This window comes from Polaribacter sp. M10 (genome assembly GCF_054968445.1).
The window spans coordinates 1-115,343 of the sequence record NZ_JBSSBG010000010.1 but is presented as its reverse complement, the minus strand read 5'-3'; the positions used below and the strand labels follow the sequence as shown (position 1 = coordinate 115,343).

The window sequence follows — 115,343 nt, the reverse complement described above, 5'->3', positions numbered from 1 at the left end:
TTATTTTTCAGACCCTCCAGGTTTTCAAAACCTGAAGGGTCTTTTCACATAATTAAAACACCGATTTATAATCTTTTATGTGTTTAAAGATAATTTTTACACAGGTATATAGAAAGACATTGTCACTTCGAGTAAAATTTCTTTTCCAAAAATTTTATATCGAGAAGTTTCTTAAAACTTACATTTAGAATAATTTTCAGGCTCTTCAGGTTCCCAAAACCTGAATGATCTTTTTTTAAGAAATAGACAACACATTCTAAAACAAAATTACTTCCGATTTCTTAGGAATTCTTCTAAAATTAATTTTAATTCTGCATCTTTGTATTAATGACAGGAATCGTATACAAATCCACAGGAAGTTGGTATCAAGTAAAATCTGAAGAAGGAGTTTTTTATCAATGTAGAATAAAAGGGAAATTCAGAATAAAAGGGATTAAAAGTACCAATCCTATTGCTGTTGGCGACAAAGTAGTTTTTGATCTCGAACAAAAAGGAGACGAAAAAACGGGTGTCATCAAAAAAATCTTAGACAGAGATAATTTTATTGTACGTAAATCTGTAAATCTTTCTAAGCAAACACACATTATAGCTGCAAATTTAGATTTGGTTTTTTTAATGATTACCATTAATAATCCACCAACATTAACAGCGTTTATAGATCGTTTTTTAGTAACAACTAGAGCTTACAGAATACATACTATTTTAATTTTTAACAAGATAGATGCTTACGAAATAGAAGAAAGAGCAGAAATTTTATACCTAAAAGATATTTATGAAGCAATTGGCTATACATGTATAGAAGTTTCAGCTACACAAAATAAAAATGTAGATAAGGTTAAAGAATTAATGACTGGTAAAACCTCTATGTTTGTTGGTCATTCAGGTGTAGGTAAAACAACTTTAGTTAATGCAATTGAGCCAAATTTAAATTTAAAAACACAAGAAATTTCTTATCAACATCAACAAGGACAACACACTACAACTTTTGCAGAAATGTTCGATTTAAGTTTTAATGCCAGAATTATAGACACACCAGGTATTAAAGGTTTTGGAGTTGTTGATATGGATAAATACGAATTAGGTGATTATTTTCCAGAATTTTTTGAATTAAAACAATACTGTAAATTCAATGATTGTTTGCATTTAAAAGAACCACAATGTGCTGTAAAAGCAGCTTTAGAAGACGAAGAAATTTCGTGGTCTAGATATAGAAGCTATCTTCAAATTTTAGAAGGCGAAGAAGAAACAGAACATTATAGAACCGATATTTGGAACGAAGAAGAGGATTAGTCCATTTGTTTTTTATATATCTATCCAATTTGAAATAAGACTTGTAAATAGTTTTCTTTAAAAAAACATTTGTAAGTTTATAAAATAAAGTCTTAAAGAATCTAAAAGTAAAAGTCCCCTTTGGGGATTTAGTGGAATGAAAGTAGTTTTACAAAGAGTATCAAAAGCAAGTGTTACTATTTCTGATAAAAAAGTAGCCAACATCAAAAAGGGATTGTTGGTTCTTGTAGGAATTGTAAATGAGGATACCCAAGAAGATATTAATTGGTTGATTCGTAAAATCACAAACCTTCGTATTTTTAATGATGACAAGCACGTGATGAATTTATCTTTAAAAGACATCTCTGGAGAAATTATTGTGGTAAGTCAGTTTACCTTGCAAGCATCAACAAAAAAAGGAAACAGACCTAGTTATATAAAAGCTGCAAAACCAGAGGTTGCTATACCTTTGTATAAAGATTTTGTAACATCACTACAAAAAGAAATTACCACAAAAGTACAAACAGGCGAGTTTGGTGCAGACATGAAAGTTGAGTTGTTAAACGACGGCCCTGTAACTATCATCATCGATTCTAAAAATAAAGAATAATCTTTACATTGTTAATTTTGTATTAAAAAACAATTAAAATATTTTCCACGGAAAATAAATTACATATATTTGCCATGGAAAATAAACAACCAATCCTAAAATTTAAAAAAAATGAAAAAAATCGTTTTATCATTATTAGTAGTAGCATCAGTTTTAACGTCTTGTAAAGGCGAAAAAAAAGAAAAAGTAGCTACTAACGAAGCTGCAAAAGTAGAAGTAAATGTTTCTGAATTAAATAATGTAGATACTTCTGCATCTTTATTAACTTGGAAAGGAACAAAACCAGGTGGAGCTCATAATGGAACTGTAGCTTTAAAAAGCGGAGGTTTATTATTAGAAGAAGGTACTTTAAAAGGTGGTGAGTTTGTTGTAGATTTATCTACAATTACAAACTTAGACATGAAAGGTAGTGGAGGAGCTGCTAAATTAGAAGGTCACTTAAAAAACGCAGACTTTTTTGACGTAGAAACTTACCCAACATCAACATTTGTAATAACTAATGTAGAGCCTAAAGACGGTAAATTACATGTAACTGGTAATTTACAAATTAAAGATGTTACTAAAAGTATTACAATACCTGCAACTGTTTCTACAGAAGATGGTGTTACTACTTTTAAAAGCGAAACATTTAATATAAACAGAGCAGATTTTAATGTAAAATATGGTTCTAAATCTTTCTTCGATAATTTAAAAGATAAGTTTATAGATGATATGATGGAATTGTCTTTTGAAGTAAAAACAAAAGCATAAATTTTCTTTATCATTAAAAATATTTAAACCCAGAACTTTTAGTTTTGGGTTTTTTTTTTAAATTGCATTGCTATTTAAAAAATCTATGATAAAAGAAAAATACCCCAACCCACTACTACTAGCATTATTATTTTTATTTACTTTAAATACGTTCTCACAGATTAGTGAGTTAACTGCATTTACAATTCCACCAGAATTAAAAGAAGATGCAAATGCTGTTGTTAGAAACAACATTACAGAAATTACCATCGAAGATGTTAATAGAATGGTTGTTACCAAAAAAATGGTAGTAACTGTACTAAATAAACTTGGTAATTCAGACGCAGGTATTTACGAAAGTTATGATAATGATACCAAAATAACCAACCTCTCAGCAATTATTTACGACGCTTTTGGCAACGAAATTAAAAAGTTTAAAGAAAGAGACTTTACAGATGTTAGTGCTGTAGATGGAGGAACTTTATATTCTGATTCACGAGTAAAATACATAGATTATACACCTATTTCTTATCCTTATACATTAGTTTTTGAATCAGAATATAGAACATCTACAACTGGTTTTATTCCTTGGTGGATTCCCGTAAATGGTTACTATGTATCAGTAGAAAAAAGTAGTTATACTTTAAAAAATCCAAAAGCTATTCCTTGGCGAATTAAAGAAACCAATTTTGCCGATTATGATATTGAAAAAAAAGAATCTGATACTGAATTAAATTATTTTTTAGTTAAGAAAACTGCATTAGAATACGAAAATCAAAGTCCTGCTTACAGAGATATTTTACCAATAGTTAAAATTGCATTAAACAAATTTAGTTTAAAAGGTGTTTATGGTGAAGCCACTAATTGGGAAGAATTTGGGAAATGGATGCACGAATCACTTTTAGTAGGTAGAGATGTTATTGATGATGCCACTAAAAATAAATTATTAGAGTTAGTAAAAGATGCAAAAACGGATGTAGAAAAAACAAAAATTGTTTATGAATTTATGCAAAATAAAACCAGATATATCAGTGTACAAGTTGGTATTGGTGGTTGGGAACCTATAGCTGCAAATAAAGTAGATGAAGTTGGTTATGGAGATTGTAAAGGTTTAACAAATTACACAAAAGCTTTGCTAGATGTTGTTGGTGTTACTTCTTATTATACTGTAGTTTATGCAAAAGAAAGAAGAAATTTAGACAAAGATTTTTCATCCATTCAAGGAAATCATGTTATTTTAAATGTGCCTAATAATGGCAAAGATATTTGGTTAGAATGTACAAGTCAGACCATGCCTTTTGGCTTTTTAGGAGATTTTACAGATGATAGAGATGTATTAGTGGTAACTCCAGAAGGCGGAATTATCAAAAGAACGGCTTCTTATACAGACGAAGTAAACCTACAAACAATAAAAGGAGAAATAGAATTAACAGCTCAAGGAGATGTAAAAGCTACTTTAAAAAGAACATCAAAAGGGATTCAGTATGATGATAAATTTTACTTCGAAAACTATACTGATGAAGAATTGATTAAAAACTATAAATCAAATGTTTGGAGTTATAATAACAATTTAGAGGTAGATGCTTATCAATTAAATAACGACAAAGAAAATGTGGTTTTTACAGAAGATTTGGAACTTTCTATAAAAAACTTTGCTTCTGTAAACGAAACCGAATATTTATTTCGAGTAAATATATTTAACAAAGAAAGTTACATACCTAAAAGGTATAGAAAAAGAAATTTACCTTTAAAAATTAGCAGAGGTTATAAAGATGTAGATGAATATACCATTAAAATTCCTGCTTCTTATAAATTAGAATATGTACCAGAAAACAAAGAAATATCAACTAAGTTTGGTAGCTATAAAATCAGTTTTAATGTTATAGACGAATCTACTTTTTCTTACAAAAAAGAGATTTTAATGAAAGAAGGAGTGCATCCAAAAGAAGATTATAAAGCATATCGAAGTTTTAGAAGAAGTATCGCAAAATCAGAAAATTTAAGAATAGCCCTAATTAAAAAGTAACAATGAAAAAGAGCATTTTAGTAGTTTTAGCAGTTTTTGTACAATTTACAATTGTAGCCCAAGATTATAAGTTTGGTAAAGTATCAAAAGAAGAATTAGAAGAGGAATTCTATCCTTTAGATTCTACTGTAGATGCTGCGTATTTGTACAGACGTCAATATACACATTACGAATATGATGAATCGAATGATAGATTTAATGTAGTAAAAGAAGTACATAATAGAATTAAAATTTATTCTGAAGAAGGTTTTGAAAAAGCGACAGAAATGTTTTATTACTATACTCCTGAAAGTGGAGAAAATGAAAAGTTCTCTTATTTAAAAGCTTATACTTTTAATTTGGAAGAAGGTAAAGTAACCAAAGACAAATTGTCTAAAAAGAACATTTTTAATGAACGTAAAAATGAAAGTTGGACAGTAAGAAAAATTACTTTACCCAATATAAAAGTTGGTTCTGTTTTAGATATAGAATATAGAATATCATCACCATATTACAGTAAATTAGATGATTTAGAGTTTCAATTCAATATTCCTGTTAAAAAATTAGATTATAATATAGTAATACCTGAGTTTTATAAATTTAAGACTTTGTCTAAAGGATATTTAAGTATTGTACCTAAAACATCTCAGAAAAGTAGTTCATTTAGTTATACAACAAAATATAGAGCTATTGGAGTTAGTGGTGCTGGAGGTACTACTTTTGACAATACCAAAGTAAATTTTTTAAGTAATATACTCGATTTTACAGCAACAGATATTCCTGCTTTAAAAGATGATGAACCTTTTGTTTCTTATATCGATAATTATAGAGGAGGTTTAAAGTTCGAGTTAAAAGAAATAGATTTCTTTAAATTAGGTGGTAGCAGTAAATCTTATTCTATTGATTGGACAGATGTAAGTAAAGCTATTTTTAAATCAGAAGCTTTTGGTGGCGAATTAGAAAAAACGAGTTATTACAAAAACGATTTAAATAAAATTTTAGCCAATTCAGCTACAGATTTCGATAAGATTGCTTCTATATTTCAATTTGTAAAAACTAAAATAAAATGGAATGGAAGATATGGTAAATACACCCAAAAAGGGGTAAAAAAAGCATATAAAGAAAATACAGGTAATGTGGCAGATATCAATTTAATGTTAACTTCTATGTTACGTTCTGCAGGTTTAAATGCAAACCCTGTGTTAGTAAGTTCTAGAGATAATGGTATTCCACTTTTCCCTACTCTAGATGGTTTTAATTATGTAGTTTCTGCAGTAACTTTTACAGATGGTACATACTTGTTATTAGATGCTACAGAACTTTACAGTTTACCAAATATATTACCAGTAAGAGCTTTAAACTGGAATGGTAGAATGGTTAAAAGTGATGGTTCTTCTAATTGGTTAAAACTTAGCTCATCTAAACCAGCAAATACAGAAAATATTGTAATTTTATCTATTACAGACGATTTAATGGTAGAAGGTATGATAAGAACTAAGTTCGAAAATATTAGTGCGTTAAACTTTAGATCTAGCTATAATCATATTAAAGAAGAAAATTTAAGAACCAAATACGAAGAAAACAATAATTTAGAAGTAGACGATTTTAAATTAGATAACAAACTAGATTTAAGCAAACCTGTTTTAAGAACAGTTAAGTTTGTTAGCGAAGATTTAATAGAAGAAATTGGTAATAAAATCTACATAGAACCGTCTGTATTTTTAACAAAACGTATAAATCCTTTTAAATTAGAAGAACGCAAATTTCCAATAGATTTTTATACAGCTTGGAAAGAGTTAAATAGAGTGTCTATTAAGATTCCTGAAGGTTATACTGTAGAAAAAATTCCAGAACCAATTGCTATGGTTTTACCAAATAATTTAGGCGTATTTAAATACAAAATATCTAAAGTGGGTAATAGCTTAAAAACATATTCTGTTATAGAATTTAATAAATCGATAATTCCCGCTCAATACTATGTATCTTTAAAAGATTTCTATGGTAAAATGGTACAAAAACTGACAGAAAAAGTAGTATTAGTAAAAATATAACATAAATTAAGAAACTTATTTTTACTTAATAAGCACTTAAAACAAGAAATTTTATAATCTTTGTAGTATCATCCATTTGATTTTATTTCTAATCATCAAGATTTTATTACATTATGAAAATACTAGTTCAATTAGCAAGAATCATAGTAGGTGCCTTATTTATTTTTTCAGGTGCTGTAAAATTGGTAGATCCAATTGGTTCTCAATATAAATTCGAAGAATATTTTTCTGAAGGCGTTTTAAATTTAGAATTTTTAATTCCTTATGCTTTAACATTTTCTATTATTCTAATTATAGCAGAAATTGTTTTAGGAGTTGCTTTGTTAGTGGGCTGGAAACCGAAATTTACAGTAATAAGTTTAAAAATAATTATACTAATATTTCTGTTTTTAACTTGGTATTCTGCTTATTATGATAAAGTTACAGACTGTGGTTGTTTTGGTGATGCTATTAAACTAAAACCTTGGGAAACATTTTATAAAGACGTTGCTTTAACAATTTTAATTTTCTTTATTGGCTTTAAGATTAAGTACATAAAACCGATTGCAAAAAGGTATATTCCTTTTCAAATTGTTTTTGTTTCGCTAATTATTTCATCATTTATAACTTATTACGTTTTAGCACATTTACCAATTATCGACTTTAGAGCGTATGCAATTGGTAAAAACTTACCAGAAGGAATGGAGTATAAAGACGATGGAGAAATACCTCCTGTGCACGATTTTATGTTAGAAAATGCACAAAACGATTTAGCACCTCAAATTCTAAAAATGGACAAGGTAATGCTAATTATTATGTCTAGTTTCGAAAAATCGGATTATGATGCTTTTCCAGAAATAAAAAAGATTTCTGAAGAAGCCATGCAAAAAGGCTACAAAGTTTATGGTGCTTCTGCTTCTTTTTCTGATATTATTGAGTTAACTGTTAAGAAATACAATTTATCTTTCGAGGTTTTATTCTGTGATGAAACCACTCTAAAAACAATGATAAGAGCAAATCCTGGTATAATGATTTTGAAAAATGGAACAGTTACCGAAAAGAAAAACTGGACAGATATTGACGATATAGAACTATAATGAAAAGTTTACTATTTGTTTTTATTGGTGGTGGTTTTGGTAGTGTTTTACGCTTTTTAATTGGTAAATGGCTCAATAATTCAGAAAACGGAATTCCATATGGCACATTTGCAGCCAATATTTTAGGAAGTTTTTTAATTGGGTTTATTTTAGGTTATGCTGCAAAAAGTGATGTGCTTAACCAAAATCATACATTATTATTGGCTACTGGTTTTTGTGGTGGTTTTACCACTTTTTCTACTTTTGCGTATGAAAACCATATCTTTCTAAAATCAGGAGATTTTACTTCTTTTGCCTTCTATACAATTGCAAGTTTTGTGGTTGGCTTTTTGGCTGTTTTTGCAGGAATGTATTTGGTGAAATTTATATAAATGTCAGTCGTGTGAATTTATCAAGAATAAATAAATTTGTATCGAGAACAATTAAAATCCTAATAAATGAACGAATTCGTATCTTATCAACCAAAAGAAAATTACGCAATAATTACCATTAATAATGGAAAAGCAAATGCCATTTCTCACGAAGTTATTGAAGGTTTAAATACAAGTTTAGATAAAGCAGAACAAGAAGATAAAATTGTAATTCTTACAGGTTCACAAGGAATTTTTTCTGGAGGATTCGATTTAAAAGTGATGACCAAATCACCTGAATCTGCTTTGGAATTGGTTACAAAAGGTTCGCAATTATCATTAAAAATGTTGTCTTTTCCAAAACCAATTATTGTAGCTTGTAATGGGCATGCAATTGCTAAAGGTGCTTTTTTATTATTATCTGCAGATTATAGAATTGGGGTTGAAGGCGATTTTAAAATCGGTTTAAACGAAGTTATGATTGGTATGACAATGCACAATGCTGGTATTGCTATTGCAAAATCACGTTTGTCAGAAGTATATTTAAACAGAGCTGTAAATAATTCAGAAATATTTAATTCAAAGGATGCTGTAAAAGCAGGGTTTTTAGATGTAATTGTTCCAGAAGAAGCATTGTTGCTAACTGCAACTAAGGTAGCAAATATGTTTTCTAAATTAAACAGAAAAGCACACGCAGCTACAAAATTAAAAGTTAGAAAATCGCATTTAGAAGCGTTAACAAATGCAATCGAGTTAGACGCAAAAGGAAGTATTTCTATAGATGCCTAATCTAATTTATAAATTGATTATTTTCGCAGGCGATTACACAGTTAAAAAATTAAACAAAAAATAAATGAAAGCATATATTTTTCCAGGTCAAGGAGCTCAATTCACAGGAATGGGATTAGATTTATACGAAAAATCACCTTTAGCACAAGAATATTTTGAAAAAGCAAACGATATTTTAGGGTTTTCTATTACTGATATTATGTTCGAAGGTACAGCTGAACAGTTAAAAGAAACCAAAGTTACACAACCTGCAATATTTTTACATTCTGTAATTTTAGCAAAAGTTTTGGGTGATTCTTTTCAACCAGAAATGGTTGCAGGTCATTCTTTAGGAGAATTATCAGCTTTAGTTGCAAACGGAGTTTTGTCTTTCGAAGACGGATTAAAATTAGTTTCTAAACGTGCTTTGGCAATGCAAAAAGCATGTGAAATTGCACCAAGTACAATGGCAGCAGTTTTAGGTTTGGCAGATGAGGTTGTAGAAGAAACTTGTGCAGAAATTGATGGAGTAGTGGTAGCAGCAAATTACAATTGCCCAGGACAATTAGTAATTTCTGGAGAAATTGAAGCTGTAGAAAAAGCCTGTGAAGTGTTAACAGAAAAAGGAGCAAGAAGAGCGTTGTTGTTGCCTGTTGGAGGTGCATTTCACTCACCAATGATGGAGCCAGCAAGAGAAGAATTAGCGGCAGCAATAGAAGCAACCCAATTTAGCGAACCAACTTGTGCAGTGTATCAAAATGTGGTTGCAAAAGCGGTTACAAATCCTACAGAAATTAAAGAAAATTTGATAGCACAATTAACAGCTCCTGTAAAATGGACACAATGTGTGCAAGCAATGATTGCTGATGGTGGTACAGAATTTATTGAAGTTGGGCCTGGTAAAGTTTTACAGGGTTTAATGCGTAAAATTGATAGATCTGTGGCTGCATCTGGCGCAAGTTTAGCAGAATAAATTGTAATAATAGATATAAAAAAACGAACTTAAAAAAGTTCGTTTTTTTTGCTTTATATATTTTAGAATGCCTTTAAAATACAGTTAAAAATGGAGTTTCATGCCTTCGTGCGTAGCTTTAAAACCTAAATTTTCATAAAATTTTATAGCTCTTGGTCTTTCTTTGTTAGAAGTTAATTGAACCATATGAGCTTTTTTTTCTTTAGCTCTGTTTATAGCCCATTCAAACATTTTTTTTCCAATACCAAGTCCTCTTTGATCTGCTCTAATAAATACATTTTCTATTTGGGCTCTTATACCACCACAATAAGAAATGTATTGTAGGTAAGATATCTGCAACGTACCAATAATTTCTAATTTTTCATTTTCTAAAACAATCAATTTTTGGTTTTTATCTGCTTCTATATTTTTAAATGCGTTCATATATGAGTTGGGTAAAGGAGTATTAAAATTTTCTCTTTCTCTACCTAACACATCATCAGCCATCATTTTTACAATGGCAGTAAGGTCTTTTTCTGTAGCTTTTCTATAGTTCATTCTTAGGTTCTTTGTTAAAAGTAAAAGTCCTAATTTTTTACTTAAAATTAGGACTTTTTAAAATCGGTATTGTTAAAGTTTTAGTTCTTTATTTTTTGTTGCCTTTTGTTTAATAAAACAGGTTCTCCATAACCCAATTCTTTCATTCTTTCTAATTGAGTTTCTGCATCACCAACAACTAACCAAATCATTTTATTAGGATTTACATATTTATTTGCCAAAGTTTTAATTTGCTCTTTGGTCATATTATTAACAGTGTTTTCTCTGTCTTTTACATAATCTGCACTCCAACCATAATCACTAATATTAGATAGCATATTTAATTTTGCTCTAGAAGTTTCAAAAGCTCTTGCGTTACTTTTTATAAGAAAACTTTTTGTGGTTTCTAAATCTTTATCAGAAAAAGTGGTCGGATATTCTTCTAAAATTTTCTTAACCAATTGTGCAGATTCTAAAGTTACATTACTTCTTACGCCACTAGAAATCGTAAAAGCACCTTTAGCTTTTGTACCAGAAAAACCTGATCGAATTCCGTAAGTATAGCCTTTGCCTTCTCTTAACTCTTGCGTTAAACGAGAAGCAAAACCACCACCACCAAGAATATAATTCATAACAGAAGCTGCATAAAAATCTTTATCTGTTGCAGCTAATGCTGGAGCTCCAAACTGTAAAACAGATTGTTTTGCATTTGGGATATCGTAAAAATAAACTGTTGGTTTGGTTGGTGCTTCTGGTGTTTTGTATTCAGGTATTACAACTTCTTTGGCTTTCCAATTGGTGTTTAATGTTGTTAAAGAAGCTACTACTTTTTCTTTGGTGATGTCGCCTACAACCAACATTTTTGCTACTGATGGAGAAATATAATTGTTGTAATAAGCCTTTAAATCTTCTATTGTAATTTGTTCTACGGATGCCAAACTGCCTAAAATATTTTTAGAACGGATGTTGTTTTTTCCGTAAATCAACTCATTATAAGCGTTTCTTGCCACAGAATTTGGGCTCGCTTCTTGCTGACGTAATCTTGCTATGGTAGCTTTCTTTAATAAATCGAATTCTTTTTCATCAAACCTTGGTTCTAATAAAATTTCTTCTGCCAAAGCTAAGGTTTTATCATAGTTTTTAGCTAAAGTTGTTCCGCTTAATGTAATGTTTTCAACATCAGAATACACGTAAATTGATGCTCCTAATTCTTGAATTGCTTCTTCTAATTCTTTTACAGTTTTTTGCTTTGTACCTTTGTTTAATATATCAGCAGTTAAATTAGCAACTCCTAATTTATCCATAGATTCTAATAATTGGCCACCATCAATAGTAATATTAAAACGAACCAAAGGCACTTCGTCATTTTCAATTCCAAATACTTTTAAACCATTGTCTAAACTGCTTTCATAAACTTTTGGTACAGCCAAAGACGGAGTTTCTCCATAAGGAGGCTCAATGCTTCTATCAAAAGTAGAAGGTGTTTTCTCATACCTTGCAGCAATTTTTGGGTCGAATTTTTCTTCTGCACCAATTACAATTTGCTCTTCAACAACATCAGCCAAAACCGCTCCTTCTAAAGCAAGTTTAGCTGAGTTTTTGGGCACAAAACTTGTAGCTACATAATTTTTGTTTTTAATATATTGGTTGTAAACTCGCATTACATCTTCTGTGGTAACTGCCAATGTGTTTTTAATATCTTCGGTTACAAATCCCGGATTTCCTGTATAAGTGTTGTAAGATGCTAAACGAGTTCCTTTACCTAAAACACTAGATAAACTTGAGTAAAAACGAGTTTCTTGTCCTGCTTTTATTCTGTTTAAATCCTTTTCAGAAATTCCTTCTGCCTCAAATTTTGCAAAGGCTTTTTCAATTCCTGCTTTTACATCATCTAGTTTTACATTGTTAAAAGCTCTAATTATCAAATGAGTTTCTCCTGCCAATTCAGAAGCATAATTATACATTGTGGTATTTGATGTTAGTTTTAAATCATCAACCAAAACCTGATTTAATGGTGCAGATTTTCCATCAGATAAATACTGAGTTAAAACTTCTAAAGCATAAGAATCTGCATGAAACTGTTCTACACTTGGCCAAGCCATGGTTAATTGCGGTACTCTTGCAAAATTATCTTCGTAATACAAAGACTTTATTTTTGCTACTTTTCCTGGTCTTTTTTCAATTGTAGGAATTTCTTCTGTTCCTCTCGGAATTTCATCAAAATATTTATGCACCCATTTTGTAGCTTGCTCAATATCTATATCGCCAGATAACACTAAAGTTGCATTGTTTGGTACGTACCATTTTTTAAAAAATGTTTTTACATCGTCTAAAGTTGCATTTTGTAAATCTTCTAAAGAGCCTATAACTTGCCAGTTGTAAGGATGATCTTTTGGATATAAATTTTTACCAATTACATATCTATTATGCCCATAAGGTCTATTATCTACACCCTGTCTTTTTTCATTTTTTACTACTTGTTTTTCTTTGGCTAAAACAGGTTCTGTAACTGTGTTTATAAACCAACCTAATTTATCGGCTTCTGCCCAAATCATTTTTTCTAAACCATCTTTTGGTACCGTTTGTAGGTAATTGGTTCTGTCTCTAGAAGTAGAACCATTTGCACCAGAACCTCCAATTCTTGCACTCATTTTGTCCAATCCTCCTTTGCCTAAATTTTCGGATTCTAAGAATAATAAATGCTCAAATAAGTGAGCAAAGCCAGTTCTGCCTTCAATTTCTCTGGCAGAACCCACATGTACCATTAATTCTACTGCAACAACAGGATCAGATTTATCCACATGAAAAACCACTTCTAAACCATTATCGAGCTCAATTTTTTTGTAGTTGATACTCAGTTCTGGAGTTTTTTCTTCGGATGATTTTTTGCAACTATAAAAAAGAGTTGCCACTAAAAGTGTAAGTACTATTTTTTTCATTTGATTTGAATTTACGGGTTTAAAAGTAATCAAATAATAGATTGAAAATGGATTCTCTTTTGTTAAATAAAATTTTTATAAAATAGTTTTCTTGGTAAATATTAGTTTATCAACTTATTACGAGTTGAATGGAATTCTTTAACACTCAGTAATTAGAATTGGCACAACAATTGGTTTAGAGCAGTAAATAAAAATTAATAAATTATGATTAAAAAACTATGTATTGCTTTAGTATCGTTTGCTTTTTTAGGTACAATAAAAGCGCAAGAAGTAAAGTTTGGTGTTAAAACAGGAATGAATATTTCTTCGATTAATGGAAACAATGTTAATAATTTAGATTCTAGAACAGGTTTTGTTATTGGGGCAACTGCAGAAATTCCGTTAACAGAAAAATTTTCTTTGCAGCCAGAATTGTTATACTCAGCACAAGGAGCGCAATTAAGAGACAGTTTTAAATACGATTTAAATTATATGGCATTGCCAGTTATGGCAAAATATTATATTGCAGAAGGTTTTTCTGTAGAAGCAGGTCCACAATTTTCTTTTTTAATAAAAGATCAAATTGTACCTGTAAATCAATATGGTGCTGAAACTCAAAATACAGATGCAGCTAATTTTGATTTGGCAGCCAACTTAGGTTTTGGCTATCAGTTTAAAAATGGAATCTTTTTTCAAACAAGATATAATCTTGGATTGGTAGCTATTAGCGAAAATCCGGATATTAAAAACGGAGCTTTTCAAATGGCTTTAGGGTTTCAGTTTTAAATAAATTGGTACTAAAAAGAAAGCCTCTTTGTTATAAATAAAGAGGCTTTCTTTTTTAGGTTTTACTCATTTTTTGGATTTTTATAAAATCAATAGAAGCAAGTTGTATTTTACTTTAAACTTCTTAAGAATAAACGTAAATTTGCAGCCATTAAATTGAAAGATGATGCAATACAATCACCAAGAAATAGAAAAGAATTGGCAAAAATATTGGGCAGAAAACCAAACGTTTAAAGCCAGTAATGAAAGTGAAAAACCTAAATATTATGTGTTAGATATGTTTCCTTATCCTTCAGGCGCAGGTTTACATGTTGGGCATCCTTTAGGGTATATTGCAAGTGATATTTATGCACGTTACAAACGTCATAAAGGGTTTAATGTGTTGCATCCACAAGGGTATGATTCTTTTGGTTTGCCTGCAGAACAATATGCCATTCAAACTGGTCAGCATCCTGCAAAAACCACAGAAGAGAACATAAAAACGTATAGAAGACAATTAGATCAAATTGGTTTTTCTTTTGATTGGAGCAGAGAAGTACGTACTTCAAATCCTGAATATTATAAATGGACACAATGGATTTTTATTCAATTATTCAATTCTTGGTACAATAAAGATTCAGACAAAGCAGAAGACATTTCAACCTTAATTTCAATTTTTGAAAAAGAAGGAAATGCCACAGTAAATGCAGTTTGCGATGAAGATATCATTTCTTTTTCAGCAGAAGATTGGAGCGCTTTTTCATCAACCAAAAAAGAAGAAATTTTATTACAATATCGTTTAACTTTTTTGTCGGATACAGAAGTAAATTGGTGTCCTGCTCTAGGAACTGTTTTAGCCAATGACGAAATTGTAAACGGAGTTTCAGAACGTGGAGGACATCCTGTAGTCAGAAAAAAAATGACACAATGGTCTATGCGAATTTCTGCATACGCACAACGTTTGTTAGATGGTTTAAACACCATTGATTGGCCACAACCTTTAAAAGATTCGCAAACCAATTGGATTGGTAGAAGCCAAGGAGCCATGGTTTCTTTCCAAGTAGATGAACCAACAACCAACAACGAACAACCAAAAACTATAGAAGTTTTTACAACACGTCCTGACACCATTTTCGGAGTTTCATTTATGACACTTGCTCCAGAACATGAGCTTGTTTCAAAAATTACAACTGATGCTCAAAAAGCAGAAGTAGAAGCATATATAGAAGCTACTGCAAAACGTTCTGAAAGAGATAGAATGGCTGATGTAAAAACCATTTCTGGTGCCTTTACAGGTGCGTATGCAATTCATCCTTTTTCGGGTGAAAAGGTTCAAATTTGGATAGGAGATTACGTCTTAGCTTCTTATGGAACAGGAGCTGTAATGGCTGTGCCTTGTGGAGATCAACGTGATTATGATTTTGCAAAACATTTTAATATTCCTATTCCTAATATTTTTGAAAATGTAGATATTTCTGAGGCTGCACATGCAGATAAAGAAGGAACTGTAATTGCAAATTCAGACTTTTTATCAGGATTAAAATATAAGAAAGCTTTAAAGCTAGCCATTTACGAAATGGAAAAACGTGGCTTTGGTTATGGGAAAATAAATTACAGATTAAGAGATGCTGTGTTTAGCAGACAACGTTATTGGGGTGAGCCATTTCCTGTGTATTACAAAGACGGAATGCCGCAAATGATTGATGCAAAACATTTGCCAATTGTATTGCCAGAAGTGGAAAAATATTTACCTACTGAAGATGGAAAACCACCTTTAGGAAATGCAGAAGTTTGGGCTTGGGATGCAGAAACAAATGAAGTTGTTGCTAATGATTTGATTGATAATAAAACTGTTTTTCCTCTTGAGCTAAACACAATGCCTGGTTGGGCTGGTTCTTCTTGGTATTTTAACAGATATATGGATGCTACAAATTCAGAGGAATTTGCTAGCAAAGAAGCATTAGACTATTGGAAAGAAGTAGATTTATATATAGGTGGTTCAGAGCACGCAACAGGACATTTATTATACGCACGTTTTTGGCAAAAGTTTTTGTTCGATAAAGGAATTGTGCCTGTAGATGAGTTTGCTAAAAAACTAATTAACCAAGGTATGATTTTGGGGACGAGTGCTTTTGTGAAAAGAATCGCTTGGTCAATTGCAGGTGAGGAAGACTTCGATCAAAAGAAATTACCCAATGTATTTGTGTCAGAAGATATTTGTAATAAAATTTCAAATAAAGATGAAACAACTGTTAATAATGTAAAAAATAAATTACAATTTTTAATAGACAGTTTAGAATTAGGGAATCTAAAAGTTAAAAATTTTGATGATATAACAAATCAAAATTTCACATCTATTCATTCTGATGTATCATTCGTAAATTCATCAGACGAATTAGATATTGAAGCTTTCAAAAATTGGAGAGCAGAATTTAAAGATGCAGAATTTATAACAGAAGAAGATGGCACTTTTAAAGTTTCTAGAGAAGTAGAAAAAATGTCAAAATCCAAATACAATGTTGTAAATCCTGATGATATTGTTGCAGAATATGGAGCAGATGCTTTGCGTTTATTCGAAATGTTTTTAGGGCCTTTAGAACAAACCAAACCTTGGAAAACGTCCGGAATTTCGGGTGTTTCATCATTCTTAAAAAAACTTTGGAAATTGTATTTTAATGGAGATCAATTTGAGGTTTCAGAAGAAAATGCAACCAAAGATGAGCTAAAAACCTTACATAAAACCATCAAAAAAGTAGAAGAAGATATCGAAAATTTCTCTTTCAACACATCTGTTTCTACATTTATGATTGCTGTAAATGAGTTAACAGCTCAAAAATGCAATAAGCGCGAAATTTTAGAACCATTGTTGGTTTTATTATCACCTTATGCACCACATATTACAGAAGAATTATGGAGGTTATTAGGGCATACAGAAAGTATATCAACTGTGCCTTTTCCAGTTTTTGAACCAAAACATTTGGTAGAAAGTGCAAAAAACTACCCAATTTCTTTTAATGGTAAAATGCGTTTTACTTTAGAACTTCCTTTAGATTTATCTAAAGAAGAAATAGAAAAAACGGTAATGGATCACGAGAAAACACAAGCACAATTACAAGGTAGAACACCTAAAAAAATAATTGTTGTACCTGGTAAAATTGTAAATATTGTAGGTTAGTTGTAAGGGCTTACAGTTGTGAAAAATGATTTAGTTTAGCATTTAAATAACAAAAAGTGATAGATATTTTTGAGATTATTGGTTTAATAGCGGCATTTATTACAACGGCTTCCTTTTTACCTCAAGTTTATAAAACATATAAAACAAAGGATACTTCTGGGCTTTCTTTAACGATGTATATTACTTTTTTTGTAGGAGTTGTTTTGTGGCTAATTTATGGAATTCATATAAAAAGTTTACCAATGATTTTAGCAAATGCCATCACATCTTTATCAACACTTTATTTGGTGATTTTAATTTTAAAACACAAGAAATAAAATTTTTTAAAAAGTCATTATATTCGTTTATAATGGCTTTTTTATTTTAATATGAAAAGAAGAGTTCATAGGTTTACAAGAAAAACACATCGTTATTTAGGACTGTTTATTGGCATACAATTTCTTTTTTGGACAATTGGAGGTTTGTATTTCAGTTGGAATGATATGGATGATGTGCATGGAGAAACGTTATTAGATAAAACCGAGCATACTTTTAGTTTTACTTACAACGAACCTGTTAGAAAACTTTTGCAGTTTTTAGAAGAAACAGATGCTAAGCCCATTAAAAATATTGAGCCCATTATTGTAAATAAAGACAGTTTATTACGTGTAACAAGAAGTAATGATGTTGTCTTTTTAAATGTAAATAAGGACAAATACAAAGTTAGAAGTGCATTAACTAAAGAAGAAAGTATTGCCTTTGTAAAGAGCAGATTGTACAATTCTTTGTCTGTAAAAGAGACAAAATTTTTAACAGAAAAAGAGATTACAAAAACGCATGAATATAGAGGGAATCCTTTGCCTGTATTTGCAATTACCATAGAACACCAAACAAATACAACAGTTTATGTGCATCCAAAAACAGCAAGAATTACCAAAGTAAGAAATGATAATTGGCGTAAATTCGATTTTTTATGGATGCTCCATGTTATGGATTTCGAAACCAGAGATCATATAACCAATTGGGTGTTAAGAGCTTTTTCAGTTTTAGGTTTGTTAACCATTTTATCTGGTTTTTATTTATTTTTTATAAGCTCGCCAACACTTAAACAATGGCGAAAAAAAATTAAAAGTTAACTTTTATTACAAAGATTGATTTTTAATCTATAAAAAGTTACTTTTGGTAAAACTTATTTAAATTCTATGATTACTACTAGGCAAAATGGAAGTTTATATACCAATATTCAAAATAAAATTGCTACCATAGAATTTGGTCATCCTGCAAGTAATTCTTTTCCAAGTGAATTGTTAGAGAGGTTAACCAAAGAATTAAAAAAACTTGCTATAAATAATGATGTTGCTGTCATTATTTTAAAATCTGAAGGTGAAAAAGCCTTTTGTGCAGGAGCTTCATTTACAGAATTAGTTAACATTTCTAATCTTGAAGATGGTAAAAAGTTTTTTGCAGGTTTTGCCAATGTAATTAATGCCATGCGAACTTGTGGTAAGTTAACCATTGGTCGTATTCAAGGTAAAGTTGTAGGTGGTGGAGTAGGTTTAGCATCCGCTTGCGATTACGTTTTAGCAACAGAAGCAGCGTCAATAAAATTATCAGAATTAACCATTGGTATTGGCCCTTTTGTAATAGAGCCTGCTGTAACTAGAAAAATAGGGTTAGCAGCCACATCAGAATTAACTTTAGATGCCACAAGTTGGAAAAACGCTTATTGGGCAAAAGAGAAAGGTTTATATGCAAAGGTGTTCGAAAATATAAAAGAGTTAGATGATGAGGTTGATTTTCTGGCACAAAAATTAGCAAGTTATAACCCATCAGCTTTAGCTGAAATGAAAAAAGTATTGTGGCAAAATACCAATCACTGGGATGAGCTTTTATTAGAAAGAGCAAAAATTTCTGGAGAATTAGTTTTATCGGAATTCACAAAAAATGCATTGGCTAAATTTTCAAAAAAATAGCAAATGAAAATTGTATCTACAAACATAGCTGAGCGCAAAGAAATTACGTACAAAAACAAAAAAGTAATTACAGGTATTTATAAATTTCCTGTAGATGTTCCTATTTTTTTAGGTACTGAAGAGGTTAAGGGCGATGAAATTTCTGATAGAAAACATCATGGAGGTTTACAACAAGCAGTGTATGCATACTCTTTAAAACACTATGACTTTTGGAAACCTAAATATGCAGATTTACAATGGAATCTTGGTATGTTTGGCGAAAACTTAACCCTAGATGATTTAGATGAAACTAAAATTAAAACTGGCGATACTTTTAACGTAGGTGAAACAATTTTAGAGGCTACTGTAGAAAGAAACCCGTGTTATAAATTAGGTGTGCGTTTTAATGATATGAAAATTGTAAAACAATTTTGGAATACAACTTTTTGTGGTGTATATTTCAAAGTTGTAAAAACAGGGTTTGTAAAAGTTGGAGATACTTTTCAATTGATTAAAAGCAGTCCAGAAAACCCAACCATTGCAGATTTATTTATGAAAAAGAAAAAAGAAAAAGGTATTAAATGAAAATTAGAAAACGATATATTTTACTCATTTTACTGGCTTTCTTACCTTTTTATACATTATTTCATCCAGATGATTATTGTTTTGGAGATGTAGATTTGGTAATTATAGGTGGGTTTACCATTATTTTTATCATTACTTTTTTAGCAATATTTTTTTATAACCTATACAAAATAACAATAAAGAAAGAGTTATTTAATTTTAGGCCACTAATTATCGCAGCCGTTTTTGCAGTATTCTTAAATAGAGCTTTAGAATATCATGACAAAGCCATTTTTAAAGACAAGTTTCAAGTTTTTAATAGTATATCTAAAGAAAAAGCTTCATTAGAAATTGTTTTATATAATGATGAAACTTTCGAGTTAAAAACAATATACCCAACCTCATTTTGTATAGAAAAAGGAACTTATGAATACAAACAGGATTCACTATTTCTAAACAAGTTTAATCAAATTGATGGTAACATTATTTTTGGTGATGTTTACGTTTTTGATACTATTAAACAGAGATTAAATCCTATTTACACAGGTTTACCCAACTTTACTTTAAAGAGGTAATTTTAAGCTTTAGATTTTACTTATAAAAAAAATAAAAAAAAATATTATTTTTTAAAAAAGAATATAAATTAATTTTTATATTTGCGCGTGGTTTTTTAAAACCACACTTTTTCTTTTTCATAGCAATTTTCCCACTCAATCTTGAGTGGGTTTTTTTATGTCTTTGATTTACAAAAGCTTTTAAAAAATCATTGTAAATTCATAATTATCAAATATCTTTGCAAACGATTATTTGTAATATGAACTCAACAGCAATTTCAGAGACAACAACATCAATGCATGCACTTTTAACCGATTTAAAGCAGCTTATAAAAGTTGGTCTGTCTTTTAGTGTGGTTTTTTCATCTGTTGCAGGATATTTGTTAGCTGTAGATGTTATTAACTATACAACCTTAATTTTACTAGCAATTGGTGGTTTCTTTATGGTAGGTGCATCCAATACATTCAACCAAATTATCGAAAAAGACACAGATGCAATTATGCAACGTACCAAAAACAGACCTTTACCAACAGGTAGAATGTCTGTAAATTTTGCGTTAAGCATTGCCATTTTACTTACAATTTTAGGTTTGTCTATATTATATAGCATCAATCCAAAAACAGCGTTGTTTGGTGCAATTTCTATATTTATTTATACATCTGTGTATACACCATTAAAATCTGTAACTCCGTTAACGGTTTTTGTAGGCGCAATTCCTGGAGCCATTCCGTTTATGTTAGGTTGGGTTGCAGCTACAAATGAATTTGGTATAGAAGCAGGTTTTTTATTTATGATTCAATTTTTTTGGCAATTTCCTCACTTTTGGTCTATTGGATGGTTACAATTCGAAGAGTACAAAAAGGCAGGTTTTAATATGTTGCCAATGAATACAAAAGATAAAGGTGCTGTAAAGCAAATTATCTTTTATACAGCAATAATGATTTTAGTATCTATAGCACCAGTTTTAAAAGTATCTGGTAGTTTTTATATTTATCCAGCATCTGCAATTATAGTAGCTTTATTAGGTTGCTTAATGCTCTATTATGGAATAAAGCTGCACAAATCAGAACAAAATACAGATGCTAGAAAATTAATGCTTGCCAGTGTTTTATACATTACATTGGTACAAGTTGTTTATGTAGTTGATAAATTTTTACATTAAGAATGATAGGAGAACAAGCTTTAAAGCAAGAATACGTAGTAGCAAAAAAGAAATCAGCTAAACCTATGTTATGGGTTTCTATGATTAGTATGGTGATGTTTTTTGCAGGATTAACAAGTGCATATGTAATTAGTATGAAACGTGATGATTGGGTTTCTTTCGATTTGCCACAGGCGTTTTATGTAAGTACATTTTTAATTGTGGCAAGTAGTATTACCTTGTTTTTATCGCAAAGATTTTTAAAACAAAGCAAAAGACAATTGTCTTTAATAATGGTTGTTGCAACCTTAATTTTAGGTCTTGGTTTTATTTGGCAACAATATGTTGGCTTTAATCAACTAAAAAGTATTGGATTATTTTTTACAGGACCAGAAAGTACTGTATCAACATCATTTATAATTGGTATCACATTTATGCACGTTTTACACTTGATTGCAGGGGTAATTGTGCTTTTTGTTGTTATTTATAATCATTTTAAATACAAATACAAAACAGACGATATGCTTGGTTTTGAACTAGGTGCAATTTTCTGGCATTTTGTAGATATACTATGGATTTATCTATTTTTCTTTTTCTCTTTTATTAAGTGATGAAAAATAGCTATTTTTGGCAAAACGTTTAAGATTTTAATTAAATACTATTTATGGAAGCAAATATTGCTATACCTTCAGACGGAAAAAACACTTGGAGTGGTGGTGGAGTAAGACCATTTGGTGCAAGTTATGGTAAAATGATGATGTGGTTTTTTATCGTTTCTGATGCATTAACCTTTTCAGGATTTTTAGCGGCTTATGGTTTAACTCGTTTTAAATTTATTGACTCTTGGCCAATTGCGGATGAAGTTTTTACACACATCCCATTTATTCACGGAGAATTCCCAATGTATTATGTCGCTTTTATGACATTTGTACTAATTTTCTCTTCAGTAACTATGGTTTTGGCAGTAGATGCTGGTCATAAAATGCAAAAAAATAAAGTAGCTTGGTATATGTTTGCTACCATTATTGGAGGTTTAATATTTGTAGGTTCTCAAGCTTGGGAATGGAATACCTTTATTAAAGGTTCTTATGGAGCTGTAAAAACTACAGATGGTAAAGTTTTACAATTTGTAAAAGACGGCCATCAAATAGCATTATCAGACTTTGTAGTTGGTGATAGAATGGATCATAGAGAATCTAACACTAAAAAGAACGGATTATGGTTTCAGAGTGGAGAGCAAGTTTCTGAATATTCTGTTGCGCAAATTTTAGCTTCTTATAAAGCAGATCCTTCTGTACAAATTAGAAGCGAAAGAATTGATTTTGATAAAAAACAAAAGATAATTCTATCTAGAGAAAAAGGTTTGGCAGAATTATCTAAAGGTAAAATGGTATTAGAAGGAGCTAACTTAAAAGCCAATGAATATGGAAATACAATCTTTGCAGATTTCTTTTTCTTTATTACAGGTTTCCACGGTTTTCACGTATTTTCTGGTATTGTTTTAAATATCATAATTTTCTTTAATGTTATTCTTGGTACTTATGAAAAAAGAGGACATTACGAAATGGTAGAAAAAGTAGGTTTATATTGGCACTTTGTAGATTTAGTTTGGGTATTTGTATTCACATTCTTCTACTTAGTTTAATAAAAAAATAGCATTAAAATGGCACACGCACACGACGAATCTAATGTAAAAAGAATATGGATGGTATTTGGTTTACTATCTGTAGTTACTATTGTAGAGGTAGGTTTAGGTATTGTAAAACCAGATTTTTTACACTTAACTAGCTTTTTAGGTACAAGCCCTTTAAACTGGATATTTATTATTTTAACTTTGTTTAAAGCTTACTATATTACCTGGACTTTTATGCACATGGAAGGTGAAAAAAAATGGTTTAGACGTTCTGTAGTTTGGACGGCAGTTTTCTTAATCTGTTACTTAGTAACATTACTCTTAATAGAAGGAGATTACTTATACGAAACATTAGGGCCACTTGTAAAATGGTAATTAAAATATAAAGGTGGTTTTAACCACCTTTTTTTATGCTTACAAAAGTTGTTCATTTTTACCATAATTTCTGATATATGAAGTTTTTTACAAAAAAAAGAGTTGTATTATTTTTATTATTTATTTTTCCTCTAATTTGTTTTTTAATACTATCTACAGGAGAAAATAATTTTAAAAAATTACCTGTACTTACAGAAAATATAATTGATGTTTCTGAAATAGATGCTTCAAAATCAGTACAATTAAAAGATAACGTTACTATTATTTGTTTTTTGGGTGATGATCTTAATACGATAAAATCTGGCCTTTTTAATTTAAACGAAAAAGTTTACAAAAAGTTTACAGATTATAAAAAATTTCAGATTATTGGTATTTATCCTAAAGGAAAAGAAGAAGAAGTACAAAAGTTAAAAAAGGATATTGGCGCTTTTACAGATATGCAAAAATGGAGGTTTATTGCAAGTACTAAAGCAGAAATAGAAGCGTTTTATTCTAGTTTTGAATACAATGAACCTTTGGTAAATTTATCTTCTAGTAAGGCATTTTTAATAGATAAAGATGTAAATTTAAGAGGAAGATTAAATGATGAAGATGAAGTAGGAGGTAAGCTTTATGGATATAATATGAATTCTGTGGCTGTATTAAATGGTAAGTTAAAAGACGATGTTAATGTTTTGTATTACGAATATTATGCAGCCTTTAAAGAAAAAAATAAGAATAAAGCAGATAGAAAAGAAGTAGGGTTATGAAAAAAAAATATTCTTATGTAGGTGTCGCATTTATTGTATTATTATTTGGTATTTATACAGTACCAAAAGTTGTAGATCGTTTTAAAGATGCTGATTTAGTTAAGTTTGAAAAAGTACCTGAATTTGAATTTACAAACCAAGAAGGTAATACAATTACTAATGAAACTTATAAAGGTAAAGTGTATGTGGTAGAATTTTTCTTTTCTACTTGTCCTACAATATGTCCTTTAATGAATCAAAAAATGTTAACCTTACAAGATGCATTTTTTGGAAATCCAGAATTTGGAATTGCTTCAATTTCTATTACACCAGAAATAGATTCACCAGAAATATTAAAAGCTTATGCAAAAAACAATGGTATTACCCATAAAAATTGGCATTTGTTAACAGGTAAATCAGAAGATGTGGTTTATGCGTTATCTAACAAAGGTTTTAAATTGTATGCAGGTAAAGGAGATGCTGCACATGCAGGTTTTGAGCATTCTGGATTATTTGCTTTGGTAGATAAAGATGGATATATACGTTCTAGAAAAGACGAATTTGGAAATCCTATTATGTATTATAGAGCTTTAGAAGAACAAACTTTTCCAGATCAGATTAAAGAATTAAAAGAAGACATTAAACTATTATTAAATGAGTAACCTAGCGCAAGAAAAAAAATATAAAAAGATTATTACTGCTTTATCTATTATAATTCCTCTTGCAGTTGCTGCTTTATTTGGAGTTAATTTAAGGCAATTAGGTTTCGATGTAGAACCATTAACTTTTTTGCCGCCAATTTATGCAGCTATTAACGGTTTAACAGCTGTGCTTTTGGTAGCTGCAGTTATTGCTATTAAAAAAGGAAATAAAAAGTTACATGAGCAATTAAACTCAGTTGCAATTGCATGTTCTTTAGCTTTTTTATTGATGTATATTGCTTATCATATGACCTCAGATTCAACAACATTTGGTGGTGAAGGCATAATTAAATATGTCTATTATTTTATTTTAATCAGTCATATTGTTTTATCTGTAATTGTAATTCCTTTTGTATTAATCACTTATATGAAAGCAAAATTGGGGAAATTTACAGATCATAAAAAAATTGCGAAAAAAACTTTTCCAATTTGGTTATATGTTGCAGTAACTGGTGTAATAGTTTATCTAATGATTTCTCCATATTATGGTATGTAAAAAAGTGGTAGTTTTATTTTTGTTGTTGGTTTTGGTTACCAAAACTTCTTTTTCGCAATGTGCTATGTGTAAGGCTGTTGTAGAGAATGGAGATGTTTCTATAGCAGAAGGAGTAAATAATGGAATTTCATATTTAATGGTATTTCCATACATACTAATTGCGGCTTTATTTTACACTTTGTATAGATATAGAAAGCAAACTAAAAATTAACATTTCAATAAGAGTAAAATCTTGTAACATATTATACTTTTAATCGTCTTATAAGCATTAACAAAAGAAACAGTTCTTCTTTTGTGGTTAATAACACAATTAAATCAACCAAAAACAAACTCGTTTTGAAAACTAAACTTATTCTATTCGTAGCTTTTTTAACTTCTATAGCTACTTTTTCTCAAAAAAAATGGACTCTAAAAGAATGTGTTGATCAAGCACTAGAAAAAAACATTTCGATTCAGCAAAATAAACTAAGTTTAGAGTTAGCTAAAAAAGATGTAGAAATTGCCAAAGGAAATTTCTTGCCAAATTTAAGTGGTAGTTCTTCTGGTAGATTTGGTTTTGGTTCTATTATCGATAACATTAGTAATGCCAGAATATCTACAGATAACTTTAATGCTTCTTTCGATTTAAGTTCTAATGTTACAATTTTTAATGGTTTTAGAAATACAAATACCTTTAAACAAGCACAATTAGGAGTAGAATCTAGTATTTTAGATTTAAAGAAAATAGAAAATGATATTTCTCTATTTGTAGTTAATGGTTATTTAAATGTTTTATTTGCTAAAGAAAACTTAGCTGCTGCAAAAGTACAGTACGAAATAAGTAAAAAGCAAATTGAAGCTGCAGAAGCACGTTTTAAATCGGGTGTAATACCAAAAGGAGATTTATTAACAACACAATCTACAGCAGCTACAAATTTGCAAACTGTAATTGCTCAAGAAAACGCTTTAGATTTGGCTTTATTAAATTTAGCACAACTTTTACAAGAACCATCAGAAGGTTTTGATGTAATGCCAATTGATGTTGGTAGGCCTTCTGCTAATTTATTTTATAAAAACTCTTCTGTTATTTACGACAAATCTTTAGATCGTATGCCAGAAATTGAAAGAGCTAAATTAGCTATAGAAAATGCAGATCTTAACATAGAATTGGCTAAAGGTGCTTTTTTACCTTCTGCGGCTTTATTTGGAGGTATGGGTACAGGGTATAGTCATAGATTTAATGAGATTTTTACCAATGATTATTTCTTTAAACAATTGAATGATAATTTAGGTTACAATTTAGGAGTGTCTTTAAATGTGCCAATTTTTAATCGTTTTCAAACAAAAAATAGAGTAGCACAATCAGTAATATCAAAACAAATTTCTGAAACACAATTAGAGAGCGAAAAATTAAATTTAAAGCAAACCATAGAACAATCTTTTTTAGATGTTAAAACCGCTTTAAAAAGTTACGAAGCAGCTAAAATATCTCTAGAAGCGCAAGAAGAAGCTTTTAAAAATGCCCAAGAACGTTATAATTTTGGAGCAATGACACAATTCGATTTTGATCAAGTAAGAACGCGTTTGGTAAATGCACAAGCCACGTTAATAAGCTCTAAATACGATTATGTTTTTAAAACAAAAGTATTGCAATTTTATGCTGGTGATTTAGTTCTAGAATAACAATTTTAAAAATATAAAAGACAAACCTCACTAAATTTAGTGAGGTTTTCTTTTTGAACTATATTTGCATAAAAAATACATTTTGAGCATCATCCTTAACATAGAAACTGCCACAAAAAACTGTTCTGTAAGTATTGCTAAAAACGGAGAAATTTTAGCAATTAAAGAATTAAATAATGGCAATTATTCACATGCAGAAGTTTTACACCCATTTATTGTTGATGTATTAAAAGAAGCTAATATAAAAAGTGAAGCTATAGATGCAGTAGCTGTAAGTAAAGGGCCAGGTTCTTATACAGGATTAAGAATAGGTGTTTCTGCAGCTAAGGGTTTGTGTTTTGCTTTTGATAAACCTTTAATTGCTATAGATACGTTAACAGCATTATCTCATGCAATTACTATAGATAAAGGAACTATCATTCCTATGATTGACGCCAGAAGAATGGAAGTTTATGCAGCTGTTTTCAATCAAAATCATCAACAAGTTAGAGAAATTAAAGCAGAAATTATCGATGAAAATTCTTTTGCTGATTATTTAGAAAAGGATAAAGTTTATTTTTTAGGTGATGGTGCTAAGAAGTGTAAAACAATTATAAATCATAAAAATGCTGTTTTTGTTGATGATAAATTTCCATCAGCAAAACAAATGGCAACATTATCTTTTGATAAATACAAAAAAAGCGACATCGAAAATGTCGCTTATTTTGAGCCCTTTTATTTAAAAGATTTTGTAGTGATTCCCGAAAAGAAAAAGAAACCTACTTTTTAATTATTAATCTTCTGCTTTATTAATGTTTACTCTATGTGGATAAGGAATTTCTATTCCTGCGTTGTCTAATGCTATTTTTGCATTTTCTGTAATATCAAAATAAACATCCCAATAATCATCAGAAGTAGACCAAGGTCTTACAGCAAAGTTTACAGAACTATCAGCTAATTCAGAAACATTTACTGTAGGGGCTGGTTCTTTTAATACTTTTGGATGTGCTGTTAAAACATTCATTAAAACTTCTTTGGTTTTTTTAATATCAGCATCATAAGAAACGCCGATAACTAAGTCTACACGTCTTGTACCTTCTGTAGTATAGTTTACAATATTACCATTAGATAAGGCTCCATTTGGTATAATAATTTCTTTATTAGAAAGACCTTTTAACTTTGTTGTAAAGATTTCGATTTCTTTAACTACACCAATTTCTCCTTGAGTTTCTACTAAATCTCCAATTTTAAAAGGTTTAAAAATCATAATTAATACTCCACCAGCAAAATTAGCTAAAGAACCTTGCAAGGCTAAACCAACAGCTAAACCAGCAGCTGCAATTATAGCTGCAAATGAAGTAGTTTCTACTCCTAATTTAGAGATAACAACAATAAAAAGTAAAATCTTTAACGCCCAACCTGCTAAATTTCCTAAGAATTTTTGAAGTGTAACATCTACACCACCTTTACCCATTAATTTTCTTGCAGAACTAACAACAATCTTAATCGCAAATAAACCTACTATTAATATTACTAACGCTGTAAGTACTTTTGGTGCATATTCAACGAATATGTCTTGAAACTTTTCAATGTATTCTTCCATTTTTTTGTTTTTATATAGTTTTTGAATGGCTAAAATAAAGGTATTTTAGTAAATGTGGATGGTAATTTAAGACAACAGTAAAGATATAATCGTTGAAATGGCAGGAATAGACTGTATATAAAAAATTCGAATTTTCTTAGTTGAATAAGCTCCATAAATACCTGCAATAAAAACACAGTAAGAAAAGAATAAGGCAATATCAATTTTAGCTGCAATAACAGACCAAATTAAGCCTGCCGCTAAAAAACCATTATACAAACCTTGGTTAGCAGCCATAACTTTTGTGTCTTCAGCAAATTGCTTGTCTTTCAGTCCAAATGTTTTAATACCTTTTTTGGTTGTCCATAATACCATTTCTAAATAAACAATATAACAATGTATTAAAGCAACTAAGGCTATTAATATAATTTGGTAGTATTTCATTTTTTGATTTTTGCGTGAGTTCTTAATATACTAAATAACTCTAATTATGAAACATTTGTCTTTATTTTATTGTTAATCAACAGATAAATATATTATTTCGACCTCTAATGTTAAATAAATGTTACCAAAATGTGTCTAAAAGGTAAAATAATTGTATATTTGTAAATATAATGTTAACCCAAATATACAAATCATGAAAAAAATTATAACAATATGTTTGCTTTTTATGGCAGCGATAGGATTCTCTCAAGAAAATAAACCAACTTATGAAAAAGTAGGTGATTTAATAAAAGTTACTTATTATTTTGAAGATGGAGCCATTAAAACTCAAGGTTTTTTTAAGGATAAAAAATTAACTGGAGAATGGACCAGCTATAACAAAGAAGGTAAAAAGATTCAATTGGCTTACTATAATGAAGGTAAAAAAGTAGGTAAGTGGTTTATCTGGAATAATGAAAATCTTAAAGAAATTACTTACGAGAATAACTCAGTAGCGTATGTAAAAACATGGAAAACTGATTCTGAAGTTGCCTTTAATAATAAATAAGCTTACTTATGTTTCGTTCTTTATAACTCATTAGAATTTTAATTCTAATGAGTTTTTTTTATTTCTGTTGTTATTATGTTGCTAGGTTTTGGGGGTAATTCAAAGCCTTTTTGTATGCATTTAATGTAGTAGACCAAAATAACTTTGAAGGTTTTTTACATGTAATATAGTTAATCAAGAGTTATGCTTATAATGAAATAAGATGGCTTATTTCAACAATTCATTTAATAGTAATTAAGTTTACAAATAATATAAGTTTTGCTTAGCATTGTATTTAAAGCAAAAAAAACGTCTAGAACTATTCTAGACGTTTTTAATATTATGTGGTTTTTCTTTTTTACTCTACAATTAAAGTAAAAGGAATACTATATTTAACTCCTACTGGTTTACCTCTTTGTCTACCAGGTTTCATTTTAGGTAATTGATTCATTACACTAACAACTTCACTTTTAATTTTTGGGTGTGGTGCTCTTGCTTGAATGTCTACAATATCACCATTTCTATCAATTTTAAAAGCGATAAATACTCTCTTTCTTCCTGGCGTAAGACCTAATTCATTAGGTAAATCTGCATCAAATTTTCTAGAGAAGTGTTTTTGTACTTTTTGACTGAAACATTTCTTTAATTCAGCTTTACTTCCTTTACAACCAGGAAATACGGGTACATCTTCAATAATCATAAAACTAACGTCTTCGATTACTTCTTCTACTTCCTCTACTTCAACAATTTCTTCTACTTCTACAGCTTCAGTTTCATCTGTTTCTGTAGATTCGATTACTGTCTCTTCAATTTCCTTTTCGTCTTCAACAATCTCTATTTTTTCTGGTGTTGGTGGTGGTGGAGTTTTTGGTTTTACTGGCTCTACTCTTTCAGTAATAGGAATTTCTTCCTCCATTTCTGCATCCATTGTAACAACTTCTAAATCACCATAGACTTTGTCGTACGTTTTTTGTTCTATTGCTTGATAAGTAACAAATAAAGCTAACACAAGCCCAATTTGCATAAATATCTTGCTGAAATTTTCTAAATTCGATTTTGGATTTTTCTTAATTTCCATTCTTAAAGAGTTTATAATAGGTTGCTAATTTAATTAAATTATTGTTTTAAATACAAGTCTAAACGTTAATTAATGCGATTTTTTTTCAAAAAAAGATTAAAAATTATCAAAGCAATTAAAACACCTAGCGTATTTGCAAGAACATCGATTAAATCTCCAGTTCTGTACATTGTTAAATTACTTTGTAATATCTCAATAATTATGCCAAATAATATGCAAGAAATTACAATAATATATTTTTTATTGGGTTTTTTGTAAAAACTAAATAACCAAGCAGAAGCCAAAACAAAATAGGCAAAACTATGATAGGCTTTATCTATATTTTTTATTTCTACTCCAGTACCAGAAAGTTTTATAAGGCTTAAACACATTATTGCTATAGTAATTCCTATAGCAATAATAATAATGTTATCCAGCAATAATTTTTTTATATGCTTCAGCATCTAGTAGGTTTTCTATTTGTGAGCTATCTGAAATATCAATCTTAATCATCCAGCCCTTATCATAAGGATCTGTATTTACCAATTCTGGTTCGTCTTCTAAGGTTTCATTAAACTCAATAACTTCACCAGTTAAAGGCATAAATAAATCAGAAACTGTTTTTACTGCCTCTACAGAACCAAAAACTTCGCCCTCTGCTACAGTATCATCTAAAGTGTCTACATCTACATAAACAATATCTCCTAATTCTCCTTGAGCAAAATCTGTAATTCCTACAGTTGCAATGTTTTCCTCAATTTTAATCCACTCGTGGTCTTTTGTGTATTTTAATTCTGATGGAACGTTCATTTGTAATTTTATTTTATGAATTTGAATTTACTTTTATATTTTAATTTCCTCCTAGATTGTACACAATATTAATACCTCCATTTATAGCTTGCCTTGGAAAAGTAGTTGATATTGCATATCTAGATGTTTGATGATTGTAATAGAATGATGCTGTTAAATTACTACTCAATGTATAATCGGCTGTAAATTTAATAGAAAATAATCTTTGACCACCACTAATTTGATCATTATCTTCATCTACATATCTAATTTGTGTAATATTATCTCTTAAAGAAACATCGGCTCTTAAATTAATATCGCCTTTTAAGGTGGTTTTTTTACCTGTAAAACGTGTATTCATTTTTACATCTTTAAAAACATATCCTAAACCAACTATGTATTCTTTACCATCAATATCTGTTAAGGTACTATTGTTAAAATTCATGGTTAAGGTTCTGTCTCTTTTTATTTCTCCTCTAAAAGAAAACGAGTTTTTCATTTTCATGTCTACTTTTATTAATGGCGAAAATTCATCAACCAAAGTAGCACTTGCTATTAATTTTTGTGGTTCGTAATTACCAGCAACATTGGTTTCTGTAAAAGCAGTGTCATCACTATATTGTAAATTGTTGGTAAAACTAGAAATGGTATAAGATGATCTATATCCGTGAGAAACTACAAAAGAAGAAAAATTCTTTTTAAACCATTTCATTTTCATAAATCCATTATAACGTAAAGTCCAATTTGGTATAGGTATATTTCTAAATAAACCAGTTTTTACTTTATTTGGATTTTTACCAGAATAGGCAGCCATAAAAGCAGGTAATAAAACTTGCTGACTATTTTCGCCAAATCCTGAAGGGTCTACTGATGGATTTTCTGCTGAAAGTCTGCCAGCAATAATGCTTCTATAATCTTTCATGGTTTGAAACAATGTATTACCATCTGTAAATGCAGTAGAAAACATAGAATGACTTGTACTAAAATTACCAGTTTCGAAAGTATCAATATCGTAATCAATAGCACCTGTTGCAGTTCCGTTTTCGATAACATCTAATTGCTGAGAAAGATCTTTAGTTTCAATTTTATTACCTCTTACATCAATATTTAAATCTTTTATGGGTTGTACTGTAAAAGAGTAATCTAATTTGTTGTAATGTGTTCTACTGTAGGTTTTGTTGTAGTAAGCACTTTCATCAATATCTGTGGTATTTGGATCATCGGTTAAAGCTCTTGGGTTTACCAACCAACCATTTGTAAGTGCTTTGTTTCTAATGTCTACTTGACTACCAAAGGCAAATGCTGTCGGAGATCCTCCTAAAAAGCCAATACCTTCGTCATAACCTTGTAAATATTGTCCGTTATTTTCTGTGTAACTTATTTTTCCTTGCTTTACAGAAGTTAGCAAACCCCAAGTTGTTTTTAGAATTTTTTTACCAATAGGTAAATTTTTCTTTGGTTTTATTCTAGCTACATTTTTTCCTTTGGCATTTTTACGTTGGGTTTTTGTAAGCAATAGTTTTTCGAAACCAATGCTTCTGTAAAGTTTTTCGAAAGAAAAAGTAGTGTTTATATTATGAGTGTTTGCATTCTGAATTACATTACCAATTTGTTCTGCAATAGTTTCGTCTTGAGATGATACTTGCCAATCAAAATCTGCTGTATAAGCATAATCTGCTTTCATAAAACTTAAGAACGGAAACTTATCTAAAGGCAATTGGTAAGTACCATTTAATTTTTGATGATATTGGTTTGGTCTACCTGTATTAAAGAAATCATCAAAAATTTGCAATTCTTCTCCACTTCCAAAAGTGTCGTAAATGTAGTTGTTGGTTGCATTAAAGTTTAGTTGTAACGATTTTGTTAAATCGAAACCAATGGTATAATCCCAATCGAATAAAAATCGACGTTGTTTTAATTCTGGTTGTGCAGATAAACCTTCTACTAAATTTCTAGATTGTTGCTCATTATAATTTCGATTGATTCTAGAGTTAATGGCCAATGTAGTTGGTATAGGATTTATGTTTAAGTCTTTAATAAATTTCCAGTACTTGCTTTTAAATTTTTCAGAATTTTTAAAGAGTTCTATTGGCTTAGAATTAAAGTTAAAATTATAAGCAGCAGAAGCCATTACGTTTTCGTTAATGTACTTTTCTATATTATAATCTCTATGAAATTCTTTGTTATGCGAATAAGAAACCGCTAAATTTTCTACATCGTAAAATCTTGGTTTTTTACTAGAATTCGGATTTCTATTCTTTTTGACATTTATAAAACTGATGCTCGTTCTTTTGGTGTAATCTCTAGAAAATTCACTATTTGGGTTTTGTTCTATAGCATCTGCTAATTTTACATCTTGGTACTGAGGATCGTATTTTGGATCTATAAATGTTTCTCCAACACTATAACTCATTGGTATTTGAATTCCCCATTTTTTTGGAGTTAAAACTTTACCTAAACTAATAGATGTAGAAACATCATATGTTTTGGTTTCGTCTAAAGTACGTTGGCTAACTCTATCTTCTACATTACCAAAACCAACGGTTTCCATACTACCTGCTAAAGATACGTTTGCCACATCTGCAAAGTTAGCATCTGCATTAACAACTGCAGCCCAACCAGCATCGTTATCAAAACCAGAAGAACGTAATTCGTTAAACCAAATTTCACCAGATCTATTTATTAAACTTGTATTTTTTAATCCTAAAACAATAGTTCTTAATTGTGCTAAGGTTGGGTTACCTTTTACGGTTATTGTATAAGGTAAATCTTCTTGTTCTACAGATACATAAGGCTCGCTAATAGAAGCACCTATTGCATCTCTTTCTAATTTTACTTTACCTAAAGCTTCTAAAAATACATCTAAATTGTTTTCTTCTGGCCAAATGTCTAATTGACTATTACCACCAGAACTAACTGTTAAAGGAACTTCTAATTCGTAGTAATTTTCATCTAAATCTGTCCCTAACCTTACAATACCAGAAAAACCTTCATCGCCTTCTAAATGCATAAACATTTTAAGATTTTTAAAACGTCTTAAATCTACACTTATGTTTTTGTAAATGGCTCTTGTTTTATTTGGTTCTAAGTTAGTAACACTTAAAGTAACAGATTGTTCGTTTTGTAATTGTACAGAAGTAGAACCTTGTAAACGCTCACGTTCAATACCTGGAGGCTGAATGTAACTTCCATTATTTTGCTCTATACTTACTACACCAACCTCAAAATTTTCTAATTCTGTTTGGTCTAAATCTCTGTCAGGATCAATATCAGGATCTAATGTTCTTGTATAACGTCTCCAATCTCCACGAACCAAATCTAACTCACCAAAACGAATTACAACAGGCATTTTAAAATTGGTTAAATACATTCTTATAAAACGAATGCTATTAAAATCTGATATTCCGTTTACAGATGTTCCGTTTCTGATTGGTACTCTAAATTGGTACCATTTTGTTTCTTGAGTGTTTCCGTTTTCTAAGGTTACTGATGTTGTTTTTTCATCAACAATATAATTTCTACCTTCTTGTAACTCATTTCTATCCATAGAAATTTGATACTCGTAATAACTCTCAACAGTGTTCATGGTCTGGTCTTTGTTGATGTCTTCTACATCTGGATACGTTGTAGATGAAGTAGGATAGCTTTCTGCTGATTGATTTAAAGTAGGTGAGTTACCTTGGGTATTGTTAAAATCTTTATATCTACTAATGATGGAAGCATTTAATGCATCTAAATTAGAACCTCTAAAAAACTGAAAGTTATCTGCTGCAGGATCTGCTAAACTGCTGTAAATACCAATATTTGCAAGACTACTTTCTTCTAAATCATTTAAACCATCAAAACCAACATCTTGGTTGGTTCTTGCAGCATCGTCTTCGCTAAAGGCATAAATAATTGATGGATTTCTTGGCACGTCTCCCCAAATGGTTCTGTTTACATTAACAGTGTTTACTTTTGCACCATCTTCTGGCAAACCATTTTCGAACATTTTTCGATTATCTTTTACAATATCTTCGGATATGTTTCCTAAGTTAATGTATAAATCTCCAACCTGATTCGAAACATCATCAGGATTTACTCCTTGTGGTAAACCTTCTTCTTCTGTAATTGAATAATTTTGATAAGGATCCATAATCCAAAACTGAATGTACTCAACATTGGCTTGATCAAAATTATTGGTGTTTAAAGGGCGCATAATTCCACCCCAATTTTCTTCTGGTTTTAATAAAGTAACTTTGTTATTGGCAACATCTACACTAACTTCACTTGTATTTTGATTAAAGTTATAAGAACCTCTTTCTTGCGGAAAATAAGCTAAATCTAATGTTCTTATCAATGTGTTTTGGGTAATGTCAAATTGTTGATCAGGGAAAAGTTCGCTGTAGTTTATCTGTCTCGTTTCTGCTCTAGATTGCTCGTCTGCATTTATACTTGCTGGAGTATCACCTAAACCATAAAAAATTTGATCTATACTGTACCAAGCTAATTTCCCTCTTTTGTTGTTGTAATCTAAATCGCTACTATTACCATTAAACCTATCATTAGTTTCGTTTCTTGGTGTACTAGCTTCATACCAATCTAAAGCAGACAATAAGCTAATTGGTATTTGCGAAGCTTCAAAATCATCTATATAAGAAGTTGCAGCACCAGTAACATCTATTCCACTTGGTGTACCAGGTAATAAATAAGCCATATCTGCTCTAACAGATAAATTAGAAGGTACATCTGTATCTACAAAAGGCAGTTTGTTGGCTAACTTTGTAAAGTAAGGTACTTCTGTAGAATAATCGATGTTAACCCCAAACATTGTGTTGTTTATAGGTTCTGAGCCAAAATTTATTTTAGGTGTTAATGGTCTTTCATTTACATTTAAAACTGTGGCACCAACAATAAAATCATCAGAAAATTTATGTTCTACATCAACACCCATAAAGGTTTTTCTTTGTTGATTAAACACAGCATTGTTTTCTGTAGATACGCTTATTGGAGTTCCTGATGCTTCTAAACCCGGATCTAAAATTTGCACTCTTCCTAAAGAATAATCAACCACATAATCTACACCTTCTACCAACTGACGACCATTAGCAGTTACAGTTACAGATCCTCTAGGCACATTAAACGCGCCAATAGGAATTCCGCCAGCACTTTCCGATTTAAAATATCCTTTTAAAAAGTATTTGTCTTTATTTTGATAATTGTTTTTAATGTTGATTTTGGTATTTAAATACAATTCATTAAAAATAAATTTATCATCTAAAGAGTTGGTCAAATCTTTTGCTAATCCGCTTCCAAATGGTTCAGGATCAGGAAAAATTACATATCCGTTTTGAGATACAACTGTAACGCCTTCTACATAATCGAAATAACCATCTGCATTTCTATACTGACTTTGATCTAATTGATCTAAATCTAAAACTTGAATTAATGGAGTATTTGCTATATCTTGAGTAGCTGCATTTTGCAACACATTAGATGCAATACCAGTATCATCATCTCTATACTGAATTTCGAAACGAAAACCATCTTGTGATAATGGATAAGCCCCTAAAGCATAAACGTTTTTCATCATTAAACGCCAAGTAGGAAAAGATTCGGTTTCTCCTGTTGTAGCGTTTTCACGACTGGTTTGTAAAATTTCTGAACGCAATAATTTAACGGCTAAATTATCTGGTGCTTGTATACCATCGTTAGAAAATTCTCCAACTTTAAAAGATTTTTCTGAGCTTCCGTTTACAGAACCTGCAATTGTATACTCGTAAGCAACAGCCAAAACCTCGCCATCATTTAATCTTCTATTCAAAGAAATATAACCTAATTGAGAATTTAATGTATACTCGCTTGTACTTAATTTTCTGGCATTTTCTAGTAAAGAATAATCTGTACCAGAAGTCATATTAAAATTATTTCTTAAGGTGTTTTCTACATCAGACACATCTCTAATACCACTTAAAATTGCATCAGTATAAATATTATTGGCATTATTTTGTGGTAAAAATAATTGTTGCCCATTTGTGTTGATACTTACAGGACTTGTTGAGTTTGTAATATCACCTGAATCTGCAACTAAATTGCTGTAAAAATCATTGTTAGCATTTGGGTTGTCTGTTTCACCAAGATCGGCAATTGCCACAATACTTCTAAAATCTTCTGTTGTTGCATTTCTGTTGGTAATCCAAACTTCAATTCTAGTGATATTTACTTGACTGCTGATTAAAGGATATTGTTTTAGAGAATTGGCATAATTATCAATAAAAAATTGCGATAAGAAAAAGTGTCTGTCATTATCGTAATCTGTAGCTAATAACTCAAATTCTTCTATGGATGCACCAGCTTCTGCAACTACAGTTGTACTTTCTGAATTTTGTTGCGAAAAAACAGCTGTAACACTGGTATTACCAAATTGTAACTTGGTTTTAACACCAAATAAACTTTGTGCACCATTTATTAGCGAGTTTTTAATAGGCATTGCAATATTACCAGCTTCAATACCTTGAATTATATCATCTTCAGTAGGTGAATAATCAATTTTTACTAAGTTCTGAAAATCGAAAGTAGATTGTGTATCGTAATTGGCAGTAAATTCTAAACGCTCACCAACTTTTGCACGAATACTTGCATTTATTTGCTGATCGAAATCGAACGTAAAACTACTTCTATTTTCTTCGGATATTTGTGGGTTTTCTGTATTTTGATAAATAACACCTAGCTTTAAATTCAGATTACCAGTTGGAGTTACTTTTACAGTATTACCACCAAAAATAGATTCGAAAAACTTAGAATTTACATAATATTCTGGTAGTAAATCTTTTTGTGCAGCTGCAGCACCTTTTTTCTTACTATTTGTAGCACTTACTTTGTCTTTAAAATATTGCAACATGTCTCGTTTTAAACGATACTGAGCATATTCTTTTTGAGTTAAAAAAATAGGAGTTTTGGTATAATAATCTCCAATTTTTTCAATAATTACATATTTGTTTAAAGCTTTATCAAAAATAACTTCCTTTTTAGCCAAATCATCTAAAAAAAGGCCACCTTTTTGGGTGTTATTAAAGTCGTATCTTAGGTTTAAAGTGTCTTTTTTTACTTCTGATGAATCTTTACTTTGTGTAGTTTGCGCGTATACAGATAAATTTACAAAAAAAGTAAATAGTACAAATACAATTATTTTCTTTAATAATTTAATCAATTGACTATAAGTTTTTTAAAGCTAGTTTTATGATTTTTTCTACAGAAGCATCAGGATTTTCTTTTAAAACAGCGTTTACAACTTTATCAGATTGTTTTTTCTGAAAACCTAAAACTTCTAAAGCAGATAACGCTTCATCTTTGTTCGTATTGCTTGTTTCTACAGAAATTGCATCAATATCAAACGTTTTTAAAATTTTATCTTTTAAATCTACAATAACTCTTTGCGCAGTTTTTGCACCAATACCTTTTACAGATTGAATTAAATTTACGTTTTCTGATGCGATTGCATTTTGTATTTCTTCGGATGTCATAGAAGAACACATTGTTCTGGCAATACTTGGGCCTACACCAGAAACTGAAATTAATAGTTTAAAAACTTCTCTTTCAGTTTTGTTGATGAACCCGAAAAGTGTATGTGCATCTTCTCTAATAGATAAATGTGTATATAATATAACATTTTCGTCTGCAGGTAAACTAGAAAAAGTGTTTAAAGAAATGTGTAATAAATATCCAACACCATTACAATCTACAACAACTTCAGTTGGACTTTTTTCTACTAATCTTCCTCTAATTTGTGTAATCATAGTTTCTTATCTGGGTTCTAAAATACTATTTTTTATTCTTTTCTCTTTGTTGTGCATCTACACAAGCTAAAGCAGCCATATTTACCATTTCATCTACACTAGAACCCAGTTGTAAAACGTGTACTGCTTTGCTTAAACCTAAAATTACAGGTCCTATAGATTCTGCGCCTTCTACTTGTTTTAATAATTTATAAGTAATATTTGCAGATTCTAAATTAGGGAAAATTAAAATATTAACTTTTTTACCATTTAATTTAGAAAAAGGAAACTCTTTGGCTAACATTTCTGGATTTAATGCAAAATCTGCCTGTATTTCTCCATCAACAACAGCGTTTGGAAAATGACGATGAATATAAGAAACTGCTTCTCTTATTTTTTTAGAAGTTTCTGTATTCGAAGATCCAAAGTTAGAGAAAGACAACATTGCAACATTAGGTTTCATACCAAACATCTTTGCCAAACTCGATGTCATTTGCGATATTTTTACCAAATCTTTTGCACTTGGATTGATATTTATAGTTGTATCTGCCAAAAATATTGGACCTTGTTTGGTAAGCATTAAGTTACAAGCAGCTACTTTAGAAATGCCTTTATCTTTTTCTATAAGCTCTAAAATAGGTCTTACTACAGTTGGGTAAGGTCTTGAATAACCTGTTATTAAAGCGTCTGCTTCGTTTTCGTTTACCATCATTGCTGCAAAATAATTACGCTCTCGCATTAATTTTTTTGCTTCATTTAAAGTTCTACCTTTACGTTGTCTGGTTTTCCAATAAGCTTCTCCAAAACGATTTCTTCTTTCTCTTTCTTCGTCTGTTTTTGGGTCGAATATGGGTACATCACCAGTAAAACCAATTTCTTCTTTTAAGGCAAGAATAACTTCTTTTCTTCCTAATAAAATTGGATCTGCTAATTTTTCTTCGAAAACTCTTTGTGCTGCTTTAAGTACATCTAAATGATCTGCTTCTGCAAAAACAATTCGTTTGCGGTTACTTTTAGCTCTGTTGTGAATTAATCGAATTTCTTTACTACCAGAGCCAGAACGCTCCATTAATTCTTCTCTGTACTTTTCCCAATCTGTAATTGGGGCTAAAGCCACTCCAGAATCCATAGCAGCTTTTGCAATTGCTGGTGGAATTTCATATATTAATCTTGGATCAAAAGGTTTAGGAATAATATATTCTCTACCAAAAGTTAAGCTTACTTCATCATAAACAATATTTACTTGTTCTGGTACAGATTTTTTAGCCAAATCTGCTAAAGCACAAACTGCAGCCATTTTCATTTCTTCATTTATTTTAGTGGCTCTAACATCTAAAGCGCCTCTAAAAATAAACGGAAAACCAAGTACATTATTTACCTGATTAGGATGGTCTGATCTACCAGTTGCCATAATAATATCATCTCTTGTGGCAATGGCTAAATCGTATTCTATTTCTGGTGTAGGGTTTGCCATTGCAAACACAATTGGGTCTTTAGCCATAGATAAAAGCATCTTTGGGCTAACAATATTACCCATAGATAAACCAATAAAAACATCTGCATTTTGCATTGCCTCTTCTAAAGTATTTACATCTTGAGTGGTTGCAAATTCTGCTTTTTGAGATGTTAAATGGTCTCTATCTTTTCTGATAACGCCTTTGCTATCGCACATTAAAATATTTTCTCTTTTTACGCCTAGTTTTAAGTATAAGCGAGTACAAGAAATTGCAGCAGCTCCAGCACCATTAACTACCATTTTAATTTTAGAAATATCTTTTTTTGTTATTTCTATCGCATTTTTTAAGGCAGCAGCAGAAATTATTGCTGTTCCATGTTGGTCATCATGCATTACAGGAATGTCTAATTCCTCTTTTAATCTTCTTTCAATTTCAAAAGCTTCTGGGGCTTTTATATCTTCTAAGTTAATTCCACCAAAAGTTGGTGCAATGGCTTTTACAGTTTCTACAAATTTATCTACATCTGTGGCATCAACTTCAATATCAAAAACATCAATATCAGCAAAAATTTTAAAAAGCAAACCTTTACCTTCCATAACTGGTTTAGAGGCTTCAGGGCCAATATTACCCAAACCTAAAACTGCAGTTCCGTTAGAAATTACAGCAACCAAATTACCTTTAGAGGTGTATTTGTATGCGTTGTTTTTATCTTTTTCGATTTCTAAACAAGGCTCTGCAACACCAGGAGAATAAGCTAAAGTTAAATCATGTTGAGTTGCATATTTTTTGGTTGGAATTACCTCGATTTTACCAGGTTTTGGTTTTGCGTGGTAAAGTAAAGCTTCGTGTCGTTTTCTAGAATCGCTCATGATTTTTTATATTTCTAAGTAGTTCACAAATATAGGCTTTTCATATAAAGAGCAAAGTATTTTTAACTTTTTAGACGATCTAAATTTGTTGTAAATTATTACGTTTTAAGAGCAACTTAACATCAAATTTTATCAATTTAAAAGTACAGGCAACTTTTGGTATTGTTATTCTGTCTTGTTTTTAAGAAATTATTGTATGTTGTTTAAAAATTTTAAAGATTTACTTAGGTCAGAAACTTTAAGTTTGTGAAAATCAACCAAAACTAAACTATGAAAAAAACATTACTACTGCTTGTAGTCTTGGTTTCACCATTGCTAAATGCTCAAATAACGGGTAAAATTACAGATACTAAAAACGAACCGCTTTCTTTTGTAAGTGTGTATTTAGACAACACAGAAAAAGGAACTACTTCTAATGATAATGGTGATTATTTTTTAGAACTAAATAAATTAGGAAAACAGATGCTGGTTTTTCAGTTTTTGGGCTACAAAACGTTAAAAAAAGAAATTAATATTACCGCTTTTCCTTTTGAATTAAATGTGCAGTTACAAGAAGAAAATATTCAGTTAGATGAAATTTCTATATCTACCAAAGATAATCCTGCAAATAGAATTATTAGAAATGCAATTGCAAATAAAGACAAGAATACAAACAAGTATGCCAATTACACTGCTAAATTTTATTCTAGAGGATTAACCAGGATTAAAGATTTACCCAAAAAATTTCTTGGACAAGAAATTGGTGATTTAGGTGGAGGATTAGATTCTACAAGAAGCGGAATTGTCTATTTGTCTGAAACTTTCTCTAATATTTCTTTTCAGAAAAAACCTAAAAAATTTAAAGAAGTAATAACGGCTTCTAAAGTTTCTGGTGAGGATAATGGAGTAAGTTTTAATAGGGCAGAAGAATCTGATATTAATTTATATAACAATAGTATTGAGGTATTTAATAATTTAATTTCGCCAATTTCTACAAATGCTTTTAGTTATTATCGTTATAAATTAGAAGGTACATTTTATGATAAAAATGGCAAACTCATCAACAAAATAAAACTAATACCAAAGCGTAAAAACGATCGTGTTTTTGAAGGTTCTATTTATATTGTAGAAGATGATTGGGCTTTGTATGGCTCAGATTTAAGCACAACTGGTGTGCAAGTAAATTTGCCTTTTGTAAACTCTTTGGGGGTAAAACAAAGTTATAATTATTCTAAAAAAATAGATGCTTGGGTTTTAGCTACACAAACTATTGCTTTTGATATTAAGGTTTTTGGTTTTAAACCTCGAGGAAAGTTTTCTTATGTGTATTCTGATTATAATTTTAATCCTAATTTTAACAAGAATACTTTTACAAATGAAGTTTTATCATTTAAAGAAAATGCTACAAAAAAAGATTCTGTATTCTGGAATACTTTAAGACCTGTACCATTAACTAAAGAAGAAACTCAAGATTACGCTTTAAAAGACAGTATAAAAGTAGTTCGAAAATCTGAAAAGTTTTTAGATTCCTTAGATAATAGATCTAATAAATTTAAATTATTATCTCCAATAACTGGATATAGTTATAGAGATACTTACGAAAAGTGGTCTTTGTCTTTTAGTGGTGTAATAGACGATTTTGGTTTCAACACAGTTCAGGGGTTTAAGACTTCTTTAGGGGCAAGTTATTTTAAAAATTTGAATGATAAAGGAAAATGGTGGAGTGCAGGTTTTGATGTAGAATATGGTTTATCTGATAAAAGAGCTAGACCAACTTTTTATTTTAGTAAAAAATGGAATAATTTTTCTAGACCAAGAATGTACATTACAGGGGGTGTAACAACAGCACAATTTAATAGAAGAAATGCGGTTAAACCATTAGATAATTTTGTGCTATCTTTATTTAGAAGACAAAATGTACTTAAGATTTACGAAAAAGAATTTGCAAGAATTGGTTTTTCCGAAGAAATTAAAAACGGAATATTTTTCTCATCCTCTTTAGAATATGCTAATAGAAAACCGCTTTTTAATACTACAAATTATTCGTTTGTATCCGAAGAAAAATACCAACCTTATACTTCTAACAACCCAATAGAACCAAATAATTTTACAAGTTCTGTTTTTACAGCACATAAAATTGCAACCTTAAATATGGGATTAAGATTTGTCTTTGGTCAAAAATATTTAACCTACCCAGATAGTAAGTTTAATATGGGGAATGAAAAATATCCATCACTAAGTTTAAATTACAGAAAAACATTTGCTGCAGATAATGCTGAGTTCAATTCAGATGTTTTAATTGCTACTTTAAGACAAGATGTAAATACAGGTAATTATGGTGAGTTGTTTTATAAAATTAGAGCAGGTGCTTTCTTAAAAAGGAAAGACATCCCATTTATGGATAATTTACAGGTTGTAGGAAATGAAATGTTTTTTGCAACAGCTACAAACAGACAAAATAATTTTGGGTTGTTAGATTATTATCAATATTATACAAATGATAAATATGCAGAAGCGCATATAGAACATAATTTTAAAGGTGCTATTTTAGGTAGAATTCCGTTAATTAATAAACTAAATTTTCATTTAATTGGTGGTGCAAAAACAATGTTTATGTCTTATACTAAACCTTATTCTGAATATTCAGTTGGGTTAGATAATATTGGTTTTGGTAAGTGGCGTTTGTTGCGAGTATACTATGTAAAATCTGTAAATGGAGCTAATCGAAAAAGTGGATGGTTGTTTGGTTTAAATATGTCTTTCTAATGATTTATCTTTGTTGATTATGAAAATAAAAACACTTTTTTTCGGGATTACATCAGATTTGGTAAATGCTTCTGAACTTCAAATTGAGGTTGATGAAAATTCATCCGTAGAAAAATTTACAACGATTTTAAAGGAAGAGTTTCCTGCTTTAAAAAATATCAGTTCGTATGCAATTGCAGTAAATGAAGAATATGCAGAGAATGAAACTGTTTTAAAATTGGGTGATGTTGTTGCTGTAATTCCGCCAGTAAGTGGAGGTTAAAAGTTGTTTTACCTTAAATATTTTTTATCAACATAAAAAGTTCCAAAAGGGATGATTGAGCAAAGTAAAACAATTCCTAAAGTTTTGCTGCTCCAGTTCATTTCTTTTTTAATTACAATGGCTAAAACAATATACAGCATAAAAAGTAAGCCATGAGGCATCCCTAACATTTTTACATAAGTTTCATCACCCTGAAAATATTTAATAGGTGTTGCAATAAACAATAAAAGTAGGTAAGAGATTCCTTCTAAAAAACTAACAATTCTAAAAAAACTTTTCATTTTGATATTCTAAAAATAATAAAGCACAAAGATACATTATGAATGATTACTTTTGTTAAACTATGCAGAGAACTTCGATAAAAATTACATCAGAAAAACTCGACTTGCAAGAATGTTATCAATTTGTAGAAGATGATTCTTGTGGAGGAATATCAGCATTTGTAGGTACTGTAAGAAATGATACCCAAGGCAAAGAAGTAAAACAGCTCGAATTTTCTACTTACAAACCAATGGCGATTAAAGAAATGCAAAAAATTGCTGATTTAGCTTTAGACCAATTTGATATCAAAAAAATAGCCATTCATCATGCAGAAGGCATGTTGCAAATTGGTGCAATTCCTGTAATTATTACAGTTTCATCTAAACATAGAAAAGCCGCTTTTTTAGCTTGTGAATTTGCTATTGATATTTTAAAAGAAACTGTGCCAATTTGGAAAAAAGAATATTTTTCTGATGGCGAAGTTTGGGTAAATGCGCATCCTTAGTATTCAGTATTCAGTATTCAGTATTCAGTATTCAGTGTTTTGGTGTGAAAAAAAAAGAGCTATTTTTTTTGTTGATTTTCTGCTTTAAATTTATTTTAACCAACAGCCAACAGCCAACATCTAACCCTTAACCGTTTTTCTGCTTTGCAGCCATAAATAAAACTGCAAACCAAATAATAAGGCACCTGCTAATAAATGTATGGCTTGTGTGCCTAATGGAAATTCTGCATAATACATTAAAATACCTGTAATGGTTTCTAAAAAAAGTAAGAAAACAATCCAATTTACAAGTTTGTATCCTAATTTTTTAACTTGATTAATGTAAAACATGCCTAAATTCACTAATAAAATAGCAATGGTAAAAGATCTATGAAAGTAAAATTTAAAACTAGGATTTAGTAAACTGTAGTTCTTGTTTTCGAAACCAAAAAGTTTTACTTGCTCATCAATAAACTGTCTAACTTGGGTTCCCATTGCAATTTGTATCAAAGAAAAAATTACGGAAACAATTAATAATTTATTAAAAGTTGAGTTGTAGTTGTAGGTTTTTTTATCAGAAATAATAAATCTTATTTGCAATAAAAGAGCAATAATTACTAAACCAACAACCATATGAATGGTTATTATTGTTGGAGTTAAATTAGTGTCTACCACAGTTTTTCCAAGCCAGGCTTCAAAAAGCATTAAAAAGAAAGCTGTAAAAGATAGTATTGTAATTGTTTTGTTTTCTTTCCAGAATTTGGTTGCTCCATAAATTAAAAATAGAAATACAAAACCAGCTAAAACAGAAACAAGTCTATTAATATACTCTGTCCAAGTATGGTATTTATTGAATTTGTTGTAATCGTGTTTGGTGTATTTAGCCCAATTGTTGGCATTAAATTCTTGAGTTGTTTTTAAATCGTTTTCTGCAACAAACAAAACTTCGTCTTTAATTATAATAAAGCCTTTTTTATATTCTGTATTCGGTTTCCAGGTAATTTGTTCTTCAGATGTTGGTGGTATGTAATAACCAAAACATTTTGGCCAATCAGGGCAACCCATTCCAGAACCAGTCATTCTAACTACTGAGCCCGCTAAAAAAATAAGATAAAGAGATATAATAGAAATTTGAACAATTTTAGGAAATTTCGTTTTCATCAAAATAAAAAGTTTTTGCAAAAATACGCCAAAAAAAAAGCCGCTTAAAATAAATTAAGCGACTTGTGTCTTATGTAAAAAAATTCTAAATAATATAATTAGATAACTCTAACGTCTACTGCGTTTAAACCTTTTCTACCTTCCTTCAGGTCAAATTCTACTGCATCACCTTCTCTAATTTCGTCAATTAAACCTGATACGTGTACAAAATACTCTGTTTTTGAACCGTCTTCAATTACAAATCCAAATCCTTTAGATTCGTTGAAGAATTTTACTGTTCCGTTTTTCACTTTGATATAAATAAATGTTAATAATACAACAAATATAAGATTATAAGTAGTAGGTTTTACATTTCTTTACTTTAAATAATTATCATGAGCAATTTTTTAATAATCTGGGTTGTGGTACTATTTTTTTTTGATGATAAAACTAAAAACTAGAACCCGTTTTAAGAATGTCAGTAATACTAGGCTTTAGAGCGGTTTTTTATTTTTAAAATATTGATATTCAGAATTTAATGAAATTAAAAAAATCTGCAAAAAATGGTTAAAAATCTGTTTTTGTTAAAAACTTCAAGGGTTTTGTGAATAAGTAGGGCTTTCATTTTTTAGTAAAAAAACCAATCTTTGTACAAGTCGTTCTTAACGATTAAATAACATTCATAAACACTCAAATTTCTCACAATAATGTCTAAACTAGAGCCAATTTTACAACCAAATGATAGCAGATTTGTTATTTTTCCTATTCAACATAACGATTTATGGGAATGGTATAAAAAACAACAAGCTTGTTTTTGGACAGCAGAAGAAATCGATTTACATTCTGATATTGTAGATTGGAATACCAAATTAACAGACGATGAGCGTTATTTTATCAAACATATCTTAGCATTCTTTGCTGCATCAGATGGAATTGTAAATGAAAATTTAGCAGAAAACTTTGTAAACGAAGTACAATATTCTGAAGCTAAATTTTTCTATGGATTTCAAATAATGATGGAAAACATTCACTCAGAAACCTATTCTTTATTAATTGATACTTATGTAAAAGACGAAATAGAAAAAGATCAATTATTTAGAGCTATCGAAGTTTTTCCTGCAATTAAGAAAAAAGCAGATTGGGCTTTAAAATGGATAGAATCAGATTCTTTTGCAGAGCGTTTAATTGCGTTTGCAGCAGTAGAAGGTATTTTCTTTTCTGGGGCATTTTGTTCAATTTTTTGGCTAAAGAAAAGAGGCTTATTACCAGGGTTAACGTTTTCTAACGAGTTAATTTCTAGAGACGAAGGTATGCACTGTGATTTTGCTGTGCATTTACACAATAACCACATGGTTAATAGAGTAGCTCCAGAACGTATTAAAGAAATTATTGTAGATGCTTTAGATATTGAAAGAGAATTTGTAACAGAGTCATTACCAGTAAGTTTAATTGGTATGAATGCACGTTTAATGACACAGTATTTAGAATTTGTAACAGATAGATTGTTATTAGAATTCGGATGCGAAAAAGTGTATGATGCTACAAATCCTTTCGATTTTATGGAAATGATTTCTTTAGAGGGAAAAACAAATTTCTTCGAAAAAAGAGTGTCAGAATATCAAAAAGCAGGTGTTAAATCTGGAGGAACAGGAAGTATAAGTTTTGATTCAGACTTTTAAACTTTAAAAAAATCTTTTCCCCCACTATAATTAACTAAAATATTAAATTAAAAAGAGGCCTTCCAAAATTTGGAGTTTTTGTTGGCTTTAATAACTAGTAACTATATCGTAAATCATTAAATCGTAAATCTAAATTATGTTTGTACTAAAAAGAGATGGCAAAAGAGAGCCAGTAATGTTTGACAAAATCACAGCTAGAGTAAAAAAGATGTGTTATGGATTAAACAAAATTGTTGACCCAGTAAAAGTAGCAATGCGTGTTATAGAAGGTCTTTATGATGGAGTAACAACTTCAGAATTAGATAACTTAGCTGCAGAAACTGCTGCAACAATGACAACTGCTCACCCAGATTATGCAAGATTAGCTGCAAGAATTGCTGTTTCTAACTTACATAAAAACACAAAGAAATCTTTTTCTGATACTATGGATGATTTATATTTCTATGTAAATCCACGTACAGGAAAAAAAGCACCTTTATTAGCTGATGATGTATATCAAATTATTCAAGAAAATAAAGAAAAATTAGATTCTACAATTATCTATAACAGAGATTTTAATTACGATTATTTTGGTTTTAAAACATTAGAGCGTTCTTATTTGTTAAAATTAAATGGCCAAATTGCAGAACGACCACAACACATGTTAATGCGTGTTTCTATTGGTATTCATAAAAACGATATAGACGAAGCCATTGCAACTTACGAGTTAATGAGTAAAAAATATTTTACACATGCAACTCCAACTCTTTTTAATTCAGGTACTCCAAAACCACAAATGTCTTCATGTTTTTTATTGCAAATGCAAGATGATAGTATAGAAGGTATTTACGATACATTAAAACAAACTGCAAAAATTTCGCAATCTGCTGGTGGTATAGGGTTGTCTATACACAATATTAGAGCAACAGGTAGTTATATTGCTGGTACAAATGGTACATCTAATGGTATTGTACCAATGTTACGTGTTTTTAATGATACTGCACGTTATGTAGATCAAGGTGGAGGTAAAAGAAAAGGTTCTTTTGCAATGTATTTAGAACCTTGGCATGCAGATATTTTCGACTTTTTAGATTTAAAGAAAAATCATGGTAAAGAAGAAATGCGTGCAAGAGATTTATTCTATGCCATGTGGATTTCAGATTTATTTATGGAACGTGTTCAAAATGATGCAGACTGGACCTTAATGTGTCCTCATGAATGTCCGCATTTATTTGATACTTATGGCGAAGAATTTGAGCGTTTATATACAAGTTACGAAGCTGCAGGTAAAGGAAGAAAAACCATTAAAGCTCGTGAATTATGGGAGAAAATTTTAGAATCTCAAATTGAGACAGGTACTCCTTATATGTTGTATAAAGATGCAGCTAACAGAAAATCTAATCAGAAAAATTTAGGTACAATTCGTTCATCAAATTTATGTACAGAAATTATGGAGTACACTGCAAAAGACGAAGTTGCTGTATGTAACTTAGCTTCTATTGCATTGCCAATGTTTGTTTCTGAAAGAGAAAATGGCGAAAAATACTTTAATCATAAAAAATTATACGACGTTACTAAAAAAGTTACTCGTAATTTAGATACAGTTATCGATGCAAACTTTTATCCTGTAAAAGAGGCAGAAAACTCGAACTTTAGACACAGACCTGTAGGTTTAGGTATACAAGGTTTAGCAGATACGTTTATCAACCTTCGTTTACCTTTTACTAGTGATGAAGCTAAAAAATTGAATCAAGATATTTTTGAAACCATGTATTATGCTGCTGTAACTTCATCTATGGAAATTGCAAAAGCCAAAGAACCATATTCTACATTTAAAGGTTCTCCAATGTCAGAAGGAGAATTCCAATTTAATATGTGGGGTATTAAAGATGATGAGTTAAGTGGTAATTGGGATTGGGATAAATTGCGTAAAAACGTAATGAAACACGGAGTTAGAAACTCGTTATTAGTTGCACCAATGCCAACAGCATCTACATCACAAATTTTAGGAAATAACGAAGCTTTTGAGCCATATACGTCTAACATTTATACAAGAAGAGTTTTATCTGGTGAGTTTATTGTGGTTAACAAACATTTACTAGAAGATTTAGTAGAATTAGGTTTGTGGGATAATGATATGAAAGAAAGCATTATGCGTGCAAATGGTTCTATACAACATATAGAAGAAATTCCTGCAGAATTAAGAGAATTGTATAAAACAGTTTGGGAAATGAGTATGAAAGATATTATTGATATGGCACGTCATAGAGGTTATTTCATAGATCAATCACAATCTTTAAACTTGTTTATGAAAGACCCAGATTATGGTAAGTTAACATCAATGCATTTCTATGCTTGGAAATCTGGCTTAAAAACAGGAATGTATTATCTAAGAACAAAATCTGCTGTAAACGCAATTCAGTTTACAGTTTCTAAAGAAAAGAAAGTTGAACAAGGTGATAAACCAATGAGTGCAGCAGAATTTAAAGCAATGGTAGATGCATCTAGAAATGCAGATCCAGATGATTGCGAAATGTGTGGTTCTTAGATTTTAATAATTTTTGGAGTATAAATAAAGTAAATTAAAAGAGAAGCAGAAATGCTTCTCTTTTTTGTATTTTCGAAAAATGAAAAAAATAATTTATTTGATTGCTTTTTTTGTTTTCTGTGGATGTAAACATCAGGAAAAAAATCAAAATACAAAAGCAACAGAAAAAGAAAGAAGAGTTGCTTTGAATCAAATAAATTTCGATAATTATGTTTTTAATACTCTAAATCAGAAGAAAGAAAAAATAAAGTTAGAAAACCATAAAAAGTATATTTTAGATTTTTGGTATTTAGAATGTCCACCTTGTGTAAAACAACATCAGGAAATTAAAGAGCATCAAAATTTACTTGCTAAAAATAATATAGAAGTTATTGGAGTTTCTATTGATAGGAACCTTGAAGATTGGATTAGTTATATCAACAAACATCAATATAATTGGAAAAATTATAATCACTTTAATACAGAAAATGAGTTAAAAACGGATTATAAAATCAAACGTTTTCCAACTTATTTATATATAAATGATGAAGGAGTAATTTTGAAGAAGTCTAATTCTTTTCAAAAAATAATTACTTCGCTAGAATTGATAAGTGATAATAAATAAATTAAAATGTAGAACTGTAATTATGCGTTCTGCATTTGTAAATTAAGAAATAAATGAACTGGGATAAACTCCTTTCTTTAAAACGTTTTGGCGATACCGAAAAAAGACCAAGAATAGCACAAGATGAAACACGTTTGGGCTTTGAAGTAGATTTTGATAGAATTATATTTTCATCAGCATTTAGATCTCTGCAAGATAAAACACAAGTAATTCCTTTATCAGAAACCGATTTTGTACACACGCGTTTAACACACAGTTTAGAAGTATCTGTGGTGGGTAGAACTTTGGGTAGAAGAGTGGGTAAAGTGTTGTTAGAACGTCATCCAGATTTGGTAAAATTAGGCTATACGTTTAATGATTTTGGAGCCATTGTAGCAGCAGCATCAGTTACGCATGATATTGGAAATCCGCCTTTTGGGCATTCAGGAGAAAAAGCTATAGGCGAGTATTTTAAAACCGGAAAAGGTGCTAAATATAAAGACCAATTGTCAGCAAAAGAGTATCAAGATTTAATCGATTTTGAAGGTAATGCAAACGGATTTAAAATCCTTACAGAGTCTAGAGAAGGTATTTCTGGTGGTTTGCGTTTAAGTTATGCAACTTTAGGTGCGTTTTTAAAATATCCAAAAGAGAGTTTGCCTAAAAAGCCAACAAATCATATTTCTGATAAAAAATATGGATTTTTTCAATCGGAAAAAGAAGAGTTTTTAGATGTGGTGCAAGAACTAGGGATGAAACCAAAATCATTAGAAAATAATTCGTTTTACAGGCATCCTTTAGCTTATCTAGTAGAAGCAGCAGATGATATTTGTTACACCATTATCGATTTTGAAGATGGTATTAATTTAGGTTTAATTGATGAAGATTATGCTTTAGAATACATGTCTAAATTAATTCACGGAATTAATAGGGATAAATATTATGCCTTAAAACATACCAAAGATAGAACCGCTTATTTAAGAGCAATTGCTATTAATTCTTTGATTGATGAAGCCGTAAACATTTTTTTAAATAATGAAGATGTAATTTTAAATGGTAGTTTCGATAGGTCTTTGTTAGACAAATGCAAGTACGAAGCTCAGATTAACGATATCATTAAAATAAGTATCGATAAAATTTATAAAAGCAAAGAGGTTATAGAAAAAGAAGTTGCAGGCTATAAAATTATAGCAGATTTACTGGATGTTTTTGTATCAGCTTTAAACAATAAATATACAGATAGTCAATCTAATTTTGATAAGCTAGTTTTAAACTTATTACCAGAAGAATATCAAACAGAAACCAATGATTTGTATCAGAGAATTATGCAGGTTTGTAGTTATGTTTCTAGGATGTCTGATAGTTATGCCATAAGAATGCATAAAAAGTTAACAGGAAACATTATTTAGCTGCTACAATTTATTAATGAAATGTTAAAAATTAACATAATTATTAACTAATTATAGTTAAATTAGTCGTTCTATTTTAAATTTTTAACACTTATGAGAAAAAAAATACTTGGTTTACTAACTTTAGTTTTGGTTGCTTCTGTTGGTATAGTTTCATTATCTAATAGAAATGAAGCTAATAATGAAGTAGCATCTTTACAAAAGATAAAAAAGAAAAAGAAAACCATAGAAGAGAAAATGCTTTTTGCAAAAGAAAGAGAGTTGTATGAGTTAGGGTTTCAAATCAATCCTATAACTGGTAAAATTCCTTTAGAAGAAAAAGAGCAAGAATACAATACTGCCTATAAATTATTAAATACAAAATCTAAAAGTAGTGCTACAGGTAGAAGTTTTATCTCTAGAGGTCCTTCTAATTTAGGAGGAAGAACAAGAGCTTTAAGAATAGATGTTTCAGATCCAACAGGAAATACAATTATTGCTGGTGGTGTAAGTAGTGGTGTTTTTAGAACTACTGATGGTGGTGCCAATTGGACCAAAGTTTCAAATAACGACGAAATTCATAACGTAACCGCAATTGCACAAGACCCAAGAGTAGATTCTAAAAACATTTGGTATTATGCAACAGGAGAATGGTCTGGAAATAGTGCGTCATTGGGTTCTGCGTATAGAGGTCAAGGTATTTGGAAATCTATAGATGGTGGAATTTCGTGGAATCAAATTGCGATAACTAATTCAGATCACCACGTTTTTGATTCTGATTTTGATTATGTAAATGCCTTAGAAGTGAGTCCTCTTAATGGAGAATTATTTATAGCAGCTACTGGTAAAATTTACAGATATGATGGTACAACCATGAATGTAGAATTAGAGATTCCAGATGATGGTACTGGATGGACAGATGTTAAAATTGCAAGTAATGGAAGAGTATTTGCAGCTGTAGAAGGAACATCTAAATCTGCAGGAATCACAACCTCTGCAACAGGTAATGGTGCGTGGTCTCTTTTGGCTAGAAACAATAATCCTGCTGGTTGGTCTGCTGCAGGTAGAATCGTTTTAGCTGTTGCCCCAAGTAACGATAATATTCTTTATGCTTTATACGAAAACGGAAAAAGATCTGATGGTGCATCTGATACTTATGAAATAGAAGCAGATCTTTGGAAATACGATTTATCTACTTCTACTTGGACAAATTATTCAGATAAATTACCAGACGAAACTGGTGGAGATTCAGAAGGTAATGATCCTTTCGCTATTCAAGGTGGTTATGATTTAGTGGTTTCTGTAAAACCAGATGATGAAAATTTTGTTGTAGTTGGGGGTACAAATCCTTATAAAATAGAAAACATAACTACAGATGATATGTTTTTGAGAATAGGTGGTTATATAAATAATTTAAGTTATGGTTTGTATAGTGTTGGTGGTACAGATCATCACCCAGATATACATCAATTAGTTTTCGATCCTCTAAATCCGAATACGCTTTTTAGTGGAACTGATGGAGGTATTCATAAAGCAGATGTTAGAGGTCCTAGTGTAGCTTGGACTAGTTTAAATAATAGTTATCAAACTTACCAATATTATCATGTTGCTATGGATCCTTTAGCTGGACAAGATATAGTGTTGGGTGGTGCACAAGATAATGGAACAACTGTGGGTGGTTTAGATTATGGTAGTACTGAAATTACAGACAAATCTACTATGGTAAGCATGGCTGGTGGAGATGGAGTAGCTGTAGGAATTGGTAGAAATGGTAATGCACTTAGGTATTATTTAGGTTTTCAAAACGGAACAATTTATCAAAGAAAAAGTGGTTTTTTAGAAATAACTCCAGATGATTCTTCTAGTCAATTTGTTACCTATTTTTATTTAGATCCAGACAATAACGAATCTCTATATTATGCAGGGCAATCTAATTTGTATGTTACACATGCTGCAGAAACAATTACAAGCGATACTTGGACCAATGTAGGAACCTTACCAACAAACGAGTTTATAAGAACAATTGCAACTACAAGAGGTACTTACAATGCAGCTACCAGTCATCTGTATATTGGTGGCCAAAGTGGAGGCGTTTTTAGAGTTTCAGATCCTCAAAGTGTTACATCTTTATCTACAGAAGCCGTAAATATTACACCTGCAACTGCTAGTAAAGCGAGTAATACAATTGTGAGTGATATTGCAATACATCCAACAAACCCAGATATTGTATTAGCAGTTTATGCTAACTACGGAATTAACAATATATACTTAACAACAAATGCAACTGCTGCTTCTCCAACTTGGCAGTTGGTAGAAAGAAATTTAGAGAATCATTCTATAAGATCTGCAGCAATTACACAAGTAGGTTCAGAAATTACTTACTTTGTAGGTACAGCAAGAGGTTTATATAGTTCTACAGATCCTACAAGTATAGATTGGGAAATTGAAGGTGCTAATGATTTAGGTTTAGCTGTAATTAGTTCATTAGTTTATCGTCCATCAGATAATAAATTATTAATTGGTACTCATGGAAATGGGATGTACGAAACTACTATAGAAGAAACACTTTCTGTTAATTCTTTTAATGATGATTTAAAACTATCAATATATCCTAACCCTGTTGCAACTAATATTTTCTTAAAGAGCAGTTTAATAGATTCAAATGATGATGTTACTTATGAAATTTATAATATAATTGGTAAATCTGTAACAAAGGGTCAACTTAAAGATGCTCAAATTAATGTAGAAAATTTAAATACAGGAGCTTATATTTTGAATATAAAATCAAAAGATTTAAAGCAGTCTGTTAAATTTATTAAAGAATAGAAATATGATAAAGAAGTTCTATAGCTTTCTTTTAATGTTTATTTTCCTTTTTGGATGTGCTAGTAGTAATATGAAATTAGAAGATAAACCTTTAGTAGAAATTAAAGAAGCCTACTTTTCTAAATATTCATCAGGAATAAAAGGAGGTGGAGCTGGTTTTAATGTTCATATTTCTATAAATGATGAATTACCTCAAGGAGAAACACTTTCTGGAATTTATTTTAAAGAAAAATATGCCAATTTAAAGTTTAATTCGCCTAATGTTTATTCAGCTTTTATCAGAACAAAAAAAGCAGTAGAAACTAATTTAGATGTAAAGAGTAGCTCTAAAAAAGCAGTAGAAACAACTCAACCTGATTTTCCTTTTACATTAAATTCCAATGAAGCTGTTTTGGTGTATGTAAAACAAGAAAAGAAGAAATATTTTAAAATTCAATTAGAAAAGAAAAACGCTGGGATACCTCAGTAATTTCTTTACAAACTCAATAAAAAAAAGTAGCAATTTGCTACTTTTTTTTGTTTAAATAAGTTTCTATAATTTTTGATATGGAATGGATATCCAAAGAATTTAATTTTATCAATTCTTGTATGTTGCCATGTTCAATAAATTGATCTTTAATACCTAGTATTTTTAGTTGATTTTTATAATGATGAGCAGCAGCAAATTCAGTAATTGCAGAACCAAATCCACCTTGTATTACACCTTCTTCTACAGTAATAATTGTTTCGTGTTTTTGAAAAATGGAGTGTAATAAGTTTTCATCCAAAGGTTTTATAAAACGCATATCAAAATGAGAAATACAACCTTTTTTGTTTAGTTTTTCTTCGGATAAAAGAATCGCTTCAGAAACATTTTTTTCAATGGTTCCAACACTTAAAACAGCAATTTTATTGCCTTCTTTTAAACAGGTTCCTTTACCAATTTCTATTTTACAAAAAGGTTGTTGCCATTCTTTTAGAAGTCCATAACCTCTGGGATAACGAATCGCAATCGGATTTTTTAAACCCAATTGAGCCGTATATAAAATATTGCGCAATTCAATTTCGTTTCTTGGTGCAAAGATAATTAGGTTTGGTATACATCTAAGGTAAGCCAAATCAAAAACTCCATGATGTGTAGCACCATCTTCGCCAACCAAACCAGCTCTGTCTAAACAAAAAATTACGGGTAAATTTTGCAAAGCCACGTCATGAATTACTTGATCGTAAGCACGTTGCAAAAAAGTGGAATAAATATTACAAAAAGGTACTAAACCTTGTGTAGCCATTCCTGCAGCCAAAGTAACAGCATGTTGTTCTGCAATACCAACATCAAAAGTTCGGTTAGGAAACTTTTTTAACATTAAGTTTAAAGAACTACCTGTTAGCATTGCAGGTGTAATTGCTACAATTTTATCGTTTTTTTCTGCGAGTTCAATAATGGTTTTGCCAAAAACATCTTGATATTTTGTAAATAAACTAGCTTCTTTTTTTAAACGCTCTCCAGAAATTTTGTCAAATTTACCAGGAGCATGATAGGTTATTTGGTCTTCTTCTGCCTTTTGTAAACCTTTACCTTTGGTAGTGATAATGTGTAAAAATTTTGGGCCTTTTACCCATTTTAATCGTTCTAATTCTGATAATAATTTTGGTAAATTATGACCATCAATAGGTCCAGAATAATTAAAATTTAATGCTTTGATAATATTATTTTGAGCTGCTAATTTTCTGTCGGATTTTACCTTAGTTAAATATTCTTTTAAAGCACCAACAGCAGGATCAATTCCAATAGCATTATCATTTAAAATGATGAGTAAATTTGCTTTAGAAACACCTGCGTGATTCAACGCTTCAAAAGCCATTCCGCTTGCAATAGAAGCATCTCCAATCACAGCAATATGTTGTTTTTCTTTTTCACCTTTTAAGTTCGATGCAATTGCCATTCCTAAAGCTGCAGAAATAGAAGTGGAAGAATGCCCAACACCAAATGCATCAAATTTGCTTTCTTTTCTTGATGGAAAACCAGCAATTCCACCAAATTGTCTATTGGTATGAAAAACGTCTTTTCTTCCCGTTAAAATTTTATGTCCATAGGCTTGATGACCAACATCCCAAACTAATAAATCATTAGGTGTATCAAACAAATAATGCAAAGCAATTGTTAATTCTACAACCCCTAAACTTGCGCCTAAATGTCCTTCTTTGGTAGATACAATATCAATAATAAATTCCCTTAAATTTTTAGCCAATTCAGGTAATTGCTCAGGATTTAATTTTCTTAAATCAGAAGGATTTGATATGTTGTCTAACAAATTTTTCGACATTCTACAAAAATACAATAATCCTTTTTTGTAATATTGATTTTTATTTTCTTTAAATGATGATACAACCTTTTGATGATACTTATTTTATGAAAAAAGCCTATCAAGAAGCAGAAATTGCTTTCGATAAAGGCGAAGTGCCAGTTGGTGCTGTTATTGTTTTAAAGAATCAAATTATTGCAAGAGCGCATAATTTAACAGAAACCTTAAACGATGTAACTGCACACGCAGAAATGCAAGCATTTACAGCAGCTGCTGATTTTTTAGGAGGTAAATATTTAAAAGATTGTATTTTGTATGTAACTTTAGAGCCTTGCCAAATGTGTGCAGGCGCAAGTTATTGGGCGCAAATAGGTAAAATTGTTTATGGTGCTTCTGAGCCAGAAAGAGGTTTTGTAAATTTAAAAACTACCTTGCATCCGAAGACAAAAGTAATAAGTGGAATTTTAGAAAACGAGTGTGCTCAAATTTTAAAACGTTTCTTTATTGAGAAACGAAATTTAAATTAAACGCAAACTGTTAAAATTTTAACAAACTCTTCTTAAAAAATTTGTAGTGTAAATTGTTTTAATCAACTTTAGGGTGAATTCAAATTTAATCAAACACTACAAATGAAAAATTTCATCTTGTTTTTTGTGTTTTTATTGACTGCTTCAATAAGTTTTGCACAAGAAACACCAAAACCCAATTACAGAGCTGCAGCTAAATATTCGCCTAAAAATTTAGCAAAAATGGTACATTCAACGAGTGTAAATCCTCATTGGTTAAAAAAAGGAAACCGTTTTTGGTATTCTTACAAAACATCAGAAGGTTCTAATTATTATTTAGTTGATTTAGACAGAAAAACTAAAAAAACACTTTTTGATAACGTAAAAATGGCAAAATGGTTAACAGAAATAACCAAAGATCCTTACGATGCAAAACATTTGCCACGTTTCAGTTTTAAATTTAACGAAGCAGAAAATGCCATCCGTTTTTATGTAACTTCTACAGAAGAAGTAGAGGTTATAGATGAAAAAAAAGAGGTTAAAAAAGATTCTACATCAACTAAAAAAGGTAAAAAAGCAAAGCCTAAAAAACCTAAAAAGGAAAAGAAAGTTTACCATTTAGAATACAAATTAGGTAGTAATGGTTTAACCATTTTAGATAATAAAAAGAAAGAAAAAGAACCTTGGAAACGTTGGGCAAACATTGCACCAGATAGTTCTATTGTATTATATTCTAAAAATTACAATTTATATTGGATGGACAAAGTAAACTTTAAAAAGTTTATTAAAGATGAAAAAGATACCACAGTTGTAGAAAATCAATGGACAAAAGATGGAGAAGAAAACTATGGTTATGGTAGAGGTGGTAGAGGACAAGATAATGTAGATAAAGAAAAAAAGAAAGATGATAGAAAAGGAGTTTGGGGAACTTGGTCTCACGATTCTAAAAAGTTTGTTTTTCAAAAATCAGACTCTAGACATATTAAAGATTTATGGGTAATTAACTCTACAGGTAAAAAAAGACCAACGTTAGAAACGTATAAATATCACATGCCAGGTGAGCAAGAATATTACAAATCAGAATTATTAATTTTTGATATTCCTACTAAAACACACATTAAAGTTCCTTTAGATACTGTTAAACAGCAAAGTATTTCTGTATTTAGAGCGCCAAGAAAACAATCTGACAGAGATGATGATTTTAAACCAACCTTGCTTTTATCAAAAAAAGGAAAAGTATATTTTAGTGTAATTTCTAGAGACAGAAAAAAGTTAGATATTAATGTTGCTGATATTAATACAGGTGAATATAAAACCTTAATAGAAGAGCGTTTTAATACCTATATAGAATCTAGGCCATTAGTTTTATTTAATAATGAAACAGAAATGTTGCATTGGGCAGAACGTGATGGTTGGGCACATTTTTATTTGTATGATGCCAATGGAAACTTAAAAAATCAGGTTACAGAAGGCGATTATCATGTGTCTAATTTTGAGGGTTTAAACGAAAAAACTAGAACGTTATATTTTTCTGCAAACGGAATAAATAAAGAACAAGATCCTTATTATGCTCATACTTATAGTATCAATTTAAATGGTACAGGATTAAAATCTTTAAATCCTGGTGATTTTACAACAAGAACAAGTATGTCTGATTCTAATCAATACTTTGTTAGTAATTTTTCTAGAGTAAATACTGTACCAAAATCGGAAGTTAGAGATGCTAATGGACGTAAGATAATGGATTTAGAAACCGCGGATTTATCGCAATTATTTGCATCAGGATATAAATTTCCAGAACCTTTTAAAGTAAAAGCAGACGATGGAATTACAGATATTTACGGAGTTATGTACAAACCTTTTGATATGGATTCTACCAAAGTTTATCCGTTGTTAGAATATGTGTATCCTGGCCCACAAACAGAAGCTGTTAACAAATCTTTTTCTTACAGAATGGATAGAGTTGATAGAATGGCGCAAGTTGGTTTTATTGTAATTACGTTAGGAAACAGAGGTGGACATCCAGACAGATCTAAATGGTATCATAATTATGGTTATGGCAATTTGCGTGATTATGGTTTGGCGGATAAAAAATATGTTGCGCAACAATTGGCAAACAAACATAAGTTTATCGATATCGAAAAAGTAGGAATTTACGGTCATTCAGGAGGTGGATTTATGTCTACAGCTGCAATGTTAGTATATCCAGATTTCTTTAAAGCAGCAGTTTCATCAGCAGGAAATCATGATAATAATGTGTATAATTCTTGGTGGAGTGAAACGCATCATGGTGTAAAAGAAGAGATTGATGAGAAAGGAAAAAGTTCTTATAAATATAAGATTGATGTAAATCAATCTTTAGCAAAAAATTTAAAAGGACATTTAATGTTGATTCATGGAGATATGGATAATAACGTAAATCCTGCAGGAACCATAAGAATGGCAAACGAATTAATTAAAGCAAATAAACGTTTTAAATATATGATTATGCCAGGACAAAGACATGGTTTTGGTAATATGACAGAATATTCTTTCTGGTTAAGAGCAGATCATTTTAGTAAATATTTACTGGGAGAAGAAGCTACAGATACTGATATTTTATTCATGAATATGGATAAACCTATGAATAGATAAAAGATTCTAAAGCATAAAAAAACTCCGAATGAAAATTCGGAGTTTTTTTATATATGTAAAAACTTACACTTTTTTAATCACGTTTGTTACAATTCCCCAAATCACAAAATCATTCTCTTCTGTAATGTTTATAATTGGGTAATCAGGATTTTCTGGTTGCAACCAAACTTCATTTTTTTCTACTCGTAAACGTTTTACGGTAAATTCACCATCTAAAAAACAAACCGCAATTTTATTGTTGGCAGGTTCTAAACTTCTGTCAATAACTAACAAATCGTTATCATCTAAACCAGCATCAATCATAGATTGACCTTTTACTTTGGCAAAGAAAGTAGCGTCTTTGTTTTGAATTAATTCATCATCTAAAGAAATTCGAGTTTCTCTAAAATCGTCTGCAGGCGAAGGAAAACCAGCAGAAATGCCAACATCAACCAAAACAGCTCCATTACCAGATGAAGCTTTTGGTGTAAAAAAAGTAAGATTTTTAGTTCCCATCATTAGTAGTTGCAAATTATAACTTTTCTTTTAATAAAAGAACAAAAAAGATGAATGCTATTTTGTGGCTTTTACTGTAAAAACATCATTAATATTTGTTGTAAATTTAGGTGATAATCTTTCTTGACGCATTTTCCAAGTGCGTTTTAAATCTTGATTTCCCAATTTAATTTTGTCTGCTTTAAATTTACGATTTAAATGATCAATGGCAGACATTAAAGGTTTGTGTTTAGGATTTTCGTGCGAAAATAAATTGAGTTGAAAATTATCATTGGGTACTAAACCAGTAACAATTACGCCTGCTCTTTTGTATTTAATTCCGGGTTTAAAAATACTTTTTACAGCTTCAACAGCAGCTTTAGAAATGGTTAATGTAGAATCTGTTGGATATGAAAAAACCACGGTTTTACTTTCTTTGTGTTGTGGTTCATTTTTTTGATGACGATTGCTAGAAAGCTGCACAATTAACATATGACAGCTCGATTCTTGATTACGCAATTTTTCAGCACAACTTGCAGCAAACGTAGAAATACGTTCTTTAAGATTATCGATATCAGAATACGTGTATTCGAAACTGCGAGTGGTAGCAATCATTTTTTTTGATGACACTTCTTCTAACGGAATTTTAGAAATGCCTTGTAAATCTTTTTGCAAACGCCATTCTACAATAGAAAAATTTTTTAAAACCCAATCGCTTGGCAATTGTGTAAAATCATAAGCAGTTGTACAACCTTTGGCTTGTAAACGTTTTTTTAAACGACTACCAATTCCCCAAACATTGCCAATTTTGGTCCATTTTAAAGCTTTAATTCTATTTTCTTCGCAATCAATAACACAAATTCCTTTAGATTGTTTTAGGTTAGAACGTGCAATTTTATTGGCAACTTTACTCAATGCTTTGGTTGGTGCAATTCCTACACAAGTTGGTATGCCTGTCCATTTTAAAACTCTACTTCTAATTTTTGTAGCATATTCTTGTAGATCATAATTGTCAAAACCTTGTAATTGTAAAAAAGATTCGTCAATAGAATACACTTCTATATCTGGAGAAAAATCGGACAGAATATTCATTACTCTTGCACTCATATCTCCATACAAAGGATAATTAGAAGACAAAACCGTAATGTTTTTTTCCTTGCAAAATTGTTCCCATTTAAAAATTGGAGCGCCAAATGGGAGTTCCAATTTCTTAGCTTCATCACTCATAGAAATTACACAACCATCATTATTGCTTAAAATAGCAACAGGTTTGTTTTGCAAGTTTGGGTTAAAAACTCGCTCGCAAGAAGCATAAAAATTATTACAATCTATCAGTGCAAACATGGTATAAAAATACCTAAAAATAGCAGACAAAATTACGTTGTTAATATCTTAATTTGTAAATGAAGCAGAATATTATCAACCTAACTTAAAGACAGATTTTTATAAGCTCTTTTTAATTTCTGAATAACAATTTCGATTTCATTTTCATTTAAATGACCAAATCCGAAGCGAATTGCACAAGTGGTTTTATTCTGATATAAAATAGTTTTGGGTAAAAATAAATTGTTTTTTTCGGCTTCTTCTGCCAATTTAACTAAAGGTATGGTTGGGTTAAACGTTAACCAAATTGCTAAACCACCTTCAGGAGTTTTCCAAGCTGCAATTTTATCAAAATGTTTCAATAATAATTGATTTAAATAATCTCTTCTTTTTTTATAGATAACAATATTTTTTTGCATTAATCTGTAAATTTCTCCTTCATTAATTAATTCTGATAGCATTTGTTGCTGAATTAAATCTCCTTGTTCATCTAGTAAATACAAATAATTTTTAGCTTCTGATATTAAATTTTCTGGTGCAATTACAAATCCGGTTTGAAAACTAGGAAACAAAGATTGTCCTAATTTACCTAAGTAAATAACCATCCCATTTTCATCAGAATTTGTCATTGGTAAAACAGGAGAATTATCAAACTGAAAATCAAAATCAAAATCATCTTCAATAATGGCAAAACCAAATTCTTTAGCCAATTTTAGTAATGCAGTTCTACGTGTTGCGCTTAAGCTAACTGTGGTTGGGTAATCTCTGTGCGCACAAAGATAAACACATCTAATACTGTTTTTTATAAAGTTTTTTCTGATAAATTCAACATCTAAACCATCATCATCTGTAGGAATTGTAATTAGTTGAGCTCCTACTTGCTGAAATATCATATTAGAAGCATAATTGCTTAAATCGCCAACCAAAACAACATCATTTTTTTGAATTAAAAGTTGAGAAACAATGTACAAACTCATTTCTGTACTTCTGGTACTAATTATATTTTTAGGGCCTACATGTAATCCTCTTGTGGCATTTAAATAATTACACAGTTGTGTTTGAAACATAGAGAGTGACGCTTCTTGAGGTCTGTTCCATTTTTGAATTAAAGTTTTACGTTTCATAGCTGCACTATACCATCTTGTAAATTGATTTACAGGATGTAAACGCAAATCTGGTTTGCCATCATTTATAGAATATTTAGCTTCTGTTAGTTGCACAGTAGATGCCAAATGAAACGATTTTTGAAACTCGAAACCAGTAGTTTTGGCTAAATTTTGATGATTGATAAATTCAGTTTTTCGGTTTTTATCAGTGAATTTTACTTTTTTAGTAGATACAAAAGTGCCTTTGTTCGGTTTAATATCTACCCAACCTTGAGAGGCTAACTCATCATAAATAGCGACAGCAGTATTTCTATGAATTTGTAATGTTTTTGCAAGAGCTCTAGTGCCTGGTAATTTTGTTTTTTTTAGAATGATATTCCTTTGAAACAAGTGTACAAATGCTTGCGCAACTTGTATGTAAACAGCTTGTGTTTTAGATTTATCAAAAGTGACGTTTTTCTGAATTATTGATAAAAGTGGACTATCTTTCATTTAAAAACCGGACTATTTTAAGCGGTGATAAAGTTACGATTTTTGCAGTCTATTTAAATCACTATTTATGAAAATTAAAATTACGTTAGTAATTCTTGGATTGTTATCCGTTTTACAAGTAAAAGCACAAGAAAAAGTTATAAAAAGAGATACTTTAAAAGAGGTTGTTATTACATCAACAAGAATAGATTTGCCTTTTAAAGCAAATTCTAGAACTATAAATGTTATTTCATCCGAAGACATTAAAAATAGTGCAGCTACCAATGTTGCAGATGTATTACAGCAAGTTGCAGGTGTAGATATTAGAAGAAGAGGTACTGCTGGTAGCCAAGCAGATTTATACATTAGAGGTGGTGGTTTCGATCAAACTTTATTGTTAATAGATGGTATTAAAATGGATGATTCTCAAACAGGGCATCATACATTAAATGCGGCTTTACCCATAGAAGTTATAGAAAGAATAGAAGTAATAAAAGGACCTGCAGCAAGAGTTTTTGGTCAGAATGCATTTACGGGTGCTATAAATATTGTTACTAAAAAGAAACTGAATAATGTTGCTTCTGTAAATGTAGAAACAGGGTCTTTTGGGCAATTAAATGGTTCTGTAACTGTGGGTAAAGAATTTGAAAACTCATCAATAATAGCACACGTTGGTGCATTAACATCAGATGGTTATAGAGAAAATTCTGATTATAATAATTACAATTATTTCTTAAAAGGAGTTTTTAATAAAAAGAACCAACCTATAGAGGTTTTGGCTACTTTTTTCGATAAAAATTTCGGAGCAGAAAACTTTTATACCACCAACGAAACGTTTCACGAATACGAAGAAACTCAAAATAGTGTAATTGGTGTTTCTACTACTTTTAAATCAGAAAAATTTAAAATTACACCAAGAGTGTATTGGAGAAGAGGTCAGGATATTTTCTTGTTAAGAAGAGACGATCCTAGTTTTTACAGAAACTTGCACATTACCAATAAAGTTGGGATAGAAACAAATGCAGCTTACACATCTAATGCAGGTGTTACTGGTTTTGGAATCGATGTTTCTAGAGTTTCTATTAGCAGTAATAATTTAGGTGATAGAAATAGAACAATGGCTAATTTGTTTTTAGAGCATCGTTTTAGTTTGGCCGATGATAAATTAGACATTACTCCAGGAATTGCAGTTACGTATTTTTCTGATTTTAAATTCCATGCTTTTCCAGGATTAGATTTAGGGTTTCAAATATCAGATAAAGTAAAAGCTTACGGAAACATTGGTTATACGTATAGAATACCAACTTACACAGATTTATTTTATAGTGATCCTGTAACAGTGGGTAACGAAAATTTAGAGCCAGAAGAAGCCTTTGCGCAAGAAATTGGTTTTAAATTTAATGATGCTAAATTCTCTGCTTCAGTTGCTTTCTTTAATAGAGATTCTGATAATTTGATAGATTATGTAAGAGAAAATACGGACAATAGTGCATTTACAGCAACAAATATTACAAAAGTTAATACCAAAGGTTTTGAGCTAGATGCAGGTTATATTTTTAAAATAGGTAGTTATACTCAAACTATTTCTACAAATTATACTTTTTTAGAGGATGATATTTTAGATCAAAATAAAGATTTATCTCGTTATTCTCTAAATACGTTAAGACATCAATTTACAACACGTTTTACAAGTAAATTGTTTAAAAATGTGCGTCAGAATATAATTTACAAACATGCAGAGCGTACAGTTGGTACAAGTTATAATGTTTGGGATGCCTCTATTATTGTTGATGCAAATAAAATTAATTTAACAATTACAGCTAATAATATTTTTAATACAGATTATATAGAATCTGGTTTTGTACCAATGCCACCAAGCAACGTTTTATTTGGATTAAGATACAATTTTTAAGGAATCAAAATTTCTCGTTTTTCACTATAAGCCTTGATAATTTTTTTATCAGGCTTTTTTTTTGATCTATTGTAACAATAATGTTGGTTTATAATATTTGTCATATTAGATGTAAGTATGAGCTTACTTTAACCATACCAATAATAAGAAATAACTTACATTTTTAATTATCTTCATACGGTTGCGTAAAAGATATGCTTTGTCTTTCCATAATTATTTTATTTGGTGTAAATCTACATCAAAATTGAATCTACTTTAAGTTTTTTTTGATAAAGCTAACTTCAGAATAAAAACAATAAAAATTAGAAGTTTTTTATTCAGATCATGCAATTTAAATTGCATGACTTTTTTTAGATTATTACTTTTCATAACGTTTTATTAACTTTGCTTTTTTAAATTTTTAAGCATGAGTTTAAACTTATCTCAGATAGATCGAGTAAAAACAATTACCAAAGAAGATTTTATAAAAAACTATTTTAAGCCACAAAAACCTGTGGTTATAGAAGAGTTTATAGAAGATTGGTCTGCCTATAAAAAATGGAGTTTAGACTATATAAAAGAAGTTGCAGGCGATAAAACTGTGCCTTTATATGATGATAGACCAGTAGATTATAAAGAAGGTTTTAACGAGCCACATGCTAAAATGAAAATGTCTGAATATGTAGATTTGCTAAAACGCGAACCTACAAAATTTAGAATTTTCCTTTGGAATATTTTAAAAGAAGTACCCGCTTTACAAAAAGACTTTTCTTATCCAGATTTTGGTTTGCGTTTAATGAAAGGTTTGCCCATGTTGTTTTTTGGCGGAAGAGATTCTTATACTTTTATGCATTATGATATAGATTTAGCCAATATTTTCCATTTTCATTTTGAAGGAGAAAAGAAAGTAATTCTATTTGATCAAAAACAAAATAAACATTTATATAAAATTCCTTTCTCATTAATCACCAGAGAAGATATCGATTTTAATAATCCTGATTTTACAAAATGGCCCGCATTAAAAAATGCTAAAGGTTATGTTACAAAATTAAATCATGGTAATATTTTATATATGCCAGAAGGTTATTGGCATTATATGAGATACATTACACCTGGTTTTTCGTTGAGCTTAAGGGCAATTGCAAGAAATCCGATAAATTTAGGCAAAGCTGTCTATAACGTCTTTATAATGCGTCCTGTAGATACTTTAATGCGTAAGCTTAGAGGTGAAAAGTGGATAGAATGGAAAAATAAGCAACCTTTATTAAGAAATATTTAATAATTGAAAAAAATTAGTTTAAGTGTTTGGTTTTAAGTAGATTCGTTGTAACTAAACAAATATAACTAACTTATGAAAGCTTGCCCAAAATGTAAATCTGAGTCTCGACACAGGTTAAAGAGAAAAGCGATTGTAAAAATTGTTCCAGGAACTAGGAGTTATGGATGTGATAGGTGTAATACTTATTATACCTGGTTTCCTTTAATTAATCGTACTTTAAGAGTCTAAAAAAGAACCTCGCGTTTGCGAGGTTTTTTTATTTAAAATACAAACTCATTTCTGCTTGTAATTCTTTGGCTTTTTTAGCAGCAGCTTCCGAAAAATCTTTGTCTTTAGAAGCGTAAATAATTCCTCTAGAAGAATTTATTAATAAACCAATAGTATTGTTTAAACCATACTTACAAACATCTTTTAATTTACCACCTTGCGCACCAACACCAGGAACTAATAAAAACGAATTTGGTACAATTTTTCTTATTTCTTTAAAATATTCTGCTTTAGTAGCACCAACAACATACATCAAGTTTTCAGCGTTTTTCCAGTTTTTAGAAGTTTCTAAAACTTGTTTGTATAATTCTTTATCATTAACTTTTTTGGTTTGAAAATCAAAAGCACCTTCGTTAGATGTTAAAGCTAACATAATAGTATGTTTGTCTTTAAAAGCTAAAAATGGTTCTACAGAATCTTTACCCATATAAGGTGCAACAGTTACAGAATCAAAAGCTAAATCGTTAAAAAACGCTTTGGCATACATAGTTGAGGTATTGCCAATATCACCACGTTTTGCATCTGCAATGGTAAAAACTTCTGGATAATTCTTATTTAAATATGCAATCGTTTTTTCTAAAGCCAACCAACCTTTTATTCCATAAGCCTCATAAAAAGCAGTGTTGGGTTTGTAGGCAACACACAAATGATGTGTAGCATCAATAATTGCTTTATTAAATTCAAAAATAGGGTCTTCTAAAGCTAATAAATGGGGTGGAATTTTATCTAAATCTACATCTAAACCAATGCATAAAAATGATTTTTTTAGATTTATTTGTGATACTAGTTGTGCTGTTGTCATTACTTTTGTTTAAAGTTTTACAAAAATACTATTTTAAACTTTTAAGATTTGTAAGAAACTAATTTTTTAATGGACAAATTTAATATGAAAAAAATCTTTATTCTATTTGCTGTTTTATTATTGTTGAGTTGTTCAGAAGATCCAAAACAATTTTCTGAAGAAGCCAACCTAGAAATGTTAGTGGGTTTAGATAAATCTAAAATTACTTTAAGAGAAGTTTTATATCAACATAAAGGAAAAAAAGTTTTAATAGATGTTTGGGCTTCTTGGTGTAAAGATTGTATTGTGGGTTTCCCGAAAGTAAAAGCTTTGCAAAAAGAATTTCCAGAGGTGGTGTTTTTATTTTTATCTGTTGATAGAAGTAATCCTTCTTGGAAAAGAGCCATCAAAAAATATAATTTAGAAGGTATTCATTATAATTTGCCTAAAGGACAAAATGAAGGCGATTTTGTCGATTTTGTGAATCTTGGATGGATTCCAAGGTATATGGTTATTGATGAAAAAGGAGAAATTTCTTTGTTTAAAGCCACAAATGCATCAGACAAAAAAATTATTGAAGCTCTAAAAAAATAATAATACATCGTTTTAGTAAGTATTTGTTTTTCTACATATTATTTTGCGTATCATTTCTTAAATTTACAGAGTAATAAAAGTATATAATTATGAGACAAAAGATAGTAGCTGGAAACTGGAAAATGAATAATGATAAAAATCAAACTGAGGTACTTATTAGTGGTATTAAAGAAGAGATTAAAGATTTAGCATTAGAGAACACAAGAGTTATCATTTCTCCATCTTTTATAAATTTAGAATCTGCTGTAAAAAGTACTGAAGATTCTAAAATTGAAGTTGTTGCGCAAAATATGCATCAAGCAAAAAGTGGTGCTTACACAGGTGAGGTTTCTGCAGATATGTTAAAATCAATCAGTATAAAAACGGTTATTTTAGGGCATTCAGAAAGAAGAACTTATTTTGGTGAAACAGATGAGTTACTTGCAGAAAAAGTTAATGCAGTTTTAGAAAATGATTTAGAAACTATTTTTTGTTTTGGTGAATTGTTAGAAGATAGAAAATCTGACAATCATTTTAACGTTGTAGAAAGTCAGTTAAAAAATGCGTTATTTCACTTAGAAGCTAAAGATTGGGCAAGTATTGTTTTAGCTTATGAGCCAGTTTGGGCAATAGGTACAGGAGAAACTGCTAGTCCAGAACAAGCACAAGAAATGCATGCATTTATTAGAAGTATTGTAGAAAAGCAATACAACAAAGAAGTTGCAGATGGCGTTTCTATTTTATATGGTGGTAGTGTAAAACCTGCAAATGCAGAAGAAATTTTCTCTAAACCAGATGTAGATGGTGGTTTAATTGGTGGTGCAGCATTAAAAGCGTCAGATTTTTCTGCAATTATAAAAGCGATTTAAAAGAACTTAAATTTAAAACCAATAAATTTGCGTCAAGATTTAATTCTTGACGCTTTTTTTATGATGGATAATATTTATATAGAATACAATTTTACGGTAACACCTAAAGAACCTGCAACAGAAATTTTAATTGCAGAATTAGGTAATGTGGGTTTTGAGAGTTTTGTAGAAAACGAAGTTGGAGTTACTGCTTACATTCAGAAAGAAGAATATTTTGATGATATTTTAAACGATATTTTTGTTTTAAATTCAGATGAATTTCAGATAGATTATCAAAAGAAAGAAGTTGCACAAACCAACTGGAATGCAGAATGGGAAAAGAATTTTACACCTATTCAGGTGGATGAATTAGTGAGTATAAGAGCTCCTTTTCACGAAAATCCTAATCTTGCATACGACATTGTAATTGAACCAAAAATGAGTTTTGGAACTGGGCATCATGAAACCACACATATGATGATTCAGCATTTATTACAATTAGATTTAGACAATAAATCTGTATTAGATATGGGATGTGGAACAGGAATTTTAGCCATTTTTGCTGAAATGAAAAACGCTAAACCTATTGATGCTATTGATATTGATAACTGGTGTTACGAAAATTCTTTAGAAAACGTACAACGTAACAATTGTAATCATATTTCTGTTTACAAAGGTGATGCAACACTTTTAAAGGATAAAAAATATGATGTTATTATTGCCAACATCAACAGAAATATTTTATTGATGGATATGAAAACGTATACAAGTTGTTTAAATGAAAATGGGGTGTTGTTGTTGAGTGGTTTTTATAAAGAAGACATATCAATTATTGATGAAGAAGTTTCTAAATACAACTTAAAATTAGAAACATTTATTGAAAGAAATAATTGGGTTGCATTGAAATACAATAAATTGTAATTTTGTTTATATGAGCACAAAAGAAAAAATTAAAGAAGAAGTAGACGTTTTAGAGCAAAGAACAAATCAGCATGAAATTGTATTGCATAATGATGAGGTTAATACTTTCGATTTTGTAATAGAATCTCTAATAGATGTTTGCGACCATACTTTAGAACAAGCAGAACAATGTACTATTTTAGTGCATTACAAAGGAAAATGTACTGTAAAATCTGGTGAGTACAAAGATTTAGAACCAAGATGCTCTAAATTGCTACAATTAGGTTTATCTGCAGAACTTGTATAACAAATATGGAAAACGTTTTAAAGTACTACGAATTTTCAGAATTTTTTAAAGATAATTCTGAAACTTTTAATGGTAATGAAATTGCTTACACAGAATTAAATGAAACACATTTTTTAATTTTCGAAAAAAACAATGCAGCCTATAATTTATATGTTTCTAAATATAAACAACAAAAAGATATTGGAGTTAAACCACCAGAAATACTAGAGATTTTGGTAGAAAATTACGACAAAAGTATACCAGAACACAGAATAGCCATAAAGCAATATTTAAGTTAAAACCTGAGAATTTCTCAGGTTTTTTCTTTTTTTAAAAACAATGTGACTTATTAAATTTTCTGGTGTCTTATAAATAGAGAACAATACAAGAAATAGAAAAAAGAAAAAGATAGTAGTTAGTTTTTATACTAAGTTTGGTTAGACGAAAAAGCCCTTAACACTTGTTAAGGGCTTTTTTTAATCTAATATTTCTTTAACCATACCATAAATTAGCGTGTCTTTTTCATCTTTTATATCGCGCCATTTCATCACTTTTAATTTTATCATTCTTCCGTCTTTACTAATCGATTCTTCTATATTTTCTATTTTATTTCCTGTAATGGCTACAGCCACATCATTTTCGTAATAACGTTGTGCAATCTTCTTAGGAAAAATTTCAAAATTATTTTTTCCAATTAAACTATATCTATCGTTGTTAAAAATATGTCCAAATTTATCTACATAAACAGGATTTATGTACTGAATAACAAATTCGCCTCCTCTTTTTACCTTTTGCCAAACAGGTAGAGGGAAATCTTCATAATTACTATTAAAAATAATCATGTTTTGTTTTATATGTGCACTTTTTTCTTGTAAAGTAGCGTGTTTAATTTTTACTTCTTGGTTTTCTGATCTTAAAAAATAAGTAGAAACCGTTAAAAGCAATAAAGATGCATTGGCAATAATTTTACGCTTTTTCTCTAAACTTGTAATTTTAAGTATGAGGTTTTTCGATTTTACAGCTAGCTTATTCATATCTTCTAGTTTTAGAGTTTATAAAATAATTAGTTGCATTTGTGTTTTCTATCCTTACAAAACTAAAACTTGTATGGTTGTTTTTAGATGATAAAACGTTGATACGACATTGCAGATAATTTAGGATTTGATGCGTAATTTTTGTGTTCATTTTAGGGGAATTTTAAGGGGTTTTGTAATTTTTTATCTATTTAGTTAGGTATTATTTCTTTAACCATACCAAAAATTAGAGTGTCTTTATTGTCTTTTATTTCTCTCCACTTTATAACTTTAAGTTTTAAGATATTACCAACTTTATCAAATGCTTTTTCTAAGCTTTCTACTTTAAGTCCTGTAATAGCAACAGCAATATCATTTTCATAATAGGTTTGTGCTAATTTTTTAGGAAAAATTTCAAAATTATTTTTTCCAATCAAAGCATATTGATCATATTTAAAAGTATGTCCGAATTGATTTACATACTCAGGGTTAATGTATTGAATAATAAATTTATCGCCTCTTTTTACTTTTTGCCAAACAGGTAGAGGAAAATCTTCATAATTACGGTTAAAAATGATCATATTTTTTTTTAAACTTTTACTCTTTTCTTCTAGTCTAGCATATTCAACTTTAACTTGCTGGTTTTCTGTTCTTAAAAAATAAGTAGAAGCGGTTAAAAATAATAAAGAACAATACGTAATTATTTTATGCTTTTTCTCTAATCTCGAAACATTAAACAGTACTTTTCTTGATTTTAAAGTCAACTTGTTCATATTTTTTCATTTTAGAATTGGTAAAAAGTAGAACAAGCATAATCTGTTTTATAGTTTAGATTAAAATTAATTTTTGTTAAAAGAAAATATTTCTTTTTTGTTTTTGGGGTATTTATACTATCCATAATTTAAGGGGTATTTGGATTTGTTTATTATTTATATCTTCAATTTATGTTTTTAAAGGGGATCATTTCTTTTACCATTCCATAAATCAAAGTGTCTTTGTTATCTTTTATTTTGCGCCATTTTATCACTTTAAGTTTTAATAGATTGCCATTAACATCTAAAGTTTTTTCATCACATTCCAATTCATTTCCATTTATAGATACTTCAATGTCGTTTTTGTAATAAATTTCGGCAATATCTTTAGGAAACAATTCAAAATTATTTTTTCCAATAAAAGCATATTCATCTTTATTCAAGTTTTTTCCAAAAATATTTACAAATTCAGGGTTTACATATTGCATTATAAACTCATTACCGCGCTTTATTTTTTGCCAAACAGGCAAAGGAAAGCCTTCGTAATTTCTATTAAAAAGCACCATATTTTGTTCTAGGTTGCTACTTCTTTCTTTCAAAATTTTATAATTACCTTTAACATTTTTGTTTTCTGTTCTTAAAAAATAGGTAGATACCGTTAAAAATAGTAAAGAGAAATAAGTAATTATTTTATGCTTTTTCTCTAAATTAGAAAAAGTAAAAAATATTTTATGAGGTTTAATAACTAACTTTTTCATACACTTTCAATTTTATTGGTCTTAGATCAAGAGCATTAATAAAAAATCTATTTTCTAAAAAAATAAATTCTAATCTTAATGCCTTAAGATTGCTTGTTCTGTACTGCTTATGCTTATTGATAAAAGTTTCAAAGAAATTGTTTGATATCCTTAAAAATAAGTTCAGCAAAGAATAAACCGCCAAAAATAGATTGAAAATAAAAAAGTTTGTTTTAGAATTATTTGTTTCAGCAGATTTTTTATAGCTAAAATTTTGATTTTTAACTACAAGAAACAAATGTTCAATAAAATTAGTTTTTATATGATCCATAACTGGGGGAATTGGATTGTTTAAATAACTAATTATCTATAATCATTATAGATAAATGTATTTTCAAATATATATATTAAAATATGTATCTGCAAATATTAATTTGTTTTTAATAAACCTTATTTGTTTTATTTATGAATAATATAACTTTAAGATTGTTTAATTCATAATATTTTTATAAAGTGTGGTTTTTATTGTATTGGTAGTAATATTGTATTCGTTTGTAAAACATAAAAGGAAGCTTAAATTAGAGAAAAGCGGCGTACATTTTAATTAAATGGAATGAGATTAAGATTTTTCTAGATAATATTCTTCATATAAATTTCTAAAACTGCTATTATATTGAGTTCTGTCTTATGCTATCTAAACATATAAAGTTGATTTTTATTATGAGATTACAAAAAAGAGAACTCAATTAGTAATATTTAAATTGCAATAAAATTAAAATTTTTATATGTCATATAGAGTATAATTTTTTTTAAACATGTAATAACGGACCTTTAAAATCAATAAAAAATGGTGTAATAGAAGGGAAAAATCAGGATTTCTGCAAATAAAAAAAAACCAGCATTTACAAAAAACTTGTAAAGTGCTGGTTTTGTGGTGACCATGCTAGGATTCAAACCTAGAACCTCTTGAGCCGTAATCAAGTGCGCTATTCAGTTGCGCCACATGGCCATTAAGCGGCTGCAAATATAATATCATTTTTTTAAATTAGAAAGCCAATATTCATTTTTATGAATTTATTTTTTCTTTATAATCCATTAATATCTTTTCTGCATTTTCTAAATCATCATTTAAAACATGTAATTCTACAGCTCCCATAGACTCTCCATAACCTGCTAGCCTTGCAGATTCGAACCTGTCTTTAATAATATATTTAATGTTTTCATTTTCTAACAAATGTTGTAAACCACGAACTATAATATTGGTGTTTGTAAATAATTTAACATAAGAAGTATCCATAATTTTAGGTTTTTAGTCAAGTGAATTTTTAGTTACAAAAGCTCTAAAACCAATTATAGCTAATTGTAATTTTGTAGCCTTAGAAATATCCAGCCCCTTTTTTGTAAAAGAAGGTAAAATAGCCTTATTAATTTTAGCCAAAGTTTTAAAAACTTGCTTTTTCATTTCAGTTAGATTAGTCGTCAAATTTAATGAAAAATAACAATTCTAAATTTTAGTAAAGAATTGTTTTTAAACCAAAGCGAATTTTTAGCAGTTCTTAATTAGTAATTAGATTTTTTTTTTAAGTTTTTCATAGTCAATTTTTTAATGTTTTAAAGTAAAATAAGAGCAATAAGATGAGCAATAAATTTAATAATGTTAAGAATAAAAACAATCATAGTAAGTGTATTTAAAAGTTAGTAATTTTGGTTATTTGTGTATTTGTTTTTTGAATATACAATGATTGAAATATGCTGTCCAAAGGATTATATTAAAAGTTTTTAAATTGATTTAAGATATAAAATCAAAAAAATGATATTTGTTTTAATATGTAATGGTTAACCCTACAAAAACCTTACTGATATATTGTTAAAAGAGTGTAAATAGATAAAACTGTAATAAAGTAAAGCAATTATTTTATAGTTTTTAGAAGAGTAAAGGAAAAGCCATAAAATTAAAGAGGTAATAAGGCTTTTTTATTTTTAGTACTCTCTAGAAAGTGATAAAAATGTATCTTCGCAAAAAAGAGAATAAATGAATTTTTTACTAATTATTGGAGGTTTATTTTTATTGGTTTTTGGAGGAAACTGGTTGTTGAAATCTGCAATAGCGATATCATTAAAATTAAACATATCTAAAGTTGTTGTGGGTATGACAGTGGTTTCTTTTGCAACGTCTGCTCCAGAACTTATTGTAAGTATAAATGCAGCTTTAAACGGAGCTTCTGATTTGGCATTAGGTAATGTAATTGGTTCTAATATTGCAAATTTAGGCTTGGTGTTGGGTATAACCTTATTGTTAGGAAAAATGCAAGTAGAAAAAAGCTTTTACAAAACAGATTGGCCAGTAATGATGATTGCATCTTTCTTATTATTTTTATTTTTAGCTAACGATCATATCATATTACAATACGAAGGTGTTTTACTATTTGCCTTTTTAATACTTTTCTTAATTTATCTTTTACGAACTCAAAAAAACATAGAAATAGAAGAGTTAGAAGATGAGGTTACTTTATCAAGTATTAAAACTACACTCTTTTTAATTCTTGGAGGTTTAGGGCTTTGGGCTGGTTCAGAATTATTAATAAAAGGAGCAACAGCTTTGGCTTTAGATTTTGGAGTTACAGAACGTGTAATAGGAGTTACAGTAGTTTCTATAGGTACAAGTATTCCAGAATTAGCAGCATCAATAATTGCTGTTATTAAAAAGGAAAAAGCCATTTCTTTAGGTAATTTAATTGGTTCTAATATTTTTAATATTCTTGCAGTAATTGGGATTACATCTATAATAACTCCTATCTCTTTGTCTGATGATAGATTGCTAACCAGTGATATTTATTGGATGTTAGGGATTTCTTTTATTATTCTACCAATGGTTTTATTGCCAAAAAAATATACATTAAACTTTAAACAAGGAGCTGTTTTATTAGCAGCCTATTGTGTGTTTATCTATTTAACTTTGTAAAAGTAATATCTCTTTTTATTTTTTTTCTGTGGATGATTTTCAGATATAAAGTCAAAATGCACACTCCAAATAATTGAAAAAGCGCCGTAAAATAAGTGCTAGATAAAGAGACTTGGTAAACATCCTAAAATATAGGAATGTTGTATTTTTGAAAGGTAAAAATCATCTTTATGAAGTATTCTTTAATTTTATTATTTACACTTTTACTAGCTTCTTGTACATCACAAGATAAAAGACCTTTACAAGGTGTTACTGAATATCAACAAAAATTAAATGCGAGTTATAAAGATGCTACAACATCGCCCTTAAAAAAGAAGGATTTAAAAAACTTTAAAGGGTTAGATTTTTTTCCTGTAGATTCTACATTTATTGTTACTGCTAAATTGATAAAAACAGAAAATGCACCAATTTTTCAAATGGCAACAACTACAGACAGAAAACCATTGTACAAAGAGTATGGAAAGTTGTATTTTACAATAAAAGGTAAAGATTTAGAACTTACTTTATACCAAAGTCAAGACGATTTAAACGATGCTACTTACAAAGATTACCTGTTTTTGCCATTTACAGATGATACTTCTGGAAATGAATCTTATGGAGGTGGACGTTATATGGATGTTATGCTTTACGATATTAATGCAGACGGAACAGTAATTTTAAATTTTAACAATACGTACAACCCTTATTGTGCGTATAATGATAAATATTCTTGCCCATTAACACCAAGAAAAAATCATTTAGATATCGAAATAAAAGCGGGTATAAAAGCTTTTGATAACCATTAATTAATTGCTTTAAATGTATAAGCAAACAAAACATACTCAATACTTTTTTTTATTGATTATATATTGGTTATAAATTAAAATTTAGAAGGGTAAATAAAGCATAATTAGTTTAAGAATGATTTCGATTTGCATAACATCTTCTAAAATCGTAACATTACGCTAGAAAAATTAGAAAATGCAAGAAAATAAAAACTTATCTGAAATAGAAATAGAAGATCAAAAAATTATAGAGAACAAAGAGTTGAATCTTTTAGAATCTCTAATTCCGGTAATTATTTTAATGTGTTTGTTGGCTTATAATATTTTTTTGGTTGAGGATCAAGAATGGTTAGGTGGTTACACAAATCAATATATATTATTAATGGGTGGCGTAATTGCAGCTGCTGTCGGTTTTTATAACAAGGTATCTGTAAAAACCATGATAACTGAAGTTTGGGAAAACTGGAAAAGTGTTTTTGTACCTATAATGATTCTTTTTTTAGTAGGCGCATTAGCAGGTTCTTGGTTGGTAAGTGGTATAATACCAGCAATGGTTTATTATGGATTGCAAGTTTTGAGTCCTGAAATTTTCTTGCCAGCATCAGTAATAATTGCAGCCATAATTTCGATTGCAACTGGTAGTTCTTGGACAACTTCTGCAACAGTAGGTATTGCATTAATTGGTATTGGTAGTGCTTTAGGAATCCCAACAGGAATGATTGCAGGAGCAGTAATTTCTGGGGCTTATTTTGGCGATAAAATGTCTCCACTTTCTGATACTACAAATTTAGCGCCAGCAATGGCAGGTACAGATTTGTTTACACATATTAAATATATGGCCTTTACAACTGTGCCAACAATTGTAATTACATTAGTCGTTTTCGGAATTTTAAGCAGTACAATAGATACTTCTGGTAATGCAGATATTAGTAATTTATTAGCATCTATAGACAATACATTTAATATAACACCACTATTGTTTATAGTTCCTGCAGTGGTTATAGCAATGATTTTAATGAAAACGAAGCCATTATTGGCACTCGGAATTGGAGTTATATTAGCTGCTACTTTTGCCTTTATTTTTCAAGGTGATGTATTACTGAGTTTGTCCGATTCTAAATTCAATACTGTGATAACTTCTATTTTAACCGAAACTAGCATAGAGACTGACAATGAAAAATTAACAGAACTTTTTTACGCTGGTGGAATGAACGGAATGCTATGGACAATTTTTCTAATAATCTGTGCAATGGTTTTTGGAGGTATAATGGATGCAATTGGTGCTTTAGCTAAAATTACCAAAAGTTTGTTGTCTATAGCTTCTTCAATCTTTGGGTTATTTGCAAGTACAGTTGTAAGTTGTTTAGGATTAAACATTGTGGCATCAGACCAATATTTGGCGCTTGTAATTCCAGGTAAAATGTTTAAAAAAGCGTATGAAGATAAAGGTTTAGCACCAGAAAATTTAAGTAGAACTTTAGAAGATTCTGGTACTGTAACTTCTGTTTTAATTCCATGGAATACATGTGGAGCATATCAATCTAGTGTTTTAGGTGTTGGAGTAGGAGAATACTTTTTATATGCCATTTTTAACTGGTTAAGTCCATTTATGACCTTGCTTTTTGCAGCTTTTAATCTAAAAATTAGAATGCTTAGAGATAAATAATGATTGTTGTTGCAACAACTCCTGATGCAAGAATACTTACAGAAATTGCTTTAAAATCGAAAGCTTTTTGGGGGTATTCTAATGATGATTTAGAAAGTTGGAAACCAGATTTAACAGTTTCAGAAACAATGATTAATGAACTGTTTGTCTATCAATTTATGTTTGATGATACAACTGTTGGTTTTTACATGTTAAATCCGCCAAAAGAAAAAGCAATTGAATTAGAGATGCTTTTTGTTCTTCCTGATTTTATAGGTAAAGGAATAGGTAAACAATTGTTAGTGCACGCAGTTCAAAAAGCAAAAAAATTAGAAGCGAAATACATAACAGTAGTATCAGACCCAAATGCGGCTGCTTTTTATCAATCACAGAGTTTTGTAATTATTGATAAAAAACAAAGTTCAATAGGTGGTCGTTTTTTACCAGTGATGAAGTTAGATTTATAAATTAAACATTAAAAAGTAAAACAGAAAGCAATCTTTTATGTACAAACAATTAAAGTTTTTAATTTCAAGGTTTAAAGAGTTTTTATCGCAAAAGTTTCAAAAATATGATGGTAAAATCCCTTATTTAGTTACTGTGATTATTACTTTAATAATTGTTATTTACGGAATTAAATTTTTTGTAAAACTCACCAAGAATTTACACACAGATGTGCTATCAGAATTCGATACTTCAGTAAGCGATTATATTACAAGTTTTAGGTCTGATGGTTTAACTGCCTATTTTAAATTTGTTACAGATGTTGGAGATACTTTTGGGTATTTAGCTGTTTTATCAATTTGTGCTATCTTGTTTTATCTCTTTTTTAAAAATTGGAAATATGTATTACAACTATTATCAGTATTAACTCTTGCATTAAGTTCAAATTTAATTTTAAAACAATTAATTAATAGGCAAAGACCTACTTTAGAACACTTGGTATCTGTAAAAACATTGAGTTATCCAAGTGGTCACGCAATGACAGCCATGGCTTTTTACGGGTTTTTAATTTATTTGATAGTTACTTTTAAAATCAATAAACTTTTAAAATTTAGTTTAATTAGTGTGTTTATATTATTGATTTTAAGTATCGGAATTAGTAGAATATATTTAGGCGTACATTTTCCTTCGGATATTGTTGGTGGTTTTGTAGCCGGATTTATTTGGGTAGTTTTCTGTATTTTAATTTTGAATCTTTTTAAAATATTTAGAGAAGATCCGAACACGATAAATTTATACTGATTTTTTGCGGTAAACTAAGTTTAAAACTCCTGAAACTAACAGAAGTATCCAAGGGGAACCGTGTAAAAGAACATCGAACCAATCTTGTGGTTGTAAACCTTTTTGGGCATCAAAGGCATTCCCTCCTAAAATCCATTGAATTTTCCCCCAAATATGTGGCGGATTAAAAGGAGCTAAACCCAAGGTTAAACTCGCAATTAAAAAGAGTTTCCAATTATTTTTAAGTTGATCTTTCATCTCTTCTAAGTTTATAACTTTTATAAATAGCAAAAATAAACCCTATTATTGTATGTAGAATTAATGCAAATATTAATCTAAAAAAAGCACCTAAACCATATTCATCATGGCTCCATAAATATTTGCCTCCGTAATTTATAATACTAAAATAAATTGCAATTAATATTAGGTTTAAAAAAGCATACCAATATACATATTTCCAATAAGATAAAAGGTAAATACTAAACAACCACATTGCTATGATAAAGAAAATAAATAAAAGTATATACATAACATTTTATTCAAAAAAATTGCTAAAAACCCCTATTAGTATTTGTTTTGAACGCAGTCTAAATAAAAAGAATTTAGCTCATAACTTTTATATAAACCAATTCCAAACCAAACCAAAACGAATGGTAAAATCTCTATAAGGATAGTTAGGTGCCGAAAAATAATTCTTTTCTGCAAAACTAGAAGTTACATTATCTATTTTAAAGTAAATTCGAGTTCTACGTACTCTTGCATTAAAGAACACATCAAAAGTTGGGTAGCCAATTTCATCCGTATTTTGTAGCGTAAATTCTGCCAATAAAGGGTTATAAGCATTGGCATTATATTTGGTAAAGTACTTAAACGTAACTCCAATATTTACCAACATTGGTTTTCCTTCAAACCATTCATCAGTATAATATAAAGTATTTCTAGTAACAAATTCTGGTACTCTAAAAACTTCTGCACCACTAGTAACATTTTGATACATAACAGTGTTGTCTAATCCTAATTTCCAGAATTTAAACTCTCTGTTTGCTTTAACCTTTAAATAGGTTATTTGACTTCCATATTGTTGAGGTAGATTGTTTTCGTCAAAATACGTGTAATTGTCAATATTGGTAAAGTTTAGATTGGCATTTATCAATTTAGAAGTAAAAGCAAAACCTAAATCTCTTGTGTTTACGTTGCTGAAATCGTTTTGCCAATTGTAAGCATCATATTTACTTTGATGTAATAATGTATTAAAATTAGGCGATTTAGAACTTAATAATAAACTTCCTTTTAATCCAAAAAGACTGTCTTTTAAATACACAGCTTCACCTTGTAAATGGCTTCCAGATAATCTTCCAGAACCAGGTGTTAAAGCTGCATCAGCATTTAATTGAAAGTTTTTAATTTTGGCATTCCAGTCTGCACCAACAGAAATTGCATTTCCTTCTAATTTTAATTTATTAATAGTGCTACTCGTATTTAAAATAGTGTCATAACCGTATTTGTAGCTAATAAGATTTGCCTTTGCTTTAAACTTCCCCAAAACATATTTCGAATTAAATTCAAGATTTAACTCATTGTTAGTTATTGAACTTTCGGCTTTGTTATCAGTGGCACCAGAAGCATTAGCAGATCCAAAAATGTCTGTTGTAGTTGAGGTTTGATTAAAGCTATAAAACTTGTTTTCGCTAGTAAAAACGTGACCAACTTTTAAATTAGTAAAATCTTTATCGTTAATTGTGTCTTTGCTAGATAGTATTTTATAACTATGTTCTAGATACACTCTAGTACCATCAAACTGACTTTCTGCATCAGTTAAATTAACATCTAGTCTAGAACGTTGTTCAAAATCAGGATCTTCAGTAATAAAATAATTTAAAGCATCTTCTGTTAAACCTCCACTTTCTTCATGAAAAAAATCTTGAGTAGTTAAATGTCCTCTAATTTCATATTGGTTTTCTTTGGTTCTATAATGAAAAGCACCTCTAAAATTACCATTACTTACTAAAGATTGTCTGTACGCACCTAAAGATCGTAAACCTTTATACGAAAGCGAAACATTTAATCTTCTCGAAAAATTTAAAGTAAAAAGTGCATCAACAACTTGCCCTTGTTGCAAACCAGTTCTGTATAAAATTTCGGTTGTTGGTGTAGGTACTTCGTAATATTTAATGTCTTCTACATCTAAATAACTTACTTGTTTTGCGCTAAAACCAATATCCGGAAACTGACTAACATTATCAAAACTATAGCCTAAATTATTAAAAGTCTGTCCTTGGTTATGGAACTCAAGCAGCTCAAAATTATCTTTTCTAAGATAATTGAATTTGTATTCTTTTTGTAACGTTAAAGTAGTGTCTATGTATGTGGTATCTCTTTTGTGCGAAAATATTTTGTAATCTGTGTACTTTGTTTTACCAGATAAAATTACTTTGGTTTCGTTAGAATTGTTTAAAGTATCGTTTTTAGAGTTTCCAAAAGATCCTCCTTCAATTTGTTGTCTTATTCGCTGACCAAATATACTATTAGAGCAAATAAGTAGTAAAAGAATGTAAAAAAGCTTTTTATTCATAGTAGATTAATACAAGGCAAATGTAAAATAATTAAACGAAAAGTATCGTTAATAATTATGCTGAAATCTGTTAATTAAATATTGTTTTTCTAAGTTTTGCAAAAATTGTCTTTCCTGTAAATTTTATAATCAACTTGATTATAGAACAATAATTTAAAAGAAAAAGATTTCTTTTCTTTGTAAAATGTTACAATCAAATTTTAGTGGTTTTACTTTAGAAGCAGGTACAGACGAAGCTGGTAGAGGCTGTTTGTCTGGTCCTGTTGTGGCTGCAGCTGTTATTTTACCAAAAGATTTTACACATCCTTTTTTAAATGATTCCAAGCAATTGTCAGAAAAAAAGAGAGACGAATTAAGACCTTTTATAGAACAAAATGCTTTGGCTTTTGGGGTTTCTTTTATTTGGCAAGAAGAAGTTGATGAAATAAACGTACTTCAAGCTTCAATTACAGGTATGCACAGGTCTTTAGATCAACTAAAAGTTACGCCAGAATTTATCATTATAGATGGCAATAAGTTTCGTAATTATAAAGACATTCCACACAAAACTATTGTAAAAGGCGATTCAAAATATCTAAGTATTGCAGCAGCATCTGTGTTGGCAAAAACCTATAGAGATGAGTATATGGCTAAAATTCATCAAGAATTACCCATGTACAATTGGCAAAAAAACAAAGGTTACCCAACCAAAGAACACAGAAATGCCATTCGTGAATTTGGTGCCACAAAATACCATAGAAAAACATTTAAGTTGTTGCCAGAACAATTAAAGTTGAAGTTATAGTTTTTTTTAGAAGCTATTTCCTGCTTTCACTACTCGCTTTTTTTGCTCCAAAAAGCAAAAAAGAGCTCAAACAAGACGTTCAATCAGGGCTAAACTTGTTTGCAAACTTTAGTAAATAACTTCAAATTATTTAAAAAAGTTCAACTATTTTTACGCTCCAAATTTCTAGATGATGATTAAAAAAACAAGAGCCGAAATCACCAAATGCATTTTACACAAAGTTGCTAATAAATTCAATAGCGGTCAAAATGTGCTTTCAGAAGATTTAATTCGTTTCGATCAAGAAGGTTACGATTTAATGAAGAGTTTTTTATTAAAACCATTTGGTAGTTTAACACAAAGTTATCGTTTTTCTCATCATGCAGATGTGCGTTTAAATGAGTTAAATAATTATGCATCCGAAGTTTTTAAAGACGAAAATACGTTTATAGAATACTCTAAAAACATTGTAAATCATTTGTACGAACAATCGAATTCTGCTCAAATTAAAACAGGAGATGTAATTGTAGTTTTTATAGAGGGTTTAGAGTATAAAGATGTTTTAACAGAGGCAATTGGAATTTTTAAAATCGAAAATAAGGTCGATTTTTTTCAGACCTATTTAGATGACAATGATAGTTTTGATGTTGTAGTTCAAAAAGGAATATCAACCAAAAGAATAGATAAAGGTTGTTTAATTTTAAATACATCAGATACAGAAGGTACAGTTGTTTTTTCTGTAGATAACAACAATTACGATGCTCAATATTGGATTAAAAATTTCTTATCTGTAAAATTAGCAGACGATTATAACTCACATACTCAGAACTATTTAGAATTGTGTAAAGAGTTTTCTGAAGAGGTTATAAAACCAGAATTTGGAAAACACGAACAAGGTAATTTCTTAGCAAATACAGTAGATTATTTTAAAGAACACGAAGCTGTAGATTATCACGAATTTAAAGACGAAATTTTTGAAGAAGACAAACACAAAGACTTGTTCGAAGATTATAAAAAACACTACGAAGATTTAAATGATGTTTTAATCCGTAATAATTTTGATGTTTCTGGAGTTGTTTTAAAGAAAGAAAAAAGCAAGTTAAAAACAGAAATAAAGTTAGATACAAACATCAGCATAAAATTAGATGTAGACGCACCAGATGCAGCCTCAGAATATTTAGAAAGAGGTTATGATGAAGAGAAGAAAATGAAATATTACAAAGTGTATTTTAACGAAGAGAAATAGGTTTGTTAGTTATTAGTTATTAGTTGTTGGTTGTTAGTTAAGCAAAACTATCTACTTCCATCAACCACAAACCACAAACCATTAACCACTAACCATTAACCATTAACCATAAACTCATCAACCTCAAAAAGTGTTTTAAAATGCTTTAAAATTTTAGTTTTTACTTCTTCTAAATCAACCTTTCTATTCAACTCAGCTTCCATAGAAGTAACTGCTTTACCTTTAATTCCACAAGGAATAATATTATCAAAATAACCTAAATTTACGTTAGCGTTTAAGGCAAAACCATGCATGGTTACCCATCTAGAAGAACGAATACCCATTGCACAAATTTTACGAGCAAAAGGGGTGCCAACATCAAGCCAAACACCTGTTTCACCTTCGCTTCTTGTGCCTTTTATTCCATATTCTGCAATGGTTAAAATAATGGTTTCTTCTAATAAACGCAGGTATTTATGAATATCTGTAAAGAAATTTTCTAAATCTAAAATTGGGTAACCTACAATTTGTCCTGGGCCATGATAGGTAATATCTCCACCTCTGTTAATTTTGTAAAAAGTAGCTCCTTTTTCTTTAAGTTGATTTTCATTCAACAGTAAATTACTTATATCACCACTTTTTCCTAGCGTGTAAACATGAGGATGCTCTACAAACAAAAAGTGATTTTTAGTAGTTTTTTGCAAGTCATTTCTACGATTAGAAATCTTAACGTCTACAATTTCTTGTAGTAATTCAGTTTGATAATCCCAAGTTTCCTTGTAATCCTTAACTAATAAGTCTTTTAATTCGATGTTTCTGTTCATAATCTAAAGTACAAAGGTAAATATTTCATTATATTTGGAGGGCTTATATTTAAACGATATTATGAATATTAAAAGTCCCCTTTTTTTATTATCAACAGTAATTTTTTTATTTGGACCTAAAATAATTGCGCAAGAGAATTGGCAAAAGATTTCAAAAACAAAATACGATAAGGATGAAACCGCTGTTTTTAGTAAAAAACATTCTCCTAAAGAATATAAATTGGTTTCTTTAAACTTAGAAAGTTTTGCTTCTAATCTTAAGGCAAAATCAAAAAACACAAATACTATAGTTCAATTGCCTGATGCAAATGGAGAAATGAAAAAATTTGTTGTAACAGAATCATCAAATTTTGAGGTAGAATTACAAGAGAAATTTCCAGAAATAAAATCATATTCAGCACAAGGAATTGATGACCCTACAGCAATTGCAAAAATTAGTTTAGGTACAGATGGTTTTCATGGGGTTATATTTTCTGGTCATCACGAAACAACTTATATAGACCCTTATTCCAAAGACAAGCAAGATTATATTGTTTACAACAGAAATACAATTTCTAAAGAAGAAGATTTTGAATGCTTGGTAGAAGAAACTGCTAATAAAACATTGTTTTTTTCGGATGTTGCAAAAAATGCAAACGATGGTAAACTAAGAACTTTTAGATTGGCACTAGTTTGTAGTGGAGAGTATGCGCAATTTCATTTAAATCGGCAAAATGTGTCTTCTACAGCAACAGATGCTGTTAAAAAAGCTGCAGTTTTATCAGCAATGAACACATCTATAACAAGAATTAATGGCGTTTTTGAAAAAGATTTAGCCGTTAAAATGGTAATTGTGGCAAATAACGATGACGTTATTTTTTTAGATGAAGACACAGACAATATAACTGATGGTAATGCTGATACTATGATAAACGAAGTGCAATCGATTTGCGATTCTGAAATTGGTACTGAAAATTATGATATTGGTCACATTTTTAGTGTTGGTGGAGATGGTTTGGCTGGTTTAGGAGTAGTTTGTGTTTCTGGCCAGAAAGCAAGAGGAGTTACAGGAATAGCTTCTCCAATTGGAGATCCTTATGATATTGATTTTGTAGTTCACGAAATAGGACATCAATTTGGAGCAACGCATACACAAAATAACGATTGCAATAGATCTAGTGCAACAGCTGTAGAGCCAGGAAGTGCTTCTACAATAATGGGCTATGCAGGTATTTGTTCTCCTAACGTAGTTGGTACTGGAGCTGCTACTGGTAATAGCGACGATTATTTTCATGCAGTTAGTATAGCACAAATGTGGAGTCATATTCAATCTTCTGGTAGTTGTGCTGTAACCACAAATACAAACAATGCTGCACCAACTGCAAATGCGGGTTTAGATTATTCTATCCCAAAATCTACACCTTTTAAATTAGAAGGTGTAGCAACTGATGCAGATGGTTTAAGCTCTTTAACGTATAACTGGGAACAAATTGATAACGAAGTGGGAACAATGCCACCTTTAGCAACAAACTCTGTTGGACCAATGTTTAGGTCCTTGCCATCGCAAACTACACCAATTAGATATATGCCAAAATTGGCAACCATAGTGGCAGGGAGCTCTTCTACAACTTGGGAAGTTTTGCCCTCTGTAGCTAGAGATTTAAATTTTTCGTTTTTAGTGAGAGATAATAATGCTGGTGGAGGAAGTACAGCTAGAGATGATGTTAAAATTACGGTTACAGATGATGAGGCCTTTACAGTAAGTGCTCCAAGTACAGCTGTTTCGTGGGATGTTGGTTCTGCACAAACCATTACTTGGAAAACTGGAACTACAAATCAAGCACCAATTAATTGTACATCAGTAAATATTAGATTATCTACAGATGGTGGAGTTACTTTTCCTATTTTGTTAAAAACTAATACAGCAAATGATGGTTCAGAAAGTGTTATAATTCCAGACAATACAACAACTACAGCAAGAATTATGGTTGAAGCTGCAGACAATATTTTTTATAATGTTAATAACACCAATTTTACTATAAATTCCACCACACCAACATTTGTTTTAAATAATAATACTGGTAATCAGGTAGCTTGTAATTCAGGTGATGATACCGTAGACTATACTTTAAATTTCGATTTTGTAAATGGTTTTTCAGAAACGGTTACACTATCTGCTACTGGTCAACCATCAGAAGCCACAGTTGTTTTTAATCCAACAACCATAAATAGCGATGGCAATGTAACCATGTCTGTATCTAATTTAGATGGTAAAACAGCACAAGATTATACAATTGCAGTGCTAGGTTCATCAACAAGTATTACTCAAAGTTTAGATGTCGATTTAAAATTAACATCTTCTAGTTTTAATGAAATTACACTTACATCCCCAATAAATGGAGCTACAAATATTGACTTAACAGGAGATTTAATTTGGGAGGCAAACTCTAATGCTATTTCTTATGACGTACAAATAGCCACAGAAGCTGCTTTTACAAATATTGTTTCTTCGGGTAATGTTACTTCAAATACATACACAACAAATAATTTATCTGGGTTAATAGAATATTTTTGGAGGGTAAAACCAAAAAATGACTGTGGAGAAGGCTCTTATTCTGATGTTTTTAGTTTTACAACATTATCACCCAGTTACTGTAATTCTACTTTTACAGATGAAGCTGATGGGGCAGAACATATTACAAATGTAACCTTTGGTACTATTAATAATACTTCTGACAATGATATGAATGATGGTTATGAAGATTTCACAAATTTAAATACCAACGTTTTAAGAGGAGATACACATCAGGTAAGTGTTACGTTAAATACTGCTGGTTATCAAGATCATTGTTTTGTTTTTATCGATTGGAACCAAGATTATAAATTTGATAATAATACAGAAAGGTATGATCTTGGAACTGAATTGAATGATGTAGGTACGCTAACTTTTAATATTACTGTACCAAGTGATGCGAGATCTGGAAAAACTAGAATGAGAGTTGTTATTGAATATGATGATCCTGCAGATGGCTATGGGTTAGGTGCCTGTGATGATGATCATCTTACAGAATGGGGAGAAACAGAAGATTATTCAGTAACTGTGGCAGAAGTGGATGGTTATTCAATTTTAATAACATCTGAAAGTTGTGTAGATGCGAACGATGGTATTATTGAAGTAGAAAACAAGCAAGATGGTTTCACCCGACAGTTAACCATTATTGGCCCATCAACAAACATTAATCAAGCATTTAATTCTAGTGATTTTATTTTAGGTGATGCTGCTCCTGGAAGCTATGAAATTTGTATTACTACAAATACTTTAAATGTAACCAATTGTTTTGAGGTTGTTATCGAAGAAGCTGAGCCAGTTAGCTTAAAACTAACGCATTCAAAGTCATCAAGTACATATTCATTTAAAATAGAAGAAGGTACACCTCCTTACAATGTTTATTTAAATAGCGAATTAATTACGGTATCTAGTGAAAAAGAGTTTGATTTAGAAATTACTGAAACAGGAAAGTTAGAGGTTAAAACAGCAAAAGATTGTGAGGGTATATTTCAGAAAAGTATAGGTGATGTTATTTTAAAACAAAACCCTGTAAGCAACTTTATAGAGCTACAATTACCTTTGGGAATAGAAGATTTAACGATTGAAACTGCTATTTTTGATATAAATGGTAAGCTTATTTTTAGAAAAGAATTTAAACAAGATAATGGAGTGTTACAAATTCCATTTCAAGGTTATGCTAAAGGAATTTATATTTTAAAGTTATCTATAGTAAACACCTCACCAATTAAAATTTTAAAACGATGAAAAAAGCATATATAAAATCATTTTTGTTAATGGGTCTTTTTCTGCTTGTAAATTGTTCAAAGAAGGCAAATCAGGCTCCTAGTGTAGTAGATTTGCTCTTTCCATCAGAAAATTTACTGTGTATAGAAAATACCATTACATTTGATTGGACAGAAGCAATTGATCCAGAAAATGATGATTTAGAATATAACTTAATTGTAGCCAAAGATAGAAATTTTGCAGATGTTGTAGAAAATAGAACCATTACTAATAGTCAAATTGAAATTACATTAGAAAAAGAAACTGCTTACTATTGGAAAGTAGATGCTTTAGATATAAATAATAACTTAGGTAGCTCTTCGCAGGTTTTTGCATTTTATACAAAAGGAGATGCAGAGAAAAACTATGTGCCATTTACATCGCAATTATTAACACCAAATAATAATACTATAGTTTCTGATGGTACTTTACAATTAACTTGGAAAGCTGGAGATCCTAATTTTAATGATGTGTTATCTTATGAAGTATTTTTTGGCGAAAATACAGATCCTGCATTGGTAGATAATAATGTAACTACAGAAAATTTTTCGGTTAGTGTAGTCTCTGGAAGAACCTATTTTTGGAAAGTAAATGTAAAAGATGAAAATGGAGCTAAGTCTATAGGGCAAATATGGTCTTTTACAGTTAATTAACAAATAAAAAAAAGCCTCATCAAATTTAATTGATGAAGCTTTTATTTTGAAAATTAATTTCCTATCCTAAAAATGGATATTTGTAATCTTGTGGTGTTACAAAAGTTTCTTTTATTAATCTAACAGATGTCCAACGTAATAAGTTTTGTGCAGAACCAGCTTTGTCATTTGTTCCAGAAGCTCTGGCTCCTCCAAAAGGTTGCTGACCTACAACTGCTCCTGTTGGTTTATCATTAATATAAAAGTTACCAGCTGCATTTTCTAACGCTTTAGATGCTTTTTCTACTATATATCTATCTGTAGAAAAAATAGCTCCAGTTAAAGCATATTCTGTAGATTCGTCTACTAATTTTAAAGAAGCTTCCCATTCAGCATCCTCATAAATATAAATGGTAATTACAGGCCCAAACAATTCTGTTGTGATGGTTGCATAAGTTGGCGATTTTGCCAAAATTACGGTTGGCTGAATAAAATATCCTTTTGATTTATCATGATTTCCACCAATAATAACCTCTGCATCAGTATCTTCTTTTGCAGCATCAATATATTTTGCAATTTTATCAAAAGAACCTTCGTGAATTACCGCATTTATAAAGTTTGATGGATCTTCTGGAGAACCCATTTTTAACTCTGATGTTTGTTGTTTTAAGTGTTTTAAAACATCATCCCAAATAGAAGTAGGTATGTAAGCACGTGAAGCAGCAGAACACTTTTGACCTTGATATTCAAACGCACCTCTTGTAATTGCGGTTGCTACTTGTAATGGATTTGCTGAATTATGCGCCCAAATAAAATCTTTACCACCAGTTTCTCCTACAATTCTTGGGTAAGTTTTATAATTGTGGATGTTGTTACCAATCTGTTTCCATAAGTTTTTAAATACAGTGGTAGAACCTGTAAAGTGTAATCCAGAGAAATCTGGAGATGTTAAACAAGTATCAGAAATCATTACAGGATCTCCGTAAACTACGTTAATTACACCATCAGGTAAACCAGCTTCTTTAAATAAATCTACAATAACTTGTGCAGAATATGCTTGATGATCAGATGGTTTCCAAACTACAACATTACCCATTAAAGCTGCTGCTGCAGGTAAATTTGCTGCAATAGAAGTAAAGTTAAAAGGAGAAATTGCATACACAAAACCTTCTAAAGGTCTGTACTCAACTCTGTTCCAAATTCCTGGTGCAGATGCTGGCTGATCTTTAAAAATATCTGTCATGTATTGTACATTAAATCTAAAGAAATCTACCATTTCGCAAGCTGCATCAATTTCTGCTTGGTGCACGTTTTTAGATTGTGCAATCATAGTTGCAGCATTCATTTTAGCTCTGTAAGGACCTGCTAGTAATTCAGCTGCCTTTAGAAAAATCGATGCTCTTTCCATCCAAGAAACAGAAGACCATGCTTCTCTTGCAGCTAATGCAGTTTCTATAGCTTCATCTACGTGTTTTTTTTCTGCTGTATGATATTGCCCAACTACGTGTTGATGATCGTGAGGAGGTGTAATGTTTTTTGTGTTTCCTGTTCTAACTTCTTGTCCGTTTATATACATAGGCACATCAACAGAACTATTGTACATTGTTTTATATGTAGCTAATAATTCTTCTCTTTCTGGAGAGCCAGGAGCATAAGTTTTTACAGGTTCATTTACTGCAACTGGAACATTAAAAAATCCTCTTGTCATTTTGTATGTTTTTAAATTTGAATCGACTAATTTTGAAAGCAACAAAGTTACAATTTTTGTTTTAATAATTTTGATGCTTATTAATTGACTTTTGTTGAGTTATAATCAATATTATTATAAGAATGTGTTATTTATGATAATTAAGAAATGTAGTAAATGTGTACAGTAACTTATCTTCCTATAGGTAAAAATAGTTTTATTTTAACTTCTAATAGAGATGAAACTCCGTTAAGAAAAACAATTCCGCCAAAAACGTACATAGAGAATGATGTAACATTAACCTACCCAAAAGACGAATTAGCGGGTGGAACATGGATTGGTACAAGCCATAAAAATAGATTAGTTTGTTTGTTAAATGGCGGATTTAAAAATCATAAAAGAGAGTTGCCTTATAAAATGAGTAGAGGTATAATTGTTAAAAATTTACTTGCTACGGATGATGCAGTTGCTTACATCCATAATTTTGATTTTAACAACATAGAACCATTTACTTTAATTTTAATCGATTGGAAATCTGAATTTTCAATCTACGAGTTGGTTTGGGATGGAACAAAAAAACACTTTAAAAAATTGCCACAAGAACCAAAAATATGGTCATCTTCTACGTTGTATACAGCAGAAATGCAACTACAAAGAGAAAAATGGTTTGCAGATTGGCTGAAGAATAATCCTATTTTTTTAAAAGAAAAAATTTTAGAGTTTCACAATAATGACTCTCTAGGAAATTCTGAAACATCAATTAAAATGAAACGCGAATTTATAGAAACTGTAAGTATTACATCAATCTTAAAAAAAGACAATGATGTTGCTTTTAATTATTTTGATTTGGCTGAAATAGAAGTATAGTTTTTATTTAAAACAGTGCAAAAGAGATCAGAAAAACAAAAATAATTCCGAAAGCTGCAACAATAGAATAACAAATGTTTAAAAGAATAAATTTTGAAAATGTTTTAAAGTACCCTTGTTGATAGAATTTTTTCATGGCAATAATCAAATAGAGTAAAAATAGGATAGTAAATATCCCTAATTGCGGTTTAAATTCGAATATTCTAAGTAGAAAGAATATAGAAAAAAGCATAAAAAATACAGTTTGCACGTGAAAAACAAAGATCAAGTGATCTATGTATCCGAATTTTCTTCTAATGTAAAAAAGCTTTAAAAACAAGGTAAAAAAAGGCAATAATATAAATAGAGAAATGGATCCTGAAGATAAAATCTGACTAAAAAACTGTTGTCTACTTTCTTCGTTTTCTGTAAAAGAATACAAGGTTTTAGCTCTTGTAAATAAAAAACGATTGGTAAAAGTTTTATCAAAACCTAAAGAATCTAAGGCAACATCCATTTTAGAATCTGGATATTTTTTTACATAATCTGTAAACTTATCTAACTTAGTATAACCACCAAAATTAAAATTTAAGTCTTTCTTATCTTTTGTTTTTGTAGTGTCTCTAGCTTCTTTTTCAACTTCATCTAAAATTGCTTTTCTTGCAGGTTCTGGTATTGGTATAAAAGTTGATTTTAAATCTTTATCTAATTTTTGTTGTATTGAATCTATTTCTGCATCAGTAGGTACTTTTTTCTTTTTTTGTAAGGTGTCTTTTTTAATTACTTCTGCAATTTCTGCGGAACTTTCTCTGGCTAAAGCTTCATATTTTTCTATAGTTTTAAACAAACCAACAATTAAAAAAAAGAGGATAGAAGCTGTTAAGTAAAAACGAAAAGGATTAGAATAGCGTTGTCTTTTACCATCTATATAATCTCTAGAAACTTTACCAGGTTTTGTTAAAAGCGGAATTATTGTTTTCCAAAACTTGGCATCAAAATTAAAAAGACCATTAAAAACTTCGTGAACAAAATTTTTGAAAGTTATTTTATTCCCTTTGTTCGTTTGACCACATTCAGGACAAAATTTTTCGCCGCCAAAAAATGGATGTCCACAATTTAGACATTCTGGATCTTTAATTTTAGCAACTTTATTTTTTTTTCTAGTTAGTTTGATAAGACTTGAGTTGAGAGTTGGAATGTGGGAATAATAACATTAAATTCTTCTAAAGTTTCTAGGTTTTCCATTTTATAAAAACCTTTCATAGCTCCAATATTCGATTCTAAAAAACAACCAGAACTATAAGAATAAGTGTCGTTCGGATTTAAAATAGGCGTTTGCCCAACAACACCTTCGCCTGCAACAGTTTCTGTTTTATTAAGCGAATCGTAAATTTTCCAAAACCGTTCTGTTAATTTAACGGTTTGCAAAGAATTATTTTCTATGGTAATAAAATAAGCGAATACATAATACAGTCTATTATTTCTATAGCTTGTACCATTATATTTCGTGTGTACAGAAATTTTAATTCCTTTTGTAATTTGTTCTACCATTCAGGGTAAATGTAGTTTTTTTGAACAAAAAACACAAGTCAAAAATCAATTATCTATTTTGATCAAAATAAGCAGTGCCAACTCCAATAACTCTATCGTATAAACCGCCAAAAGGTTTGTAATATGCTAGTACTGTATATTGGTTTTCTGTTTGATAAAAATTTCCATTTATGGCATTTGTATCAACAGAATTAAATTTGTCTACAGTAGCAAAAGTATAATTGTAAAAACCTTGTTTTAAAAGCAAGTTTGCTTTGTAACTTTTGTCTTTAAAATCATAAGTCATTTTGGCATTTTCTTTAATTTCAAAATTATTAAAAGCACCATAAATATAGACATCTTTGTCTATAAAAGGAGCATCAGCAAATAAGGTAAAATGCATCATAGCATAATCTGCTTCTGTGTTGGTGTCATTTCCTTCTAAAGTTCTAATTACAAACTGCCCATTAATATCAGGGTTATATCTGTAAGATAAATACTCATTATATGTATAAGGATATAAATAATGATGAAAAATATCTTTCATTTCAATTCTAACCGTATTTACACTTCTATTTCTGATGAGTTTGCTGTCAAAATTTAAATATTCGTTTCCGCCATCAAAATTGGTTTTATTAGCGTAAGTGTATAACAATTGGTTTTGTTTAAAAAATGTTGGCTGTAAATCTGTAATTTTTTCATTCCAGTTTTCATTTTTTAAGACTACTACATTTATTTCTTGTGACGGATTATTGATGCGTAAATTAGGATGATTTATCGAAAACTCAACAGTTTGCTGTGTTTGTAAAGTTTTAGCATTTCTGCTTCTTGAAACTTGTACACCAATAATTGCAGCACTTTCGTAAAGCACAAATTTTCTGGTAAAAACAACTTCATCATCATCATTTAAAACAGATAAAAGGTAGTTTCCACTTTTGGTAATTACGGTATTTATATTCGGGATTTTTACAGAATAATGCGAATAACTCTGAAAAGTATTAAAAGAATTGGTAACATCTATTATGGTATTTTCATCAAAACCATCTATAAATTGGCTAGAGAGTAATCTGCTTTTTTGCCAATCATGGGTCATGTGTTCAATTCTATATTTGTAATCTTTTGCATCTGCGTCTAAATCATCAAAAGACAATTCTAAAACAGTGCCTAAAGGTACAATTGAAGAATAATTATTTTCTTGTAAGGGTCTTAACTGAATCGATTTTATGTTTTGCGAAATTGAATTTAAGCTCCATAAAACAAAACATATTCGTAAAAATTGATTTAACATATTACAAAAATAAGTATTCATTTTTCAGAATAATCAAATTTTAAGCCAAATTTTAACACTACAAGGTTTTCGTTTAATTTTAATTATTTAGAATAAATATAAATAATAAATTTAAGCTTTAAATTGTGTCTAAAACAAGATGTAAAATCCGTAAATTTGCGTGATTTTTTTAGATAATTAAAATTCCAAATTTACTATGTCAAAAGACATTCGTATTAAAAAAGGCTTAGATATTAAGCTTGTTGGTATTGCAGAAAAAAACACTACAAAAAGTTCTTTAAGTAGTATTTATGCAATAAAACCAGAAGATTTTCACGGAATTATACCAAAGCTTGTTGCCAAAGAAGGTGCAGAAGTAAAGGCAGGAGAGACACTTTTTTACTCAAAAAGTGACGAACGCATTTTATTTCCAAGTCCTGTTTCTGGTAAAGTTGTAGAGGTAATTCGTGGAGCAAGAAGAAAAGTTTTAACCATAAAAATTGCTGCTGATGATACTCAAGTTCATAAAGATTTTGGAGTAGTAGATGTTGCCAAAATGTCTGAACAAGATGTAAAAAATCATTTGTTTACTTCTGGGTGTTGGCCATTTATAAAACAACGTCCTTATGATGTTGTGGCAAACCCTAATCAAGCTCCAAAAGCAATTTTTATTTCTGGCTATGCAAGTGCGCCATTAGCTGCAGATTTAGAGTATACTTTAGCTGGTAAAGAAGCTGAGTTACAAGCTGCAATTAATGCAGTATCTAAATTAACAGAAGGTAAAGTACATCTTTCAGTTGGTGCAAACTCTAATTCAGTTTTATCAAAATTAACGGGTGTAGAGTTGCATAAAGTTTCTGGTCCACATCCATCAGGTAATGTAGGTACGCAAATTGCAAACATAGATCCTATTAATAAAGGAGAAGTTGTTTGGGTTGTAACGCCTCAAGATTTGGTTGTAATTGGTGAGTTGTTGTTAACAGGTAAATTTAATGCAGAAAGAACAGTTGCATTAACAGGTTCTCAATTTAGTAAGCCACAATATGTAACTGCAATTGCAGGTGCAACCATATCAGATCTTACCAAAGGTAATTTAAATGCCGATAATACTAGAATTATTAGTGGTAATGTGTTGTCTGGTAATCAAGTAGAGGAAGATGGTTTCTTAGGTTATTATGATAACCAAATTACTGCAATTCCAGAAGGAGATGATTACGAGTTCTTTGGATGGAACAAACCCATCTTTAATAAAATATCTACTTCAAGAGCATTAACTTTTTCTTGGTTAAATCCTAAGAAAAAGTACGATTTAGATACCAATACAAATGGAGAACATAGAGCTTTTGTGGTTACAGGTTCTTATGAAGAAGTTTTTCCTTTAGATATTTATCCAATGCAATTGTTAAAAGCATTTATGATAAAAGATTTAGATGAAATGGAAGCATTAGGTGGTTATGAAGTAGCTCCAGAAGATTTTGCATTAACCGAATTTATTTGTGTGTCTAAACAACCACACCAAAAAATAATTCGTGAAGGTTTAGATTTAATGAGACAAGAATTAGGATAAGATTATGGGCTTAAAACAAAATTTACATAATTTAAAAGAAAAATATAAAGGGACAAAAATGGCACCTGCATTCAATGCAATCCATACCTTTTTATATTTACCAAATGAAGTTACTCATGGAGGAACTCATATAAAAGCAGCAGACGACTTAAAACGTACAATGAATATTGTAATTATGGCACTAGTGCCATGTTTACTATTTGGTATGTTTAATGCAGGTTATCAACATTATGCAGCTATAGACAGTTCTTTAAGAACTGATGTTTTAGCAAACTTTTTTACTTGGGATAACCTTTGGATAGGAATTATAAAAGTATTACCCTTAGTAATTGTTTCTTATGGAGTTGGTTTAGGTGTAGAATTCATTTTTGCTATCATTAAAGGTCACGAAGTAGAAGAAGGTTACTTAGTAACAGGTATGTTAGTTCCATTAATTGTTCCTGTTGATACACCTTTATGGATGTTAGCAGTTGCAGTTGTTTTTGGAGTTGTAATTGGTAAAGAAGTTTTTGGGGGCACAGGTATGAATATCTTAAACCCAGCTTTAACCATTAGAGCTTTCTTATTTTTTGCATATCCAACTTGGATGTCTGGAGATAAAGTTTGGGTTTACGATGCTGTAAATAGAACAGGTACTCCAGACGCAATTTCTGGTGAAACTATTTTAGGTAGTTATGCACAGAACCAAGAAGTAATTTACTCGAATTGGGATAAATTTATGGGCTTTATACCAGGTTCAGTTGGTGAAACATCAACATTCTTAATCTTATTAGGAGCCGCTTTCTTAATTTTTACAAAAATAGGAAGTTGGAGAATTATAGTATCAACATTTATTGGTGCTGCAGTTATGGGGTTAATTTTTAACGGAATTGTAAATGCAGACATTATTACTGAGTCTAGTAAATTCTACGGATTAATGAACACAGTTTGGTGGGAACACTTAATGATTGGTGGTTTAGCATTTGGTGCTGTTTACATGGCAACAGATCCAGTAACAGCATCCCAAACAAATAAAGGAAAATGGATTTACGGTTTCTTAATTGGTTTTATTTCAATTATGATTCGTGTATTTAATCCTGCATATCCAGAAGGTGTATTTTTAGCAATCTTATTAATGAATGTTTTTGCACCAACTATAGATCATTATGTAGTTCAAGGTAATGTAAAAAGAAGATTAAAACGTACTAAAGTTAAAACTGCCTAATTATGAGTAAGAGAACAGATAGTAATAGTTATACAATGATTTTCGCTATTGTAATGGTGGTAATCGTTGGTTCTTTGTTGGCTTTTTTAGCTTCGTCTTTAAAACCAGCTATCAAAGAAAATGAAAGAATAGAAAAGCAACAGAATATTCTGTATGCAATGGGTGTAAATGAAAACGATGAGTCTAGTGCTACATTTGTATCAACATCAGTAGCAGGAGAAGAGTTTGCAAAATACATTAAAAAACAAATTGTTATAGAAGGAGATAAAATTTCTGAAAATGACGAGGCGTATTTAATCGATGTAAAAAAGCAACAAGCAAATGCTAAAGAAGGTAAAACTAGAAAATTGCCTTTATTTATTGGAGAGAAAGATGGTAAAACTTACTATGTAGCTCCAATTAGAGGTAAAGGTTTATGGGATGCCATTTGGGGTTATGTTTCTATGGATGAAAATATGGTAGTACAAGGTGCTTATTTCGATCATAAAGGAGAAACACCAGGTTTAGGTGCCAACATAAAACAACGTTATTTTATGGATGATTTTTACGGAGAGCATTTGTTAACAGAAGCAGGAGTTTTTAAAGGAATTACTGTAGCTAAAGGAAATAACGACCCAAAAAACGAAGATAAAACAGATTATGAGGTAGATGCAATTGCTGGTGCAACAATTACTGGTGATGGTGTATCTGCAATGATTAAGAAAGACTTAGCATTGTATGTGCCTTATTTTAAATCATTAAAAAAATAATTTATGGGACTTTTATCAAAAAAAGACGCAGCATTAATTAAAGATCCATTATTAGATAACAATCCAATTACAATTCAAGTATTAGGTATCTGTTCTGCATTAGCAATTACTGCAGAGCTAAAAGCTTCTATTGTAATGTCAATTTCTGTATTATTCGTATTAGGAGTTGGTAACGTAGTTATCTCTTTAATGAGAAACATTATACCATCAAAAATTAGAATTATTGTGCAACTTATTGTTGTGGCAACATTGGTAATTATTGTTGATTTAGTTTTAAAAGCTTTTGCTTATGAGTTAAGTAAAACCTTATCCGTTTTTGTTGGTTTAATTATAACAAACTGTATTATTATGGGGCGTTTTGAAGCTTTTGCTTTAGGTAATGGACCATGGAGATCTTTCCTAGATGGTATTGGTAACGCAGTGGGTTATGGTATTATCTTAATTGCAGTTGGTTTCTTTAGAGAATTGTTAGGTTCTGGTACTTTATTAGGATTTAAAGTGTTAGGAGATCCTATAGAAAAAACAGGATTATATGCAATAGGATATGAAAATAACGGATTTATGTTATTATCGCCAATGGCATTAATTGTTGTAGGTATTATAATTTGGGTACAAAGAAGTAAGAATAAATCATTAATCGAAGAAGCATAGAAATTATGGAACATATAGAATTATTTTTCAAATCGATTTTTATAGATAACATGGTTTTCGCAACCTTTTTAGGGATGTGTTCTTACCTTGCTGTATCTAAAAAAGTATCTACTGCTGTTGGTTTAGGAGCTGCTGTAATCTTTGTATTGGCGGTAACTGTACCTTTAAACTGGCTGTTAGATCAATATATTTTAAAAGATGGAGCTTTAGCTTGGTTAGGAGAAGAATATGCAAGTTACGATTTAAGCTTTTTATCATTTATCATGTTTATTGCAACCATTGCAACAATGGTACAATTGGTAGAGATTATTGTTGAAAAGTTTTCACCATCTTTATACAATTCTTTAGGTATTTTCCTACCATTAATCGCAGTAAACTGTGCTATTTTAGGAGGTAGTTTATTTATGCAATCTAGAGAAATTCCTTCTTTAGGATTAGCGTTTACTTATGGTATAGGTTCAGGTATTGGTTGGTTCTTGGCTATTTTAGCAATTGCTGCCATTCGTGAAAAAATTAGATATTCTTCTGTGCCACCAGCATTAAGAGGATTAGGTATTACATTTATCATTACAGGTTTAATGGCAATCGGTTTTATGAGTTTTGGAGGTATGTTAACTGGTGGAGATGAAAAGAAAGAAGAAAAACCAGCTGTAGAAGCAAAGGTAAAAGAGGTTAAAGTAAAAGAAGAAAAGGCTAAAGAAATTGTAGCTGAAAACACAAATATAAACGAGTAAAAGAATGATATTAGCAGCAGGTACAACAGGAACCATTATTGCAACAGTAGCAGCCTTTTTATTAATAACATTGTTATTGGTAACATTGTTACTATTTGTAAAACAAAAATTATCTCCTTCTGGTCCAGTAAAAATTACTATTAACGGAGAAAAAGAAATTGAAGTAAGTTCTGGTAGTACATTATTAACCACTTTAGGAAACGAAAAAATCTTTTTACCATCTGCTTGTGGTGGAGGTGGATCTTGTATTCAGTGTGAATGCCACGTTTTAGAAGGTGGAGGAGAAGCTTTACCAACAGAAGTACCTCACTTTACAAAAAAAGAATTAAAAGCAGGTGCACGTTTAGCTTGTCAAGTAAAAGTTAAACAAGACATGAACATTACAATTCCTGAAGAAGTTTTCGGAATTAAAAAATGGGATGCAGTTGTGGTAAGAAATTACAATGTAGCTTCTTTTATTAAAGAGTTTGTTGTAGAAATACCAGAAGATATGGGTTACAAAGCTGGTGGGTATATTCAAATTGAAATTCCTCCATGTGAAGTAAAATATTCAGATATGGATATTACTGCTCACCCAGAAGAGCACGATACTCCAGACAAATTCGAAGCGGAATGGAACAAATTTAAGCTACGTCCGTTAGTAATGAAAAATACTGAAACTGTAGAAAGAGCTTATTCTATGGCTTCTTACCCTGCAGAAGGTAGAGAAATTATGTTAAACGTACGTATTGCAACTCCACCATTTGATAGAGCAAAAGGTGGCTGGATGGATGTAAATCCTGGAGTTGCTTCTTCATATATTTTCAACTTGAAAAAAGGTGACAAGTGTGTAATTTCTGGTCCTTATGGAGAATTCTTTATTAATGAATCTGATGCAGAAATGTTATATGTTGGTGGTGGTGCTGGTATGGCTCCAATGCGTTCTCACTTATATCATTTATTCAGAACTTTAAAAACTGGTAGAAAAGTTACGTATTGGTATGGAGGTCGTTCTAAAGCAGAATTATTTTACATAGATCACTTTAGAGCTTTAGAAAAAGATTTTCCAAACTTTAAATTTTACATTGCTTTATCAGATCCATTAGAATCTGATAACTGGAAAGTGAAAAAAGATATTCATGACGAATCTGGTGATGGTTTTGTAGGTTTTATACATAATTGTGTTATCGATAATTATTTAAATCACCATGAATCACCAGAAGATTTAGAATTGTATTTCTGTGGACCACCATTAATGAACAAAGCTGTTCAGAAAATGGGAGAAGATTTTGGTCTTGCAGACGAAAATATTCGTTTCGATGACTTTGGAGGATAGCAAAGCGTCATTCTGAACTTGTTTCAGAATCTCATCAAACATCAAAAAACCGATTCAATTATATTTGAATCGGTTTTTTGTTGCGCTTTATTTTAAATTTTAATAAAAATATCAAGCTAAAAAGGTTTCTAGATGATAAACAGGCTCTCCATTTTCTTGTTCAAATATTTTTGAATAATCCATAACATTAGGAATATTATCCAATTTACACAATAGTGCAACTACTTCAGAAAGTCCATTGAATAAAATTTCTTTGGATGTAAAATTTTCTGGCTTTTTATTGTAATGGCAAAGAGGCGTTTTAAATCCGCAGGCATCTAAAAATACTTTTTCTATTTGTAATATTTCTAAAGGTGTATAACCATTAAACTTTCTTCCTAAATTTTGATGTACTCTACCCACATAACTCAAATTTAAAGAGCCATGATTGTTAGATAAATGTTTCCAACTATCATGATTATCTAAAATATTACCTACTGCACAAGCAGTACAATCTTCAGGATTTAATCTATTATTGTGATATGCATTGTATAGCTTTATAAGAGCTTGTTCAAGTCTTTTTGTAGTTTTCATATACTTTTGCTTTTTAATCTAACTAAAAATACTAAAATATTGCTATTAAATCAAATCAATACATACTTTAACAGTGTTTATAATAAAATTAAATAAGCCTGTTGCTGGTTTTTTTTCATCCTATTATATTGTATTTTTGATGTTCTTATTTTTGATAAATGAAAAGCATCCAAAAGATATTAAAGAAAAAGAAATACGTTAAAATAAAATTAAAGCGGATTGAAACCAATCATTTAGAATTAAAAGCAGCTATTAATGGTGTAAAAGGCAGATTTATTTTAGATACAGGAGCTTCTAATTCTTGTGTTGCTTTAGATTTAATAGCACATTTTAAGTTGGATGCCCAAGAAAGTGAAACCAAAGCTGCTGGTGCTGGAGCAACAGATATGGAAACACAGCAATCTGAAAACAATTTTTTAAAAATTGGAGATTGGAAAACTAAAAAATTCCATTTGGTATTATTCAATTTATCTCATGTTAATACAGCTTTAGTGCAACATAATGCTAAAGAAGTGCATGGAATTATTGGTGCAGATATTTTACAAAAGGGAAAAGCGTTTATAGATTATAATAAGAATATTCTATATCTAAAAAAGACAAAGAAATAATTAATTTAAAATAATTTAGAATGAGTTTACAAAAACAGGTAATGGATAAAATGAAAGAAGCTATGAAAGCAAAAGATACACTCGCTTTGCAAGCTTTAAGAGCAGTTAAGTCTGCATTTTTATTGGCAAAAACTGAAACTGGTGTTCAAGAAGAATTAACAGAAGAGCAAGAAATTAAAATTATTCAGAAACAAGTAAAACAAAGAAAAGATAGTGCAGCTGTTTTTTTAAAACAAGGTAGAGAAGATTTAGCAGAACCAGAATTGGCTGAGATTAAAATTTTGGAACAATTTTTACCAGAAGCTTTATCAGAAGAAAAAATTGAAGAAGTTGTAGTAGCTACTATTGAAAAATTAGGCGCTTCTGGAATGCAAGATATGGGTAAAGTTATGGGAATAGTTTCTAAAAAATTGGCTGGGCAAGCAGATGGAAAAACAATTTCTACTTTAGTTAAAAAGCATTTGATGAGTTAAAAACTACATCAAAATATAAAAAATGGCTCCATAGTTCAACTGAATAGAATATCAGATTTCGGCTCTGAGGGTTGCAGGTTTGAATCCTGCTGGAGTCACAAATAGGATTAAAAAAAGAAGCGATGATAAGATTTATCTTTCATCGCTCTCTTTTTAGTAACAATTATTATCTAGATAACTAGATTTTAATTTAAATAAATCTTGGGGGTTAGATTTACAATTATATTACAAATTTACATTACATTTTAATTCTGTACAATCCCCATTTATGGTGAAATTTTCTTCTCCCCATAAATGGGGAGAGTCCTCCCTATAAATGGGGAGGACTCTCTAAAAAAATGATTTAAAAATGGTAGATTATTGTCCGAATAAATGCAATTCATTAAATTCTTTGTTAACAGTAATTGTTTGCGATTCAATTGTTTCTGATTGATTTATCTCAATTTCTACATTGTCTATTTGCACTGAAGTGATCTTAAATGGTAAGTTGTGTAAATTAACGACAAACTTACTATAAGCAGCATCAAAAGTACCTTCTTTATGTTGCGTTAAAATAAATTCTTTCTTTTTACCAGTTAATTTAAAAGTACGCAAACTGTATCTTCCTTTTTTATAGTCGTAACCATCATGAGCATCATCATACAACTCAGATTTTTCTTTACCAGCCTTATAATAAACATCTAGTGTAATTTCATCAAAACTCTTTTCGCCTACATATTGTTGTACTGGGTATTTAGGAATTACAGCACCTTCTTTTATAAAGATTGGCATACTATCTATATCTGCATCAACCCAAACTTCTTTGCCACCTTCTATGATTTCTTTAGTCCAGAAGTTGTACCATTTACCTCTTGGTATATACATTCTTCTACCTTTTGCGTTTGGTTCTTGAATAGGACAAACTAAAATTTGTTCTCCATAAACAAATTCATCACTTCTATAATGTGTTTGTGCATCTTCTTGATCGAATAAAACCAAAGATTTTAAAATTGGAGTTCCGTGGTTAATGTGTTTCCAGAAAGCAGTATATAAATATGGTAATAATTGATATCTTAATTCAACGAATTTTCTTACTATATCTGTAATTTCTTGACCAAAAACCCAAGGTTCTTGATCTCCATGATCACCTGATGAATGTACTCTACAGAATGTATGGAAAACTCCTAATTGAATCCATCTTGCAAAAAGTTCTCCTTGTGGTTGTTCTGCAAAACCTCCAATATCAGATCCTGCAAAAGAAAAACCAGACATTGCCATTCTTTGCGCTTGGTTATTTGCAATTGCTAAATGTTCCCAAGTGGCAACATTATCTCCCATCCAAGTTGATGTATATCTTTGAGTACCTGAATATGCAGCTCTTGTAATTACAAAAGGTCTTTTTGGATATGCATATTTTTTTAATCCGTGGTAAGTGGCACGCGCCATTTGCATACCATAGATATTGTGTGCTTTTCTATGAGAACAGTGATTGCCATCATAATTGTGACGAACATCATTTGGAAAAGATTTGTTTGGCACATCCATAACAGCTGGCTCATTCATATCATTCCAAACTCCTTTTACACCAATATCTTCTATTAATTCTTGAAATAAACCAGACCACCATTCTCTAACTTCTGGTTTTGTATAGTCTGGAAAATAACATTCTCCTGGCCAAACTTTACCTTTCATATAAGGGCCATCTGCACGTTTACAGAAATAATCTTTATCTAAAGCTTCTTTAAAAACGTCGTATTCTAAATCTATTTTAATTCCTGGATCTATAATAACTACGGTTTTAAAACCATCTTCTTCTAACTCAGTTACCATTCTTTTTGGATCTGGGAAATGATTTTTATCCCAAGTAAAACAACGGAAACCATCCATATAATCGATGTCTAAATATATAGCATCACAAGGAATTTGTAAATCTCTAAAGGTTTTAGTTATGTGTTTTACATTACTTTCTGGGTAATAACTCCATTTACATTGATGAAAACCTAAAGCCCATAAAGGAGGTAATGCATGAGGTTTACCAGTTAAATCTGTATAATTGGCAACAACATCTTGCATTTTTGGTCCATAGATAAAATAGTAATCCATTTCGCCACCTTGCGCCCAGAAACTAGTTACATTTCTTCTTTCTTGCGCAAAATCGAAATAAGTTCTAAACGTATTATCAAAGAAAATACCATAAGCTTTATTGTTGCATATAGAGGTGTAAAAAGGGATGGCTTTATAAATTGGGTCTGTATTTTTACCAAAAGCATAAGAATCTGTTACCCAGTTTTCGAAACGTTTCCCTTTTAGGTTTACATCTACTGGCTTATCACCTAAGCCATAATAACTTTCTGCTTTTTGTGATATTTTACTCATTTTTACAATATCACCACCAAACTCATAGCTTTCTTCCCAATGAAAACCAATTTCGTCTTCATTAATTAAAACCATATCTGTAGCATCGTAAATACTAACTTGCAAGCTTAGTTTTTCTATTTTACAGATTAATTTAGAAGTAGTGATGATATAATGTAGCTCATCTTCAGTAATTTCTAAAAAACTGTATCCTCTAGAGGCGTGCATTGTAATTCCATAAGAAAAATCGTTTTCAAATTTTCCTGTAGTGGCGTATCTAAAGCGTATAACACTATCTCTAACTACTGTTACCTGTAAAATAACATTGTTTTTTGTGGTAAAGTAGAGTGTATCTACATCTTTTTTATAACTTATTATTTGCGAAGGAAATAAATTCCCTTTTTGTTCTAATTCAGTATTGACAATCATAATTGATTTTTTTTAGACGATTAGCTTTGTAAATTTTATAAATAAGAATAATTAATAAAAATTTTCTATGTTGATTTACTGCTTATGTTAAAAACAAAAATATTGCTTATTTATTTAAAAATAAACTGAATAAGTCAACTTTTAGTAAATTTTTCGTATAATTTTTATTGTGATAATATTGATAAGTTTTTTTAAGAAGTACATAAAAAAAACCTCTTTTTTTATCAATATTAGCGATAAAAAAAAGAGGCTTTATTTTACTTTTTATACTTAAATGCTAGCATACCTAGAGGAGGAAGATTTAATTCGATTGAGTTTTCACGGTTGTTCCATGTTAACTCTTCAGATTTTAAATTGGTGTTTTTATAATTGTCTGTACCATAATATTTTTTGGCATCGCTATTAAAAACCATTTTTAAATTCCCTGCTTTTGGTAAGCCTATTCTATATTTTTCTCTAGGAACTGGTGTTAGATTTAAAACCACAATTATATTTTCTGCCTCATTTTCTCCTTTTCTAATATAAGATAAAACGGAATTTAAATGATCTCCATGATCAATCCATTCAAAACCATGATAAGAGAATTGTTTTTGATATAAAGCAGGTTCGTTTTTGTAAAAAATATTTAAGTCTTTAACCAGTTCTTGTGCGCCTTTATGTACATCATATTCTAATAAATGCCAATCTAAACTTCCTTGAAAGTTCCATTCACTTGTTTGGCCAAATTCACCACCTTGAAACAATAATTTTGTTCCAGGATGTGTATACATTAAAGAATATAGTAATCTTAAGTTTGCAAATCGTTGCCATTCATCCCCTGGCATTTTGCCAACGATAGATTTTTTTCCATAAACTACTTCATCATGCGATAATGGCAACATAAAGTTTTCGGTAAAAGCATAATTTAAACTAAATGTTAAATCGTTTTGGTGATGCTGTCTATATATAGGTTCTTTCTTAAAATAATCTAGAGTATCATGCATCCAACCCATCATCCATTTCATTCCAAAACCTAAACCACCATCGTAAATGGGTCTAGAAACTTTAGAAAATGATGTAGATTCTTCTGCAATGGTTTGTACATCAGGAAAAGAAGCATACACTTCTGTATTCATTTCTTTAATAAAATCGATGGCTTCTAAATATTCTCTGCCTCCATATTTATTTGGTTCCCATTCACCATCTTTTCTAGAATAATCTAAGAATAGCATAGAAGCTACAGCATCTACACGTAAGCCATCTATATGAAATTGATCTAACCAATAAATGGCATTGCTAATTAAAAACGCTTTTACTTCGTTTCTACCGTAATTAAAAATTAAACTTTTCCAATCTTGATGGTATCCTTTTCTTCTGTCTGGATGTTCGTATAAATGTGAACCATCAAAATAACCAAGACCATGATCGTCTGAAGGAAAGTGAGAAGGAACCCAATCTAAAATGACGCCAATTCCTTTTTTATGAAATGCATCTACCAAATATTTAAAATCGTCTGGATACCCAAAACGTGCAGTAGGTGCAAAGTATCCTGTTAATTGATACCCCCAACTTGGGTCATAAGGATACTCCATAATAGGCATAAATTCTACGTGGGTAAAATTCATGTCTGCTACATAATCTACAAGTTCTTCGGCTAATTCTCTATAACTTAAAAATCTATTTTCTTCGATTTGTTTTTTCCAAGAGGCTAAATGAACTTCGTAAACAGAGTAGGGAGCATCTAATGCATTTTTTTTCTTTCTGGTTTTCATCCAAGATTTATCTTGCCAAGAATAATCATCTGACCAAACTTCTGAAGCAGTTCTTGGTGGATGCTCACATCTTCTGGCAAAAGGATCTGCTTTTTCTGTGGTTACATTATTATGAGAGCTTTTTATCTTGTATTTGTACCTAGTACCTTTACCTACATTTGGTATAAAACCTTCCCAAATTCCACTGCCATCCCATCTAACATATAGTTGATGTTCGGTTTCTTGCCAAAAATTAAAATCGCCAATTACGGATACAGATTTTGCACTTGGAGCCCAAACAGCAAAATAAGTACCTTCTACATTATGAAGTGTAGTAATATGCGATCCAAATTTTTCGTATAATCGATAATGTTTTCCTGCTTTAAATAAATTAATGTCGAATTCTGTAAATAAACTATGAGCTATAACGTTTGGCATGTATTTTTTTATAAGTTGGGTATTGTTAAATTTTTGTTCCTTTAGGGATTGTTGCACCTTTTTTAACAACTACAATACCGTCTTTAATTAAATAGTTATCTGTTTCTGTATCTTCTAAATGATCACCTCCATTTATGGTAACATCATCTCCAATTCTTGAGTTTTTATCTAAAATACAATTGTTAATTGTACATCGATCTCCAATACCTAAAACATTTTCTATGTTGTTGGTTTCTATTTGTTTTAAAGATTCGTAAGTATCATTACCCATCATATAAGTGTTGGTAACCACACTATTTTTTCCTATTCTAGATCTTACACCAATTACACTTCTTTCAATTTTATCTGCATGAATAATACATCCATCAGAAATTACGGCTTTATTTAATAAGGTTCCAGAAATTTTTGAAGTTGGTAATATTCTTGCTCTTGTATAAATTCTGTTTTCATCGTATAAATTAAACTTAGGAATATCGTCTGTTAAACCTAAATTTGCTTCGAAGAAAGATTGAATTGTTCCAATATCTGTCCAATATCCTTCATATTGATAACTTACAGTTTTGTGATCGTGAATGGCATTGGGTATAATTTCTTTTCCAAAGTCTATGGTATCTGGGTTTTTCATAAGTTCTACCAATAAATCTCTGTTAAAAATATAAATCCCCATAGAAGCCAAATAGTTTCTACCTTCACTTTTCATTTCATCACTAACATCAGAAGTCCAATCTGGCAATAAAGATGCATCTGGTTTTTCTATAAATGAAGTTATTGTGTTTTCGCTATTAGTTTTTAAAAGACCAAAACCTGTAGCTTCTTTAGCAGTTACAGGATAAGTAGCTATAGAAATTTCGGCATTACTTTCTTTATGTTTTTCGATCATTTGCTGAAAATCCATATTGTATAATTGATCTCCAGATAAGATTAATGCATATTCGAATTCGTTCTGTAAAAAGTGATGCATGCTTTGCCTAACTGCATCTGCTGTACCTTGAAACCATTTATCACTTTGCATGGTTTGTTCTGCAGCTAAAACGTCTACAAAAGCTTGACTAAAAAAACTAAAGTGATAGGTGTTTTTTATATGTTGATTTAATGAAGCAGAATTGAATTGTGTTAAAACATACATTCTTTTAATGTTAGAATTAATACAATTAGAAATAGGAATATCTACTAATCTGTATTTACCAGCAATAGGTACAGCAGGTTTAGATCTGTCTGCTGTTAATGGATAAAGTCTAGAGCCTTGTCCACCTCCTAAAATTATTGATAATACACTGTTATTGGTCATAGTTTATTTTTTTAAAGATTTATATAAGTTTATATATTCTTGGGCAGAATTGTTCCAAGAATGATCGATTGTCATTATGTGTTTAGCGTTTTTTACGAATTCTTTTTTATCTTGATAGAATGTGTTTGCTCTTTCTATGGCAGTTACAACATTGTTTACAGTAACTCCATAATGCCTAATTCCGAAACCATTTTCTTGTTCTAGATCTATTATAGTGTCTTTTAAACCACCAATGGCATTTACTATTGGCATGGTACCATAGCGTAATGAATACATTTGGTTTAAACCACAAGGTTCTACTCTAGAAGGCATTAAAATAAAATCTGCACCTGCATAAATAATATGAGACAGTTTTTCATCGTAACCTATATATGCGTTATAGTTTTCGGTTTCTTGTAGAGCTTTTAATTTTTTCTCTGTTTCTTTATTACCAGATCCTAATAATAGTATAGAAATATCATTTTCTGCTAAGGCCTTCTTAAAGATTTCTGGAAATAAATCACTACCTTTTTCACCTACTAATCTTCCTATAAAAGCAAAAAGTGGTTTGTTTATGTCTAAGTTAAACTCATTACAAAGCCATTCTTTATTTGCTTTTTTACCAGAAACAACTGTAGATTTGCTGTAGTTTTTTATAAGATAGTTATCGGTTTCAGTATTCCAAACATTCCAATCAATTCCATTTAAAATACCAATACACTTATCACTTTCTTGGTTTAATAAGTTTTCTAAGCCATTAGCACTTTGTTTTAACTCGTTCATATAAGAAGGAGAAACTGTAGTTACAGCCCAGGCACATTTAATTGCCGCCGCAAGCGGATTAATAATGCTATTCCAATCTAATAAACCAACATTTTGAAAATTAAACTCAGGAATTAAATATACTTTTCTATGAGAAAACCAACCTTGATATTGCGCATTATGAATGGTTAGAATTGTTGGTATAAATCGTAAAGATTTGTATTTATAAGACTGTGTCATCATAAAAGGAATTAAACCTGTATGATGATCATGAATGTGAATAATATCTGGATTTTCTTGCCAAGAGCTAATCCAATCTAAGGTTGCAATCTGAAAAGCTAAAAAACGTTCGGTGTCGTCTGCAGAATACACATATTCTTTATAGATCAATTCAGGGATATCTACACAATACAAATCGAATTCTAAAGCACTATTTGTAAGCCTTAAAACTTTAAAACTTAAGGTGTCGTAACCTAAAATTAACTGATCTTCATGTACAACCTCAAAACTATTATTTTGGGTAAATGTATTGTTGTAAAAAGGCATTACAACATTACTAGTTACACTAAGTTCTCTTTGGTATTTTGGTAAAGCGCCTACTACGTCTGCTAAACCTCCAACTTTAGCTATGGGATAACATTCTGCACTTATATGTAATATGTTCAAAATAAAATTTTTAATTTCTGTCTTAAAATTACAAAAATTATATTTATTATGAGTGAAGTTTTATATAATTTCTATAAATTTAATTAAACATTAATTTTTTTATGATATTAATGAAAAGTACTTTAAATATTTAAAATAAAATTCAAAAAATACTTTAGAATAATTTTAAATAATTTTGATTTGTTATTTGGTTAGAAATGTTGGGTTTCTATTCTAAAAATAGACAGTATTTCTAGTGGTTATAATAAGAATTTCTATAGAATTTTAAAAGTTGATATTTCTAAAAACAATTAACTATTTCTATGCTTGTTGATTTCATCTTGCAATTGTCTGCGTAGTTTTTGCTCTCTCTCTATAGATTTTTTTCTATGTACTTCAAACTCTTGCTCAACATCAATTAAATTGTTTTGTGCTTGTTTAGTTAATACATTGCTTCTAGAGAATTTATAAATAAAATAAAACAGTGCTAGTAAAGAAATAACAATAATACTCCATAAAACAAGGTTATACGTTATTTTACTAAGTTGTATGCCAAAAAGAGAAATTGAATTTTCTTTTAAGTTAGAAGCTTCTAAATCTGCTTGGGTTTTAGCTAAAATTGCTTTTGTTTTTTTTATATTCTCTCTTTCTGTTTGTAGTAGGTTTTCTTTTTCTAAAATTAATTCTTTAGCATCTTGTAAAGAATCTAAAACATTTTTTTTAAGCTTTAAGAACTTTTCTTTATCTATAACTTTATATACTTGATAGGTTGTAGATATTCTGTAAATCTTATCGAACTGACCTTTTAAAGAAGTATCTTCTTGTGGTGTGTCTGGTGTGGTTTGCTGGGCAAAGAAAGAAAAACTAGTTAAAAGTACAAAAAACAATAATGTTTTAAATTTCATAATGGTGTAATTAAAGTGTGTAAATTTATGAAAAAAACCCAAACAAAAAGTTTGGGTTTTAAATATAAGCAAGTATTATTATTTATTTAATTTTATCTACAACTGCCTTAAAAGCTTCTGGGTTGTTAACGGCTAAATCTGCTAAAACCTTACGGTTTAATTCGATGTTGTTAGCTTTTACTTTACCCATAAACTGAGAGTAAGACATTCCGTTTAAACGAGCTGCTGCGTTAATACGCGTAATCCATAAAGAACGGAAGTTTCTCTTGTTGTTTTTACGGTCTCTGTATGCATAAAGCATACCTTTTTCAACCGCATTTTTTGCTACTGTGTAAACGTTTTTTCTACGTCCGAAGTAACCTTTTGCTGCCTTCAAGATTTTTTTTCTTCTATTTCTTGAGGCTACTGAATTTACTGATCTTGGCATAATTTCAATGTTTTTTGTAGTAGGCGATTCAATTAAGAATACTTTCTATTTTGCCTAACTCCATGGTTAATAATTAAATTCCCTGGTTAAACTTATTTTAAGTTTAACATTTGCTTAATGCTAGGCTCATCAGACTTGTGTACTAAAGTGTCATGAGTTAGCTTTAATTTACGTTTTTTAGACTTCTTTGTTAAGATGTGACTTTTAAACGCGTGCTTTCTTTTTAATTTTCCAGTACCAGTAACTTTAAATCGTTTTTTGGCGCTAGATTTGGTTTTCATTTTAGGCATTTCTCCTTCGTTTTAACTTGCTTAATATCTTTATTTTTAGAGTTAAAAGGTTGTTTACAAAGTAACAATGTTAAGTATATACATAACTTTATCAACCTTAAAAGAACCTTTAAACTTTAAAAATGCTTTTTTATTTTACTTTTTTAGGAGCAATAAACATAATCATACGTTTACCTTCTAATTTTGGTAATTGCTCCACTTTACCATAATCTTCTAATTCTTGAGCTAATTTTAATAATAAAATTTGCCCTTGTTCTTTAAATATGATAGAACGTCCTTTAAAGAATACGAATGCTTTTAATTTAGCTCCATCTTGTAAAAACTTAATGGCATGCTTCTTTTTAAATTCATAATCGTGTTCATCGGTTTGTGGTCCAAAACGAATTTCTTTAATAGTAACCTTTGTAGCTTTAGACTTTAAGGCTTTTTCACGTTTCTTTTGCTCATACAAGAACTTCTTGTAATCAATAATTTTACAAACAGGTGGTTTTGCTTTTGGTGATATCTCTACCAAATCCAATTCCTGTTCTTTGGCTAACTCTCTAGCTTTAGCTAAAGGATATACACCAACTTCAACGTTATCGCCCACAAGGCGAACTTCATCAACATATTTTATTTTTTCATTAATTCTATGTTGATCTTCTTTGATTACTCTTAGTGGTCTTCTAGACCTGCTTCTACGTATTGCTATGACTTATAAATTTAAATTTAACTTAATTTTTTTACGACTGATTTTTACTCAGTTTGTATTTTTCTGATGAAACCCTAATATATTAAAATTTCTTTAATGTTTTGTCTTCTTCTGCTTTTATTAAGGCGATAAATTCTTCTATTGTAAAAGTACCTATATCACCTTCTCCATGTTTTCTTACAGAAACTGTGCCATCTTGCTCTTCCTTTTCACCTACAATCACCATAAATGGGATTTTACTAACTTCGGCATCACGAATCTTTCGTCCAGTTTTTTCACTTCGACTGTCTACGAGGGCGCGAATTTCGGAATTTTCTAACGATTCTAAAACTTTTTCTGAATATTTTTGATATTTATCGCTGATAGGCAATAAGATAACCTGATCAGGAGTTAACCAAAGAGGGAAATTTCCTCCTGTATGCTCTAGTAACACTGCAATAAAACGTTCCATAGAACCAAAAGGTGCTCTATGAATCATAACTGGTCTGTGTAATTGATTATCTGATCCTTTATAAGTTAAATCGAATCGTTTTGGCAAATTATAATCAACTTGTATAGTACCTAACTGCCAACTTCTGCCTAAAGCATCTTTAACCATAAAGTCTAATTTAGGTCCGTAAAAAGCAGCTTCGCCTTCTTCAATTACATAATCTAAACCTTTGTCTTTAGCTGCAGAGATAATTGCATTTTCTGCAATTTCCCAAGTTTCAACATCACCTATATACTTGTCTAGGTTGTCCATATCTCTTATAGATACCTGTGCTGTAAAATCTTCGAAACCTAAAGAACCAAATACATATAATACTAAATCGATAACTTCTTTAAACTCTTGATCTAATTGTTCTGGTGTACAAAAAATATGAGCATCATCTTGTGTAAAACCTCTTACACGTGTTAAGCCATGTAATTCTCCACTTTGTTCATATCTATATACTGTACCAAATTCTGCAAAACGTTTTGGTAAATCTTTGTACGAGTAAGGTTTAAAGTTATAAACTTCACAGTGATGTGGGCAATTCATAGGTTTTAATAAAAACTCCTCATCCATTTTAGGTGTTTTTATTGCCTGAAAACTGTCTTCTCCATATTTTTCATAATGTCCAGAGGTTACATATAGTTCTTTCTGACCAATATGAGGGGTCATTACCATTTCATAACCTGCTTTTTTCTGTGCAGCTTTTAAAAAGTTTTCTAAACGAGAACGCAATGCAGCACCTTTAGGTAACCACAAAGGTAAACCTGCACCAACTTTTTGAGAAAAAGTAAACAGTTCTAATTCTTTCCCCAATTTTCTGTGATCACGTTTTTTTGCTTCTTCTAAAAGTTCTAAATATTCTTTAAGCATTTTTTGCTTTGGAAAAGAAATACCATAAACTCTCGTTAATTGATTGTTTTTTTCGTCACCTCTCCAATAGGCACCAGCAACATTCATAATCTTAACCGCTTTTATGATTCCTGTATTCGGGATGTGTCCTCCTCTACATAAATCTGTAAAATTGCTGTGATCACAAAATGTAATATCGCCATCAGTTAAATTTTCAATCAATTCAATTTTATATTCGTTGTTTTCTCTCTTATATAAAGATAGGGCATCAGCTTTAGAAACTTCACGCATGGTAAATTCGTGTTTTCCACGAGCAATTTCTAAAAATTTCTTTTCTATTGCAGCAAAGTCTTTTTCAGAAATAGTATCGTCGCCTAAATCTATATCATAATAAAAACCATTATCAATAGCAGGTCCAATAGTTAATTTAGCATTAGGATGAAAACTTAATATGGCCTCAGCTAAAACATGGGCAGAAGAGTGCCAAAATGCTTTTTTCCCTTCTGCATCATTAAATGTGAATAAAACTAGAGTTCCATCTGTGGTTAAAGGAGTAGTGGTTTCAATTGTTTTTCCGTTAAAACTCGCAGAAATTACATTTCTTGCTAATCCTTCACTTATGCTTTTTGCAACATCAATAGGAGTGCTATGTGCAGTGAACTCTTTAATACTTCCGTCAGGTAAAGTAATTTTAATCATTTAATTTATCTTATTTAAGGCTGCAAAGATATTAGAAAACAATATTTCATACAATATATATATCAACTTACTTAATGCTGATTGATATTTAATTGAATTTTCACTGACTTAATACATAGAATAAAACAAAGACTTATATAATAGGAAGTGTTTTCTTTAGATGATCTAGCTTATTTCTTTAGATGGTCTATAATATTATATGATAATTTGTTTAATTATATTAAGGTTTTTGTCATTTTCAAGATTGATTTCATTTCCTGATTATTAAAAACCGATATTAATTGTGTTGATTTTTGTTTGTTTGTGGTGA

The 115,343-nt window shown here is 30.1% G+C and carries 106 protein-coding genes, 2 tRNA genes and 1 pseudogene; 64 read left to right on the top strand and 45 right to left on the bottom strand.

Going from position 1 to position 115,343, the window contains the following annotated elements:
* Positions 1–327: 327 nt before the first annotated feature.
* The 9 genes from rsgA to fabD all read left to right on the top strand — a co-directional run bounded on the left by rsgA (position 328) and on the right by fabD (position 9,831).
* On the top strand, positions 328–1,290 hold the full coding sequence (gene rsgA, locus ACWYN7_RS10850) for a ribosome small subunit-dependent GTPase A (protein WP_462859959.1): 963 nt from the start codon (positions 328–330) through the stop codon (positions 1,288–1,290).
* Positions 1,291–1,426: 136 nt separating this feature from the next.
* Complete coding sequence (dtd, locus tag ACWYN7_RS10845) at positions 1,427–1,879, top strand: D-aminoacyl-tRNA deacylase (protein ID WP_462859958.1); 453 nt, start codon at positions 1,427–1,429, stop codon at positions 1,877–1,879.
* A 111-nt stretch (positions 1,880–1,990) separates the two neighbouring features.
* Positions 1,991–2,629: a YceI family protein gene (locus ACWYN7_RS10840; protein ID WP_462859957.1), complete on the top strand. Its 639-nt coding sequence runs from the start codon at positions 1,991–1,993 to the stop codon at positions 2,627–2,629.
* An 85-nt stretch (positions 2,630–2,714) separates the two neighbouring features.
* Entirely contained in the window at positions 2,715–4,634 is a 1,920-nt protein-coding gene (locus ACWYN7_RS10835; RefSeq protein WP_462859956.1) for a DUF3857 domain-containing protein, read from the top strand.
* Positions 4,635–4,636: 2 nt separating this feature from the next.
* A complete protein-coding gene (locus ACWYN7_RS10830) occupies positions 4,637–6,664 on the top strand; it encodes a DUF3857 domain-containing protein (protein ID WP_462859955.1) in 2,028 nt (675 codons plus the stop codon).
* Positions 6,665–6,777: 113 nt separating this feature from the next.
* Entirely contained in the window at positions 6,778–7,740 is a 963-nt protein-coding gene (locus tag ACWYN7_RS10825; protein WP_462859954.1) for a DoxX family protein, read from the top strand.
* Positions 7,740–8,111, top strand: a complete 372-nt coding sequence (gene crcB / locus ACWYN7_RS10820) for a fluoride efflux transporter CrcB (RefSeq protein WP_462859953.1) — start codon at positions 7,740–7,742, stop codon at positions 8,109–8,111. Before ACWYN7_RS10825 ends, crcB begins: the two co-directional genes overlap by 1 nt.
* A gap of 66 nt (positions 8,112–8,177) precedes the next feature.
* Entirely contained in the window at positions 8,178–8,879 is a 702-nt protein-coding gene (locus ACWYN7_RS10815) for a crotonase/enoyl-CoA hydratase family protein (RefSeq protein WP_462859952.1), read from the top strand.
* A 64-nt stretch (positions 8,880–8,943) separates the two neighbouring features.
* Positions 8,944–9,831 (top strand): ACP S-malonyltransferase, encoded by an 888-nt coding sequence (gene fabD / locus ACWYN7_RS10810; RefSeq protein WP_462859951.1) that lies wholly within the window; start codon positions 8,944–8,946, stop codon positions 9,829–9,831.
* A gap of 84 nt (positions 9,832–9,915) precedes the next feature.
* On the opposite strand, the gene ACWYN7_RS10805 is transcribed toward fabD, so the two are convergent.
* On the bottom strand, positions 9,916–10,368 hold the full coding sequence (locus ACWYN7_RS10805) for an N-acetyltransferase family protein (RefSeq protein WP_462859950.1): 453 nt from the start codon (positions 10,366–10,368) through the stop codon (positions 9,916–9,918).
* Positions 10,369–10,448: 80 nt separating this feature from the next.
* Complete coding sequence (locus ACWYN7_RS10800; protein ID WP_462859949.1) at positions 10,449–13,286, bottom strand: M16 family metallopeptidase; 2,838 nt, start codon at positions 13,284–13,286, stop codon at positions 10,449–10,451.
* 204 nt (positions 13,287–13,490) lie between these two features.
* On the opposite strand from ACWYN7_RS10800, the gene ACWYN7_RS10795 reads away from it, so the two are divergent.
* The 17 genes from ACWYN7_RS10795 (at position 13,491) to tsaB (ending at position 27,760) form a co-directional block, all read left to right on the top strand.
* Positions 13,491–14,051, top strand: a complete 561-nt coding sequence (locus ACWYN7_RS10795; RefSeq protein ID WP_462859948.1) for a porin family protein — start codon at positions 13,491–13,493, stop codon at positions 14,049–14,051.
* Between the two features lie 166 nt (positions 14,052–14,217).
* Positions 14,218–17,205 (top strand): leucine--tRNA ligase, encoded by a 2,988-nt coding sequence (locus ACWYN7_RS10790; RefSeq protein WP_462859947.1) that lies wholly within the window; start codon positions 14,218–14,220, stop codon positions 17,203–17,205.
* Positions 17,206–17,261: 56 nt separating this feature from the next.
* Complete coding sequence (locus ACWYN7_RS10785) at positions 17,262–17,522, top strand: SemiSWEET family sugar transporter (protein WP_462859946.1); 261 nt, start codon at positions 17,262–17,264, stop codon at positions 17,520–17,522.
* Between the two features lie 51 nt (positions 17,523–17,573).
* Positions 17,574–18,320, top strand: a complete 747-nt coding sequence (locus ACWYN7_RS10780; protein ID WP_462859944.1) for a hypothetical protein — start codon at positions 17,574–17,576, stop codon at positions 18,318–18,320.
* Between the two features lie 66 nt (positions 18,321–18,386).
* Positions 18,387–19,157, top strand: coding sequence for an enoyl-CoA hydratase/isomerase family protein (locus tag ACWYN7_RS10775; RefSeq protein ID WP_462859943.1), 771 nt, complete (start codon positions 18,387–18,389; stop codon positions 19,155–19,157).
* Between the two features lie 3 nt (positions 19,158–19,160).
* Complete coding sequence (locus ACWYN7_RS10770; RefSeq protein ID WP_462859942.1) at positions 19,161–19,721, top strand: MOSC domain-containing protein; 561 nt, start codon at positions 19,161–19,163, stop codon at positions 19,719–19,721.
* On the top strand, positions 19,718–20,275 hold the full coding sequence (locus tag ACWYN7_RS10765; protein ID WP_462859941.1) for a hypothetical protein: 558 nt from the start codon (positions 19,718–19,720) through the stop codon (positions 20,273–20,275). The genes ACWYN7_RS10770 and ACWYN7_RS10765 overlap by 4 nt, the downstream gene beginning before the upstream one ends.
* Before the next feature lie 239 nt (positions 20,276–20,514).
* A complete protein-coding gene (cyoE, locus tag ACWYN7_RS10760; RefSeq protein WP_462859940.1) occupies positions 20,515–21,417 on the top strand; it encodes a heme o synthase in 903 nt (300 codons plus the stop codon).
* Positions 21,418–21,419: 2 nt separating this feature from the next.
* Entirely contained in the window at positions 21,420–22,007 is a 588-nt protein-coding gene (locus tag ACWYN7_RS10755) for a cytochrome c oxidase subunit 3 (RefSeq protein ID WP_462859939.1), read from the top strand.
* A 53-nt stretch (positions 22,008–22,060) separates the two neighbouring features.
* On the top strand, positions 22,061–23,041 hold the full coding sequence (locus tag ACWYN7_RS10750) for a cytochrome c oxidase subunit 3 (protein WP_462859938.1): 981 nt from the start codon (positions 22,061–22,063) through the stop codon (positions 23,039–23,041).
* 18 nt (positions 23,042–23,059) lie between these two features.
* Positions 23,060–23,404, top strand: coding sequence for a cytochrome C oxidase subunit IV family protein (locus ACWYN7_RS10745; protein WP_462859937.1), 345 nt, complete (start codon positions 23,060–23,062; stop codon positions 23,402–23,404).
* 77 nt (positions 23,405–23,481) lie between these two features.
* The gene (locus ACWYN7_RS10740; protein ID WP_462859936.1) at positions 23,482–24,153 is read left to right on the top strand and encodes a hypothetical protein; all 672 of its coding nucleotides are present in this window, start codon (positions 23,482–23,484) and stop codon (positions 24,151–24,153) included.
* The gene (locus ACWYN7_RS10735) at positions 24,150–24,794 is read left to right on the top strand and encodes an SCO family protein (RefSeq protein ID WP_462859935.1); all 645 of its coding nucleotides are present in this window, start codon (positions 24,150–24,152) and stop codon (positions 24,792–24,794) included. The genes ACWYN7_RS10740 and ACWYN7_RS10735 overlap by 4 nt, the downstream gene beginning before the upstream one ends.
* Positions 24,787–25,329 (top strand): DUF420 domain-containing protein, encoded by a 543-nt coding sequence (locus ACWYN7_RS10730; RefSeq protein WP_462859934.1) that lies wholly within the window; start codon positions 24,787–24,789, stop codon positions 25,327–25,329. Before ACWYN7_RS10735 ends, ACWYN7_RS10730 begins: the two co-directional genes overlap by 8 nt.
* Entirely contained in the window at positions 25,319–25,540 is a 222-nt protein-coding gene (locus ACWYN7_RS10725) for a hypothetical protein (protein WP_462859933.1), read from the top strand. Before ACWYN7_RS10730 ends, ACWYN7_RS10725 begins: the two co-directional genes overlap by 11 nt.
* A 125-nt stretch (positions 25,541–25,665) precedes the next feature.
* Entirely contained in the window at positions 25,666–26,991 is a 1,326-nt protein-coding gene (locus ACWYN7_RS10720) for a TolC family protein (protein ID WP_462859932.1), read from the top strand.
* Between the two features lie 82 nt (positions 26,992–27,073).
* Complete coding sequence (gene tsaB / locus ACWYN7_RS10715; RefSeq protein ID WP_462859931.1) at positions 27,074–27,760, top strand: tRNA (adenosine(37)-N6)-threonylcarbamoyltransferase complex dimerization subunit type 1 TsaB; 687 nt, start codon at positions 27,074–27,076, stop codon at positions 27,758–27,760.
* Positions 27,761–27,763: 3 nt separating this feature from the next.
* Here tsaB and ACWYN7_RS10710 read toward each other — a convergent pair whose 3' ends face one another.
* Both ACWYN7_RS10710 and ACWYN7_RS10705 read right to left on the bottom strand, forming a co-directional pair.
* Positions 27,764–28,573 carry a mechanosensitive ion channel family protein gene (locus ACWYN7_RS10710; protein WP_462859930.1) on the bottom strand — a complete coding sequence of 270 codons (810 nt, stop codon included), beginning with the start codon at positions 28,571–28,573 and terminating at the stop codon, positions 27,764–27,766.
* 66 nt (positions 28,574–28,639) lie between these two features.
* Positions 28,640–28,996, bottom strand: a complete 357-nt coding sequence (locus tag ACWYN7_RS10705; RefSeq protein WP_462859929.1) for a DUF1304 domain-containing protein — start codon at positions 28,994–28,996, stop codon at positions 28,640–28,642.
* A gap of 193 nt (positions 28,997–29,189) precedes the next feature.
* Here ACWYN7_RS10705 and ACWYN7_RS10700 point away from each other — a divergent pair, with 193 nt between their 5' ends.
* On the top strand, positions 29,190–29,543 hold the full coding sequence (locus ACWYN7_RS10700; protein ID WP_462859928.1) for a toxin-antitoxin system YwqK family antitoxin: 354 nt from the start codon (positions 29,190–29,192) through the stop codon (positions 29,541–29,543).
* 337 nt (positions 29,544–29,880) lie between these two features.
* Here ACWYN7_RS10700 and ACWYN7_RS10695 read toward each other — a convergent pair whose 3' ends face one another.
* From ACWYN7_RS10695 to ACWYN7_RS10670, 6 genes are all read right to left on the bottom strand, one after another.
* Entirely contained in the window at positions 29,881–30,600 is a 720-nt protein-coding gene (locus tag ACWYN7_RS10695) for an energy transducer TonB (RefSeq protein ID WP_462859927.1), read from the bottom strand.
* A 65-nt stretch (positions 30,601–30,665) separates the two neighbouring features.
* Entirely contained in the window at positions 30,666–31,019 is a 354-nt protein-coding gene (locus ACWYN7_RS10690; RefSeq protein WP_462859926.1) for a VanZ family protein, read from the bottom strand.
* Positions 31,009–31,389 (bottom strand): glycine cleavage system protein GcvH, encoded by a 381-nt coding sequence (gene gcvH, locus ACWYN7_RS10685; RefSeq protein WP_462859925.1) that lies wholly within the window; start codon positions 31,387–31,389, stop codon positions 31,009–31,011. The genes ACWYN7_RS10690 and gcvH overlap by 11 nt, the downstream gene beginning before the upstream one ends.
* Positions 31,390–31,429: 40 nt before the next feature.
* Positions 31,430–38,557 (bottom strand): T9SS outer membrane translocon Sov/SprA, encoded by a 7,128-nt coding sequence (gene sov, locus ACWYN7_RS10680; protein ID WP_462859924.1) that lies wholly within the window; start codon positions 38,555–38,557, stop codon positions 31,430–31,432.
* A gap of 4 nt (positions 38,558–38,561) precedes the next feature.
* A complete protein-coding gene (gene ruvA / locus ACWYN7_RS10675) occupies positions 38,562–39,143 on the bottom strand; it encodes a Holliday junction branch migration protein RuvA (RefSeq protein ID WP_462859923.1) in 582 nt (193 codons plus the stop codon).
* A 25-nt stretch (positions 39,144–39,168) separates the two neighbouring features.
* Complete coding sequence (locus ACWYN7_RS10670; RefSeq protein WP_462859922.1) at positions 39,169–41,448, bottom strand: NADP-dependent malic enzyme; 2,280 nt, start codon at positions 41,446–41,448, stop codon at positions 39,169–39,171.
* A 270-nt stretch (positions 41,449–41,718) separates the two neighbouring features.
* On the opposite strand from ACWYN7_RS10670, the gene ACWYN7_RS10665 reads away from it, so the two are divergent.
* On the top strand, positions 41,719–44,193 hold the full coding sequence (locus ACWYN7_RS10665) for a DUF5686 and carboxypeptidase regulatory-like domain-containing protein (protein WP_462859920.1): 2,475 nt from the start codon (positions 41,719–41,721) through the stop codon (positions 44,191–44,193).
* A gap of 19 nt (positions 44,194–44,212) precedes the next feature.
* The gene (locus ACWYN7_RS10660) at positions 44,213–44,455 is read left to right on the top strand and encodes a MoaD/ThiS family protein (RefSeq protein ID WP_462859919.1); all 243 of its coding nucleotides are present in this window, start codon (positions 44,213–44,215) and stop codon (positions 44,453–44,455) included.
* Positions 44,456–44,463: 8 nt separating this feature from the next.
* Here ACWYN7_RS10660 and ACWYN7_RS10655 read toward each other — a convergent pair whose 3' ends face one another.
* A complete protein-coding gene (locus ACWYN7_RS10655) occupies positions 44,464–44,736 on the bottom strand; it encodes a DUF3817 domain-containing protein (RefSeq protein WP_462859918.1) in 273 nt (90 codons plus the stop codon).
* A gap of 62 nt (positions 44,737–44,798) precedes the next feature.
* Between ACWYN7_RS10655 and ACWYN7_RS10650 the strand changes: the two genes are divergently transcribed.
* Positions 44,799–45,221, top strand: a complete 423-nt coding sequence (locus ACWYN7_RS10650) for a molybdenum cofactor biosynthesis protein MoaE (protein ID WP_462859917.1) — start codon at positions 44,799–44,801, stop codon at positions 45,219–45,221.
* A gap of 120 nt (positions 45,222–45,341) precedes the next feature.
* On the opposite strand, the gene ACWYN7_RS10645 is transcribed toward ACWYN7_RS10650, so the two are convergent.
* Together ACWYN7_RS10645 and ACWYN7_RS10640 are read right to left on the bottom strand one after the other, a co-directional pair.
* The gene (locus ACWYN7_RS10645) at positions 45,342–46,361 is read right to left on the bottom strand and encodes a COX15/CtaA family protein (protein WP_462859915.1); all 1,020 of its coding nucleotides are present in this window, start codon (positions 46,359–46,361) and stop codon (positions 45,342–45,344) included.
* Positions 46,362–46,459: 98 nt separating this feature from the next.
* The gene (locus ACWYN7_RS10640) at positions 46,460–46,651 is read right to left on the bottom strand and encodes a cold-shock protein (protein WP_015481089.1); all 192 of its coding nucleotides are present in this window, start codon (positions 46,649–46,651) and stop codon (positions 46,460–46,462) included.
* Between the two features lie 396 nt (positions 46,652–47,047).
* On the opposite strand from ACWYN7_RS10640, the gene ACWYN7_RS10635 reads away from it, so the two are divergent.
* The 6 genes from ACWYN7_RS10635 to ACWYN7_RS10610 all read left to right on the top strand — a co-directional run bounded on the left by ACWYN7_RS10635 (position 47,048) and on the right by ACWYN7_RS10610 (position 55,812).
* Positions 47,048–48,019 carry a ribonucleotide-diphosphate reductase subunit beta gene (locus ACWYN7_RS10635; RefSeq protein WP_462859914.1) on the top strand — a complete coding sequence of 324 codons (972 nt, stop codon included), beginning with the start codon at positions 47,048–47,050 and terminating at the stop codon, positions 48,017–48,019.
* A 136-nt stretch (positions 48,020–48,155) separates the two neighbouring features.
* Positions 48,156–50,546 carry a ribonucleoside-diphosphate reductase subunit alpha gene (locus ACWYN7_RS10630; protein ID WP_462859913.1) on the top strand — a complete coding sequence of 797 codons (2,391 nt, stop codon included), beginning with the start codon at positions 48,156–48,158 and terminating at the stop codon, positions 50,544–50,546.
* 79 nt (positions 50,547–50,625) lie between these two features.
* A complete protein-coding gene (locus tag ACWYN7_RS10625) occupies positions 50,626–51,150 on the top strand; it encodes a TlpA family protein disulfide reductase (RefSeq protein WP_462859912.1) in 525 nt (174 codons plus the stop codon).
* Positions 51,151–51,203: 53 nt separating this feature from the next.
* Positions 51,204–52,538: a deoxyguanosinetriphosphate triphosphohydrolase gene (locus tag ACWYN7_RS10620; protein WP_462859911.1), complete on the top strand. Its 1,335-nt coding sequence runs from the start codon at positions 51,204–51,206 to the stop codon at positions 52,536–52,538.
* A gap of 93 nt (positions 52,539–52,631) precedes the next feature.
* Entirely contained in the window at positions 52,632–55,343 is a 2,712-nt protein-coding gene (locus tag ACWYN7_RS10615) for a T9SS type A sorting domain-containing protein (protein ID WP_462859910.1), read from the top strand.
* Between the two features lie 70 nt (positions 55,344–55,413).
* A complete protein-coding gene (locus ACWYN7_RS10610; protein ID WP_462859909.1) occupies positions 55,414–55,812 on the top strand; it encodes a hypothetical protein in 399 nt (132 codons plus the stop codon).
* 37 nt (positions 55,813–55,849) lie between these two features.
* On the opposite strand, the gene dxs is transcribed toward ACWYN7_RS10610, so the two are convergent.
* A complete protein-coding gene (gene dxs / locus ACWYN7_RS10605; protein ID WP_462859908.1) occupies positions 55,850–57,646 on the bottom strand; it encodes a 1-deoxy-D-xylulose-5-phosphate synthase in 1,797 nt (598 codons plus the stop codon).
* A 56-nt stretch (positions 57,647–57,702) separates the two neighbouring features.
* Here dxs and ACWYN7_RS10600 point away from each other — a divergent pair, with 56 nt between their 5' ends.
* Positions 57,703–58,152 (top strand): nucleoside deaminase, encoded by a 450-nt coding sequence (locus tag ACWYN7_RS10600; RefSeq protein ID WP_462859907.1) that lies wholly within the window; start codon positions 57,703–57,705, stop codon positions 58,150–58,152.
* A 102-nt stretch (positions 58,153–58,254) separates the two neighbouring features.
* On the top strand, positions 58,255–60,765 hold the full coding sequence (locus ACWYN7_RS10595) for a S9 family peptidase (protein WP_462859906.1): 2,511 nt from the start codon (positions 58,255–58,257) through the stop codon (positions 60,763–60,765).
* A 63-nt stretch (positions 60,766–60,828) separates the two neighbouring features.
* Here ACWYN7_RS10595 and ACWYN7_RS10590 read toward each other — a convergent pair whose 3' ends face one another.
* The 3 genes from ACWYN7_RS10590 to ACWYN7_RS10580 form a co-directional block, all read right to left on the bottom strand.
* Entirely contained in the window at positions 60,829–61,263 is a 435-nt protein-coding gene (locus tag ACWYN7_RS10590) for a LexA family protein (RefSeq protein ID WP_462859905.1), read from the bottom strand.
* A gap of 54 nt (positions 61,264–61,317) precedes the next feature.
* Positions 61,318–62,583, bottom strand: a complete 1,266-nt coding sequence (locus ACWYN7_RS10585) for a Y-family DNA polymerase (RefSeq protein ID WP_462859904.1) — start codon at positions 62,581–62,583, stop codon at positions 61,318–61,320.
* 80 nt (positions 62,584–62,663) lie between these two features.
* The gene (locus tag ACWYN7_RS10580; protein ID WP_462859902.1) at positions 62,664–64,160 is read right to left on the bottom strand and encodes an aminotransferase-like domain-containing protein; all 1,497 of its coding nucleotides are present in this window, start codon (positions 64,158–64,160) and stop codon (positions 62,664–62,666) included.
* Positions 64,161–64,227: 67 nt separating this feature from the next.
* Here ACWYN7_RS10580 and ACWYN7_RS10575 point away from each other — a divergent pair, with 67 nt between their 5' ends.
* On the top strand, positions 64,228–66,051 hold the full coding sequence (locus ACWYN7_RS10575) for a TonB-dependent receptor plug domain-containing protein (protein ID WP_462859901.1): 1,824 nt from the start codon (positions 64,228–64,230) through the stop codon (positions 66,049–66,051).
* Positions 66,052–66,457: 406 nt separating this feature from the next.
* Positions 66,458–67,309, top strand: a complete 852-nt coding sequence (locus tag ACWYN7_RS10570; protein WP_462859900.1) for a cupin-like domain-containing protein — start codon at positions 66,458–66,460, stop codon at positions 67,307–67,309.
* 256 nt (positions 67,310–67,565) lie between these two features.
* On the opposite strand, the gene pyrF is transcribed toward ACWYN7_RS10570, so the two are convergent.
* Positions 67,566–68,378, bottom strand: a complete 813-nt coding sequence (gene pyrF, locus ACWYN7_RS10565) for an orotidine-5'-phosphate decarboxylase (RefSeq protein WP_462859899.1) — start codon at positions 68,376–68,378, stop codon at positions 67,566–67,568.
* 84 nt (positions 68,379–68,462) lie between these two features.
* Between pyrF and ACWYN7_RS10560 the strand changes: the two genes are divergently transcribed.
* From ACWYN7_RS10560 to ACWYN7_RS10540, 5 genes are all read left to right on the top strand, one after another.
* Positions 68,463–68,951, top strand: a complete 489-nt coding sequence (locus ACWYN7_RS10560; RefSeq protein WP_462859897.1) for a TlpA family protein disulfide reductase — start codon at positions 68,463–68,465, stop codon at positions 68,949–68,951.
* A gap of 89 nt (positions 68,952–69,040) precedes the next feature.
* Positions 69,041–69,799 (top strand): triose-phosphate isomerase, encoded by a 759-nt coding sequence (tpiA, locus tag ACWYN7_RS10555; RefSeq protein ID WP_462859896.1) that lies wholly within the window; start codon positions 69,041–69,043, stop codon positions 69,797–69,799.
* A gap of 63 nt (positions 69,800–69,862) precedes the next feature.
* Complete coding sequence (gene prmA, locus ACWYN7_RS10550; RefSeq protein WP_462859962.1) at positions 69,863–70,699, top strand: 50S ribosomal protein L11 methyltransferase; 837 nt, start codon at positions 69,863–69,865, stop codon at positions 70,697–70,699.
* 10 nt (positions 70,700–70,709) lie between these two features.
* The gene (locus ACWYN7_RS10545) at positions 70,710–70,985 is read left to right on the top strand and encodes an ATP-dependent Clp protease adaptor ClpS (RefSeq protein ID WP_068355603.1); all 276 of its coding nucleotides are present in this window, start codon (positions 70,710–70,712) and stop codon (positions 70,983–70,985) included.
* 5 nt (positions 70,986–70,990) lie between these two features.
* Positions 70,991–71,263, top strand: a complete 273-nt coding sequence (locus ACWYN7_RS10540) for a hypothetical protein (protein WP_462859895.1) — start codon at positions 70,991–70,993, stop codon at positions 71,261–71,263.
* Between the two features lie 177 nt (positions 71,264–71,440).
* Here ACWYN7_RS10540 and ACWYN7_RS10535 read toward each other — a convergent pair whose 3' ends face one another.
* The 8 genes from ACWYN7_RS10535 to ACWYN7_RS10500 all read right to left on the bottom strand — a co-directional run bounded on the left by ACWYN7_RS10535 (position 71,441) and on the right by ACWYN7_RS10500 (position 74,928).
* Positions 71,441–71,998 (bottom strand): hypothetical protein, encoded by a 558-nt coding sequence (locus tag ACWYN7_RS10535; protein WP_462859894.1) that lies wholly within the window; start codon positions 71,996–71,998, stop codon positions 71,441–71,443.
* Complete coding sequence (locus ACWYN7_RS10530) at positions 71,991–72,149, bottom strand: hypothetical protein (RefSeq protein WP_462859893.1); 159 nt, start codon at positions 72,147–72,149, stop codon at positions 71,991–71,993. Before ACWYN7_RS10530 ends, ACWYN7_RS10535 begins: the two co-directional genes overlap by 8 nt.
* A gap of 40 nt (positions 72,150–72,189) precedes the next feature.
* Positions 72,190–72,750: a hypothetical protein gene (locus tag ACWYN7_RS10525; protein WP_462859892.1), complete on the bottom strand. Its 561-nt coding sequence runs from the start codon at positions 72,748–72,750 to the stop codon at positions 72,190–72,192.
* A 164-nt stretch (positions 72,751–72,914) separates the two neighbouring features.
* The gene (locus tag ACWYN7_RS10520) at positions 72,915–73,487 is read right to left on the bottom strand and encodes a hypothetical protein (protein ID WP_462859891.1); all 573 of its coding nucleotides are present in this window, start codon (positions 73,485–73,487) and stop codon (positions 72,915–72,917) included.
* The gene (locus tag ACWYN7_RS10515) at positions 73,468–73,797 is read right to left on the bottom strand and encodes a hypothetical protein (RefSeq protein ID WP_462859890.1); all 330 of its coding nucleotides are present in this window, start codon (positions 73,795–73,797) and stop codon (positions 73,468–73,470) included. The genes ACWYN7_RS10520 and ACWYN7_RS10515 overlap by 20 nt, the downstream gene beginning before the upstream one ends.
* 601 nt (positions 73,798–74,398) lie before the next feature.
* Positions 74,399–74,475 (bottom strand) — tRNA-Arg (locus tag ACWYN7_RS10510).
* A 57-nt stretch (positions 74,476–74,532) separates the two neighbouring features.
* Positions 74,533–74,763 (bottom strand): putative signal transducing protein, encoded by a 231-nt coding sequence (locus ACWYN7_RS10505; RefSeq protein ID WP_462859889.1) that lies wholly within the window; start codon positions 74,761–74,763, stop codon positions 74,533–74,535.
* Positions 74,764–74,775: 12 nt separating this feature from the next.
* A complete protein-coding gene (locus ACWYN7_RS10500) occupies positions 74,776–74,928 on the bottom strand; it encodes an SsrA-binding protein (protein ID WP_462859888.1) in 153 nt (50 codons plus the stop codon).
* A 570-nt stretch (positions 74,929–75,498) separates the two neighbouring features.
* Here ACWYN7_RS10500 and ACWYN7_RS10495 point away from each other — a divergent pair.
* The 5 genes from ACWYN7_RS10495 to ACWYN7_RS10475 all read left to right on the top strand — a co-directional run bounded on the left by ACWYN7_RS10495 (position 75,499) and on the right by ACWYN7_RS10475 (position 80,082).
* Positions 75,499–76,428: a calcium/sodium antiporter gene (locus ACWYN7_RS10495; protein WP_462859887.1), complete on the top strand. Its 930-nt coding sequence runs from the start codon at positions 75,499–75,501 to the stop codon at positions 76,426–76,428.
* Between the two features lie 170 nt (positions 76,429–76,598).
* Complete coding sequence (locus ACWYN7_RS10490) at positions 76,599–77,213, top strand: DUF1684 domain-containing protein (protein WP_462859886.1); 615 nt, start codon at positions 76,599–76,601, stop codon at positions 77,211–77,213.
* 175 nt (positions 77,214–77,388) lie between these two features.
* Positions 77,389–78,858, top strand: coding sequence for a Na+/H+ antiporter NhaC (nhaC, locus tag ACWYN7_RS10485; RefSeq protein ID WP_462859885.1), 1,470 nt, complete (start codon positions 77,389–77,391; stop codon positions 78,856–78,858).
* The gene (locus ACWYN7_RS10480) at positions 78,858–79,304 is read left to right on the top strand and encodes a GNAT family N-acetyltransferase (protein ID WP_462859884.1); all 447 of its coding nucleotides are present in this window, start codon (positions 78,858–78,860) and stop codon (positions 79,302–79,304) included. The genes nhaC and ACWYN7_RS10480 overlap by 1 nt, the downstream gene beginning before the upstream one ends.
* Before the next feature lie 37 nt (positions 79,305–79,341).
* A complete protein-coding gene (locus tag ACWYN7_RS10475; protein WP_462859883.1) occupies positions 79,342–80,082 on the top strand; it encodes a phosphatase PAP2 family protein in 741 nt (246 codons plus the stop codon).
* On the opposite strand, the gene ACWYN7_RS10470 is transcribed toward ACWYN7_RS10475, so the two are convergent.
* The 3 genes from ACWYN7_RS10470 to ACWYN7_RS10460 form a co-directional block, all read right to left on the bottom strand.
* Positions 80,074–80,319: a hypothetical protein gene (locus ACWYN7_RS10470; protein WP_462859882.1), complete on the bottom strand. Its 246-nt coding sequence runs from the start codon at positions 80,317–80,319 to the stop codon at positions 80,074–80,076. The two genes, ACWYN7_RS10475 and ACWYN7_RS10470, sit on opposite strands and share 9 nt — an antisense overlap.
* Positions 80,303–80,590 carry a hypothetical protein gene (locus tag ACWYN7_RS10465; protein WP_462859880.1) on the bottom strand — a complete coding sequence of 96 codons (288 nt, stop codon included), beginning with the start codon at positions 80,588–80,590 and terminating at the stop codon, positions 80,303–80,305. Before ACWYN7_RS10465 ends, ACWYN7_RS10470 begins: the two co-directional genes overlap by 17 nt.
* Positions 80,591–80,677: 87 nt before the next feature.
* Positions 80,678–82,633 (bottom strand): putative porin, encoded by a 1,956-nt coding sequence (locus ACWYN7_RS10460; RefSeq protein WP_462859879.1) that lies wholly within the window; start codon positions 82,631–82,633, stop codon positions 80,678–80,680.
* A gap of 184 nt (positions 82,634–82,817) precedes the next feature.
* On the opposite strand from ACWYN7_RS10460, the gene ACWYN7_RS10455 reads away from it, so the two are divergent.
* Both ACWYN7_RS10455 and ACWYN7_RS10450 read left to right on the top strand, forming a co-directional pair.
* Positions 82,818–83,417, top strand: a complete 600-nt coding sequence (locus ACWYN7_RS10455) for a ribonuclease HII (protein WP_462859878.1) — start codon at positions 82,818–82,820, stop codon at positions 83,415–83,417.
* 172 nt (positions 83,418–83,589) lie between these two features.
* Positions 83,590–84,642, top strand: coding sequence for a nucleoid-associated protein (locus ACWYN7_RS10450; protein WP_462859877.1), 1,053 nt, complete (start codon positions 83,590–83,592; stop codon positions 84,640–84,642).
* Positions 84,643–84,737: 95 nt separating this feature from the next.
* Here ACWYN7_RS10450 and lipB read toward each other — a convergent pair whose 3' ends face one another.
* Complete coding sequence (gene lipB, locus ACWYN7_RS10445) at positions 84,738–85,445, bottom strand: lipoyl(octanoyl) transferase LipB (RefSeq protein WP_462859876.1); 708 nt, start codon at positions 85,443–85,445, stop codon at positions 84,738–84,740.
* Positions 85,446–85,506: 61 nt separating this feature from the next.
* On the opposite strand from lipB, the gene ACWYN7_RS10440 reads away from it, so the two are divergent.
* Both ACWYN7_RS10440 and ACWYN7_RS10435 read left to right on the top strand, forming a co-directional pair.
* Complete coding sequence (locus tag ACWYN7_RS10440; RefSeq protein ID WP_462859875.1) at positions 85,507–89,238, top strand: reprolysin-like metallopeptidase; 3,732 nt, start codon at positions 85,507–85,509, stop codon at positions 89,236–89,238.
* The gene (locus ACWYN7_RS10435) at positions 89,235–89,909 is read left to right on the top strand and encodes a hypothetical protein (RefSeq protein WP_462859874.1); all 675 of its coding nucleotides are present in this window, start codon (positions 89,235–89,237) and stop codon (positions 89,907–89,909) included. Before ACWYN7_RS10440 ends, ACWYN7_RS10435 begins: the two co-directional genes overlap by 4 nt.
* Positions 89,910–89,970: 61 nt before the next feature.
* Here the strand turns inward: ACWYN7_RS10435 and pruA are convergent, their stop codons facing one another.
* On the bottom strand, positions 89,971–91,596 hold the full coding sequence (gene pruA / locus ACWYN7_RS10430) for an L-glutamate gamma-semialdehyde dehydrogenase (protein WP_462859873.1): 1,626 nt from the start codon (positions 91,594–91,596) through the stop codon (positions 89,971–89,973).
* Positions 91,597–91,752: 156 nt separating this feature from the next.
* On the opposite strand from pruA, the gene ACWYN7_RS10425 reads away from it, so the two are divergent.
* Positions 91,753–92,442: an NRDE family protein gene (locus ACWYN7_RS10425; protein ID WP_462859872.1), complete on the top strand. Its 690-nt coding sequence runs from the start codon at positions 91,753–91,755 to the stop codon at positions 92,440–92,442.
* Positions 92,443–92,449: 7 nt separating this feature from the next.
* On the opposite strand, the gene ACWYN7_RS10420 is transcribed toward ACWYN7_RS10425, so the two are convergent.
* The 4 genes and pseudogenes from ACWYN7_RS10420 to ACWYN7_RS10405 all read right to left on the bottom strand — a co-directional run bounded on the left by ACWYN7_RS10420 (position 92,450) and on the right by ACWYN7_RS10405 (position 95,239).
* Positions 92,450–93,268 carry a hypothetical protein gene (locus tag ACWYN7_RS10420; RefSeq protein WP_462859871.1) on the bottom strand — a complete coding sequence of 273 codons (819 nt, stop codon included), beginning with the start codon at positions 93,266–93,268 and terminating at the stop codon, positions 92,450–92,452.
* Positions 93,269–93,292: 24 nt separating this feature from the next.
* A pseudogene (locus ACWYN7_RS10415) lies at positions 93,293–93,466 on the bottom strand (DUF3667 domain-containing protein); the annotation flags it as partial.
* Between the two features lie 119 nt (positions 93,467–93,585).
* On the bottom strand, positions 93,586–93,972 hold the full coding sequence (gene apaG / locus ACWYN7_RS10410; protein ID WP_462859870.1) for a Co2+/Mg2+ efflux protein ApaG: 387 nt from the start codon (positions 93,970–93,972) through the stop codon (positions 93,586–93,588).
* A 49-nt stretch (positions 93,973–94,021) separates the two neighbouring features.
* Complete coding sequence (locus ACWYN7_RS10405) at positions 94,022–95,239, bottom strand: type IX secretion system plug protein (RefSeq protein ID WP_462859961.1); 1,218 nt, start codon at positions 95,237–95,239, stop codon at positions 94,022–94,024.
* 196 nt (positions 95,240–95,435) lie between these two features.
* On the opposite strand from ACWYN7_RS10405, the gene ACWYN7_RS10400 reads away from it, so the two are divergent.
* Genes ACWYN7_RS10400 through nqrF form a run of 6 tightly spaced genes read left to right on the top strand, consistent with a single transcriptional unit; the run spans position 95,436 to position 101,438 of the window.
* Positions 95,436–96,785: a Na(+)-translocating NADH-quinone reductase subunit A gene (locus ACWYN7_RS10400; protein ID WP_462859869.1), complete on the top strand. Its 1,350-nt coding sequence runs from the start codon at positions 95,436–95,438 to the stop codon at positions 96,783–96,785.
* A gap of 4 nt (positions 96,786–96,789) precedes the next feature.
* Entirely contained in the window at positions 96,790–97,989 is a 1,200-nt protein-coding gene (locus tag ACWYN7_RS10395) for an NADH:ubiquinone reductase (Na(+)-transporting) subunit B (protein WP_462859868.1), read from the top strand.
* 2 nt (positions 97,990–97,991) lie between these two features.
* The gene (locus ACWYN7_RS10390; protein ID WP_462859867.1) at positions 97,992–98,738 is read left to right on the top strand and encodes a Na(+)-translocating NADH-quinone reductase subunit C; all 747 of its coding nucleotides are present in this window, start codon (positions 97,992–97,994) and stop codon (positions 98,736–98,738) included.
* A 3-nt stretch (positions 98,739–98,741) separates the two neighbouring features.
* Complete coding sequence (locus ACWYN7_RS10385) at positions 98,742–99,389, top strand: NADH:ubiquinone reductase (Na(+)-transporting) subunit D (protein WP_462859866.1); 648 nt, start codon at positions 98,742–98,744, stop codon at positions 99,387–99,389.
* Between the two features lie 5 nt (positions 99,390–99,394).
* Positions 99,395–100,123 carry an NADH:ubiquinone reductase (Na(+)-transporting) subunit E gene (gene nqrE / locus ACWYN7_RS10380; protein ID WP_462859865.1) on the top strand — a complete coding sequence of 243 codons (729 nt, stop codon included), beginning with the start codon at positions 99,395–99,397 and terminating at the stop codon, positions 100,121–100,123.
* A gap of 4 nt (positions 100,124–100,127) precedes the next feature.
* A complete protein-coding gene (nqrF, locus tag ACWYN7_RS10375; RefSeq protein WP_462859864.1) occupies positions 100,128–101,438 on the top strand; it encodes an NADH:ubiquinone reductase (Na(+)-transporting) subunit F in 1,311 nt (436 codons plus the stop codon).
* A 111-nt stretch (positions 101,439–101,549) separates the two neighbouring features.
* Here nqrF and ACWYN7_RS10370 read toward each other — a convergent pair whose 3' ends face one another.
* Entirely contained in the window at positions 101,550–102,011 is a 462-nt protein-coding gene (locus ACWYN7_RS10370; protein WP_462859863.1) for a Na(+)-translocating NADH-quinone reductase subunit F, read from the bottom strand.
* A 158-nt stretch (positions 102,012–102,169) separates the two neighbouring features.
* Between ACWYN7_RS10370 and ACWYN7_RS10365 the strand changes: the two genes are divergently transcribed.
* From ACWYN7_RS10365 to ACWYN7_RS10355, 3 genes are all read left to right on the top strand, one after another.
* Positions 102,170–102,619, top strand: a complete 450-nt coding sequence (locus tag ACWYN7_RS10365) for a retropepsin-like aspartic protease (RefSeq protein ID WP_462859862.1) — start codon at positions 102,170–102,172, stop codon at positions 102,617–102,619.
* A 20-nt stretch (positions 102,620–102,639) separates the two neighbouring features.
* A complete protein-coding gene (locus tag ACWYN7_RS10360) occupies positions 102,640–103,092 on the top strand; it encodes a GatB/YqeY domain-containing protein (protein ID WP_462859861.1) in 453 nt (150 codons plus the stop codon).
* 24 nt (positions 103,093–103,116) lie between these two features.
* A tRNA-Arg gene (locus ACWYN7_RS10355) sits at positions 103,117–103,190 on the top strand.
* 259 nt (positions 103,191–103,449) lie between these two features.
* Here ACWYN7_RS10355 and ACWYN7_RS10350 read toward each other — a convergent pair.
* The 9 genes from ACWYN7_RS10350 to thrS form a co-directional block, all read right to left on the bottom strand.
* A complete protein-coding gene (locus tag ACWYN7_RS10350; protein WP_462859860.1) occupies positions 103,450–105,855 on the bottom strand; it encodes a glycoside hydrolase family 31 protein in 2,406 nt (801 codons plus the stop codon).
* Between the two features lie 257 nt (positions 105,856–106,112).
* Entirely contained in the window at positions 106,113–108,023 is a 1,911-nt protein-coding gene (gene glgB, locus ACWYN7_RS10345; RefSeq protein ID WP_462859858.1) for a 1,4-alpha-glucan branching protein GlgB, read from the bottom strand.
* 25 nt (positions 108,024–108,048) lie between these two features.
* On the bottom strand, positions 108,049–109,311 hold the full coding sequence (locus tag ACWYN7_RS10340) for a glucose-1-phosphate adenylyltransferase (protein ID WP_462859857.1): 1,263 nt from the start codon (positions 109,309–109,311) through the stop codon (positions 108,049–108,051).
* A gap of 3 nt (positions 109,312–109,314) precedes the next feature.
* A complete protein-coding gene (locus ACWYN7_RS10335; protein WP_462859856.1) occupies positions 109,315–110,718 on the bottom strand; it encodes a glycogen synthase in 1,404 nt (467 codons plus the stop codon).
* Between the two features lie 290 nt (positions 110,719–111,008).
* Positions 111,009–111,602 (bottom strand): hypothetical protein, encoded by a 594-nt coding sequence (locus tag ACWYN7_RS10330; protein ID WP_462859855.1) that lies wholly within the window; start codon positions 111,600–111,602, stop codon positions 111,009–111,011.
* 82 nt (positions 111,603–111,684) lie between these two features.
* Positions 111,685–112,029: a 50S ribosomal protein L20 gene (gene rplT, locus ACWYN7_RS10325; RefSeq protein WP_068355457.1), complete on the bottom strand. Its 345-nt coding sequence runs from the start codon at positions 112,027–112,029 to the stop codon at positions 111,685–111,687.
* Between the two features lie 92 nt (positions 112,030–112,121).
* Entirely contained in the window at positions 112,122–112,319 is a 198-nt protein-coding gene (rpmI, locus tag ACWYN7_RS10320; protein WP_462859854.1) for a 50S ribosomal protein L35, read from the bottom strand.
* A gap of 130 nt (positions 112,320–112,449) precedes the next feature.
* Complete coding sequence (gene infC / locus ACWYN7_RS10315; protein WP_462859960.1) at positions 112,450–112,968, bottom strand: translation initiation factor IF-3; 519 nt, start codon at positions 112,966–112,968, stop codon at positions 112,450–112,452.
* 124 nt (positions 112,969–113,092) lie between these two features.
* The gene (gene thrS / locus ACWYN7_RS10310) at positions 113,093–115,033 is read right to left on the bottom strand and encodes a threonine--tRNA ligase (RefSeq protein ID WP_462859852.1); all 1,941 of its coding nucleotides are present in this window, start codon (positions 115,031–115,033) and stop codon (positions 113,093–113,095) included.
* Positions 115,034–115,343 lie beyond the last annotated feature (310 nt).

What these genes read in the sequence shown, in the direction of transcription:
- rsgA (WP_462859959.1), top strand. Translation starts at nt 328, where the DNA reads ATGACAGGAATCGTATACAAATCCACAGGAAGTTGGTATCAAGTAAAA.
- dtd (WP_462859958.1), top strand. Translation starts at nt 1,427, where the DNA reads ATGAAAGTAGTTTTACAAAGAGTATCAAAAGCAAGTGTTACTATTTCT.
- ACWYN7_RS10840 (WP_462859957.1), top strand. Translation starts at nt 1,991, where the DNA reads ATGAAAAAAATCGTTTTATCATTATTAGTAGTAGCATCAGTTTTAACG.
- ACWYN7_RS10835 (WP_462859956.1), top strand. Translation starts at nt 2,715, where the DNA reads ATGATAAAAGAAAAATACCCCAACCCACTACTACTAGCATTATTATTT.
- ACWYN7_RS10830 (WP_462859955.1), top strand. Translation starts at nt 4,637, where the DNA reads ATGAAAAAGAGCATTTTAGTAGTTTTAGCAGTTTTTGTACAATTTACA.
- ACWYN7_RS10825 (WP_462859954.1), top strand. Translation starts at nt 6,778, where the DNA reads ATGAAAATACTAGTTCAATTAGCAAGAATCATAGTAGGTGCCTTATTT.
- crcB (WP_462859953.1), top strand. Translation starts at nt 7,740, where the DNA reads ATGAAAAGTTTACTATTTGTTTTTATTGGTGGTGGTTTTGGTAGTGTT.
- ACWYN7_RS10815 (WP_462859952.1), top strand. Translation starts at nt 8,178, where the DNA reads ATGAACGAATTCGTATCTTATCAACCAAAAGAAAATTACGCAATAATT.
- fabD (WP_462859951.1), top strand. Translation starts at nt 8,944, where the DNA reads ATGAAAGCATATATTTTTCCAGGTCAAGGAGCTCAATTCACAGGAATG.
- ACWYN7_RS10805 (WP_462859950.1), bottom strand. Translation starts at nt 10,368, where the DNA reads ATGAACTATAGAAAAGCTACAGAAAAAGACCTTACTGCCATTGTAAAA.
- ACWYN7_RS10800 (WP_462859949.1), bottom strand. Translation starts at nt 13,286, where the DNA reads ATGAAAAAAATAGTACTTACACTTTTAGTGGCAACTCTTTTTTATAGT.
- ACWYN7_RS10795 (WP_462859948.1), top strand. Translation starts at nt 13,491, where the DNA reads ATGATTAAAAAACTATGTATTGCTTTAGTATCGTTTGCTTTTTTAGGT.
- ACWYN7_RS10790 (WP_462859947.1), top strand. Translation starts at nt 14,218, where the DNA reads ATGCAATACAATCACCAAGAAATAGAAAAGAATTGGCAAAAATATTGG.
- ACWYN7_RS10780 (WP_462859944.1), top strand. Translation starts at nt 17,574, where the DNA reads ATGAAAAGAAGAGTTCATAGGTTTACAAGAAAAACACATCGTTATTTA.
- ACWYN7_RS10775 (WP_462859943.1), top strand. Translation starts at nt 18,387, where the DNA reads ATGATTACTACTAGGCAAAATGGAAGTTTATATACCAATATTCAAAAT.
- ACWYN7_RS10770 (WP_462859942.1), top strand. Translation starts at nt 19,161, where the DNA reads ATGAAAATTGTATCTACAAACATAGCTGAGCGCAAAGAAATTACGTAC.
- ACWYN7_RS10765 (WP_462859941.1), top strand. Translation starts at nt 19,718, where the DNA reads ATGAAAATTAGAAAACGATATATTTTACTCATTTTACTGGCTTTCTTA.
- cyoE (WP_462859940.1), top strand. Translation starts at nt 20,515, where the DNA reads ATGAACTCAACAGCAATTTCAGAGACAACAACATCAATGCATGCACTT.
- ACWYN7_RS10755 (WP_462859939.1), top strand. Translation starts at nt 21,420, where the DNA reads ATGATAGGAGAACAAGCTTTAAAGCAAGAATACGTAGTAGCAAAAAAG.
- ACWYN7_RS10750 (WP_462859938.1), top strand. Translation starts at nt 22,061, where the DNA reads ATGGAAGCAAATATTGCTATACCTTCAGACGGAAAAAACACTTGGAGT.
- ACWYN7_RS10745 (WP_462859937.1), top strand. Translation starts at nt 23,060, where the DNA reads ATGGCACACGCACACGACGAATCTAATGTAAAAAGAATATGGATGGTA.
- ACWYN7_RS10740 (WP_462859936.1), top strand. Translation starts at nt 23,482, where the DNA reads ATGAAGTTTTTTACAAAAAAAAGAGTTGTATTATTTTTATTATTTATT.
- ACWYN7_RS10735 (WP_462859935.1), top strand. Translation starts at nt 24,150, where the DNA reads ATGAAAAAAAAATATTCTTATGTAGGTGTCGCATTTATTGTATTATTA.
- ACWYN7_RS10730 (WP_462859934.1), top strand. Translation starts at nt 24,787, where the DNA reads ATGAGTAACCTAGCGCAAGAAAAAAAATATAAAAAGATTATTACTGCT.
- ACWYN7_RS10725 (WP_462859933.1), top strand. Translation starts at nt 25,319, where the DNA reads ATGGTATGTAAAAAAGTGGTAGTTTTATTTTTGTTGTTGGTTTTGGTT.
- ACWYN7_RS10710 (WP_462859930.1), bottom strand. Translation starts at nt 28,573, where the DNA reads ATGGAAGAATACATTGAAAAGTTTCAAGACATATTCGTTGAATATGCA.
- ACWYN7_RS10705 (WP_462859929.1), bottom strand. Translation starts at nt 28,996, where the DNA reads ATGAAATACTACCAAATTATATTAATAGCCTTAGTTGCTTTAATACAT.
- ACWYN7_RS10700 (WP_462859928.1), top strand. Translation starts at nt 29,190, where the DNA reads ATGAAAAAAATTATAACAATATGTTTGCTTTTTATGGCAGCGATAGGA.
- ACWYN7_RS10695 (WP_462859927.1), bottom strand. Translation starts at nt 30,600, where the DNA reads ATGGAAATTAAGAAAAATCCAAAATCGAATTTAGAAAATTTCAGCAAG.
- gcvH (WP_462859925.1), bottom strand. Translation starts at nt 31,389, where the DNA reads ATGAACGTTCCATCAGAATTAAAATACACAAAAGACCACGAGTGGATT.
- ruvA (WP_462859923.1), bottom strand. Translation starts at nt 39,143, where the DNA reads ATGATTACACAAATTAGAGGAAGATTAGTAGAAAAAAGTCCAACTGAA.
- ACWYN7_RS10670 (WP_462859922.1), bottom strand. Translation starts at nt 41,448, where the DNA reads ATGAGCGATTCTAGAAAACGACACGAAGCTTTACTTTACCACGCAAAA.
- ACWYN7_RS10665 (WP_462859920.1), top strand. Translation starts at nt 41,719, where the DNA reads ATGAAAAAAACATTACTACTGCTTGTAGTCTTGGTTTCACCATTGCTA.
- ACWYN7_RS10660 (WP_462859919.1), top strand. Translation starts at nt 44,213, where the DNA reads ATGAAAATAAAAACACTTTTTTTCGGGATTACATCAGATTTGGTAAAT.
- ACWYN7_RS10655 (WP_462859918.1), bottom strand. Translation starts at nt 44,736, where the DNA reads ATGAAAAGTTTTTTTAGAATTGTTAGTTTTTTAGAAGGAATCTCTTAC.
- ACWYN7_RS10650 (WP_462859917.1), top strand. Translation starts at nt 44,799, where the DNA reads ATGCAGAGAACTTCGATAAAAATTACATCAGAAAAACTCGACTTGCAA.
- ACWYN7_RS10645 (WP_462859915.1), bottom strand. Translation starts at nt 46,361, where the DNA reads ATGAAAACGAAATTTCCTAAAATTGTTCAAATTTCTATTATATCTCTT.
- ACWYN7_RS10635 (WP_462859914.1), top strand. Translation starts at nt 47,048, where the DNA reads ATGTCTAAACTAGAGCCAATTTTACAACCAAATGATAGCAGATTTGTT.
- ACWYN7_RS10630 (WP_462859913.1), top strand. Translation starts at nt 48,156, where the DNA reads ATGTTTGTACTAAAAAGAGATGGCAAAAGAGAGCCAGTAATGTTTGAC.
- ACWYN7_RS10625 (WP_462859912.1), top strand. Translation starts at nt 50,626, where the DNA reads ATGAAAAAAATAATTTATTTGATTGCTTTTTTTGTTTTCTGTGGATGT.
- ACWYN7_RS10620 (WP_462859911.1), top strand. Translation starts at nt 51,204, where the DNA reads ATGAACTGGGATAAACTCCTTTCTTTAAAACGTTTTGGCGATACCGAA.
- ACWYN7_RS10615 (WP_462859910.1), top strand. Translation starts at nt 52,632, where the DNA reads ATGAGAAAAAAAATACTTGGTTTACTAACTTTAGTTTTGGTTGCTTCT.
- ACWYN7_RS10610 (WP_462859909.1), top strand. Translation starts at nt 55,414, where the DNA reads ATGAAATTAGAAGATAAACCTTTAGTAGAAATTAAAGAAGCCTACTTT.
- dxs (WP_462859908.1), bottom strand. Translation starts at nt 57,646, where the DNA reads ATGTCGAAAAATTTGTTAGACAACATATCAAATCCTTCTGATTTAAGA.
- ACWYN7_RS10600 (WP_462859907.1), top strand. Translation starts at nt 57,703, where the DNA reads ATGATACAACCTTTTGATGATACTTATTTTATGAAAAAAGCCTATCAA.
- ACWYN7_RS10595 (WP_462859906.1), top strand. Translation starts at nt 58,255, where the DNA reads ATGAAAAATTTCATCTTGTTTTTTGTGTTTTTATTGACTGCTTCAATA.
- ACWYN7_RS10590 (WP_462859905.1), bottom strand. Translation starts at nt 61,263, where the DNA reads ATGATGGGAACTAAAAATCTTACTTTTTTTACACCAAAAGCTTCATCT.
- ACWYN7_RS10585 (WP_462859904.1), bottom strand. Translation starts at nt 62,583, where the DNA reads ATGTTTGCACTGATAGATTGTAATAATTTTTATGCTTCTTGCGAGCGA.
- ACWYN7_RS10580 (WP_462859902.1), bottom strand. Translation starts at nt 64,160, where the DNA reads ATGAAAGATAGTCCACTTTTATCAATAATTCAGAAAAACGTCACTTTT.
- ACWYN7_RS10575 (WP_462859901.1), top strand. Translation starts at nt 64,228, where the DNA reads ATGAAAATTAAAATTACGTTAGTAATTCTTGGATTGTTATCCGTTTTA.
- ACWYN7_RS10570 (WP_462859900.1), top strand. Translation starts at nt 66,458, where the DNA reads ATGAGTTTAAACTTATCTCAGATAGATCGAGTAAAAACAATTACCAAA.
- pyrF (WP_462859899.1), bottom strand. Translation starts at nt 68,378, where the DNA reads ATGACAACAGCACAACTAGTATCACAAATAAATCTAAAAAAATCATTT.
- ACWYN7_RS10560 (WP_462859897.1), top strand. Translation starts at nt 68,463, where the DNA reads ATGAAAAAAATCTTTATTCTATTTGCTGTTTTATTATTGTTGAGTTGT.
- tpiA (WP_462859896.1), top strand. Translation starts at nt 69,041, where the DNA reads ATGAGACAAAAGATAGTAGCTGGAAACTGGAAAATGAATAATGATAAA.
- prmA (WP_462859962.1), top strand. Translation starts at nt 69,863, where the DNA reads ATGGATAATATTTATATAGAATACAATTTTACGGTAACACCTAAAGAA.
- ACWYN7_RS10545 (WP_068355603.1), top strand. Translation starts at nt 70,710, where the DNA reads ATGAGCACAAAAGAAAAAATTAAAGAAGAAGTAGACGTTTTAGAGCAA.
- ACWYN7_RS10540 (WP_462859895.1), top strand. Translation starts at nt 70,991, where the DNA reads ATGGAAAACGTTTTAAAGTACTACGAATTTTCAGAATTTTTTAAAGAT.
- ACWYN7_RS10535 (WP_462859894.1), bottom strand. Translation starts at nt 71,998, where the DNA reads ATGAATAAGCTAGCTGTAAAATCGAAAAACCTCATACTTAAAATTACA.
- ACWYN7_RS10530 (WP_462859893.1), bottom strand. Translation starts at nt 72,149, where the DNA reads ATGAACACAAAAATTACGCATCAAATCCTAAATTATCTGCAATGTCGT.
- ACWYN7_RS10525 (WP_462859892.1), bottom strand. Translation starts at nt 72,750, where the DNA reads ATGAACAAGTTGACTTTAAAATCAAGAAAAGTACTGTTTAATGTTTCG.
- ACWYN7_RS10520 (WP_462859891.1), bottom strand. Translation starts at nt 73,487, where the DNA reads ATGAAAAAGTTAGTTATTAAACCTCATAAAATATTTTTTACTTTTTCT.
- ACWYN7_RS10515 (WP_462859890.1), bottom strand. Translation starts at nt 73,797, where the DNA reads ATGGATCATATAAAAACTAATTTTATTGAACATTTGTTTCTTGTAGTT.
- ACWYN7_RS10505 (WP_462859889.1), bottom strand. Translation starts at nt 74,763, where the DNA reads ATGGATACTTCTTATGTTAAATTATTTACAAACACCAATATTATAGTT.
- ACWYN7_RS10500 (WP_462859888.1), bottom strand. Translation starts at nt 74,928, where the DNA reads ATGAAAAAGCAAGTTTTTAAAACTTTGGCTAAAATTAATAAGGCTATT.
- ACWYN7_RS10495 (WP_462859887.1), top strand. Translation starts at nt 75,499, where the DNA reads ATGAATTTTTTACTAATTATTGGAGGTTTATTTTTATTGGTTTTTGGA.
- ACWYN7_RS10490 (WP_462859886.1), top strand. Translation starts at nt 76,599, where the DNA reads ATGAAGTATTCTTTAATTTTATTATTTACACTTTTACTAGCTTCTTGT.
- nhaC (WP_462859885.1), top strand. Translation starts at nt 77,389, where the DNA reads ATGCAAGAAAATAAAAACTTATCTGAAATAGAAATAGAAGATCAAAAA.
- ACWYN7_RS10480 (WP_462859884.1), top strand. Translation starts at nt 78,858, where the DNA reads ATGATTGTTGTTGCAACAACTCCTGATGCAAGAATACTTACAGAAATT.
- ACWYN7_RS10475 (WP_462859883.1), top strand. Translation starts at nt 79,342, where the DNA reads ATGTACAAACAATTAAAGTTTTTAATTTCAAGGTTTAAAGAGTTTTTA.
- ACWYN7_RS10470 (WP_462859882.1), bottom strand. Translation starts at nt 80,319, where the DNA reads ATGAAAGATCAACTTAAAAATAATTGGAAACTCTTTTTAATTGCGAGT.
- ACWYN7_RS10465 (WP_462859880.1), bottom strand. Translation starts at nt 80,590, where the DNA reads ATGTATATACTTTTATTTATTTTCTTTATCATAGCAATGTGGTTGTTT.
- ACWYN7_RS10460 (WP_462859879.1), bottom strand. Translation starts at nt 82,633, where the DNA reads ATGAATAAAAAGCTTTTTTACATTCTTTTACTACTTATTTGCTCTAAT.
- ACWYN7_RS10455 (WP_462859878.1), top strand. Translation starts at nt 82,818, where the DNA reads ATGTTACAATCAAATTTTAGTGGTTTTACTTTAGAAGCAGGTACAGAC.
- ACWYN7_RS10450 (WP_462859877.1), top strand. Translation starts at nt 83,590, where the DNA reads ATGATTAAAAAAACAAGAGCCGAAATCACCAAATGCATTTTACACAAA.
- lipB (WP_462859876.1), bottom strand. Translation starts at nt 85,445, where the DNA reads ATGAACAGAAACATCGAATTAAAAGACTTATTAGTTAAGGATTACAAG.
- ACWYN7_RS10440 (WP_462859875.1), top strand. Translation starts at nt 85,507, where the DNA reads ATGAATATTAAAAGTCCCCTTTTTTTATTATCAACAGTAATTTTTTTA.
- ACWYN7_RS10435 (WP_462859874.1), top strand. Translation starts at nt 89,235, where the DNA reads ATGAAAAAAGCATATATAAAATCATTTTTGTTAATGGGTCTTTTTCTG.
- pruA (WP_462859873.1), bottom strand. Translation starts at nt 91,596, where the DNA reads ATGACAAGAGGATTTTTTAATGTTCCAGTTGCAGTAAATGAACCTGTA.
- ACWYN7_RS10425 (WP_462859872.1), top strand. Translation starts at nt 91,753, where the DNA reads ATGTGTACAGTAACTTATCTTCCTATAGGTAAAAATAGTTTTATTTTA.
- apaG (WP_462859870.1), bottom strand. Translation starts at nt 93,972, where the DNA reads ATGGTAGAACAAATTACAAAAGGAATTAAAATTTCTGTACACACGAAA.
- ACWYN7_RS10405 (WP_462859961.1), bottom strand. Translation starts at nt 95,239, where the DNA reads ATGTTAAATCAATTTTTACGAATATGTTTTGTTTTATGGAGCTTAAAT.
- ACWYN7_RS10400 (WP_462859869.1), top strand. Translation starts at nt 95,436, where the DNA reads ATGTCAAAAGACATTCGTATTAAAAAAGGCTTAGATATTAAGCTTGTT.
- ACWYN7_RS10395 (WP_462859868.1), top strand. Translation starts at nt 96,790, where the DNA reads ATGGGCTTAAAACAAAATTTACATAATTTAAAAGAAAAATATAAAGGG.
- ACWYN7_RS10390 (WP_462859867.1), top strand. Translation starts at nt 97,992, where the DNA reads ATGAGTAAGAGAACAGATAGTAATAGTTATACAATGATTTTCGCTATT.
- ACWYN7_RS10385 (WP_462859866.1), top strand. Translation starts at nt 98,742, where the DNA reads ATGGGACTTTTATCAAAAAAAGACGCAGCATTAATTAAAGATCCATTA.
- nqrE (WP_462859865.1), top strand. Translation starts at nt 99,395, where the DNA reads ATGGAACATATAGAATTATTTTTCAAATCGATTTTTATAGATAACATG.
- nqrF (WP_462859864.1), top strand. Translation starts at nt 100,128, where the DNA reads ATGATATTAGCAGCAGGTACAACAGGAACCATTATTGCAACAGTAGCA.
- ACWYN7_RS10370 (WP_462859863.1), bottom strand. Translation starts at nt 102,011, where the DNA reads ATGAAAACTACAAAAAGACTTGAACAAGCTCTTATAAAGCTATACAAT.
- ACWYN7_RS10365 (WP_462859862.1), top strand. Translation starts at nt 102,170, where the DNA reads ATGAAAAGCATCCAAAAGATATTAAAGAAAAAGAAATACGTTAAAATA.
- ACWYN7_RS10360 (WP_462859861.1), top strand. Translation starts at nt 102,640, where the DNA reads ATGAGTTTACAAAAACAGGTAATGGATAAAATGAAAGAAGCTATGAAA.
- ACWYN7_RS10350 (WP_462859860.1), bottom strand. Translation starts at nt 105,855, where the DNA reads ATGATTGTCAATACTGAATTAGAACAAAAAGGGAATTTATTTCCTTCG.
- glgB (WP_462859858.1), bottom strand. Translation starts at nt 108,023, where the DNA reads ATGCCAAACGTTATAGCTCATAGTTTATTTACAGAATTCGACATTAAT.
- ACWYN7_RS10340 (WP_462859857.1), bottom strand. Translation starts at nt 109,311, where the DNA reads ATGACCAATAACAGTGTATTATCAATAATTTTAGGAGGTGGACAAGGC.
- ACWYN7_RS10330 (WP_462859855.1), bottom strand. Translation starts at nt 111,602, where the DNA reads ATGAAATTTAAAACATTATTGTTTTTTGTACTTTTAACTAGTTTTTCT.
- rplT (WP_068355457.1), bottom strand. Translation starts at nt 112,029, where the DNA reads ATGCCAAGATCAGTAAATTCAGTAGCCTCAAGAAATAGAAGAAAAAAA.
- rpmI (WP_462859854.1), bottom strand. Translation starts at nt 112,319, where the DNA reads ATGCCTAAAATGAAAACCAAATCTAGCGCCAAAAAACGATTTAAAGTT.
- thrS (WP_462859852.1), bottom strand. Translation starts at nt 115,033, where the DNA reads ATGATTAAAATTACTTTACCTGACGGAAGTATTAAAGAGTTCACTGCA.